The organism is Bordetella tumbae, from assembly GCF_054780995.1.
Genome location: NZ_BAAGVG010000011.1, coordinates 1 through 110,626, shown reverse-complemented (window position 1 = coordinate 110,626; position 110,626 = coordinate 1). Strand labels below are relative to the sequence as shown.

Here is a 110,626-nt window from a genome sequence, read left to right as displayed (position 1 = left end):
TCGTTCGACGCAACGCGGGCGTCACAATCCAATAAAAACTCATCTAGCCAATAGGCCATCGTGCCGTAATCCCTGCGGTCGCCGTTGTAAATGGCAGCTTTCCTCTTGGCCTCGGCTACATCGGTACCGACCTTTTCCCAGCGTCCGTCGCGATGTCGGTACCAGAACTTATTCCATCGCCACGACAGCCGAGTGCCTGCGAGATTTAGCGGGTCATCGCCCGCGCGCCGCCGCCCCATGTCCATTTCTCCTATTCTGCCAATGGTGCCGCAGGGCTATCACGTCTGCGGCTGGTGTTGATATCGGCACCTCGACTAGCCTAGGTGCCGGTTGTTCTGATGTCATTACGCGGTCGAAATCGGCGCGAGCGACCAGCGGGCGACCGTTGGGTTTGGCTCGTGCGTTGAGGCCGAGCCGCTTAAGGTGCCTCATCTGAGCCGCTGGCTGCGTGAGTGGCGTGCAGATATCGGCGATTTCCTCGTCTGTAAGGTATGGAGGGGTGTTCATGCAATCTCCAAAACAAAGCCCGCGTTATGCGGGCATCCAAGATTTTCTAGTTGTGTCGAGCAGACGCTCGATTACGTCGGTGGTCATGTTCCTACTTTGATTGCATAGACCCGCACCGGGTCGGGTATCCCTTGGTCAGCACAATGTGTCCATATGACCGCCCTTCGAGGCGGCGACACCAATAGGGGTTGAACAAGCGATACTCCTCGGTCTTCGTCCCAGCCTTGATCTGGTCGAAGTACTCGCCTTTTAGGGCTAGGTGCAGATCAGCCATGGCTTATGTCCTGCGCATTAGCTTCAATGGCCGTAAACTGCGGCTCAAATAGCAATGAGCCACAGGAGACGTCATGCGGAGGAGATTCAAGAACGGTTGTCGGAAATTCGTCGATTTTTGGATTGGCGAATGGATTGTGCGTCTGTTCGGTTACAACGGGGGCACAGTCATTGTGCTCCGCAGCGCTTTCATCACGGTATGGGTGATTTTCTGCGCCATTGGGCTGATTGCATGGATCGATCCAATGCGTCCAGGCCCATGGTCGTGGTACGGATTCCGTGAGCAGCTCGTCAATGTAGGGCCATGGATCGGCGCGGTCTTCGGCGGCGTTTACGTGGCGCTCTATGCACGCTTTGCTTCGCAGTGGAGTTATCTCGCTTCGGTCTATAACCAAATCAAGCAGGTTGAATCCGAGGGGCCTGTCAACTACCGCGCGTTCAACGAATGGAGGGCTGGCTATATTGAGGATGCTCTGGAATTGCACCTTGCTTTGAAGCCGAACGTGGCACCAATCGTCAAAGCTTGGGCAGGTGTGGCCGAAGTCAAAGACGCGTTCTGCGCCAATACTCCGGGGGGCGAAGCCCGACTGAAAGCTCTGCTTAAAGCAGTGGATGCCGCTTGGAGCAACGAAGAGCAACGAAGGAGTAAGGAATCCGGGTCCGGAAGGGAAATTTAGAGGCTCACGCATTCTAAGCCTCCCCATCGTTCGTTGTGGCGCGGTACCGAAAATGGAAGCCACCTTTACCATCGCCGTCATGTGCCACATATTCGACGTGTATGCCATGAGCCTTGGCTTCGCCATAACTCAGATTTCCGTGTGCCCATTTGCCCAGCAGGGTGCGCCAATCCTCAGGCAGTGCCGCCACGACATGGCTGTCGATAATCGGCCCGCCGTGACGCTTGATGATGGTGGACAGTAGTTCGGTGTACTGTGAGCTGAGACGTATAGCGGCCCTTGTTGAGTCTTCTGGCGACAATCCGGGGAACGGCCAGTCAGTGTGAGGCACGAGGGGAGGCGCAGATGGTAACGCCTGGGTGCGCGCCGTATTGACGGCTGAGAACAGGTCGATCTGGTGCATCACCCCTCCTTGCCCTGCTGGGCTATGTCGGACAGCCGTTTAGCAAGAAAATCGGTGTAATCGCCGCCAGAGTGGTAGCAATCGATCCACGCCTGATATTCTTCAGCCATCAGTTTGTGCGCATCCCTCTCTACCGGCTTCTGCGCGGCCAGGGCGGAAACGAGGCGTCCTTTGCGCTTGTCCCCATACATGTCGATCCATTCGACTCCGCTTTGCGGATGGCAAATGTTCGGCATTTGGATGACCATGCTGGTGGCATCCGGGTATGCTGCTTGTATCTCGCGCAATGCCTCTTCTACAAATTTCGTAGTCGGGTATGGACCCTTGCGCTGAGGCACCTTGCCGGGCTGCGTGAATATCACAAAAGTTGCGTGCTCGTCGTTTCCAACATCCCCGCCGCGCTGCTGGCGGTCCAGCGCATCGGCAGCTTGCCGCATGGTGTCGGCATAGTCTTGGTGGCTGTATCCGTTATTGCTGGCGTATTCCCGAAGCTGACCTGGCAGATCAGATGGAAAATCTACGCCCTCGGCGGCAGGGGCGGACTTCAGGGCGCGTAATCCCTCGGCAATTTCGGCCAGTTCGGCGCTGTATTCCTCCATTGCAATTGCTGCCGCGCCTCTGCCGAAGCTCCACGCTCCGGTATCTCGCTCCATGCGTCCGTTTTCATGGTCAAAGTTGTGGCGGCGCTTGTCTACCCAAGCTGCGGCTGCCTCGATACCGTCATCGCGGGCCTTGGCCTGTTCCGCTTGCCACTTCCGGTATCTGTCCAAACTGCCTTTGGCTGTCGCCTTCGGCGCGGTGGTGCCCAACTGCTCATCTAGCCATGCCTGGACCTCGCCGCCTGACCACATTTTCCGAAGATGGGCGGGGAATACTAGGCGGGCCTCGGCGCTGGCCTGGGGCGCGGCGTATACCGCTAACGTCCAGCCTGCTCGGGATTTCCGGCTCCACGTTAGAGCGGTCTGAACATGCGCGCCGAGTTCTCCCTTTTCGTCAAGAACAGCCGGGTCGAGATAGAACAACGGCTCACCCGCCCCGCGCAGCTTGGATATTGTTCCGCGAGCCTCATACATGAGCAATGACGTGGCATTTTCACCGCCGTTCTTGCCGATCCATTGATCCAATCGGGCGATAACCGCTTCAGGACTCATATAGCCGTGCTGATGAATCACTGAGTTGACGTAATCGTCGCTTAAAGGGTCTTGCTTGTTGTCAGTCATTGAGTAGCCTCTTTCATCTTGCGATACACGCGGTCCACCTTCTTTTGGCGCTCGTCAAGAATCCTCATGACCACCATGTGATCCTTCAGTGCCTTGTCGTACGGCTGTATCTGTTTCAACAGACGCATTCGCTCGCTGCGGTCCGTAGAATTGTTGAACTTGACGGCGAGTGCATCTCGCTTGGCAAAATCGGGCTTCTGGTCGTCCCATCGATCAAGCTCAGCTTGGAAATCTCTGGACAGTTGTTCGCTTTGCATCTTCCAGCGAATAAACAGCATTTCACGTCGGCTTACGCGTAGGAATAGGCCGTTCTCACTGATCCACTGAATGATCTCGTCTTTGGTGAATTCGCGGAGGATGTTCAGTCCGCTGTCACGTTCGGTCTGTAAGGCCTTACGGGCTGGCTTGCGTGCTCGCTTCCCGACTGAATATGTGCCGTCAGGATTAAAGTGCGCGGTAACGTCCTTGTGGGTGTTCATGTGGGGTTCCTCTTCTTAATGGCACAGCGGCGCGCTACCTCGACGAGCCAGCGGCCCAGATCGGGCGGAGTCGCCTCGCGCTCGGCTTTGGTGATGTGAGGGCGGTAGTCATGTCGTTTTCGCGATTGCACGACATAGGCCGCTTCGCCCAGGACGAGCGGTAGAGTGGGGAGGTCGTCGGGGTCACTTCCTACGATGTAGAACCAAGTGGCTTTCTCTGCCTTGTGGCCCCACCATTTCTGAGGGGCGGCGAGTGTCCACCCCCCCCACTGGTCGCGGCCAGCTCCGGGATAGGGCATTCGTTGTGCGGACCAAAGCAGACTGCCCGCTGGATGTTCAAGCACGCCGCCAAATTCTCGGACAAGCGATACGGCCAATCTGCCTAAATTGCGCTCGTCAGGGCGCGGCTTGGCGAACGCACGCAATCGGCCCCATGCGCGGCACGGCGGATGAGCCACAACAGGCAAATCGCCGTCATAGGTACGAGCATCCCGCTCCATGTCGTACACGTCGCAGCCGGGCAGCGTCTTGTAGACCGAATCTGCCCGAGCAAAAAGGATAGCTACTGTGGTCATGCTGACACTCAGATTGAGTTGAGGTACGATCCGCTCACTTACAGGAGTGAGACTATGGAAAAACAGCACGCCGGGACTCCATGCGTCAGTAGGCTGCTAGTGGAGCAAACGGGGCCGGATTGTTTTGAGTGGGCAATCATTACGGAGAACGAAGCCACGGGCTTCAAGGTTTGCGAGCAGCGGCCACAGCTTGGTTTTGTCAGTGAAGCTGAGGCGCTGCGCAAGGGACAACAGGCGTTAGAGTCTTTCCACTACTTCGGCCAAGGCAATTAGGCGACCGTTTGTCCTATTCTTTAGGGCCGTCGCTATGTGCGACGAGATAGTCTGCGATGGCGTCGAATTGAGTGGCTGTCGGCATGTCCGATGTTTCATCGACTCCTGCGGCCTTGGTCGCCTGCATCATCAGCATTGAATTGTTATCGGAAACAGACAGGCGGACGGCCCGATAACGCATTGCGTCCCGCGCATCGATTTCGTTGGGGGCGGGTAGGGCGTGAGCGCCGGTGTAGATGCAGTTTTGGCCCTGCCACACACCGATGCAGATACCTCTCGGGTCTGGCTGAATTTCGACTTCGATTGATCCTTCAATGGCGGTGGTGTTCATTCGTCTGTCTCCTGGGGAGAATCGATGGTTTGTTGAGTTGAGCGTTGCTTAGCTTCTGCGCGCTTGCGGTCGCGTTCGGCCTGTCGGGCGCGGGCGGTTTCTACGGCTCCGTGAGCGGACAGCAGCGCTAGAAGCTGGTCCGTATCTACTTGGATGGATTCGGGTGCTACGCGCCCTTCCTGGCGGTCGAGCAACGCCGCTTTCTGGTTTGGTGTCAGACCGCCAATAAAGGCATCGACCTGGAACACAAGAGGAACGACGACCTTTTTCGGCAGTGCCCGTCCGTGGATAGTGCTGGAAGTGACTTTCGACTTGCCTGCGGCTTTGGCCTGGGTGACTTTGCCCTGGAGAAACTCGCCAGCCTGCGCGCCCATCTTGCGTACTGCTTCGATGGCCACCTCGGCGGCGACCTGCCCCGACCGCACGAGCTCTTGAACGTCTGGCTCAGCGTCGGCTAGCACAAAGTAGTTCTCGACGTGGGTACGGCTGCAATGCACGAGAGCTGCAATCTCGTCGCTGTCGAGGCCCATCCCTCGGAACCGCTTAAAGCCCTTAGCCGCCTCAAGGGGGCGCAGCTGGGCGTTCTTGTTGCTGGTAAAAATGCGGGCCTGTCTATCCAGCTCGTTGCCGCTGAATCCGACAATCGATACCCATTCAATGGGGGCGCCTGCTGCGATGGCGCGGCCAATCGCATCGTGTCGGCGATGGCCGTCTACGACCTCGACACCGGAACCATCAGGTATTGGCACGACTTCCAGGGCAGGGAGGGTTCCTCCAGCCAGGACATAGGCTGTCAGTTCCTCGATTCCGGCTTCATATTCGTCGTCAAGGTCACGAAGGTTGAAACCGGCTTTCACGCGGATATCGGCGTAACGGACTTTCATCGCATCGGCGCGTTTGATCGTCTTGTCTTCGATCATCGTGCGGAACGATGCGGGGGCTGTGGGTTGGGTCATTTGGGTCCTTGGGGGCGAGGAAATCTGCCTGCACCTGGGTGGCCTTTCCAGATTTTGCAGACGATGGTGATGCTCACGTCGAATTGCTCAGCGAGCACGCGGGCAGGCAGAACACCGTGCATTGCGGTGATGTAGTCAATGTGTTCGTCTTGGAGTGGTGCGCCCTTGGGCGGAGGCTCCGGTATGGCGAACTCGGGGTGAATGATTGGCGTCGGGGGCGGTATGGGTGGGGTCCATCCAAGCATGTCCCGGACGATGAATCCGATACCGTCCATGGTCAGAAACCTGCCCCGCGTCCAAGCCAGGGCAGCACCACGAGATAGAGGGCGACGAACAGCAGTGCGCCGAGCCATGCGCCGAGCGGTATGCGGTCGTTGGCGTCCCAATTGCCGCGCCCAGCATGGCCCTTTGGTGCGATGAAATCCACCAGCCTATCTACTACCTTGGCGGGCGAGATTCGTTTTCGATTCGCGCACGGGGGCGCGATAGCGGTGATTGTTTTCATGTCGGGTTCCAAGGATCATTCGCCGCATGACGCTGTGTGAGGCAGTCGCCCACGAGTGCCACGAGAAAGGCGGCGAGTAGAAACATCAAAATGGTGGTGAGAGCCGTCATGCCCTGGCTCCCTTTTCATGCGTCAATTCACGATGGACTGCCGTGCGAGGCATTCCCGCCATCATTGCGGCGACGACCGCCATGTCTTCCATTGAGTGCTGTGGCGGTGAGCTATCGTCACTCGCTACGCCACTGAAGATATCGTTGCGATTAATGAACGCGATGAAGGCGAGTTCCAATGCTTTCTTCAAGTCTCGATTGAACGCTCGGAAATGAAGCTCGATTTCTAGGAACTGGGCTTTTGTGATCTGTAGCCAGAGCGCTTTCTCGCCTCGGTACTCCCGAGAGGGAAGTGAATTCGTTCGCAGCACCATGCTCGCAACTTGGGCGAGCAACCGGCGGTCTTGTACCGTTCTGAATGGAAACTTCATCCACTCAGTAGCCTGATCATCCTCGCCAAGGTCGGCCAGCGTCATGCCGTGCCGTTTCAGCATGGATTCCAAGAATCGTTGAGCGTTATCACTTTCGCCGCCTTCACCACGGCGGGCAAGGGCCAGCAGCTTAAGCATGCGCTGGCGTGCTTTGTCGTTGTTCATATGAAAACCCTGTTATGGGCAAGATGGTGGGAGGAACGGCTTCGGAGAGCAGGCTGGAATACCCGATCAGTTCACATCTAGAGAGAAAGCCACTTTTTCCGATGGTGACGAAACAGCGCCGACCCGCTCTCCGAAGCCGCCCTGAGGGTCTAATCTGTGGCACTTTGGATCACTGCTGGAATTGGCTATAGTCAGATCTCCATTCAACTGGGAGGAGGAAATATGACTCGCGAAAAAAAAGTGGCGGCTGGTACGCAGTACGGCGATTGGAAAGGCACAGCTCAGGCTGATAACCATGATGATTTGACGTTGACCAAATTTGCCCGGGATAAGGGTTGGATTGCGGCCGACGATGTGATTGTTGGTTGGGAGATTTATAGCGGCGAGATAAGTCGGGTAAGGCCCGCAGGACTTGTGTTAGTTACTGTGCATTTCGCATCGGCCTCGTCCGTAGGAGAAGCGAGGAAGTCTCGTGCCAAACTCTCGGTGCAGTCCGTTTGCTTTGAAATGGACCTTGTTGAATTTTTTGGGAAGTTCAAGCGTTTTTCGGTTGCTGCTTCACAATCTGGTGAGTTCGAGGATGTGTTAGCGGACGATCCTGTTCACGTGAAATAGTCCCTCCGCTTGACCCTCGCTATAGCTGCCACGTGACTAGCGGTGCAGCCTTAGATCCAGCCCAACACAGCCCCTAGCGGGGCAAGAAAGACGCCGATTATTCGGGCCACTTCAAAGGTGGTCCAGTCGGCCACGGCAAATCCGATTTTGAAAATCTTGGCGATATTTAAGAACCATCCCACCAATCCGGCGATGCCGATTGCGAACATCAGCACGTAGATGATTTCGAATATCGACCGCTTAGCGTCGAACATTTGATTTCCTTATGAGTTCATCGGGCTGCACTCTCGTTGAAAGTGCAGTCGGATGAATCCGGGGCAATGCACGCCTGACAACTCCCGTTCATCACGGCTCCAGGACATGCACTGCTCATCAATCGCCGCAGGGCGCAGCAGTAGTGCTTGCCGCCCCTGGGTCGTTGAAATCCTCTGGTCTTGAGCAAACTTCGCTTCCGGGGTAGAGGGTTGCGCCCGGTGCCTAGAGACGCTTGTGCGCCATCGGCCTGTTCTATCGCTTGGCTGGTTGTTAAAGAGCGGGTACTGCTTGCAGCTCCGTTACTAGGGTGGCGTTGCCTAAACCGTTCTGCGGAATTGCTGCGTTAAGAAAAAGTGTAGATATATCTAAACTTAATGTCAATAAAAATCTAAACATCCGGGCGAGCCAATCGGATACCATCGAGAATTAATTTGTTACGGGAGGGACTATGCGGTTCTGGACCATTGCAGCTATTGCGGCTGCTTTCTTCTCAAGCGCCGCCCAGGCAGCGAAAACAGACCTAGAACTGATAAGTAGTCAGGCGGCACACCACTTCTTTGTGGTTTCCAAGCCGTGGATTCTTGATTCGAGCTATCTGGAAGGCGTAGCCAGCAAATTTTGCTCTGGTAAGCGGGCGTGCGTGGCCCACTTCTGGGAGAGAGGTACGCCTGCGGCCAAAGCACTGCCCATGTCAGATGCTCAGGCTAAAGCCGAAATGGCGACTTTCCAGGGAAATCGGATGCTCTGGCGGTGCGGGAAGTACAAAGTGGCTACCGACAAGAATTGCTTTAGCGACTGAATCGTAAAAAGGGGCGGCGGAAATGAAACGGCGTGAGACGCCGGATAAACTATTGTTTATTGGCAAACTCATCCTAAGGCTCTTAATAAAGTGTTGACCCTAGAGCAACTTCAAAAACTAATTTCTAGCCCCCGAGAAGATGAAACACTCGAATTCAAAGAGGCTCGGAGCCAGTTCGACTATTCGAAGTTGATGAAGTACTGCGTAGCCTTGGCCAACGAGGGCGGCGGCCATCTGATTCTCGGGGTAACCGATAAAAATCCCCGAGCTATTGTGGGCACGGAAGCCTTTCGCGACCTGCGTGAGGCTCGGCAACGGATCCACGACACGTTGCGTATCCGTGTTGAAACGGCTGAAGTTTATCTGGATGACAAGAGAGTCGTAGCGTTTGTCATCCCATCGAGACCTGTCGGTCACCCCATGGAGTACGAGGGGGCGTACTTGATGAGAGTCGGTGAGGCTCTAAAGCCCATGACCCCGGATCAACTACGCAAAATACTAGGCGAAGGGCGGCCCGGATTTCTAGAGCATGATGCCTCAGATCCCCTTGATTCTGATCACATAGTTAAGCTGCTTGATATCCAGGTTTTCTTTGACTTGTTAAAACTGCCTTTCCCAGCATCTAGGGATGGAGTATTGCAAAGACTAGAGAGCGAGCGGTTGATTCGTCATGTTGGTGATGGGATGCACCGCATTACGAACTTAGGTGCATTGCTTTTGGCAAAGGATATGAGGGAGTTTGACACTCTGATGCGTCGTACCATCAGAGTGGTGAAATACAAGGGAAAAAACAAACTGCAAACCGAGAGGGATATCATCGGTCAGAAAGGGTATGCGAGCGGATTTGAAAACTTGATTACGTACGTGAACAGCCAGCTTCCCATGAATGAGGTCATCGGGCAGGCGCTCCGAGATGAAGTTCGTATGTTTCCCGAGCTGGCGATACGAGAATTGGTTGCGAACGCTCTTGTTCACCAGGATTTTGAAGAGTCCGGGTCGGTCACCATCGAAATTTATTCTGATCGAATAGAGATTACAAACCCTGGCAAGCCATTGATTCCGACAAACAGATTCGTTGATGAGTACAAGGCCAGAAATGATCGATTGGCCGATCTGATGCGCCGAATGGGGATTTGTGAGGAGAAAGGTAGCGGCATAGACAAGGTTGTCCATAGCACTGAGTTTTATCAGCTGCCGCCACCTTCGTTTCGAGCCACGCCTTTTCATACGACCATGACTCTGTATGCGCACCAAGATTTTGCAGATATGGAGCCTGCGGATCGTGTTTGGGCATGCTATTTACATGCTTGCCTGAGGTATGTAAGCAACGAAAAAATGACCAATCAAAGCCTCAGGGAACGGTTTAGGCTTGACGACAGTAAAGCGAAGTCTGCTTCGGTATCACAGATCATCGCTCAAGCGGTAGCACAACAATGGATCAAATTGGATGACCCAGAGAACACATCGAAGCGTTACGCCAGATATGTCCCCTTTTGGGCCTGAGGCTCATCTAATCGCTAATGCTCGCTGACTTTGAGAGCAAGGTCTAAGTCATTGATTTCTAGGGGTTATCTTATTTAATCGCTAATTTTTCGGTTGGAAAATTAGATAAATGTTTTTGAAATCAATGAGTTAACGCCACTTTTCGGCATTCCTGCGCTTTAGCCGTGCATATAGAAGGTTATTTGCGCTTGCAATGATATGAGTCAGAAATTGGCGACGCTAAGCAACCCCAAGTCGAGCGGCGTCACCTTCTAGCAGCCGCCCACCGGCCCATACGACCCGGCCCAGCACTCTCACCGATACGCCCTGGGCCTCCAGAGGGAAATCTCGGTATTTCCGGTTGGCCGACCTGGCGATCCATTGACCAGTCAGCTTGTCCTTGTCGATCACCTTGACGATCATTTTCCCGTCATAGTTGATGGCATAAACGGTGTTGGGAACCAGGTCGTGGATAGTTAGGCTGTCGTCTGGCACGACTAGCAGTGCCCAGCCATCCTTGATATTCGGATCCATGCTGTCGCCTTTGGCGTAGACCACTCGGCCGCGTCCGCGATCGGCGCCGACGGAGCGAAGAAATGATTGTCGGAACTGAATCGCGCCGGTAACCAACTCGCTGTCCGCTTCGATGCCGTCACCGGCGGCTAGCCGCACATCAGCCAGTTCCAAGACCTTCTCGAACTTTTCGTTTGCGGCTACCGGATCACCGGTTGTGACGTTAGCGACGGTGCTGAGTTCTATGCCGAATTGAACTCGCCTTTCACGTTCCATTTGCTTGGTCGTGACGCCGCCTGGCTCCCATGGTGCTGGTGGTAGGCCATCGATCCTCATTGGGAACTCATCAGCAGCGGAATCGAGATCGGCCAGACCACCATGGCTAGGCTGAGCTGGTTGAGTCGGGGGCGCAACCTTGATGTCGAGTTTGAGCTGGGCAATCGCCAGGGCCATTGCACCTTGCAGGGCGTTCAGCTTTTCAGGAGAGAGAGCGCGCACTTCCTTTTCTGGAATTGCGGGGAAGGGCCATGGGTCGGCGGCCTCCGCTTCTGTTTGGTCAAACCATCCGGTCGGCAGGCCTACGCGACGCTCAAGCTCGTCCACCACATGTTGACCGGGGGTGCGCCCGCGGTTGTATGTGGCCGAGAGATATTGAGATATCTGCGCACGCTCGTAGCCGTACTTGCGGGCAAATTCCGCATTGTTCCCGTTGGCCTTGTCGTCAATGAGCTGCCGCAATCGCTTGCGCCGAATCTCAAACTTATCCATTCGCTTATCCATGCTGCGATTAGAACAAGAGATTTCTAAACAATGGTTTAGATTAATCTTGACCTAATGATTAGAAATATCTAAACTCCCCTCGTATGAACGCTACCGATGTCATCAATATCATGGGCGGTCGGGCCGAGGTGATGCGAATCACGGGCCTTACCAAAGGCCGTATTTCTCAATGGGTATCTGATAACGAGATACCCCGATCCTGGATGACCGCGTTCCATGCAATGCGGCCAAACGAGATTCCGGCACCGGCGGCAGCCCATCAGGAGACTGCGCCATGACTGATCCGTGCCAACTGATTCCCTCGCGTCCTTTCTCTGTGACGGAAATCTGCCGTTGGTTCCAAGTGGACCCGATGGACATCTGTCCGGTGGGTCGGGCGGCAGACGCACACATCCCTGGTGACACGACATCGCCACCGCCACCCAACGCGATCCAAATCGGACCAACAGACATTTCCTGATTCGTTTGCATGTTGCGCATCTTAAAGACAGCGCCGTGTACCCGAAACCCTGATATCCGCAGTTACCAAGGTAAGCCTTATGACCATCCGCCTGCATTCTCATCATTGGCTTGATGTCCTTTACAACGATGTCCGCAATGCGCCTGGAGGCGTGAAGGACGCTGCACGGTTCTTGAGTGAGCGCCGTGGCAAGTCCATTCATTACGAATCGCTGCGCGCCAAGCTCAACGGCCAGGAAGGTGAGGCCATGACCTTCGAGATTGCTGACCTCTTAACGGAGTGGCTGTCTCAGAAAGCTGGGGGCGTTGAAGCTGCTCACCGCTGGGCACAGACGTACGCCATGGTCGAGCATGGTTTGACGTGTTTGGACGTACCCCCGCCACCTGAAGGCGGCTGGGCCGACGAGCTCAAGGCCATTCACGAAAAGGTGCTCAAGGTGGGCATGACCGTTGGGAGCTTGAACGCTTCGACGTTGAGCGCCATGGCAGACGGCCAGATTGACGCTGACGAACGCAGTGCGCTTTACACGTTGTTTATGGACTTGGCTGTTCTGGCATTCCGTGGCGCCCGCAATGCGTCGAGGGTGCAATGCTGAGTCGTGCGAGTTCAGGTAGCCCCGTAAGAGCGCGTGTAGCGCCTGGGGTAGGCAAGGGGGCGGCGCTGGCGCGAGTGGCGGGCCAGTTGTGCGCGAACAAGCGCTTCCAAGAGTGGGTCATTGCCCGCGCTGGCGCCGTCCCTCATGGTGTGGCAACGAGTGAGTACGCAGCCGACTACATACGTCGTGCTTGCGGTATTTTGAGCCGGAGCGAGCTGGACCACAACGCCCAGGCGGCAGCTCTGTTCCATGACCGCATCCGTAAGCCGTTTCTCAAGTGGAGCGGTACGTATGCCTAGCCTGCATGTATTCCGTGGCTATCGCGTGCCTCTGGAGGTCATCACTCAGGTTCGTCAGATGATCCTCGACACTGAGCGTACGGTTGACGTTGACGCTCTGGTCTCGGTGATCAAGCCCAAGCTTATAGCGGTTGATCCCTGGTTCAGCACCACACGTGAAATGGCTGCTCGCCTCGCGGTGGATTCCCTGTTGGTCGATTACGCCCGCGCAGGAATGCTTACGCGTCATCCTCGCCGACTGAGTTCGCCTGTATGGCGACGTGCGCAGACGGCAAAGGCCAAGCCATGACGTTGACCCGCAAAACCGGACTGAAGCAACGCACGCCGCTCAAGCGTGGCAAACCGTTGACTGCCAAGGCCCCGATGATGCGCGCTACGGCCATTAAGCCGCCTCGTGCCGCGATGAAGGCACGTAGGAAAGGGAAGAGGGCGACCAAGACCGTTTATCGCAATCCCGAGCTGCTGGCTCTTGCTAACGGCGAAGAGTGCTTGCTGCGGGTCCCTGTGTACTGCTGGGGTGGAACAGATACCACCGTGGCGTGCCATTCGAACCGTACGCGTGACGGCAAGGGCAAGGGCATCAAGGCGCATGACTGGGCTATTGCGTTCGGCTGTGGTGGTTGTCACTGGTTCATAGACCAATCCCCGGCATCCCGGGAAATCAAGTTGAGTTATTTCGTGCCTGCTCTGCGTCTGACGCGGCTGCGGATCATCGCCTTGGGCAAATGGCCTGAGCAAGCTGAGAGCGGGTATCAATCTTTGTATGGAGAGTCGGCATGAGTGTTGAAGTCATGACGATGGTGTTTAAGCGCTATCCCAACGGGGGCGGCGAGATGCTGCTTGCGCTGGCACTCGCTGATCATTCGAACGACGTAGGGACGGGGATATACCCCTCTATCGCGTCTCTGTCGGAGAAGACCCGGCAGTCCGTGCGTGCTGTGCAGTATCAGCTGCGTGCCATGGAAAAGGCTGGTTGGTTGATCTTGGTCAACTCTGGGAATGGTGGGCGCAATCAGCGTCGTGAATACCGTATCTCTGAGGCTTGGATAAAGGGTGCAGATTTTGCATCCCTCGCTCCAGCCGATCCAGATCAAGAAAACGGTGCAAATTCTGCACCCATTAATTCAGCGGAAAAGGGTGCAATCCACGACATAAAGGGTGCAACTGATGACGCAAAGGGTGCAAATGACGACATAAAAGGGTGCAACGGGTTGCACCCGCATATAACCGTCATAGAACCATCAAGAACCGTCAAAGGCGCACGCAAGCGTTCGCCTCATGGGTTCGACCCGATGAGCTTGGAATTGCCGGACTGGCTGGATGCAGACCTGTGGGGGCGTTGGGTACGTCACCGCGTGGAACTCCGCAAGCCGTTGACCGAAGAGGCTGCAAAACAGCAGCTGAAAGACCTGGCTGCATACCGCCTCCAGGGATACACGCCCACCGATGTAATCGAACACGCCATCGGCAAGAGCTGGCAAGGCCTGTTTGTTCCGAAGGGGGCGGGACTCGTTGGGGGTGCAAGCCAGTCGGGCAAGTTCAACCCGACGCAGTACGTCAATCGCAATCGCAACCACGGAGGCAACGGCCATGACGACGGTCGCACAATCGACATCTAAGCAGGCTGGCTGGTCTGTGCCGCTGGCGAAGCTTGAGGGTATCTCCCTGATCGACCATCTGTGGAACAGGCTTTCGGGCACGTACGGGGGGCGCTGGCTTAAGGATTTCCCCGACATGCAGAGCATCGAGAACTGGAAGGGGGCATGGGCCGAAGCATTCGACGAAGAGGGGCTGACGCCTCACGAGGTTGCCGAGGGTCTGCGTGCGTGCCGTCGTATGTACGACTGGCCCCCGTCTGTCAGCGAGTTCATCAAGGCATGTCGGCCTGGCCTGATCCCGGAGAACGCGTTTCACGACGCGGTTGCGGGCATGACGGCTCGCCAACGTGGCGAGGTCGGCAACTGGAGCCATCCGGCGGTGTACTGGGCAGCGGTTCGGGTCGGGCGCCATGACTTGCTCAACTGCGGGTATGCAGTGATGCAGACACGTTGGGAGCGAGCATTGTCGGAAGAGCTGGCGCGATCCTCGTGGGAACCGATCCCGGCACCGGCGAAGGCGTTGCCGCCTCCTGCGGTTGATGAGCGGGCGAACGCCAAGGCTGCGGAAGCGATCAAGGAAATCAGCAATCGAGCTGTGGCCCCCGATAGCGCTCGCGATCCCACTCGCGGAGCGCGGCGAGTGCTGGCTGAGCAGGCGCGCAAAGGTGGTCGGCGGTACTCGCCCGCAGTGGTGAAGCTTGCGCAAGCTGCCGTCGATGCGATGCAAAGCCGGGGGGCGCAGGCATGAGCGCGATGCAGCGAAACAAAGGGGCAGCATACGAACGCAAGGTTGCCAACTTGCTTACCGAATCGACCGGCACTATTTGGCGCAGACGAGTTCGTAACGCGTTGGGTGACAGTGATGTCGTTGCAGATGACGCCGCTTTCGCCCGTATATCTGTCGAATGCAAGCATGCCAACACGCTTTGCTTGCCCGCGTGGTGGAGGCAGGCACAAGCGCAGGCGGGCGACCAGGGGATACCCGTCCTCATCTACCGGCAAACGGGAGCGCGAGGCGAGTCCGTGATGCTGGATGCTTATCACGTTAATTCTCGGCATTGGCCGGTGCGGGGGCGTCACACCGTCACTCTCGACTGGGATGCCGCAATGCAATGGATGCGGGAAATGCTCCCGTTCAACACTACCTACAGCCCGGACATTATCTGATGAATACCACGACTATCTCTCGCGTGCCGAGTGTTGCGGCAGCACACCAAGAAGCAGAGCCCCTCTTTCGTAGCGCACACGCAGCGCTGACTTTTGCGTTGAACTATTCAATGCAGCAGTACGACCGGCCCCTAATGAATCGGGCAATGGCAGGGCGATCCTCCCAAGAAGGGAAAGGCCTTTTCGGGACGGACGGTGCTGGACAAGCAGGAATGATCCGAGCGGAGCTTGATCAACTGTTGCCTATCCACAAAGCTGTGTTGATCGCTTCGGTAGGGCCGTGGCAAGTCCCGTGCAGTTGCAAGGTGAGCTGCTGCTCTGGATGGAAACCTAACGCCGAGTGGGAGGCTGCGATGAGCCAGTTGACCACCTTGGCTGCTGGTGCTGCGTTGTCCGGTTGCGTGTCCAATGGGCGCGTCCGTTCAGCGTTGATACAGCGCTTGCTTGGGGCAAAGGTGACGCTGGCTGAGATAGCAGAGCGGTTTGATGTTTGCGAGCGCACGGTGACGGCTCACAGCCTGAAGATCAAGCGCTGGCTGTTTGGAAGTCAAGGGAAGAGCGAAGAGGACTCAAAGCTTGGACTGCATCAGGAAGCATACGCAGCAATCACAAGGCGGCTTCAGAATGGCGGCTTAGTGGGCGAAGCCAACGAATCAAATAAATGATGTTGACGGTTGCAGTTTTTTCCTGCAATATCCGTCCTTAACGGATAAGGTGTATTAGTCCGTCTACAGAAACCCGCCCTCAAAACAGGCGGGTTTTTCTTTTGCAGAATCCCATTGGCCCTGACTGGATAACCGGTCGGGGCCTTTTCATTTTCGCGGCGTAGCGCAGTGGGAGCGCGCCGGGCTCATGCCCCGGAGGTCACAGGTTCGAACCCTGTCGCCGCAACCAATCTCCCTTTGCTACCGAGGGCCGCACGTCATGGATGGCGTGTGGGGGTTCGGGCGTCGCCGCCGGGCGGCGTGCAGTTGGTGGCACCCGGCACGATCACTTGAGGACTCTCAGCTATGACCTGCCTTGGATGCGCACGTAGGCGCGAGACTCTACGACGATGGACGGACCTTGCATATGAGCGAGCACGAAGCCTCTTTAACTCAACAACTCCTAGCGGCACTGCTGGAGAACACGCAGGCCCAGAACAGACTGGCACAAGCGATAGTGAGCCAAGCGGACGCGATAGCCGACCTAGCCGACGCCGTCGCAGGTCAGCTGAATGATGACGACCAAGGTTTGGGCATTACGTATCTGAGCGGCGCTCCACGCTGATGCCGACCAAGCCGAAGACGCACAAAGTTCGGCAGAGCACACCACGACACGAGCCCATTGCCCCATCGTATGGACAAGGGCGAGGCGGTAGGCCGTGGCGGAGGCTTCGGCTGATGATCCTGAATAGAGATGGCTGGCTATGCCAATGCGACGAATGCAAACGGCTTGGCCGTGTGCTCGTTGCACATGAAGTGGATCACCACATCCCGCTGTCTCGTGGTGGCACGGACGACCCTAGCAACCTGCGGGCGATCAACAGGGACTGCCACAAAGCAAAGACGCAACGTGAAGGCGGCAGGCGGTATCCAAAGCGCCGCGCAGCGCCGCCGGGACGTGATCCCACCGTCCGACCCTGAAGCGGGGAGGGGTGGGTTCAAACCCTAGAGCCCTCTTGCCGGACACCGCGCCTCCAGCCTTTTTTTTACGCGTGCAATTCAAAAAAACGGTTTTTTCGATATGCCAAGACCCCGTAAACCTGACCACCTCAAGGTCGTTTCGGGCACGGACCAGCCTTGCAGGATGGACGGCCCGGACGCCGTCGAACTGCCTTTGGTGGATGACGTTCCGCCTGCACCTGAATGGCTGATCAATCCGGCGGCAGTCGAAGAATGGAATCGCTTAGCGCGAATTCTGTACGCAAACAAACTTTTAACAGAGGCAAGCCTTAGCTCGTTGGCGCACATGTGTGCGCTGCATGGAAAGATTCGACAACTCTACGCCGCTGGTGAAGCGCCCACTGCAAGCATGGTCGGTGCTCTTCGCGCATATCAAAACGACTTTGGTCTAACGCCGGTCGCCCAGGGAAAGGTTAAGCCCTCTGGTGAAGTGCCAGCGACAAACGAGTTCGCCAAAAATGGCCGCCCAGGTAAACGACGAGTCGCGTGATTATGTGGCAATTGCCATCGACTATGCGAAGGCTGCGGTAGCGGACAAGAAACGGAGGAAGTTTGGTAAGTGGATACGGCTCGCTTCGAAACGCTTTCTTGACGACTTAAAGCGGGCGAAACGAAAGGACTCGCCATTCATCTTCGACGAATGGCACGCCAATGACCCTTGTGACTTTCTGGAAAAGCTACCTCACGTAGAGGGTAAGTGGGTCAATCCGGATGGAACGCCGCAGCCAAATCTTGTTTTGCACCCGTCGCACATCTTCTTTGTTGTGCAGTTGTTCGGCTTCCGCAAGCGCGATGGCACGGAGATACCTGATTACGGCTTCTTCAGGCCCAGGCGCTTTACGTCTGCGCTGTTCGCGGTAGCGCGCAAGAACGCGAAAAGCACGCTATCCGCTGGCATTCTTCTCTATTGCCAGTGCTGCGAGCCCGAAGAGGGCGCGCAGATTATGAGTGCCGCTACCACCTACGGCCAGGCCGCGATCATCTTCAAGGTCGCTAAGCGGATGGTTGAGCTGAAGGCGGCTCTGCGTGAGGCATTTGGATTGCAAGTTTGGGCCAAGGCCCTGACGAGATTTGAAACGGGAGGGAGTTTTAAGGCGATTCACGCCAAGGCCAGTACGCAAGACGGCTTAAACCCGTCGCACACCGGTCTGGACGAGATTCACGCTCACAAGACCTCTGATCTTCTAAACGTCCTTACGTCTGCGGCGGGCGCCCGCTCGAATCCTTTGTGGTTGTATACCACCACCGAGGGATATGCGAATCCAGGCCCGTGGGCTGAGATTCGCCAGTTCGCCAGGAATCTGCTGCTAGGGGTTTTCGAGGCAGATCATTACCTTGCGCTGATATATGCGCTCGACGACGAGGACAAGACCGAGGGCTACAAAGAGGACGATGAGTTTGATGAAAGCAAATGGGTGAAAGCGAACCCTCTGCTTGATATCAACCCCCATTTGATGGCAGCCGTTCGGAAGGAGGCGATAGAAGCCAAGCAGATGCCTTCCAAATTGGCCGAGTTCCGAATCAAACGTTTGAATCGGCCAGCCTCAACATCAAGCGGATGGATCGACCTTGGTAAGTGGAAGAAGTGCGGAGGTGCTGTAGACCTGTCCTGGCTTAAGAAGTACCCCTGCACTGGCGGGCTGGACCTCGCAAGCACTACCGATTTGACCGCTTTTAGACTTGTCTGGAACGTGGACGGTGTGCTCTACACCTATGGCCTACGCTGGGTGCCTGAAAACGCGGTCGCACAACGTACTGAACGGGGCACTGTGCCGTACGCGAGCTGGGTTGAGTCGGGATTTCTCAAGCAGACAGACGGCGACGTTACCGATTATGCGGTGGTTGGCGCGGACATTATTGCGCTGTGCAAGGGACTTCAGGTCTCGTCGATTGCGTATGACAGCTGGAACGCATCAGACCTAGTGAGTCGGCTGGTCGAAGCTGGCCTGCCAATGGTGCAGTTCATTCAGGGTGGGAAATCGTATCACCCCGCTATGACCGCGCTTGAAATGGCCTACGTGTCTGGCTCGTTCGCGCATGGCGGCGATCCTGTACTTACTTGGTGTGCCTCGAACTTCGTTGAGCGTCGAGACGAAAACTTAAACATGTCGCCGAACAAGAAAAAGTCGGCTGACAAGATCGATGACATGGTTGCTCTGCTCATGGCCGTTGGGCTATCTCAGGCCCAGAAGCCCAGCAGAAGCAAAAACCGATCCTCATTCTTTGACAAGCCGGTGGTGGCATGAAATTAGTTCTGACTGTATATGCGCTCATTCTCGCGCTTTGCATGCTCGCGACCGTATCTGGCGTGTATGTCCTGTGGGGCACAGGGTGGGCTCTCCTATCTCTAGGCGGATTTCTTATGTGGCTGTCAGAGATTCTGCGCCGTGGGCTGAAGGAGATGAAGGGTGGAAATTAACTCTCTATCTAAGGCTTTCTTCAGCGGCCTCACAGCGGATTCCGGGCCAGGATTTCTCCAAAAGACGCTTTTTGGTCGCCATGCGAACGTCCCATTAGATGCTGGCGATGGTTTTTCTTATAACCAGCCTTGGCAAATAATCTCGGCCACAGGTCGCCCGTTGAGTGATGATGCTGTATTGAGATTGTCCGCTGCGATGGCTTGCGTCCGGCTGCTCTCCCAGGTGATAGCCACGCTACCACTCGGGGTATTTGAGCGTCTCGGTGACGGCGCTCGGCAAGAGGCTCGGGGGCATTGGGCATACGAACTTCTTCATAACGAACCCAATGCGTACATGACCGCCGCTGACTTTTGGCAGGTCATGGTTGCTTGGATGATGTTGCGAGGTAATGGCTACGCGGAAAAGCTCCGGATTGGTGGCCGCATCGTGGCCCTGAACCCGCTTCCGGCGTCCATGGTTTCCTGCCGAAAGCTCCCGAATGGTGAGCCGGAATACACATACACCGAGAATGGCAAACGCCGAGTGATTTCCAGAGCGGATATGTGGCATATCCCCGCATTTACTTTGGACGGGATTTTCGGCTTGTCGCCGATTCGATACGGGTCGGGCGTCTTCTCCGGCGCGATGGCAGCTGATGATGCGAGTCGTAGCATTTTTGAGTCGGGCATGTCGGCGGCTGGCGTCATTACGATGCCGCCGGATATGTGGCTCGACGAGGGAGAGCGAAAGAAGTTAGTCGATTCAATGAACGACTTTCGAGCTGGCGGAGCGCGTCGAAATCAGGCCTTCGTCTTGGAGGGCGGCATGCAGTACGCCCAGCTATCCATCAATCCTGAAGATGCGCAAATGCTCGAAAGTCGCATGTTCAACATTGAGGAAATATGCAGATGGTTCGGTATTGATCCAAGTCTCATCGGTCACGGACAGAAGGTGTCCAATTACGGCACCGGCCTTGAGGAAAAAAATCTCGGATTCCTTGCGTACTGCCTAACTCCCTGGCTGCGCAAGATTGAGCAGTCAATCAGAAAGAACCTTTTTACGCCAGCCGAGAAATTAAAGAACTTCGCTGAGTTCAATGTCGCGGGCCTTCTGCGTGGCAATGCATTGGCTCGGGCCGAGTACTACGCACGAATGGTCAATAACGGCCTCATGACGAGCGACGAAGTGCGGCGTGCGGAGAACCTACCGCCAATGGGTGGAAACGCAGAAGCACTCCGAGTGCAGTCGGCGATGGTTCCGCTGAACATGATCGGCTCAGTAGCCTCCGGCTCTGTGCAGCCCGAATCCTCCGGCGTATCGCAGGACGTGCTGCGAAACATTATCCGTCAGGTCGCTCCTGACCTGGGCGATTCAGAGGTGGAGCAAGTCCTTTCCCGAGTAGTACAGCCTTCATCGCAATGAGAACACCATGAATCAAAAATCTCCTGTGCTCCGGCATAAACGCGTGGCGTTTAAGGCCGAAGATGTGACCGAGGTCGGCACGTTCATTGGCTACGGCTCCGTATTCGGAAACTTGGATGGCGGTGACGATATCGTCGAACGCGGTGCGTTCGGAGCCAGTATCGAGCGGCTGAAGTCCATGGGGCGTGTGACGCCAATGCTCTGGCAGCACAAGACCGATGAGCCAATCGGGCATTGGGCCGAGTTAGAGGAGGATGACCACGGCCTCAAGGGCAACGGCGAGCTTTGGATTGACGACGCGCCATATGCGCGCATCGCCCATCGTGGCATGAAGACTCGGTCAATAACTGGTTTGTCGATTGGTTATGGCGTCATCCGCGAGACTTACGACAGCAAATCGGGCATCTCGCTGCTGCACGAGTTGGACCTGTACGAGATTAGTCCCGTGACGTTCCCGATGAACGATCTTGCTCGGGTCGAGGCCGTGAAGTCTGCCTTGTCCGAGGGCGGACTGCCAACCATCAAAGAATTTGAGCGATTCCTGCGAGAGGCAGGATTCTCGAAGACCCAGGCCACTGCCGTCGCCAACGGCGGCCTGACGAAGTTGCTCCGGAGTGAGTCCGGCGACGCAAAGGCGAAACAGGCCGCGAGCATCGCGCTAGCGGCGTTCAGACTCCATTCAATGTAAGGATCAACAAATGAGCACCGTAGAGGAACAAGGCTCCGATTTGGCCTCGCTGGCAACTGAATTTGCCAAGGCCACCAAAGAAGTCAAGGAAATGGGCGCGGAGATCCTGCGCCAGAAGAACAACGGCGAAGACACCTCCAAAGAATTGAAAGCCAAGGTCGATGAGGCGCTGGAGAAGCAGGGCGCCTTGGGACAGCAGGTCAAGGAACTGGAGCAGGTTATCGCCCAAGGCTTGAAGGACATGGGCCGTGGCGAGGATGTGACCCTCGGCGCAGCGCTGGACAAGTTCTTTGAGGACAATCCTGAATCTAAGCAGTTGCTTGCTACGCCGCGCCAGGGAAAGAGCATTCACATTCCCATGAGCCGTAAGGCGCTGCTCGGGTCGTCTACGACTGGTGAGGCTCTGAATTACCCTGGTCAGCAGTTGCCCATGGTCCAGCCTGCCGTCCGGCGTCTGGTCGTGCGCGATCTCCTGATGCCTGGCCGTACCGATAAACCTGTCGTCTTCTACCCGCGTGAGACGGGGTACACAGGCGGTCCGGATATCGTGGCTGAAGGCGCACTGAAGCCCGAGTTCAACGTGGAGATTGAAAACGTCACCGCGACGGTGCCAACAATCGCCCATTGGACAGACATCTCCTTGCAGATGCTCGACGATGTTCCGTACATCCGTAGCTACATCGAAGGCCGGATGCTCTATTTGCTGAAGCTGAAAGAGGAAGAGCAGTTCCTTAACGGCTCGGGCGCTGCGGGCAATATGCTGGGCTTGTATACCGCTGCAACGCCGTATGCACAGCCAGCTGGCGTCGAAGTTACCAACGAGCAAGCTATTGACCGCCTGCGTCTGATGTTGTTGCAAGTGGAATTGGCAGATGCGTTCGCCACTGGCATGGTGTTGAACCCCGTTAGCTGGGCCAATATCGAGCTGTTGAAAGACTCGCAGCTGGGCTATCTGTTCACGAACCCGCAGACGACCACTACTGGCCGACTCTGGGGGCGCGATGTGGTCTCCACGAAATCGATGGCCGCAGGCAATGCTCTGGTCGGAGACTTCCGTACGCATGCTCAAGTCTTGGATCGTCAAGATGCGAACGTTTCCATCTCGTTTGAGAACAAGGACAATTTTGTCAAGAACTTGGCAACGATCCGCGTCGAAGAGCGGACGATTGTGGTCATCTACCGCCCCGAAGCTTTCGTTAAGGGCTCGTTGGTAATCACGACTCCGTAATCGACGGCAGCATCTTTCAAGAAAGGGCGGATTTGATCCGCCCTTCGTATATGGAGATCCCATGAAAATCAAGATTACGGATCAAGTTGATCGCTTCATGCCCGGTGATGAGCCTGATGTTCCAACTTACTACGCTGAAGCGCTGGTAAAGCTTGGTGTGGCGAAATACCCGGGAGCTAGCCAGGACCCGCCAGAGAACAAAATGGCCGAGCCCCCGGCAAACAAGCGGGCCGCAGGACGAGGCCGAGGACGCGGGGCCGATAGGGGTTAGCCATGAGCGTCATCAACCTGAGCAAAGCTAAGGCGTTTCTCGATGTCTTCCATGACTCAGACGATGAGAAGCTGCAAGACCTGTTGGATGGTGCGGAAGAAGAGGCCCTGCGCTTCATGAAGCGCAGCCATTTCAGCGGCGCATGTCCGGCTATTGAGGGCGATCCGCTGATTGGTGTATCTGACCCAGATGAAGTTACCCCGGGTCAGCGGGTGGCTGTGTTCCTCCTGTTGCAGGCCAGCTACGGCGCTTCGCCAGACGATGCGGAGAAGCTTCGACGAGCGGCGCAGATCAAATTGCGGCCTTATCGCTGCTCAGCGGGGTTGTGATGCTTTCTTATCGATTGCGGCACCGAATCACATTCGAGCGCCCCGTTCATATCAAGAACGAAGAGACTGGTTCTGTTCGCACGGTTTGGGAGGTGGCCATCGTCGGTGGGAAACCTATGGTTGACGTGCCTGCCGAGGTTCTGACCGGCGCTGGCCGTGAGCTGATGGCGGCGGATGCACGGCAAGCACAAACCACGGCGCGCATTAATTTGCGATGGTTCCCTGTCGACCGGCTGGAGCTAGCCAAGTGGCGCATCCTTTGGGATGGTCGCCAACTTGGGATCGTCTCTGCGGAGACGGATATCACCGCTCGGCGTGAATGGCGTCTTCGTTGTGAAGATGGGGTGCGCGATAAAACTTGAGGGGGCGTAATGGCCGAAAACCGCTTTTCAGGCTTAGACCAAGCCCTGAAGAACATGAAGGACTTGCCCGTCAAGATTCGGCGCTCAGCAGGCCGCAAAGCCGTTGGCAAGGGAGCTGCGATATTGCGCCGCAGAGCGAAAGAGAACGCTTTGCGCATTGACGATAAGGACACAGGGCGAAGAATCGCCGACAACGTCGGCCAGCGCTATCGCAGCAAAGAATCCCGGCGTACTGGAGACGTGATCATCAGTGTTGGTGTTCTCACGAAGAGGGGCCGCATTCCACGGGGCAATCCTGATGAGGGGCCGAAGGGAAACACGCCCCACTGGCACCTTAAGGAGCTTGGAACGAGCAAGGTTCGTGCTGAGCCGTTCATTCGGCCTGCTGGTGAGGGCAGTGTTGACGAGGTGCTTAATGCCGTCGCCGCCGAACTGGATAAGCAAGTCACCAACGAAGTTAAGAAATTGGGGGTGTGATGTATCCGCCCATATACGCGACAGTAAAGACCTCTCTCGCTGTCCAGGCCGTGCTAGGTGAGGACGTACGCCTCTTTCCTTTCGGAAGGGTCCCGCAAGGCACGCCAGCGCCTTATGGAGTCTGGCAGCTAGTGCCTGGCGGTAGCCCCGAAAACTACCTTGGAAATCTTCCTGATATTGACAGCATGTTGGTGCAGGTCGATGTCTACGCGACCACCGATGATGACGCACGCGAGGCCGCAAAGGCCTTGCGAGATGCCATAGAGCCACACGCACACATTGTCTCTTGGCGTGGAGAGGACACAGACACCGAAACCGACTTGGCCTTCGTCAGCTTTGACGTTAGGTGGTGGGTGCCTCGATAGCTAACCCAACTTTATTTCACCTATGCCCCGCACCTCGCGGGGCTTTTTTTTGCCCGTGAATCGGGTTCCTTTGGAGTTGAAACCATGTCCATCTTGACCCAGGGCACACAAATCTATGTATTGGCGCCCACTGTTGAGGACCCGACTAAGTTCGAGGCCTTGGAAATTGAATGCGCAACAGCGTTCTCGCCAGGCGGAAACCCCGCTGATCAGATCGAAACCACGTGCCTAAGTGACAAGATTCGCAGCTATCTGCGTGGCTTGCGTACGCCTGGGCAGGCGACGCTGAACATTAACGCTGATCCGCGCAACGTGTCGCATATCCGCCTGCATCAGTTGTCTGAGGATGACAACGTTGAGGATTTGGCCTGGGCTGTGGGCTGGTCCGATGGCAAAGCGCCGCCGACTGTAATGGCGACTGGCATCGTCTCAGGCATCACCGTGACGAATGGGGGGAGCGGTTATACGACCGCGCCGACGGTGACGCTCTCGGGCGGCGGCGGCACCGGCGCTACCGCGACCGCCACCGTGTCAGGCGGCGTAATCACTGGCATCACTGTATCTAACCCTGGTTCCGGGTACACATCGGCCCCGACTGTTGCTATTGACGGCGACGGAACCGGCGCTGCGGCGACAGCGACCCTTGGGGCAGGTGACGATTTCAATCTGCCCGCGACTCGCACTTGGTTTGTTTTCCGCGCTTACGTGTCCGACTTCCCGTTCGACTTCGCGGCAAACACTGTTGTGGCGACGGCTGCAACCCTTCAACGCACGGGCGGCTCCGCCTGGATTCGTAAGGTGGCCTAAGCATGTTGATGACCAAAGAGAGTTTGGCGACAGCGGGCGCGTTTACCGGCAAGCCTGTTGAAAAAGAGGTCAAGTGGAATAAGGATGGTGAAGACCTGGTCTTTACCGTCTACGTCCGACCTCTGGGTTATAGCGCCGCAGTATCCGACCTGCTGGCGATGTCCGGAAAGGTGGATGCCGTTGCTGGCCGCATTGCAGCGAGCATTTGCGATGCCGATGGAAAGCCTGTTTTCACCGTTGGGGATATTACGGGCGAAGCTGATCCGGAACGCGGCCCGTTGGATGGTGAGCTGACTACGTCGCTTCTTGCTGTGATAGGCGAGGTGAATGGCCTGGGAAAGTTGAAGACCTCACCGAAGAGGAAGAGGTCTGGTGCGAACTCGTAATGAACGGCATCGGCGGTTGCACAATCGCCGAAGCGAAAGAGCGTCTGAGCTACCGAGAGTTTGTCACATGGAGACAGTACCGGGCTAAGCGGGGAGGCCTGAACCTAGGCATGAGGGTAGAGCGCGCAGCTGCGACGATTGCGGCGCTTTACGCCAATTCCCACAGCAAGAACGGTGGCTACACCATCTACGATTTCATGCCTCATGAGAGTGCGCCAGCTATCTCGCTGGAACAGGCCATGAAGGAATGGGCATAAGCATTACCCCGCTTCGGCGGGGATTTTTTTTGGGCGTTGAAAATGTCGAACTCTCGAAGTCTGGGCACTCTGACGCTTGATTTGATTGCGAAGCTAGGAGGGTTCGAATCCGGAATGGATCGGGCTGGCCGCATCTCCAAGGCCAAGAGCGACCAGATAGGAAAGGATGCGGAATCAGCCGCAGCACGAACCAAAGCAGCGTATGCGACCATCGCTGCCGTCGCGGCAGGAACCATAGCCGGGATATCGCTGGGCACGATCTTCGGTTCAGTTATTGAGGAGACAAAGCAGGCTGAACGTGAGCAGGCACAGCTTGCGGCGGTGCTGAAATCCACTGGTGAGGCAGCCGGATTTAGTCGCGACCAATTGAACGCACTGGCGGCAGAGCTTGAGGGCGCGAGCATTTTCAGCGCCGGAGATATTAATCAAGCGCAAACTGCCCTGCTCGCGTTTACCAACATCGTTGGAAATGAGTTCGTCCGCGCTCAGAAAGCAGCAGCGGACATGGCGTCTCGTACCGGGATGTCGATACAACAATCTGCCGAGACCATTGGCCGTGCTCTAGATGTGCCTTCTGAGGGGATGGCCTCTCTCAGCAAACAGGGTTTTCGATTTACTGAGGACGAGAAGAAACTTGTCGCTTCGTTGGAGTCGGTTGGCAAAGCGAGCGAGGCACAAGCCATTGTCCTAAAGGCGTTGGAAGCGACGTACGGGGGCGCAGCAGAGGCGGCGCGTACTACGTTCGGTGGCGCTCTGGACGGACTGCGCAATACGATCAGCGGCCTGCTGACCGCTGACGACGGCAGTCTGGATGGGGCTCGGATTGCGCTTGAAGAGTTCAACGAGCAGCTGTCGAGCCCTGAGGCCGTCGCGGCTTTCAGTTCGCTCGTCACCACAGTCGCGGACGGAGCAGGCTTGCTGGTGCGGGCGCTGGTGTCCATCCCTTGGGATAAGACTCTTACAGCAGCTGGGGCGATTGCCGTCGTCCTCGGCGCACGCCTGGCCGCAGCAGCAACAGCATCGGCGGTGAGTTTCGCCGCGGCCACCGCGGAATCGGTGCGCTATCAGATGGCTTTGGCGTCCATGGCTGGCGTTACCACCAGGGCGGCGGCGGGTATCACGGCTGTTGGTGTTGCTGCGCGGGTGGCGTCCGGCGCAATGGCACTTCTTGGCGGGCCTGTTGGTGCGGCGATCACGGCTGGCGCAGCGCTGGTGTACTTCGCGACCTCGGCAGGTGAGTCCAAAGATAAGGCTGAAGACCTTGGGCAGCAGGTTGACTACCTGAGCGCCTCGTTTGATGGGTTCACCAAGAGCAATGCACAGGCTGCATTGATTGATATCCGGAACGAGTTGGCGAAGGCTCAGCTTAAGACGCTTGATGCAAATGACGCTGTTAATTCACTGTCGGCGCAATTGGCTGGTATTCCGAATACCGATTCGCGATTCCAGAGTCTGAATGACAAGCTGATCAAGGCAAAGAGCGAATTTGACAATGCTAGCGGGGCAGCAGCAAGGCTCAATGATCGCATAGTCGAGCTGACCGCCATCATCGCTGGCTTCGATTCGTCCGCTGCCGGTGGGGCGGTGGCAGCATCCAAGGCTTTTACGGAGCTGTCAGACAAGATCAATGAGCAGATATTGCTCACTGGAAAGCGGACGGAGGCTGACAGGTTAGCGGCGCGCATCGGAGCGGGACTTGTTAAGGGGCTGAAGGATGGCGAGGGGGAGAAGCTGATTGCTCTCCAGCGCACGGCAGATCAAAAGGCAGAGGAAGAAAAGAAGGAGCGGGAGCGCGAAGCCAAGGCCAAGGCGGCAGCTCAGGCCGCGCAGAGCGCCGCTGCGAGTGCGGCCAAAGCCCGCGAGCAGCGGGCAGCTGAAGCGATCAAGGATTACGAGCGCCAGATCGAGCTAATTAATACGACCGGCAAGCGGCAGCAGGATGCCAGCGAGGTTGCAAAGCTGGCTTTTGAGTTGGAATCCGGAAAGCTGGTCGGCATCAATGAGCAGCAGAAGGAGCGTTTAAAGCAACTTGCACAAGAGCTAGATGTAAAGCTGAAGCTCAAGCGCGAGAACGAGAACGCGCTCAAGTTGGCTTCATACGCTGCCACTCTTGACGAGAGAAACCAAACCGCGAGTGATGGGTTTGAGCTTGAACTCGCTGGCGCGGGAATGGGTGATAAGTACAAGGAACGGTTGAGAGAAATTCTTACCATCCGGCAAGAATTCAATCGTGAGATGAGTGATCTCCAGTCTCAGTTGAACAGGGGGGACATCGACCAGGACCTTTATGACGCTGAAACGGAGGTGCTCCGTAAGGCTCTTGAAGATCGGCTCGCCTTGCAGCGTGATTTCTACGAACAGCAAGATGAGGCTCAGGCGAACTGGTTGGACGGCGTCTCATCGGCGTGGGAGAACTACCGAGACACCGCCATTGATTACCAGCAGCAGGCTGCGGATTTTATTTCTGGAACGCTCGACGACACGACAGCCGCTGTCGGCAATAACTTGGCTGCGATGGCATTAGAGGGCCAGTCCCTGGGTGACACTTTTGTGAACATCGGCGCCACGATGGTCCGAAGTATTGTCGGTGCGCTGACGCAAATGGCCGCGCAATGGCTTGTCTATCAAGCAGTGCAGCTCTTAGTAGGGCGAACAACGCAAGCCAGCGCGGCTAGCACCTTAGCTTCGAATGCAGCTGCTACCTCATTGCAGGCTGGGCTGTCGGCGTATGCATCTACCGCCGCGATACCGGTGGTAGGCCCTGCCCTTGCTCCAGTTGCTATGGAGACGGCTATCGCGGCAACGGCACCTTTGGCCGCCGCAGTGGGGGCGCTGTCTCTTGCTGGCATGGCTCACGACGGTATTGACGCGGTCCCTGAAACCGGCACATGGCTTTTGAAGAAGGGCGAGCGCGTTACTACGGCAGAAACGAGCGCGAAGCTTGACTCGGTACTGAGCCGCATTGATTCCAATGTGGACCGTTCAGGCCGAGGCGTGACGGTGGTCCTCAATGAGGATCGGGAGCGCGCAGGGACAGTCGATCAGTCTTCGGGTCTGGATGGTGAGGATGTCATACGAATCTTTGTATCGAACATCCGCAATGGCGGCGATGCAGCTGATGCGATGCAGAGCACTTATGGATTAAGAAGGGTTGGGCGATGATTTCAACGGACATTGATTTTCCGGCTGATTTGCCCCTCCCTCTTAGGGAGGGGTACGGGTTCAAGCATGCTGAAACATTCAAGCGCACGCCGATGCAGTCCGGCCGGTCACGCTATAGGCGTATTCCCTCTGGACCGAGCACCGTGTCGGTGTACTGGATACTTAGGCAGAACCAAGCAGCGGCATTTGAAGCATGGTATCGAGATTCCATTAACGACGGTGCGGATTGGTTCAACTTCAAGTTGTTGAGTCCTATAGGGATGGTGACGACCGTCTGTCACTTCAAAGACGTGTACGAGGGGCCGGAACTTGTCGGTCTTTCATCGTGGCGTATCTCGGCTGAATTGGAGGTCTGGAGCCGTCCTTTGTTGCCTCCGGGTTGGGGGAACTTCCCCGAGTTCATTACTGGGGCAAGCATCTTTGATATTGCAATGAACCAAAAGTGGCCTAGAGCATGACAATCTTATCTGTTGTCTACGCCTCCGCGCCTACGAACGAACTCATCATTCCGACGCTTGAAATACAGCTGCCAGAGCGATGGATTCGGATCTGCGCCAGTTTTGAGGATCAGCTGCTTGGCGTTAACGGTGAAATGGTTTGGTTCGAGGCAGGCTCATTGAGCATCACCCTGCCAGCTAAGAACTCCACGAGCGTGCAGACGCTGACTTTCGGCGTCCCTGCGATAGACGGAGCCATTCAGCGTTATGTGGACCAAGCACTTGAGGCTGATATAGAAGTCAAATTGATTTATCGGGAGTACCTGGAAAGCGATAAGTCAGCGCCGTCCCGCGCCCCGACAGTTATGACTATACGGGGTGGCATTTTTGAGGATGTCGAGGCGCAATTTGAAGCGGGGTACTACGACATTCTGAACACGGCGTGGCCGCGCCCTAGATACACGGCGGAAACTGCGCCGGGGATTAGGTTTACATGATCAATCGGTATCTGTTGACGCGTTACGTGGCAGGTGGACGCGGCCCGCATGAGTATGACTGTTGGGGTATGGCGCGGGATGCGCGTGCTGAGCTGTTTAACAAGCCGCTTTTGCCGTCGTGTCCGGCGGCTAAACCAGGGGCCTTACAGGAAATCACGTTGGCATGTGGAGAGGTAGCAGGTGCTTACGGTCTACGGCCCACACCAAGAGTTCCTGGTGCCATCGCTACCGCCTGGCGGGCAGGGTTGTGCGTGCATGTGGGGCTGGTTGTCGAGGCGGACAACATGCAATGGATTCTAGAGACCGACATCGGCACTGGGCCTTGCTTGACTCGCCCGAGCAAATTCGAAGAGCGCTATACAAAGGTTGTCTATTATGCGGATTGAGGTGTATTCCACATTCTTGCCCGAAGTGGTGCTCGAAACGAACGAATGGACCGGTGATACTTTCGCGGGATTCCTGGATGCCAACAAGATTGAATGGCGAGGCGTTACCTCACAGCCGGTCGTTGTCAAGATCGACGATGCAGAGATTCCGCCTGCCTTGTGGGAAAAGGTGCTTTCGCCGGAAACGGTCGTGCGCGTCTATGCGCTACCACGCGGTGGAGTGTTCAAGAGTATCGGCAGCATTATCGGGAAAATTTTCAATGCCGTTTTTGGATGGCTTACTCCGAAGACGAACGTCTCAGGCTCCAATTCGGCGGAGCAGAGTAAGCGTCTTGAGACTGTTGACGCGAAGGCCAACCAGGCCAAGCTTGGTCAGGTGGTCCCTGAAATAGCGGGTAGGCATCAGCGGTATCCCGACTACTTAGTTCCGCCGCATCGATTCTTTGAAAACCAGCGTACGCAGCGGGTGCAGTTTCTCGTTTGTATTGGGCCTGGTCTTTATGGTGTCAATGGGCAGGATGTCAAGATAGGTGACACACCGTTCGACACGCTGGGCGACGATGCGACCTATCAGATATATCCGCCAGGAGTTGAATTGTCTGGCGACTACGCGTCTGAACATTGGCACCAGACTGAGGAAGTCGGCGGAACCTCTTCAGGCACGCCAGGACTCGTTCTTTCGACCAACGTCGCGAATCGGGATAACGTTGATCCCGCTGCCTACGTGTTTGACTGGGACAACATCCGGCGGACGGAGGGGGGGTGGCCGAGTGGTTGGGGGCCGGGGTCGAATGTGCAGGTTGAGTTCCCTGTCCCATACCAGGTAGTAACCATCACGGTGCCGCCTACAGAGTCAGCGCCCGGATACCAGATCAGTGAAATCACAGGATGGTTCCATCATTTGCCGAATACGTTGCTTGCTCCCAATGCGATCATCGGCCTAGGCCCGATAGATAGCGTTGAGGTCTACCGCATTCGGTCGATAGCGCCGGGCGGTACGCTTGGCATCTACACCGTTCGTTTAGAGCAAGTCGGCACGGGCAACCCTATCGTTCTGCCTCCCGGGCCGTCCGTGGTGTTGCGTTTTGGGAGCGACTTATCTCGGAATATATATGCGGCGGTAGGCGAAGACGCTTTTCAAGTCGCGCCGGGGCGCTTTCAGACAGAAGGCGACCCGTTGTCTGTCGCTGGGGCGAAGGTGCGCTATCGCGATGGTGCAGCCTACGGGGAATGGACGGGCGAGTTTGTGGCGACGCCTGCTGAAGAGAAGACGTCAACAATTGAGTATGACGTTTTCTATCAGAACGGCCTCGCCTACATAGAGGACGATGCCAAGACTTCTTCGCGCAGCGTGAGCGTTCAGTTCCAATATCGCGACATTGAAACTGGTGTGCGGACAACCGTTACCAAGACCTATACAGAAGCCACGTTAGACGAGATCGGCTTTACGGAACGGATTGACCTTCCATATCCGATGCGTCCGTCGTGTCGGATGCGGCGTATCACTGCCAATGCCATCGACAACCAAGTGCGCGATCAGTGCACCTGGTACGGCTTGAAGGTTCGGATACCGACGCGGACGGTTTATCCCGATTGGACGACGATGTCAGTCTCGTTGCGTTCGGGAGGGCGGATAGCTGCCCAGTCTGAAAACCAAATCAACCTGGTCGTAGAGCGCTTGCTGCCGCAGCTCAACCCGGATAACACCTGGACGGAGCCGCAGGCCACACGACAGATTTCTGCATTCTTTCGGTACATCTTGACGACCATCGGCTATACCGACGAGCAAATCGATATGGAGGCGCTGCAACAGCTGCATTCAGTTTGGTATTCGAGAGGTGAAACACTGGACTATGTCTTTGACGAGACGACAGTGAAGGAGGCGCTTCAGTTGGCGGTCGAGGCAGGGATGGGCGAGTTCACGATTTCTGATGGGAAAGTGAGGCCCATTCGCGAAGGAGTTCGGACGGTGTTCGAACAATCCTACTCGCCGCAGAACATGACCAGCCCTCTAAGGCGTCAGTTCGCGTCTCGCCAGCCGAACGATCCTGATGGGGTCGAGGTCGAGTTTATCAACTCGAAGACTTGGGCAAAGGATGTCGTGCGCTGCGGCCTGCCGGGAGATAACTTCTTCAAGGTGGAAAAGATCACCGTCAAGGGCGTGACTGACCGCACGATTGCGTGGCGTATTGGAATGCGTTATCGAAGACGGTTGCGTTACCGGCGATGGACCTACAACTTTTCCACGGAACTTGACGCGCTGAACAGCGAATACAAGAGCTATGTGCCATTGTTCGACGATATCCCAGGCTTCGGACAGTCGTCACCGATCGTCCATGTAAGCGCCGCGCCTGCTGGTTCAGCAAAGATCGTCCTCAATGACGCAATGACCTGGGAGGATGGGAAGGCGCACATCTTTGGGTACCGCCGCCCAGACGGGACGTTTGTTGGGCCTTATCCGGCGGAGCGTGGCGATAGCGATTTTGAGGTCATCGTGCCGCTGCCCCAGCCCTGGCCCACAGTCACGCTCACGATGGAGCTGCCACATGCCTTTCTAGGTGTGTCGGAGAGATTCTGCTTTCCAGCTTGGATCACCGACATCTCCCCAAAGGGAAATGACTCTGTATCTGTCAAAGCCGAGAACTACGACGGGAGGGAGTACGCATCGGACGACGCGTTCCCACCCGATTAATTAGATAACTTGCATCAACACAAGCCCCTTTCGAGGGGCTTTTTTTATGGGCGACGGTATGACGACCTATAACACTGGGAACCCCGTTCCGAGCACCAACCCGAAGGATTTGCTCGACAACGCTGAGAATTACGACACCGCAATGAACGACCGGGTCAACCCGAATTGGGTTGATCGCTTAGGGCGAGTGCGAAAAACCTACGGTGAAATTGAACGGCTTGCAGACCCGGGAACTGTATTGGCAGCTGTAGAGACAGCTGAAGAGGCGGCGAGAACTGCGGTTGCGGCAAATCGAACGATCTTTCGCGCAACTAAAGCCGAGCTTTTGGCTGCGATGCAAGGCCCTCCTGCGCAGATGGACGAGACTCCAGGAAAAGTTACGAACGATCCAGGTCACACGGTTGAGAACCCTATAAACGGTGACTATGTATGGAGGAATGGGCAATTGGTCTATTCCGCCGCGCAGCCTGCAACGCGAGAGGAAGTGGATTATGCCCTGGAGACCTATAGCGCTCTAGTGGGGGAGCCAGTTGAGCAGTACGAATTCTTTAACGAGTACCCAGTACCGGAGTTCTTTACAGACAAAGCATACGTGGGTACAGATTCGGCCGATTTCGTGATCGAGTCCAAAACCACGTCCGGCGAGTTTGTGTTCAACGGCTCCGCTTCTAGCGGCGACGAGACTCAATATGAATTTCATAATGCCCCCGATACAGAGGGTATGGGGTCTGTGTTTGTTGATCGCAACGAGTACATTTTTGCGAACTTCAGCCAGGTCGGCGACTGGTCGGGCGAGGCCACACCTGCAAACTCTGAGGCGAACCTCAAATTCCCTCTCAATCCCTTGACTCAAATGTTGGGTCAGATCTTATATGGGCAATCCTTATACATGGGGTGCCGAGGGATTCCTCCGCTATCTACGGATCAGCCATATTCCAATTGGACGTTTGGCCAAGGTCCTCGCTCAACTCGACCAGGCGGAACGGGTGGTGGAACAGGTACGCAGGCGGCTATTCCGCTGATTGAAAACACGTCAAACATCGCTGGGAACGGATCTCCAGATCCTGGCGAGACTCCATGTTCGGGCGCGGCGAACTTTTTTAGCGTCCAAATCAAAGATTGGGGTATCGACCCTAATGCATTGCCGGTTTTCTCATCAACGGCGGGTCATGGCGGTTATAGCATTACGCAGCTAAATGAGAACTCATCGTGGATCGCTGTTTGGCGCGATCACGTGACACAGCAAAAGGCGCGTGCGGAAGAGATGGGGAAAGAGTACATCGTTCCCGTCCTGCATTACGGACAAGGCGAATCTGATGGCGGGATGGATGAGATCGTATGGCGTAACTATTTTCTCGCTCTGTACGCTTATCAAGTGTCCTTCGTCAAGTCTGTTACTGGTCAGAAGTGGACGCCGCCGATGCATACTTATCAAAACTGGGCCACCGGCAACGCGAGTAACCCTGCTAAGGCCTATTTGTGGCTGGCCCGAAATTATCCTAACACCTTCAGGTTGGTTACTCCGCTGTATCACTTGCCGCGTGCCGACTATGCCAGCGATGGCACTCATCTGAGCAATATCGGTTCCAAGCAACTGGGTTGCTATCTAGGTCGCGCCTCGGCTGACGTAGTTCTAAGCCGCCCGATGACCAACTTCATCATGCCAGGCAAGCCCGTGTATGAGTCTGATACTCGCATTCGCATTCCGCATGCCAGTGGATTTCCTCTGCAGCTGACTGAGACCACCGCGCAGAGCGGATACAAGGTGTTGACTGGGGGAGAGGACGCTGGCGTTCCTGTCGTTACGTTGGATGAGTACAAGAACGTAATTTTGACCCTGCCCCAAAGCGTAAGTCCCGAGGATTTGGTTGTCCGCTATGCGCGAGATTACAAGCCTGAGGGCATTGTATTGAACGGTGGTGCGGGTGATCTGTGTGATACCGACCCGACTACTGTGATCATCTCGGATGAGCTTCGGAGCCTTCGTAGCTATTGCCCGTCGTTCGTAGAAACCGTCACCCTGTCTCGCGTTTGAATTTAAGAAGGTAAACCAATCATGATGCAAGTCCAACAATATCCGAGCGTGGTCACTGACAACCCAGATCTGCCAAAACTGGTCAGATCAGCGGACGCGCAGGCAATCGCAAAATTCCCTGATTTCGGAATAGTTATTGACCCCAGCTATATTTTTAATGATGGGAAGTCGCCCATCAATCGAGCCACAGGCCAACTCATGCCAACTGCGCTCGTGGATAACCCGCTTGTGATTGGGGCGTTCCCTAATGGGGCGCCGTGTTTTGATATCTTGGCATCAGCCAACAATTTGCCGAGTGGCGTGAATGTATTGCGGCTAGGCGATGTGAGTGCATCGCCGTTTCCCGCCACTGAATTCTCGATGGCTTTCGTGATGATGCGTGCTGGTGCCGCAGCGTCAACACTCGGTTTTTTAACATCGGCGAACGGCACTGCCGGCAACCCCCGCATACTTGTGAACACTGCCGGTCGGCTGGTGATTGCGAACGGTACAGCATTCCCGGTTTCTGACACTGTTACGTCGAATCCTGTACCTACTCGCTATGTAATCACTTATTCGAATGATCTCGGTGGGAAATTATTTCGGGACGAAGCTTTGATTTCTTCGAGTCCAACCGCGTTTGCAGATCCTGGTTCGGTACTAAACCGCATGTATGAATTCAATAAGTTGAATTTTGGTACTTTGGAGAGCTTCCTCCTTTCGGTCGGTTATCACACCACGATTGATCTCTCTCGGCCGCAGAACGCCGGACATCTGGCGCGTATCAACAAACACATGAAGTCAATGTTCATCGACTAGTTTGAACTTTCAAAAAACTCATCATGCCCACGTTTGTGGGCTTTTTTTATGGGATTCGGATGAATAACTTAGACCCGGTCAACGTTGCTGTAGCCGTCGCGTCGGTGCTATTTGGACCAACGTTGGCGGCGATCATCGGCCCGTATGCCGTCATTGTCATTGCTTCAACAGTGGGGGCTGCGTGGTCGTTAGGGCGGCGCGACCCTACGGCCAGGCTCGGAGCCGTTTGGTACTTCCTGCGGCTCAATGCTACGGCGGTTCTTATCACTGCGGGCCTGGCCGATATCGTTGGCCGCTGGATCGGTGGCGATGATACGTCGTGGTTGCTGGCCCCTATTGCTTTGTTGGTTGGGGGCGTGGGCGACGATTGGCCTCGCATAGGCCGTTGGATTATTGCCCGCGTAGGTAGCGTGTTTGAACGCCGAATAGGCGGGGGGCCGCAATGACTTGGGAAACAAATCAAATCACGGCCATCATCAATTTGGCGATCTGCATCGCCATTTGCGGGTCATGCATTTGCCGACTCACGCATGTCGGCAAGCATGATCTAGCCCGCAGGGCGCGGTATGCGTTGATGGTGGGCGGTTCGGTTACGTGCGGCTTGCAGCCAGTCTTGTTCGGTCAGTGGCCGAGCGTAGCGACGACAGTGTTTGCGGGCTGCATTCTGCTCAACATGATGATTAATGCGTCACGGTGGAGGCGATCATGACACTACAGGACCAGCTCACAACTCAGCTGCGTCGTGACGAAGGCGAAGTACTGCACGCCTATCAGGACCACCTCGGATACTGGACCTTGGGGATAGGCCGATTGATTGATAAACGGAAGGGGGGCGGGATAACGCCTGATGAAGCGGCTTATCTGCTCGCCAATGACATCAAGCGCGTGTCAGTTGAAGTTAGCAAGCGTTTGCCCTGGTTTGAAGCGCTAGACGAAGCACGCAAGGGTGTTTTGTTGAACATGGCGTTTCAAATGGGCGTGGATGGTCTGTTGGGCTTCAAAAACACTCTTGCGATGGTCGCACGCCACGACTATGCAAAAGCCGCAGACGGCATGCTCAACAGTCTGTGGGCTCGTCAGACTCCAGCCAGGGCGCAGCGGCTGTCAAAGCAGATGCGTACGGGAGAGTGGCAATGATAGCCATCATTGAGCGATTTAAGGGCTATCTGATTGCCATTGGCGCGGCCATCGTGACGCTGATCGCCGTCTATGTTCGCGGGCGAAGCACGGGCCGAGCTATCGAACGGCAGGAACGAGAAACCCAAATCAATAAACAGGCGGACGAAGCCCGCCAAATTGTTCAAGAGGTGCGCAATGAAACGGCTTCTATGGATGATGCTGCTGTCGCTGCTGATCTTGAGCGCTGGGTGCGCAAGCCCGCCGGTCAGGGTCGTCGCTGATTACTGCGAGCACGCCAACCTGTACTGGTTCGACGACAGCGAGCAGATAAAGGCTACGCCCGCTCCGGTGAGGCGCTTTCTCCGCGACAACAACGAGACGTGGCTGTCTCTGTGTAAAGCGGATAAGTGAATAGCAATAAAGTAGTAATTTTTCTATCAGTACTATTTTGTTTCTATTTGGTGGACTTTTAACGCAATAGATTGAAGCTTTTAACGGGCTCCTGAATCCATTGCAGCTCAAAGCCGTCGGGTCCAACGAGCCCGACGCCGACTGGCCCCAGTGCTTGCAGCTCACGCAACTCTAGTGGATCGCTGTACAACCATTCGGTGATTGGCTGCGCCTCAAGTGCGATCTGGGGCGCTATATCCGAGATATAGCGTAGCGCCACGACCCGGCCGTCCAGGATTGCAGCAATAGCCCACTCGTCGCCGTCGTGGGAGTCTTGTAGGGATTCAGGGATGGGGTAGATCATGGTCATCGCATGTTACCCCGTGTTGATCGGACTATTTAACCTGCTTAGGCACGAAATACTTGGTCCCAGGAATATGGGATCTTGCCCGTTCGTCGTCATCATCTTCCAGCGCAAATGGTTCCTTCTTTAGCTCACGGAAGTGGCTTTCCGCGCAAGAGATAGCCGCAGGGGTGCGCACGACAATCCACTGTTGGTAGACGTAGAGGGTCCGGCGTGCATGGGCGCGCAATCGCGAGACCTCACGCAGCAGCTTCATGATGTCTGGGTCGCCTAGGCGGCGCTGCATGATTTCGCGCAACTGCTCGCGAGTCATTGGGGGATATTTCGATTCTGGCATGGCTGAAAACACTGTTTGCATAAACAGTATATAGCGCCATAAAATCGGTGCCACAGTGGCGATCCGTCACGAATATCGAGACACCAATGAGCGCAACTGATTGGCAGCAGGTCGATGAGTACTATTGGTCGGGTCCTGGTGGCTGGACCATATGCCGGGTCTTCGTGAATGGCGGGTGGATATTTGAGCTTTGGAGTGGCGGAGAGTGCCGCGGCTCTAGGGCTTCACTCGAAGGCGCAGTCGCCCTTCAGCAGCAAATCACTTAATTGGTTCGGGCGTAGCTACCAGAGCGTCCGCCGGGTAGGGCAGCAGGAAATCCCGGGTTTCGCCTGGACCTGCGGCAAGCCATTCACCATATGCGCCGTCTGGCAGGATGACGACCATGCGTTTTTCTTTGCCTGGGCGGTGATAGTGCTTGAATAGTGGGTGAGCGTCGGCGTTGATTGTCAGCATGGTGTAGCTCAGCCGCCAGTTGCCGTCCGAATCCTTATATCGGTCCCAGAGTCCGGCGATGCCCATGGGTGCGCCATCGGCTCTCGTGAATCGCGTCGGCACAGCTTTGCCTGATCGCCAGTCCGGTTCGTAGATTGCCTCAGCGGGGATGATGCAGTGTTGTCCACGCTGCCATGCGCCGCGAAACGTCCAGAGCTTATCGGCAGTTTCGGATCGAGCATTGAATGTACTTTTCGTACCAGCCTCATCCAGTTTGTCTGGCTTCGTTCCTGGCGGGATCATGCCCCAGCGGCCTACCTCTACTTCGCGCTCGGGTACCGCCTCATCGCTAGAATCCCACTCTGGTGGTCTGCGCACAAACTCACCATACCGGCGCGGCCACATGTCCCAATCGGCTGGCAAAGGGATGCCGTGAGCCCGGAAATATTTCTCCATCTGCTCGCGCTTTTTTATGCCCTGGTAGTGGCTGCACATGCTGACCTTCCGTACACTAGACAGCCCGATTACAACAAGGCGCGATCATGGAACACATTGATTCAATTCTGGGTGAGCTCAAAGCTGCTCGTCAATTGATCGAGCGTGATGATGAGGGTTTTCTCGTTCCTACGTATGGCGGAACCAAGATTTCCGTTCCCGACTCTTATTTAGCAGACGATACCGGTCGATTGAAACAGGTTTTGAGGTTACTGCGAAAGGGAGCCACCCCTGAAATCGTATTAGCTTTCACGGCCGAAGCTGGATTTGGTCACCAGTGATTAAAGCGCGTCCGAGGTAGTTGAAAGCAAGACCACGGTTATCAGAAGTCTGCGCCTCACGACTACTGTATATGTGATGCGCCTCACATAAACGCCGCACATTAGGCAATAAAAAAGGGCTACGCAGTTGCGTAACCCTTTGAATTCGTTGGTGGCCTGGGGCGGAATCGAACCACCGACACGCGGATTTTCAATCCGCTGCTCTACCGACTGAGCTACCAGGCCAACGAAGTCCGCAACTATACACAATTTTTTGACCTTGTGCAGGCGAATCCCCAAAAAAAGTGCCAGACCGACAAAAAACATGTGTAAATCAGCTTTACTAAGGGATAACCCTTGGCTGTATAATTTTCATCTACCTCATGTTACAAATGCGTCGTGCTCCGCCTGACGGCGCTTATTTCTGTATCCCATGTCCGTAGCTGTTCTTGCGTTCGGTCTGAATCACACGTCTGCGCCCGTAGCGGTGCGCGAACGGGTGTCTATGCCCGTCGATTTGGTGCGGCCGGCATTAGAGGGCCTGCGGTCGGCATTTGGCGGGGCGGTGCGCGAGGCGGCGATTCTGTCGACCTGTAATCGCACCGAGGTCTATTGTGCGGCGGACGCGCACGTAGCCGAGCACTTGCCCGTGTGGCTGGCCGACCATAACCGCCTCGAGGCGGGGGCGCTCAGTCCTCACTTGTATCGCCACCAGCAGGACGATGCCGTGCGCCATGCGTTCCGTGTGGCCAGCGGGCTCGATTCGATGGTGCTGGGCGAGCCGCAGATTCTGGGGCAGATGAAAGACGCGGTGCGTGCCGCCGGCGAGGCCGGCTCGTTGGGCACGTTGCTGCATCAGCTGTTCCAGCGCACATTCTCCGTTGCTAAAGAGGTCCGGTCGCAGACCGAGATCGGCGCGCATTCGGTATCGATGGCGGCGGCTGCGGTGCGACTGGCCGAACGCGTGTTCGGCAATCTGGATCAGGCGCGCACGCTGTTTATCGGCGCAGGCGAGATGATCGACCTGTGTGCGACGCACTTTGCGGCGCAGCGCCCGCGCAGCATGATGGTGGCCAATCGTACGGCAGAGCGCGCCGAGGCCTTGGCCGGAAAATTCTCGGCCAGCACGATGAAGCTCGTCGATCTGCCCGATCGCCTGGCGGAATTCGACGTCATTGTTTCCTGTACGGCCAGCTCCCTGCCCATATTGGGTCTGGGGCTGGTCGAGCGCGCGACGCGCCAGCGCCGTCACCGTCCGATGGTGATGATCGATCTGGCGGTGCCGCGCGATATCGAGCCCGAAGTCGGCCGGCTCGATGACGTGTATCTGTATTCTGTTGATGACCTGGGCCGCCTGGTACAAAGCGGTACCGATGCCCGCCGTGCTGCGGTGGTACAAGCCGAGGCCATCATCGAAACGCGTGTCCAGGGCTTTATGCACTGGATGCAGTCGCGCGAAGTCGTGCCCGTGATCCGCGACCTGCATCAGGCCGCCGAGGACGTGCGCGCCGCAGAGCTCGACCGCGCCCGCCGCATGTTGGCGCGTGGCGAGTCGCCCGAGGCCGTGCTGGAGCAGTTGGCACACGGCCTCACTCAGAAATACTTGCACGGCCCGTTGGCGGCACTGAACCGCAGCGAAGGCGACGAGCGCAAGCAATTGCTCGCCTGGATGCCGCGCCTGTTCCCGGGTCGTGATACGCGCCGTTAGCGCTGCTGCCGCAATGCCCGCCTCTCGGCGGGCGTTCGCTTTTCGGGCGCCCGCGTTTCGCTAATCCCCTTTTGTCCCTTTGGTATCCGTATATGAAATCTTCCATGCGCAGTCGGCTGGAACAGTTGTCTCACCGCCTCATCGAGGTGGACGCACTGTTGGCCGAACCCGAAACCGCTGCCGATATGGAACGCTTTCGCAAACTATCGCGCGAGCGCGCAGAGCTCGAGCCTGTTGCATCGGCATTTGGGCAGTTTGCACGGACGGAAGACGATCTGGCGACCGCGCAGGACATGCTGAGCGATCCCGACCTGAAGTCCATGGCCGAGGAAGAAATCAAAACGGCCAAGGATCGTCTGGAAGTCCTGGAAAGCGAGCTGCAGTTGCTGCTGCTGCCGCGTGACCCCAACGACGGCCGCAGCTTGTTCCTGGAAATCCGCGCGGGCACGGGCGGTGACGAGAGCGCGCTATTTTCCGGTGATCTGCTGCGCATGTATTCACGCTATGCCGAACAACGCGGCTGGCGCGTCGAACTGATGTCGGAAAGCCCCTCAGAGCTGGGCGGCTACAAGGAAGTGATCGCACGCATCGACGGCGATGGTGCCTACGGACGGCTGAAATTCGAGTCGGGGGCGCATCGCGTGCAACGCGTGCCCGCCACCGAGGCCCAAGGCCGCATTCATACCTCGGCATGCACCGTGGCGGTGATGCCGGAGGCCGATGAGATGGGCGAGATCATCATCAATCCCTCTGATCTACGTATCGACACGTTCCGCGCCAGCGGCGCTGGTGGGCAGCACATCAACAAGACCGATTCTGCCGTGCGCATCACGCACTTGCCGACGGGCCTGGTAGTGGAGTGTCAGGATGACCGCTCGCAGCATCGCAACAAAGACAAGGCCATGCAGGTACTGGCCGCGCGCCTGAAAGACCGTGAATTGCGTGAACGCCAAAGCAAAGAGGCCGCAGAGCGCAAGAGCCTGGTGGGCTCGGGAGATCGTTCCGAGCGCATTCGCACGTACAATTTCCCACAAGGTCGTGTGACCGATCACCGCATCAACCTGACGTTGTACAAGCTGCAGCAAATCATGGAAGGCGATTTGGAAGAATTAACCGGCACACTCATCGCCGAACACCAGGCCGAGTTGTTGGCGGCGCTGGGAGACGAGGTTTAACGTGAGCCGCCCCATCCTGCAAACCCTGTTGCGGGACGCGCGCTTGCCGCGGCTGGAGGTGCGCATGCTGCTCGAGCACGTGCTGCATAAACCGCGCGCGTGGATGCTGGCGCACGACACCGATCCGATCGAGTCCTGGCAGGCTCAGCAATATCAGACTCTCGTCACGCGACGGCTCGCTGGCGAACCCATGGCATATCTGGTGGGGCATCGCGAATTCATGGGACACGATTTCGCGGTGACGCCGGACGTGCTGATTCCACGGCCAGAAACGGAGCTATTGGTTGAGACGGCCCTGGCCTGGCTCGCCGATCGTCCCGAATCCGCCGTGCTGGATTTAGGCACAGGCAGCGGCGTGATTGCCGTGTCCATCGCGCTCGGAGCACCGCAAGCCACAGTCACTGCCACGGATATCAGCGCGACTGCGTTGCAGATGGCCGTGCGCAATGCCGCGCGTTTGACCGCGCGCGTGGACTTCGCGCAAGGCAGTTGGTATGAGGCCTTGCCGCCCCGCGCCCGCTACGACTTGATCGTCTCCAACCCGCCGTATATTTCCCGTGATGACGAACACCTGGGGCAGGGCGATCTGCGGTTTGAGCCTCGTGGCGCATTGACAGACGGCGCCAACGGCCTGCGTGATTTGACCACCATCGTGAACGGCGCAGTCGACCGGTTGCGTCCGGGGGGCGAGCTGTGGATGGAGCACGGCTGGGACCAGGCGCAGGCCGTGCGGCAATTGCTGATGGATGCCGGCTTCAAGAACGTCACCAGTCTGCGCGACCTTTCGGGAATCGAGCGAATTTCTGGCGGGTCTCTATAATGGATTTATCCGAATTTTCGAGAAACCCCGCGCCAGCATCAGGGGCTGCGATGAGGTACCACTTCTTTCCAGCTATCCCCTGAGGCCAAAGCCCACGCCACATCGTTTTGCGGCACAGTATTCAGGACGTGGGGCAATCCATCCGTTTTACATGTTTGTGAGATCACCATGAGCGACGTACAAGAATTCATCCGCGACACCGTAACCCAGCACCCCGTGGTGTTGTTCATGAAGGGCACGGCCCAGTTTCCCCAATGTGGCTTTTCCGGTCGCGCCATTCAGATCCTGAAAGGCTGTGGCGTCAAGAAGCTGATCACCGTCAACGTGCTCGAGGATGACGAAGTCCGCCAGGGCATCAAGGAATACTCCAACTGGCCCACCATCCCGCAGCTGTACGTCAGCGGCGAATTCATCGGTGGCTCGGACATCATGACCGAGATGAACGAAAACGGCGAGTTGAAGACCTTGCTGGACCAGTCCGGCGCAACGGCCTGATTATCTGCGCATCCCGTGGCGCCAGCCCAAGGTTCATTGCGTGCTGGCGCTGCGCCCTGATTGCTTGACCGTCCTCAGAGGCCGGCAGGTTGACATCTCATGTCGACAGCCGCGCGATCCCTCTTTACTCGCGCACGATGTGGCAGCCGAGCCAACCCTTCTCATGGGCCAGTCCGATAGCGATTTTGGTCGCGCCCGTAGGCGACCAAAATTGCAGCCCTGCAAGATCTTCGGTTCTGAAAAAACGGTGTCCCACGAAGCCTAAGCAAGCAGCCCGTCCCAGCGATCATACGATTGAAGTTGCTGTGAGTTGATGCGGGGCAGTGGCCGCGTTGGGGCGCCTCGGCGTCGAGCGAGGGAAACCGAAGGAGCGCAGCGACGAGGTTGACGAAGCGGTGTCGGCCGCGTAGGCGGCCGACCGACGCCGCGAAGCCCCAACGCGGCCACTGCCTCGCATCAACGTCCAGAAGAAACTCAACCGCTCGGCAGGAAGCACCCCTGCGCCGCATCCAGAGGAATCTCAAACCCTCACCGAAACCAACCCTTCCGCGTCCGAAACCTGCCGACCTCCGTCATCAGCAGACATGAGTCACCACGGAGGGAGAGGAAATCGAACTCAAGCAGCCAACAACACCGGCGGCTTTGGATAAGTCTTCTGGTAGTGCACCGTAAACGTCCTGAACGCAGCCAACGCCTTCTCAGGATCATGCCCAGGCTTGACCAAAAAGCTATCAAACCCCACACGCGCCTGATAGTGAATCGTATCGATCATCACATCCCCGATCGCACGCAATTCACCCTGCCATCCATGACGCGTCCGCAACAACTGCGCCAGCGAATAACCCCGCCCGTCCGTATAGATCGGAAAATCAATCGCAATAAATGCGAGACCCGCCTCATCAACACGGCCATCTTCGCCAATCAACTCCTGCAATTTAGAGGCAGGCGACAATAGCACCGCAACCGGATGCTGCCGCTGACGCAACGTATCGCGCTGCGCCGTCCAGAGCGCCAACGGAACAATCCATCCCGGCTCATCCGCCGGCAACGCAACTGCCGCATCAGCAGCGGTCGCCTGCGCGTCCTCACCAGCGGCCTCTTCAGCAGCCGGCGCAAAAACACGCCCATCGTTAACCTGCAATTGGCCGTGGCGAATCAGGCGGGCAACATTGTCATCCGCAGAAATGAGATCAGACATGAGCCACCTCACGAGCTGCCGGCGCGGCCTTGGCCACGGCGGGATCGGAATACACGTCGTCCTTGAACGGGGCGATACCCACGCGGTCGACGACATCAATAAAACGCTCCACGTCGCTGTCACGCAATCGCAGATAAGTCTGGATCAAACGCTCGACGACATCAGGCACCTGCTCGCGAGCAAACGACGGCCCGATGATGCGGCCAATCGCTGCCCCGCCACCCCGTGTGGACTGCAGATCCGGCAACGGTTTGGCTGCGCCATTTTGGCGTCCACCCAAAGTGACCTGGTACCACTCTTCGCCGTTCTTATCGACGCCCAGAATGCCGATATGGCCGACGTGGTGATGGCCACAGGCGTTGATACAGCCCGAGATATTCAGATCGAGCTCGCCGATTTCGAACAGATAATCCAGATTGTCAAAACGCGCCTGAATGGCTTCGGCGACCGGAATCGACACGGCATTGGCCAAGGCGCAGAAATCGCCGCCCGGGCACGAGATGATGTTGGTCAGCAACCCGATATTGGGCGTAGCCATGTTCAACGCGCGCAGTTCTTCCCAGAGAGAGAACAGCTGTGAGCGGCGCACATCGGCCAGCACCAGGTTTTGCTCATGCGAGACGCGAACCTCGCCGTAGCCATAACGCTCGGAGAGATCGGCGACGGCATCCATCTGGTCGGCGGTGATATCGCCAGGTGGCACACCTGTGGGCTTCAGTGACAGCGTCACGGCAGCATAGCCAGCGACCTTGTGGTCACGCACGTTCTTTTGCAGCCAGCGGGCAAACGCGGGGTGTGCGGCGGCATGCATTTCGGTGGGATCCGGCTCGCCCGCGACAGCGTGGTCATAGTCGGGCCACGTAAAGCGCTGCGCAATAGTGTCGACGTATTCCTGGGTCAACGTATCGGGGCCGCCCTTGATGAGTTGCCATTGCTCATCGACCTGCTCGGCATAGACCTCGGGTTTGAGTTCCTTGACCAGAATTTTGATACGCGCCTTGTACTTGTTGTCGCGTCGGCCATGCAGGTTGTAGACGCGTAATGCCGCTTGCAGATACGTCAGCAGATGCTGCCATTCGACAAACGGATTGATCAGATGGCCCACCATCGGAGTACGGCCCAGGCCGCCACCGACCCAGACACGGAAACCGAGTACGCCATCGCGTTCGACAGCCTGCAGACCGATGTCGTGCACGCCGACTGCGGCGCGGTCTTCCTCGGCGCCACTGACGGCGATCTTGAATTTACGCGGCAGAAATGCGAACTCCGGATGCAGCGTCGACCATTGGCGAATGATCTCGCACCATACGAGCGGATTGACCAACTCGTCGGGGGCAACGCCCGCAAAATGATCGGAAGTGGTGTTGCGTATGCAATTGCCACTGGTCTGGATGGCGTGCATTTGCACCTTGGCCAGTTCTGCCAGAATCGTCGGCACGTCTTCGAGTTTGGGCCAGTTGAACTGTATATTCTGGCGCGTGCTGAAGTGGCCGTAGCCACGGTCCCAGGTGCGGGCAATATGAGCCAGCGTGCGCAATTGGCGCGCGGCCAGCAGGCCGTACGGAATCGCGATGCGCAGCATCGGCGCATGACGCTGAATGTACAGGCCGTTTTGCAGGCGCAGGGTGCGGAAATCGTCTTCGGTTAGCTGACCATCAAGAAAACGCTGCGTCTGGTCGGTGAACTGCGCGACACGTTGTTCTACAAGCTGTTGATCGACAGGGTCGTACACATACATGGCAAGTTGCCCTATTGGGGCGCCCGTTGGGGCGTAATGGAACCACTGACAACAAACGACGCTTAAGGCATGACAATAAACGTCGCGGACGCAAAAGCGCGCCGCCAAGCGGCGCCGCTACATGCTATGTACATAACCGTAACAGGCGATATCCTCGGCTGTCTAAGTCATTTTTGTTATAAGAATAGAAGCTGGCCGAGGACTGATAGGGTCAATCTGTGGTGCCAGACGCTTGCGGTTGGCAGGGGGCGAACTTTCCGCTTTCAGGGTCGCGCAGGAACAACAGGCCGGTGGCGACACCAAAGTAGGCGCCGTGCAGTTCGATTTTGCCGGCTTCGACGCGTCGGCGGATCGACGGAAAGGTCTGCAGGTTGCGCAAGCTGTGTTCGACCACGGCCCATTCCAGACGCTGGACATCCACGGTGCGGTCGCCGGTGCGCGGCAGCGCATCGGCCACGGGTGTGATCTGCGACATCCATTTGCCGACAAAGTCGATCTTGGTCAGCGGTTCGGCATCATCGAACACCGCACGCACGCCGCCGCATGAGGCGTGGCCGAGCACGACGATGTGCTTGACGTTCAGCGCATTGACGGCGAATTCGATGGCTGCACTGGTGCCGTGATAGGACGAGGACTCGGCATCGCCCTCGTAGGGGGGGACCAGATTGGCCACGTTGCGGATGACGAACATCTCGCCGGGGCCGGCGTCAAAGATGACCTCGGGTGACACTCGAGAATCACAACAGCCGATCAGCAGGATTTCGGGATTCTGGCCTGATTCGCCCAGGTCTTCGTAGCGTTTGCGTTCGTTGTGAAAGCGGCCCTCCAGAAAAGCCTGATAGCCGTCAGTAAGTCGTTTGGGGAACATAGAACATCCTTGTTGTTATGGCGCACGCACGCCGTTATTTTCCCACAGCACGCTTACAACTAGCCTGCAGTCAGTCATGTCCCCAGTTATTGGGCCTGGATTTCCTTGGCGCTAAAACGGGTGAAATCCGTCGTGGTCGGCGTCTGGGACTGCCAGCTGTCGCCTGGGGCGAGAGGGGTATCGCGGCGGCCTGTGACGCGGCCGATTTCCTTGCCCTGGGCGTCGTATAGCGCATAGGTGACCGACAGGCCGGTGATGGCGGTATCACGATGATTGGAGACCGTGCTGGTAATGATCCAGACGCCGTCGGCTTGGCGAGTGGCGCCCAGGTCCTGGATCGATACGCCGTGCGGCAGGCTGCTCTGTGCTGAAGCGCCGATGCTGCTCAGGGATAACAGCAGGGAGGCGAGATACTTTCTCATGGCAATCTCCTCGCCGCGGGAGCGGCTGGGTTCTTGCCGTAAGTTAAGGGCGGCCCGCCGATGATGCAATGGCCGATTGTGTGAGGAGTTTGCTATTTGCAATGCTCCAATGGCGGGCGCGGGGAGGTTGCTATACCGTCGCGACAGGTGTCACCGGTGAGCCGACCGCGTGCGGCAGCCGCAACGGCGGCGCGGTCAGCATGAAACGGTGCCGGCCGTTGCTATGCAGCCATTCGGCCAGATCCTTCAGGTACCACAGCTCTGCCAGGGGCAGGCCCAGTTTGAACAGGCAGTGATGATGCAGTGGCAGCATCGCGCGGGGGCCTTGGCGGTCACGGGCGGGATAGGCCTCGACGGCATAGTTATCGGCGCAGATGGCCGTGATGCCGCTGTCGGTGATCCATTGCAGCAACGCTGCATCGGTGCCGTCCAAGGCTGCACCATAGGTGTGCAACACGTCGGCGTCGGGCTGGCCGGCCATCTCGATGATTTTTTCTGCGTAGCCGGTGCGCAGGACCAGCATGTCGCCGGATTCGATCGTGATGTTGTCGGCCTGTAAAACTTGCATAAGCTCGGCATGGCCGATCAAGGTGCGTCCGGTACCGAAGTGGCGGGCCAGATCGACCAGCACACCGCGCCCTTGGATACCTTTTTGCGCCAGGTTTTCGATACCGAGCTTCAGGGCTGCCGAAGGACCGCCGCTGTTGCAGCCGCAGCCGGCATGGTCGCCGTCGGCCGGCCCGACGATGTCTACGCCGGCGCGGTAGCCGTTGTAGTAGCAGAGCTCGGCGCGGCCGTCGCCGTCCGCATCGAACAGGGCGCCGACGTGTGCCAGGGAATCCCATTGGGTGGAGTACTGCATCGACAGCAGCACCTGGTCGTCGCTGAGGACGTCCACCGCGTCAGGGTTCAGATTGCGCAGCGGAAAGTTCAGGTAAGGCGTGTCTTGCAATCGCGTGGGGCTCAACTGCGGCGGATGGCGCCGCGGGTTCAGGACGTTGCCGCCGGGCAGATCCAGGGGCAGCGACAGGCAGAACGTTTTGCCTGCCTGGATTTCGCGAGCGCCTTTGAGGACCTGAGCTTCGGTCAACAGATTGAGCCGGCCCAGTTGATCATCGGGGCCATAGTCGCCCCAGTTCGAGCCCTCGGGGCGTTGTTTCCAGCGTTGCATAGACATGCCTCCCTGACTGGTTTATGCCGTGAGAAAGTCGACAAGCGCACGCGTGTAGGCTTGCGGTTGCTCCCAGTTGGCAATGTGCGAGGTGTTCAGTTCCACGTACTGAGCGCCTGCGATACCTGCCTGGAGTTCGCGGCCGTTTGCCGGCGTCGTCGCGGGGTCCTGGGTGCCGGCGATGACCAGGGTGGGAACCTTGATCTCGGACAGGCGCGCCCGCAGATCGGCATCACGCAAGGCCGCGCAGTTGGCGCTGTAGCCTTCGTTGGAGGTACGGCGCAGCATGTCGACCAGCACTTGGGTCAAGCCCGGCTGGGCGGCGCGGAAATCGTCCGTCAACCAGCGTTCGACCAAACCGGGCGCCATGTTTTCCAGGCCATTTTGCGCGACGGCCTCGATGCGGCTGGTCCAGCCTTCGGCGCTGCCAATGCGGGCAGCCGTGTTGGACAACACCAGCTTGCGCACGCGTTGTGGATGATCCAGTGCCAGTTGCAGGCCGGTGGGGCCACCCATCGACAGGCCGCAGAAGCTAGCCTGCTCGATATTCAGATGATCGAGCAGTTCGGCGACATCGCCCGCCAGTTGCGAGAACGTATATTCGCCCGCTGGGACGGATGATTTGCCGTGGCCGCGCGTGTCGTAGCGCACCACGCGAAAGTGTTGCGACAACTGCGGGATTTGGCGCGCCCACATGTCGGAACATGTGCCGAGTGAGTTGGAGAGCACCAGCACGGGCGCATCGGCAGGGCCGTCGATGACGTAGTACAGGCGGGCCTGGCTGAGATCAGCGTAAGACATATGAAAAATCCTGGGTGCTGTGGAAAGCGTGTCGGGCAATAGTCGATGCGTGCGGACTACAGCATCAATTCGCCGCCGACGTAGGCTTTGCGCCAACGTGTGATGGTGACGCGTTCGAACAGGTCGGCCTGGGCAAATGGATCTGCCGCAATAAAGGCCTCGGTTTCCGCACGGGTATCCAGATCGACCACATAGAGCCCACCGCCTGCATCGGAGCCATCGTCATTGAGCTTGGCGCCGCAAGCCAATAGCAGCGCTTTGTTGGCCGCCAGGTATTCCAGGTGGGCCGGGCGGTGTGCCTGGCGCACGGTTTGATGGTTCGGCTTGTCGAAGGTTTCGATGATGTAAGGCATGTGGGGCTCCGTGGTCGGTGGATTTAGATGGCCGAGGGGTGACGCGCCAGTGCCGTGACCTGAATATCCATGTACGGGAACAACGGCAGCGACGACAACAGTTGATGCAGCTCATCATTGTTTTCGACGTCGAAAATGCTGACGTTGGCGTAGCGGCCCACGACGCGCCACAGGCTGACCCATTTTCCATCGCGTTGCAGCTGTTGCGCCAGGGCTTTTTCGTCGGCCTTGAGTTTGTCAGCGCGCTCGGCAGGCATGTCTACGGGCAGGTTTACTTGCATTTGGACCATGAATAGCATGGCAGACTCCAATTAAAAACGTTTGATGCTGACTTATTGAGCGAATTTCAAAGGCAGGCCGGTCAGGCGCAGCAGCTCGTCGGCTGTGATGTCGCCGAACATGTCGATGACTTTGACCTCGCCATTGCGGATGTCAAAGACTGCCACGTCGGTATAGACACGCGAGACGCAGCGCACGCCGGTCAGCGGATAGGTGCACTCGGCAACCAATTTGCTCTGGCCATCGCGGGTGAGTAATTCCATCATCACAAAGACGTCTTTTGCGCCGATGGCCAAGTCCATCGCGCCGCCCACCGCGGGGATGGCATCCGGTGCACCGGTGTGCCAGTTGGCCAGATCGCCGTGTTGCGAAACCTGAAAAGCGCCGAGCACGCAGATATCCAGATGGCCGCCGCGCATCATGGCGAACGAATCGGCATGATGAAAGAACGAGCAGCCCGGCAACTCGGTGACGGGTTGCTTGCCGGCATTGATGAGGTCGTAGTCTTCTTCGCCTTTGGCGGGGGCGGGGCCCATGCCCAGCATGCCGTTTTCGGTGTGCAGGAGGACTTCGCGGTCGGTGGGCAGGTGATTGGCGACCAGCGTGGGCAGGCCAATCCCGAGGTTGACGTAGGCGCCTTCGGGAATGTCTTGCGCAACGCGGGCGGCAATCTGGTCGCGGTTCAGTTTGGTGCTCATTGTTGTTGCTCCTAGGCCGCCGGGGCGATTTTCACGACGCGTTGAACAAAGATGCCGGGGGTGACGACGGTCTCGGGGTCGAGTTCACCGAGTTCGACGGTTTCACGGACTTGAGCGACGGCGATGCGTGCGGCGCTGGCCATGATGGGGCCAAAATTACGTGCGGTTTTACGGTAGATCAGGTTGCCCCAGCGATCGCCGCGCTCGGCCTTGATCAGCGCGTAGTCGGCGTGCAGGGGGTATTCCAATACATAGTGGCGGCCGTTGATTTCGCGGGTCTCTTTGCCCTCGGCCAGTGGCGTGCCGTAGCCAGTGGGCGTAAAGAACGCGCCGATCCCGGCGCCTGCTGCGCGGATGCGTTCGGCCAGGTTGCCTTGCGGAACCAGTTCGAGCTCGAGCTTGCCGCTGCGATACAGGCCGTCAAACACTTGCGAGTCCGATTGGCGCGGGAACGAGCAAATGATTTTGCGTACACGGCCGGCCGCCAGCAATGCCGCCAGGCCGGTCGTACCGTTGCCTGCGTTGTTGTTGATGATGGTGAGATCTTTGGCGCCCTGTTCCAACAGGGCATCGATCAGTTCCATGGGCTGACCGGCGGTGCCGAAGCCTCCAATCATGACGGTGGCGCCGTCAGGTACGTCCGCCAAGGCGGCCGCCGCATTTGCAACGAGCTTTGAGATCATGGGGTGAGTCCGCAATAAAAAGGGCGTGTCATAATTTGTTCTTAATTAGAACTTTCGTTCTTTTGAAGAACATCGTTTCATGGTGACCGGGAGGTGTCAAGGCGGCAGCGCCAAACGTCTCACGGGGTGGATATCCGGATTTGCGCGGACAGGGTTACAGATATGGAAAACACTCAACAACCCAGTGACAGCTATGTGCAGTCGTTTGCACGCGGGCTGTCGGTGATCAGGGCATTCGGGCCGCAGCGGCCGCAGATGACCTTGTCGGAGGTTGCTGCGGCGTGTGGGCTGACGCGCGCGGGCGCGCGCCGTATCTTGTTGACCCTGGAGCACCTGGGCTATGTCGCTGTCGAAGGACGTCAGTTTTCCTTGACGCCGCGCATCCTGGAGCTGGGCTACTCCTATTTGTCGGCCACGCCCTTGTGGGATTTGGCCTTGCCCTATATGGAGGAAGTTGCCGAGGCGACGCGCGAATCGTGTTCGGTGTCGGTACTCGACGGCACGGATATCGTGTACATCCTGCGCCTGTCCATGCACAAGGTCATGAGCATCAATCTGGCCGTTGGCAGCCGCTTGCCCGCGTGGGTGACCTCGATGGGCCGTGTGCTGCTGGCGGGCTTGCCTGCCGCGGAACAAGACCGGGTACTGGCGGCCAGCGATATTCGGGCGCATACGGCGCACACGGTCACCAGCCTGGCCGAGTTGAAACGCATGCTGGCGCAAGTCCGTGCCGATGGCTATGCCTGTGTGGTGCAAGAGCTCGAGCCCGGTTTGCAATCGGTGGCCGTGCCCATCATGGATCGCACGGGCCGCGTGATTGGCGCGATGAACGTCAGTGGTCATGCAAACCGATACTCGCGCGAAGCCATGCTGGAGGCGTTTTTGCCGCCATTGCGTCACGCCGCGGATCAGATCAACCAGGCACTGCGGCGCCGTTAATGTTCGAGGCGCAGGCGCGGACGTCGGACGGCCCTGCGTCGCCGCGTGTGCGGCGTCGCGATGCAACGCCACGTACGTGACGCTGCGATATCTCTCGCGCAGCGCGGCATCGGGGGATGTCCGCGCGTACGTGGAGTCGCTGGGCATGGTGGCGGCCATGTGGCTGATCAATCAGATCGGCGCGACGCCGAGCGTGGTGCCGCCACATACATACAGCATCTGTCCGGTCACAAAGCCATTGTCGGGCGATAGAAAGAACATCGCAGCGCGCGCGACGTCTTCCGGTGTGCCGAGGCGTTTGACGACAATGCTGTTGATGATGCGCTGCGTTTGCGGGGCGCCATCGGGATTGCTGTTGCGGAACAGGTCAGTGGCAATCGGGCCCGGGCCGATCGCATTGACGGTGATGCCGTCGCCACCCAACTCCATGGCCAACGTGCGCGTCAGGCCCACCAGGCCAGCCTTGGTGGCCGAGTACACCACGCGATCGGGCTTGCCCAGCGCAGCGCGCGACGACATATTGACGATGCGGCCAAAGCCGGCCTCGCGCATGTCGGGTAATACGGCCTGTACCAGAATCATTGCGGTGCGCAGGTGGAGCGCGACGACATAGTCCAGGTCCGCCAGCGTGGCCGTATCGGCGGTGCCGGGGCGCGTCGCGCCTGCGTTGTTGACCAGGCCAACGATGGCGTGATCACGCGTGGCCTGAGCGGCGGCAGCTTTGGTTTGTGCTTCGTCAGTCAGATCGGCCTGGATCGATACCAGTCCCTCGGGCGCGCTATCGGGCAGGCGATAGTCGATGTTGACGACGCGGTGTCCAGCGTCGAGCAGAGCCCGCACAATAGCGGCGCCGATGCCGGCGCTGCCGCCGGTGACGAGATAAGCCTGGGGTTTCATAGTGGATTCCTCGGATCGGTCAGTGGGTCAGAATGCCCCAGCTCAGCACGGCGATGATCTCGATGATGCCGACCCAGATCATCATGATCACGGTGTAGCTCATCACGTCGCGCAGCTTCAGTTTCGACAGCGCCAAGGCCGGCAGAATCCAGAACGGCTGAACCAGGTCGTTCCAGGAGTTCCCCAGCATGACGGCCATCGAGGTCTGGCTGATCGAGCTGCCGATTTCCTTGGCGGCGTCGATCATGAAGGGGCCCTGGATCATCCAGTGGCCACCGCCCGAGGGCGCGAAGAAATTGATGAAGAACGAACTGATCAGGCCCCAGAACGGCAGCGTACCCGGCGTAGCCACGTCAACAAAAACGTGCGAGATGGTGTTCACCAGACCCGAGCCCGCCATGATGGCCATGATGCCGGCGTAGAACGGATACTGCAGAATGATGCCGGAGATCGTCTTGATGCCGTCATTCAGTTTGGCCACATAGGCGGCCGGCGTGCCCAGCAGCAATACACCCAGAAACAGGATAAAGAAGTTGATCAGGTTCAGGTCCAGCGAGCCGCCGTCTACGAAGTGAAACACGACGTAGGCCATGCCGAGCAACCCGATCAACAGGCTCAGGATGCGGCTGTTGTTGAGCTTGGAAGCAATGGTGTTTTGTTCGATCAGGTCGCTGCCTGGCGCGGGCTCGGTCGACTTGTCGATGGCCGGATCGACTTCGACGACTTTCTCGCCGGCGCGGGGATGCAGCCAGGCGTTGAGCAAGGGCAGCGTGACGATGATGATCAAGCTCGTGATCAGCATGGGCGCGGAGAAAATCGTTTCCGACAGCGGCACCGTACCCATCTGATTGACCAGGGGATGGCCGGGCGTGGCAACCAGCACCGGGATGCTGGCAGACAGGCCCAGGCCGTACATGGTAAAGCCGCTATAGGCCGCGGCGATGATCAAGGGGTAGTGCACGCCTTTGACTTTCAAGGCCAGTTTCTTGGCGACGATACCGCCGATGACCAGGCCAAAGCCCCAGTTCAGATAGCTGCCGATGCCGCCCACCAGCGTGGCCACGATGATGGCTGTGCGAGGCTGATGCACATGGCTGACGATACGGTTGAGCAGGCGATCGGTGAGCGGCGCGGTGGCCAGCACGTAGCCCATGGCCAGGATCACGGCCATTTGCGTCGTGAACGCCAAGAGGCTCCAGAATCCTTTGCCCCATTCACGGGTGATCTGGCCCAGGCTCTGACCCTCGATGCCCATGGCCATCAGCACCGTCAACAGCGTCAGCGCGATGGCGAACACAAAAGGATCGGGCAGATACTTGCGCATCAGCTCCGTAAAAAAGGACGTTAATTTATTCATGCTGCCTCTCCAACTCGCTCCGTAAGGCGTACTTAAAGGCAGAACCGATCATCAGGCGCTACAGGGCGTCCTGGATGCAAGGGTCTGCCGGGATTACATAAATCGATATGAGGGACAAGCCTTTACTGGGCTTGTCGTGTGTTCAGCCAGGCCACTAATTCACCCAGGGCTGCGCTTTTGTCGCGCAGTACTTGTTCGCGGCGCTCCGGCGGCCAGGCATAGAAACCCTGGCCGGTCTTGGCGCCGAGTTGACCGGAGGTGACTTTCTCTGTGAGCAATGCCGAGGGCGTGGTGCGGTTTTCCAGATCGGCGTACAGGTAGCTCGCAATGGCATGATGGACATCAATGCCGTTCATGTCGCGCTGCTCCAGCGGCCCGGACAGTGCCAGGCGGATGCCCAGGCTCCATTTCACGACTTCGTCGATGTCTTCGGCGCTGGCGATGCCTTGTTCCAGCAGCGAGATGGCTTCGCGGGCGAGGGCGTGTTGAATGCGGTTGGCGATAAAGCCCGGGATATCGCGATTGACCAGGACGGGGCGTTTGCCGCCGAATCTCAGCGTTGCCATCACACGCTCGACGGTTTCGGCCGAGGTGTCGTCATTGCGTACGACTTCGACCAGAGGGATGACATCGGCGGGGGTAAAGAAGTGCGTGCCCACAAAACGATCTCGCCGTGTTACGGCCTGGGCAATGGCGTTGATCGACAGGCCCGAGGTATTCGTCGCGAAGATCGTTTCGGGTTTGCAGAGCGTGTCCAGGCGAGCGAATGTGTCGCGCTTGAGCTCCAGTTTTTCCGGAATCGCTTCGATGACCAGGTCGCAGGCGCAGGCGGCCTCGAGGCCGGGATCCATGCGAATGCGGCGCCGTGTTTCGGCGATCGCTTCGGGGGCGTAGACGCCGAGTTGTCGATCAATGACACCGGCCGCGCGTTCGAGCGCGCCGGGTACGGGGTCGATCAAGACGACCTCAAGTCCTTTTGCTGCAAACAGGGCAGCGATGCCGCTGCCCATGGCGCCTGCGCCGACGACGGCCAGGCTCTGGATAGGAAAATCCATGTCGAAAGGCTCCGGAAGGCTCGCGCTCGGTGATGGGCGCGTCGGAGCACGTCTCATCCGAATACTGTTCCAGGCGCGGGCCAGGAATCATTGTTGTTCTATATACGAACATTTGTGCGTATATAGAATTTATTTAGGGATAGTACTAAGAATTTCGGGCGGACGCCAATGGGTCGGGATCGTCAGGGGCACGGCGATCATCAGAAGGGTCGAGCAGGCCGCCGGTGCGGGGCAACAATTTCATAAGCTAGAATTGCTAGCTATTCTCATTTAGATTGGTGGCCCTGCATCGGCCAGAACGAGTTGTCTATGAAGTTATCGATACTGTCTTTGTGCTGCCTGCTGGGCACAACCTGCGCTCATGCGCAAACTCCTGCTGCGGGTCAAATGCCGGGCACGCAGTTGGTGGGCGAGACGGTGGTGGACCATCCGTCCGAGTGGTATCAGTTTGAACGGCACCAGATCGACTCGGCCGATGGCAAGCGGCACTACCGCATCGAGATTTCGATTCCTCGCGCCGCCGTGCCGGCAGCAGGCTATTCCGTGCTGTACATGTTGGATGGCAACGCTGCGATGGCGACGTTGAAAGACGCGGACTTGGCGGCGCTGTCGCGCAGCGGGCATCCGCCTGTGCTGGTGGCGATTGGTTATGACGTGCCCACGCGCAACGATGTGGTGTCGCGCGCGTTCGACTACACGCCGCCCACATATGAAAATGGCCAGCGCGTGCAGCAAGAAGACGACCGTGGACGCGCCGGCGGCGGTGCCGATATTTTTCTGGAATACATCAAGGCGTCCATCAAGCCTCTGGTGCAGTCGCGCGTCAAAGTGGATCCGCAAAAGGAATACTTGTGGGGCCACTCCTATGGCGGGTTGTTCACCTTGCACACCTTGTATACGCAGCCGAATACCTTTGCACGCTATATCGTAGGAGACCCGTCGGCATGGTGGAATGATGGCGTGCTGGTCCGGGAGTGGCACGCGTTTGACGCGAATCAGGCGGCGGGCAAACGCATTGCGATTCTGGTTGGCACCAAGCCTCGCGATCCGAATCGGCCGATGCCGAATCTGCCGCGTGCAACGCCCGGCCGTGCGCCTATTGAAAACCCTCGTGCCGTCATCGGCGATATGGCGGATGGACTGCGCAAGGGCGGTGGCGATGTTACCTATGAGACCTTCCCGCAATATGGGCACGGCGAGATGATCCGTGTTTCGCTGGAGCGTGCATTAGAGGTTGCTGTGCAACCTTGAGGCGATGGGCGAAAGGCAGACGAGTCGGCACGACTGCCGGCATGTCTGTCCTTCGCGCGTTTGTCTGGATCGATGCGCGCTCGCCCTCGCTGACGCTAGGGGCGCGTTTCGATCATCCCGAGTTGCGCAGCCCCGCCGAGATGCCGTTGATGGTCAGGTGAATCGCACTGCGCACGCGTTTGTCGGGTTCTATTGCACCATCCTGTTGCGCGGCACGATAACGGCGGATCAGATCGATCTGCAGATAATTCAGCGGATCGATGTAGGCAAAGCGTTCGCGCAGCGAGGCCTGCAGGGCCGGGTTGTCCGCCAGCAGTTCCCGCTGTGTCAATAAACGCAGCATGGAGACAGTACGACCATGCTCTGTGCTGATCTGATTGAAAATGCGTTCGCGTAGTGCGCGGGCGGGCAACAGTTGTGCGTAGCGCGCCGCGATGGCCAGATCCGATTTGGCCAGCACCATCTCCATATTGGAGAGCAGGGTACGAAACGCGGGCCATTCGCGCGCCATCTCTCGCAATTGAGCGAGCCGGGCACGGCGCGAACGAGGCGCGCCGGTCGCGCCGGTCTCGAGATAGGATTCGATGGCAGAGCCCACGCCGTACCAGCCGGTCAGCATGAGACGGCATTGCGCCCATGAGAACCCCCATGGAATGGCGCGCAGCTCATCGATGTGCTGACCTTGTTTGCGCGAGGCAGGACGAGAGCCGATGTTCAGGCCGGCGATTTCCGTAATCGGCGTGGTCGCAAAGAAATACTCTGCAAAGCCGGGTGTTTCATAAACGAGGCCGCGATAGCTGCGTTGCGCCGTGTCCGACATGAATGACATGGCTGGTCCGTAGTGCGCCATATGGGCGTCTTCGGCACTGGCGGCAGCGGCACGAGGCGCCAGCGATGACTCCAGCGTGGCCGCCACCAGCAGTTCAAGGTGCCAGCGGCCTACCTCGGCGTCCTTGTATTTGCTCTGGATGACCTCGCCTTGTTCTGTCAGGCGCAGTTGCCCGGCGACAGTGCCCGGCGGCTGTGCCAGGATGGCATCAAAGCTCGAGCCGCCGCCACGGCCCACCGAGCCGCCGCGCCCGTGAAAGAGCCGCAGCCGCACGCGGCGCGCGCTGAACACATCGACCAGGGCGCGCTCGGCTTGATAGAGCGACCAGTTCGATGTGAGAAAACCGCCGTCCTTGTTGCTGTCGGAATAGCCCAGCATGACTTCCTGCGTGTCGTTCTGCGCATGTTTGACGCGCTCTCGCACCTCGGGCAGGTCCAGCCACGCCGCCATGATCTCGGGACCGCGTTCCAAGTCAGGAATGGTTTCGAATAACGGGACAACCATCAGGCCATCCTGGGGCTCGATGTTCTGATCGGGCGCCGTCGTCAAGCCGGTTTCTTTTTGCAGCACCAGGACCTCGAGCAGGTCGCTCAGGGTCTCGGTGTGCGACACAATCGTTTGCTGCACCGCTTGTTTGCCATAGCGTGCGCGGCCTGCGGCGGCAGCGCGCAAAATGGCCAACTCGCGCGTCGTTTCCTCGCTGTAGGTGATCCAGGGCGATGCCAGAGGCCGGGCCTGGGCCAATTCGGATCGCAGCAACGCCACGCGTGCGTCTTCGTCGAGTTGGCTGTAATCGACCGGCTTGCCATCGTGCTGTGTGCCGGCACGGGTGAACAGTTCGGTGAGCACACGTTCATGCACGTCTGAGCTTTGACGCAGATCGACCGTCGCCAGATGAAACCCGAAGACCTCGACGGCCTGCTGCAAGCCGCTCAAATGCAGCCGGGCGATCGGCGCGCCGTGGTTGGCAGACAGCGATGAAGCAATAACGGCCAGATCGTTGGCCAGCTCGCGCGGTGCGTTGTATGGCGGCGCCGGATGGGTGACGCGGCGAGCCAGATCGCGGCCGGTCAGTTGCTGAGCCGTCGCTGCCAGGCGGGCATAGATGCCTACCAGCGCGCGGCGGTAGGGCTCGTCCCGGCGGTGAGCCGAATCATCGCCGCCGGCATCGGCCAAAGTCCGCAAGTCCGAGTCCGCATCGATCAGCAGCGTGGTGATCGACAGTTCTGCGCCCAGCGCATGGACCTCTTGCAGATAGTATTCAAACAGCACGGTGGCCTGTCGCAATAATGCGAGTTCCAGCGTGCTTGCATCGACATTGGGATTGCCGTCGCGATCGCCGCCGATCCAGCTGCCCATGCGTAGAAAAGGCTCCAACGGGGCCGGTGGCGCGGCAAAGGGCTTGACCGGGTCGCGCGCCAGCAGGCGGGACAGGTCCGAGTACACCCGCGGGATGACGTTCAGGAACGTGCTGCGGTAGTACGACAAGGCATTCTCGATCTCGTCGGCCACGGTCAGCCGTGTGTAACGCAGCATGCGCGTTTGCCACAGTGTGGCGATACGCCCCAGCAGGACCAGGTCCAGATCGGCGATCTCCTGGCCAGTCAACGGCCCCTCGCGCTGCATGAGCGCTGTTGAGATTTCCCGGTGCACGTCCAGAGTGCTCTTGCGCTGCACTTCGGTCGGGTGGGCTGTCAGCACAGGCATGAGGCAGGCCTCGGACAGCAAACGGCGGATGTGAGCGGGGCTGACGCCCTGCGCCTCCAACAGGCTGACGGCCTCGCGCAGGCTGCCACGCGCCGGCGCCTCGCTGGCCAAGGCGTGCTCGCGTTGCGCGCGGTTCTGGTCGCGATCTTCGGCGATATTGGACAAATGCAGGAAATAACTGAACGCCCGGGCCACTGAGTTCGGATCGTTGCCGCGCAGCCGTTTCACCCGTTGTTCCAGCAGCTTGCCATCGGCCTTGTTGCCCTCGCGCCGAAAGCGTACGGCTGTGCGGCGCAGGGTTTCGATCGTGTCGAACACCCGTTCGCCCTCACAGGCTTGGATGACTTCACCTAACAAACGCCCCAGCAATCGGATATCGTGACGTAAGGGTTCAGCAGTATCAGACTGCGGGCGGATGGCTTTCATAGGCAGGTGATCCGTCGGGCAAAGGGTGAGTTGAGAATTCGGGCCGATCGCAAAAACAATGAGGCTATGGATGCAAATCATTTTACGCAGCATCCGTGGCAAATAACCCTATTCTGGAAATGGGATATTTGGGCGTGGTGTTGCGCTGATTTTGCTCATCCTGTTGCCGTTGGTTGGCGCGTGGTGTCATACATGCTGCGCCACGTGTTGCGGTACAGTTTCTGCTCGGGCGCTTTGCCCGGTAACGAATTTGAAAGTGTTTATGCAAAATCATCAACGACGCGCACTGGTCCTGTTTTCCGGCGGCCAGGACTCCACGACTTGTCTGGCCTGGGCGTTGGATCGCTATGCCCACGTCGAGACGGTTGCGTTCGACTATGGGCAACGCCATCGCATCGAGCTGGATGCGCGGCTGCGTGTGTTGAGTGAGTTGCGGGCGCAGTTTCCCGATTGGGCGCAACGTCTGGGCGAGGATCATTTGTTGGATCTACGGGTGTTGGGCCAGGTCGGCGATACGGCAATGACCAGCGACCGCGCCATCGAGATGCAGGAAAACGGCTTGCCCAATACCTTCGTGCCTGGACGCAATTTGCTGTTCCTGACGCTGGCTGCCGCATTGGGCTATCGCCGTCAATTAGACGTACTGGTGGGCGGCATGTGCGAAACCGATTTTTCGGGCTATCCAGATTGCCGTGATGACACGATCAAGGCGCAGCAGGTCGCATTAGGCCTGGGCCTGGGCTCGCGCGTGACGATCGAAACGCCATTGATGTGGATCGACAAGGCAGATACCTGGGATCTGGCACAGCAACTCGGCGGCCAGGCGCTGGTCGATATTGTGGTCGAGCAGAGCCACACCTGCTATCTGGGTGAGCGTGGCGCCCGCCATGCCTGGGGCTATGGTTGCGGGACGTGTCCCGCATGCGCGTTGCGCAAAGCCGGTTGGGAGCGTTGGCAGGCGCGATAAGCGTCAAGCAAACCGTCTTAGTAAAGACGCTGATTGCAATGTCCCCGCTGAAGCTGATATGTTTAAACCTAAACTATCTTGCCGGCGCATGTAGGTCGTGGTCGTGGCGGTAAGTGTTCAGGTGGTTCTAACGCTGATCTTTAGCCAGCCTCAGAGGGACTTTCGACATGAATACTGCCGCCGGCGCGCAGCCTTGGCATCCGTCATCCCGTACGACGTATACGGTGCTTTTCGTGTGTTTTCTGGCCATCCTGTTCGAGGGATACGACGTGGGCGTCATGGGCGCCGTGCTGCCGTCGATGGCCGATGACCGCAACTGGAATCTGACGCCGCTCGAGTTGGGGGCGCTCAGCAGCTATGCCTTGGTCGGGATGTTCTTTGGCGCTTTCATGGTGGGCACCTTGAGCGAAATGCTGGGCCGGCGCCGCATGCTGCTGCTGTGCGTCTCGGTATTTTCCTTGACGATGGTGGGCGCGGCGTTGGCGCCGACGCCTTGGTTTTTTGGGGTGATGCGCTTTATTGGCGGCCTGGGGTTGGGCGGTGTGATCCCGGTGGCAGCGGCATTGACGGTGGAGTATTCGCCCGTGCATCGCCGCAGCTTCAACTATGGGCTGATGTACTCGGGGTATTCGATTGGCATTCTTTGCGCTGCGTTGATCGCGATGTGGTTGTTGCCCTCCATGGGCTGGCGCGGTGTGATCGGATTGGGAGTGGTTCCATTGATCCTGGTCCCCTTCATGGCGCGCCTGTTGCCCGAGTCGATCGAGTATCTGCAGGGATGCGGCCGTATCCAGGAGGCTCAGGCATTGGCGGCGGCAAAGGGCGAGGGCGTGTGGCGCCAGCCTGATGCCGGCTTGTCAACGCAGGCACGTACGTCGTGGCGCGAGGTGGTCAAAATCATCTTCTCCCGTGACTACATTCGCGCGACGGCGTGTTTCTGGATCGCTCTCTTTTTGGGTTTGCTGCTGGTCTATGGCCTGAATACCTGGCTGCCTTCGATCATGCGTAAAAACGGCTATGACCTGGGCTCCAGCTTGTTGTTCCTGGTGGTTTTCAGCCTGACTTCGGCAGTGGGCGGTTTGTTTCTAGGCAGTGTGGCCGACAAGCTGGGCGTGCGCGGTACGGTGGCCGTGTTTTACCTGATAGGCGCGGCGGCGATCGGCGCGTTGCTGTTCGGTAATTCGCTGGTGATCAACTACACGCTGGTGGGCTTGGCGGGCGTGGGCAGCGTGTCCGCATCGTTGATTTTGACGGGCTACATCGCGGGCTATTATCCGGCGCATATCCGTGCTGCCGCCACAGGCTGGGCACTGAGTTTCGCTCGCGTTGGTGCGATGGCCGGGCCCATGGTCGGGGGCTACGTGGCAGGCTCGGGGTTGAGTTTCTCGTGGAATTTCATGGTGTTCGCGGCGGCTGCTCTGGTCGCGGCAATCGCGGTAATCCTGTTGCCGGGAACCAAGCGCAAGGCCCTCGCTGTCGGGGACGTCACGCCGGCAAAGGCCTGATGATTTTGCGATGCCAGGCGCACCATGACAGTGCTCAGGTCTGCCGTGCCTGGCTGCGGTGGGCCGTGCGTCCAAAGCGCAGATACAGCCATACAGACGCCCCTAGAATCACGCTCGATAGTATCAGCGAGACGGTCATGGCAGCGCGTGGTCCCTGCCAGGCAATCAACTGCGCGTAGGCAACGGGCGCCGCAGCGGTCAATATAAAACTGGGGACCAGCAGGCGGCCGACCAGCGTGCCGTAGATGCGATAGTCGAACAAGGCCAGGGGCAATGTTCCGCGCGTAATCGTGAGCAGGCCATTGCATGCGCCATACAGGCAGGTATAGATAGCGGCCGCCACAGGATGGCTGGCTGCCAGGCCGGCCAGAAAGCACCACGGCATGACGATCGTCGTCAACAGATTCAAGGTCAGTGGCGGCAGGCGCGCGCCGAACAACAATTCCAGCAGGCGTGCGCTGACCTGGCCGATTCCCCACAGCGAGGCTATACCCACCACCACCGATGCCAGCAATCCCAGATCCGTCAGCATCGCAATCATATGCGTGGCGTTGGCCGCTGTCAGAAAAGTGGTCAGCATGGTGATCACGGCATAGAGGCTTTGCGCCAGACGCTGGTCGGCACGAGTACGGGCCAGCCCCTCATGCTGTGTCGAGTGGGTATCACCGGTGTAACGAGCGCGAGGCAATATCCAATACAAGGGCAGCGTCAGCAGCGACAGGCCCGCATAGACCAGCACCGCACCGCGCCAGCCCAGCAGTTGCGCCAGCCATTGGCCAACGGGCCACATGACGGTCGAGGCCAACCCGCCGAACAGTGTGATCTGCGACATCGCCCGCCGGGCTTGCGGCCCGCCGATGCGCGCGAGTGTCGCGAAGGCGGCATCGTAGAGCGATAGCCGCATGCCTATGCCCAGTGCAACCCAGGCTGCGTAGTACGGCAGGGTCGAATGGGAAAGCGACAACAGGGCGCAGCCTATCGCCGTCAGTATCGCGCCCACGGGCATGACGCGTTGGCCACCCCAACGGTCAATCGCGCGCCCAGCGGCAGGCGAGGTGAGGGCCATCACGATGATGGCCAGCGAAAACCCGCCAAACAGACGCGCGGCGCTCCAGCCCAGATCGGCCTGCATGGCAGGCCCGAAATTGCTGATCAGGTAAAACGACACGCCCCAATTGATGAGCTGGGTGACGCCCAGGCACATGACGGCCCGGGTAGCAATGACGGGTGCCATGATGTCAATCTAATGGTGCAATCTCTGGATCACGCTGATCGCCGTCGCCCAGAGCGCGCTGCATCAGGACCGTGTCTCGCCATTGTCCAAATTTGTAGCCCACCGATCGCAGCGTACCCACTGGATGAAAACCCTGGCGGGCATGCACTGCCAGCGAGGCGGCGTTGCGGCTGTCGCCCACGACCGCCAGCATCTGCCGCCAGCCGCCGGCCGTGCATCGCTCCACCAACTCGGCGAGCAATCGGCCCCCTATGCCTTGGCCGGCGATGCCGGGTTTGACATACACCGAGTCCTCCACTGTGTAGCGATAGGCCGGGCGGGGCCGGTAGGGTGTCGCATAGGCATAGCCGACGATTTCGCCATCGCGCTCGGCCACCAGATAAGGCAGGCGTTGGGCCAATACCGCCTCGCGCCGGGCATGCATGTCGGTGAGCGTGGGCGGGTCGAGTTCAAACGAGGCGGTGCCATGAGAGACGTGATGGGCGTAGATGGCTTGGATCGCGGGCACATCGTCGGGGGTGCTGTCGCGCAGAATCAAGGCGGAGGAATCGGTCATGTTCGGGTACGGGAAGAACTGTGCGGACCAAGGGATTATGAGTCCGTTGGGGTACGTACAGTGTGCGGCAGGAACCAGTATTAATAAAGCTTTGGTTTATTATTCAAAGCATAAGAAATTCTTTGGTTTTCAAGAGCGGCGATGTTTTTCAAGAGCGACCCATGCGTGGCCTGAATCTGGATCATCTACGTATTTTTCTGGATGTGATCGAGCTGGGCAGCTTTTCCGCTGCGGCAGACAGGCATGGGCTGACGCAGCCCGCAGTGAGCCTGCAGGTGCGCCAACTGGAGCGCCGCTATGGCTTGCGCCTGGCCGAACGCGTCGGCAAGCGGGTGACAGCGACGGCGGCAGGCCGGGATCTGCTGGCACACATCCGCGCGATTGATGCCGCCGTCGAGCAGGCCGAGCGCAGCATGCAGGCGCACAGTGCCCAGGTGGTGGGCCGCGTGCGTTTGGGGACGGGGGCGACCGCGTGTACGTATTTGCTGCCGCCCCTGCTGGCGGATTTGCGGCGGCGGTTTCCGGCCTTGGAAATCGTGGCCAGCACCGGAAATACGGCGGATGTGTTGCGCGGCATTGAGGCGAACACCCTGGATATCGGTTTGGTGACCTTGCCCGCGTCAGGCCGTATGTTTCAGGTGACGCCGGTGCTGGAGGACGAGTTCGTGGCGATTTTCCCGGGTACAGACAAGGTCCCGGCCGCCATCACGCCGCAGGCGTTGGCCGAGCGACCGGTCGTGCTGTTCGAACCGGGCGCCCGTACGCGTGAACTGGTGGACAACTGGTTCGAGATGGCAGGGGTGCAGGCCCGGCCCACAATGGAATTAGGCAGCACCGAAGCCATGAAGGAGCTCGTCGCGGCGGGCCTGGGATGCGCCATCTTGCCGGCGCTGGCGGTTCCCAAACGGCGCGAGTCAGCCCTGCAAGTCAGGTCTTTGACGCCCCGGTTATCGCGCACTCTGGCAGTGGTGTTACGCAGCGATAAGCCGCTGCACCGCGGACTGGCACAGCTGCATACGGCGCTTTTGGCGTTGCGCCAGGGGCACGGCTGAATGCAGCCTCCCGGCGATCCGGCGTATTATTGACAACTTTGCGAACTTTCCCCGTCCGAGAAACACCATGCCGCAATACCGTTCCCGTACTTCCACCCACGGCCGTAACATGGCCGGCGCTCGCGCTCTCTGGCGCGCCACCGGTATGCAGGACGGCGATTTTGGCAAACCGATTATTGCGGTAGTGAACTCGTTTACGCAGTTTGTGCCGGGCCACGTGCACCTGCGCGATCTGGGCGCTCTGGTCGCCAAAGAGATCGAGGCTGCCGGTGGCGTCGCCAAAGAGTTCAACACCATCGCCGTGGATGACGGTATCGCCATGGGTCACGGCGGTATGTTGTATTCGCTGCCCTCGCGCGAGTTGATCGCGGATTCGGTCGAGTACATGGTCAATGCGCACTGCGCTGATGCCATGGTGTGTATCTCGAACTGCGACAAAATCACCCCGGGGATGTTGATGGCCGCGATGCGGTTGAATATCCCGGTGGTCTTCGTATCTGGCGGCCCCATGGAGGCTGGCAAGATCAAGTCGCCGACCGACGGTAAAGTCATTGCCAAGATCGACCTGATCGACGCCATGATCAAGGCCGCCGATCCCAAAATCACTGACGCCGAGGCCGAGCAATACGAGCGCAGTGCCTGTCCGACCTGCGGATCGTGCTCGGGTATGTTTACCGCCAATTCCATGAATTGCCTGACCGAGGCGATCGGCTTGGCCCTGCCCGGCAACGGCACGATTGTGGCCACGCACGCCTGGCGCAAGGGCTTGTTCGAACAGGCCGGCCGTCTGGTGGTGGATCTGTGCCGCCGCTATTACGAGCAAGACGACGCGTCGGTTTTGCCGCGCAATATCGCGACCAAGAGCGCCTTCCAGAATGCCATGACGCTGGACGTCGCCATGGGCGGTTCGACCAATACCGTGTTGCACTTGCTGGCTGCGGCTCAAGAGGCCGGCGTGGATTTCAATATGGTCGATATCGACCGTATCTCGCGTAACGTACCCTGCCTGTGCAAGGCGGCGCCTGCGACGGACAAGTATCACATCGAAGACGTGCACCGTGCCGGCGGTATCCTGGGTATTCTGGGTGAGTTGGCGCGTGCGGATCTGCTGGATCTGAGCTGCGGCAACGTGCACAGCGGCACGCTGGGCAATGCGATCGAGCAATGGGATATCAACGGTGGTGCTGGCGAGGCGGCGCAAAAGTTCTATCGCGCAGCGCCTGGCGGCATTCCTACGACGGTGGCATTCAGTCAGGACGTGACTTATCTGACACTGGATCTGGATCGTAAATCGGGCTGCATCCGCGACAAGGCCAACGCTTATTCGAAAGACGGCGGCCTGGCGGTGTTGTACGGCAATCTCGCACCCAAGGGCTGCATTGTCAAAACGGCTGGCGTGGACGAGTCTCAGTGGGTGTTTACGGGCCGCGCGCGTGTCTTTGAAAGCCAGGATGATGCGGTGGAAGGCATTCTGGGCGACAAGGTGGTGGCAGGCGATGTCGTGGTGATTCGCTACGAAGGCCCGAAGGGTGGACCGGGGATGCAGGAAATGCTGTATCCGACGTCTTATCTCAAATCCAAGGGATTGGGTAAGACCTGCGCGTTGTTCACGGATGGCCGTTTCTCTGGCGGTTCGTCGGGGTTGGTGATCGGGCACGCGTCGCCTGAGGCGGCCGAGGGTGGCAATGTGGGTCTGGTCGAGGATGGCGATACGATCGAGATCGATATTCCCAATCGCAAGATCCATCTGGCGATTGCCGAGGACGAGCTTGCGAAGCGTCGTGCGGCTATGGAGGCGCGTGGCGACAAGGCGTGGAAGCCTGTGGATCGTCAGCGGGTGGTGTCGCAGGCGTTGCAGGCTTATGCGGCGTTGGCGACTTCTGCGGATCGTGGGGCGGTGCGGGATGTGTCGCAGTTGAAGCGTTGATACTGCTGTTGATGCGTTAATGCGTTAATGCATTGATGTTGTTGGGCAGGCGTGGTTCTTGAGACGTCCCGGCCGGTTGCCGTGGGCCGCACCGGCCTAATCGGATCGGCTCGGCGCAAGACCAGGCGCCTCGGCCCCGCTACGCGGGGCTGCCCGATCCTCAAAAGGCCGGCGCGGCCCACGGCAACCGGCCGGGACTCGCAGTAACGGCTGACCGAGAATGTATATGCCGGTTGTGGGGATTTTTCGAGCGGGTTCTGGTTTCTGATGCGCCGATTTTTTGATGCCGTGCACATGTTTGAAAGCATGTGCACGGCATTGATTTTTGTATCGCTGCTAAATCACCGACGCCATACCGCCATCCACTGGGATGATGGCGCCTACTACATAGGCTGAACGTGGGCTGGCCAGGAATAGGGCGACGTCGGCGACTTCTTCGGCTTTGCCGTAGCGGCCCAGGGGGATGCGGGCCTGGCTGTCGGCCAGGGCCTGGTCGCGCGAGATGCCTTGGCGTTGGGCGTCGAGTTCCAGGACTTGTTCGACGCGTTGCGTGAAGGTCGGTCCGGGGTTGATGCCGTTGATGCGGATGCCGTAGCGGGCGTAATGGGCGGCCAGGCCTACCGTTGACAGCATCAAGGCGGCGTTGGCCGAGCCGCCGGCCAAATGGGTGCTGGTGGGGCGCTTGCCGCCGTTGCCGATGATGTTGACGACGATGCCGTTAGTGGCGCCTGCGGGGCGGCTGGCGGCACGCTCGCGCATGCGGGTGAGGACGGCGTCTTGTACATGGATGTAGGGGAAAAATTTCGCATCCATGGCGGCGCGCCATTTGCCGGCGTCCAGGTCTTCGGGCTCGTAGCGGCGGGCGGCGCCGGCGCTGTTGATCAAAATGTCGATCGGGCCGATCTCGGCCTCGATGCGTGTAATGGTCTGGGTGGTGGCTTGTGGGTCAGAGAGGTCTGCGGCAAAGGTAGCGACGTTGTGTCCGCTCGCCTGTAATTGAGCTCGAGCCTGTTCGAGTCCCTGTGGGTCGCGCGCGATGATGGCGACGAACGCGCCCTCGGCAGCAAATGCGTTGGCGACGGCCAGGCCTATGCCTTTGCTGCCGCCTGTGACTACTGTGACTTTGCCGTTCAGTTTCAGGTTCACCTGGTGCTCCGCGAGATATGGACGATGCGGTTAACGATACTGCATCACGCAAATGTCTGTTCCATCTCCCGGCGGAACTGCACCGCGGCGGATTTGTCGTCGAATTCGACGTCGTGCCAGCGGATGGGTTGTGATTGCCGGACAGGGTTTTTCAGTTTGACTTTGTGTGCGAGGCCTAGCGGCAGATAGCCGTCCGCGACGGAGTCGCGAGCGGGCATCAGCCGGCCGTAAACGGTATAGCCGCCTTCGCCGTCGAGTTCTTGGCCGACTGCCAGGTCGCGTTTGGCGGTCGCGACGACATCGCCGTGCCAGCCGGTTGGGGATCCGGTCGGCTCGTGACGTAATCCGACGCTGGCCACGCTGATGCCCAGCTCGAGGCCGATCAGGTGGTAGGGTTTGTACATGGCTGCGTAATTGCCGCTGGGATCGGTCAGCAGGCCATATTCCTTGAAGCAGCGCCGGACGTAGTCGCTATCGGCTGCCAGCGTGACATAGACGCCCCAGCGCAGGTCGCGAAATACGGGGCGGCCATCGCGCTCCAGAGATGAGATGACTTCGACCTGACCGCGGTGGTGCAGCATGCCGCCTTCTTCCCGTGGGCGCAGTACGCGCGGCAGGTCGTCTACGCCGCAAGGCGGGAAGTGCAGTCCCGATGGGGCTGGCAGCAGGCCAGTGGCGTTAGAAACGGCCGCCATTTCGATAGCGCTCTTGGTGCCGTCCAGAAAGCTGTTGAACATCTGGGCGTTGAAGTCGCCCGCCGCCACCATCTCATCGGTGAATCCGTAGTAGGGCCATACGGTGTCGGGGGTGGAGGTGTGGAACTCTGGCAAATACTTGGTGCCTTTGCCGGCGGCGATGACTTCAAAGCCGCTTGCACGTGCCCAGTCGACCATATCGCAGATCAGGGCGGGTTGATCGCCATAGGCCAGTGAATACACGATGCCTGCTTCGCGTGCGCGGCGTGCCAGCAGCGGGCCGGCCAAGGCGTCGGCCTCGACGTTGACCATGATGATGTGTTTGCCGTGTTCGCAGCAGGCGAGCACGTGTGCGATGCCTCCGGCGGCATGCCCCGTGGCGTCGATGACGATCTGTATCTCTGGACTGGCGATCACTTCCAGCGCATCGTCGCTGAAATAGACCCGGCGTGATCGCGCCGCGTCGGGCAGGCTCTCTGCGTGCAGCGCGTCGGGGGGCCAGCCTACTCGTGTCAACGCTGCGCGAGCCCGGGAGGGCTGCAGGTCTGCGACGGCGACGAGTTGAATGCCAGGGGTACGCCGGGCTTGGCTCAGAAACATGGAGCCAAACTTGCCGGCTCCGATGAGCGCGACGCGCAAGGGTTTGTTGTCGGCCTGGCGTTGTTTGAGCAGGCGGTGCAGATTCATTGCTGCGTCTCCTTCGCGGATTGGGGCGTGGGCCGTCGGGGGCGCGGCCCATCAATCTGGTGTCAGGAATGTCGGCGGTGCTGCAGATGGCAGCATAGCGGTTTTCCGTGACGGATAGCTGAAGAATTTGCTGCCGGTGCTCGGCCGGGATCGCCTCAGGCGTCGGCGGTATAGAGCTCGCCGGCGAGGACGTTGCGCCAGTTTGCCCAGGTGAGGCGGGGGCGGCCGGTGATGTGCTGGTTGTACGGGGCGTCGTACAGGATGTGTTTCCATTTCGGACGGACGGCGCCGGTGATTTCGGGCTTGTCGTCGATGAGGAGGTCGCCTTGGACCAGGGTTTTATCTTTCGTCAAAATCAGACGGTTGGTTGCCTCGCGGCCTAGGTGCTTTTCTACCCATAGGTACTTTTCCGCGACGCAGTTTTCGAATTGAGATAGGGGGGATGAGCAGATGCGGACGTCCATTCCTAACGCCAGCAGTTCTTTGAGGGCGTCGATGGCGCCAGGGACGGGCGGGAGACTGCGTATGAAGCCGGGGGCGGTGTAGATGGCTTCGGCGCGGGAGCGTAGTTCGGGGGGGTAGTTTTGCAGGATGTAGAAAGAGGTGCGGTCTTGGTATTCGACGGGGGGGATGTCGGGGTATTGCTCGCGCCAAGCGGTTACAAAGCCGTGCTCGAAGTCAGCTAGGACGCCGTCTTGATCTAGCAGGATTAGCATGGGAGTGGCAGCGGGAATATCAGAGGGGGATTGATTTTGCCATGACGTTGCGCTGAAGGGGCTTTTTGCATGGCGAGGTGTTGTTCTTTTGGCGTCGAGGAGGGGCAGTGGCCGTGTGCGGGCTTCACGTGATCGGTCGGCCGCCTGCGCGGCCGACACCGCTTCGTCAACCTCGTCGCTGCGCTCCTTCGGTTTCCCTCGCTCGATCACGAGGCGCCCGCACACGGCCACTGCCCCTCCTCGACTCGCGATGAATCAAGTTCGCTGCATTGCTGGGACGAATTGTGTGCTTGGGCCTCGTGGCATGGGACGGCAGGTCATCGGGCTGCGAGCTCTGGGGGTAATGGGGTGTCCCAGCCGCCGCCTAGGGCGCGTACCAGGTTGACTGCTGATCGTGCGCGTTCGCCGTCTAGTTGCACTGATACGCGTTGCTGGGCTAGCACTGTGCGATCAGCTTCGATGACGTCGAGGTAGCTGATCGAGCCTTCGTTGTATTGCGTGTGCGAGATGCGGGCAGCGCGTTCGGAGGCTTGCAGGGCGGCGTCTTGGGCGGATATCTGGCCGGACATGATGCGCAGGTTGGCCAGGTTGTCTTCGACTTCACGGAATGCGGTCAGTACGGTTTGGCGATAGTTGGCTACGTCTTCTTCGTAGACGGCGCGTGCGCGGTCCAGGCCAGCTTGGCGGCGGCCGCCGTCGAAGATGGGCAGCGACAGGGCGGCGCCAACCAGCGGACCCAGGATGAATGTGCGCGTTGACCATTCGAACAGGTTGCCGAGTTCTGCGGATTCAAAGCCTGCACCGCCGGTGATATTCAACCTCGGGAAGAATGCTGCCTGAGCGGCGCCGATACGGGAGTTGGCGGCGGCCATGGCGCGTTCTGCGGCGGCGATGTCGGGACGGCGTTCCAGCAGGGTCGAGGGCAGACCGGCGGGAATGGTGACGGCGATGCGCGTGAGCGGTTGTTCGGGCAGGCTGAATTCGGACGGGGCTTTGCCTAACAAGACGGCCAAGGCGTGTTCGGCCGTGGTGCGGCGGCGTTCGAAGCCGAGCGTTTCTGCACGTGCGGATTCCAGCTCGGAGCGTGCGCGGGCCAGATCCAGTTCGCTGATGTCGCCGGCATCGTAACGACGCTGGATGAGTTGCAGCGTTTCTTCGCGCAAGGTGACGGTCTGGCGATACAGGCGCAGTCCGGCGTCTAGTTCACGTACTTGAAAATAGGCTTGTGCGACGTCGGCTTGCAGAGCGAGCAGTACGGATCGATAGAGGGCTTCGCTTTGTTGTGCGTCAGCGGTGGCGGCATCTACGGTGGAGGCGACACGGCCGAACAGGTCGGCCTCGTAGGCGACGTTGGCTTGGGCGCGCCATAAGGTCGAGGCGTCAGTGGATGCGCTGTCGGATAGGCCTTGCGATGCGGGCGAGGGACGTTGGCGTGTTGGGCCAAAGCCTACGTCCACGCTGGGGAATAGTTCCGAGCGGGCGTCACCCAGCAGGGCGCGTGCCTGTTTCAGACGCGCGGCAGCGGCCTGCAGGTCCTGGTTGGATTTTTGGGCTTCCTGTTCCAGGGCGTTGAGCGTGTCGTCACCAAACAGCTTCCACCATTCGCCGCGCAGCGTTTGCTCGGCGGGCTGAGCGGCCTGCCAGGTGCCGGCTTCGTGAGCCGGCAAGGGCTGCTGCGTCGGTGCCTCTTTGTAGGCTGCGGGAGTGGTGACGTCAGGGCGTTGATAGTCAGGTCCCACCGCGCATCCAGCCAGCACTAATAGCATGGCGAGCAGGCCGGAAACTTTGGGCAGAAAGGTGCGCGCTGCGCGAGCCTTTGCTGCGGGCGCTGCGGCCCGCAAAGCGTGCGTCGTTTGGGAGCGAGGAGCATCACTTTGTTGTGACAGAGATGCTGCGACTCGCGGCCGGGTCATGAGGCTTTCTGCAGCGAAAGCCGGTGTCGATAAGTGTGTCATGAAGGTGTTCTCTTAATAGCGGATATCCATGAGTGCCGTCATGTTCAATGGCTCGTGTGATCGGTCGCGGGGTGCGTCGTCACAGGGGCTTCGTGATGCGAGGCCGAGTGCAGTTTGCGCGAGCTCATTGTCCGCAGCAGGACGTAAAACACCGGGGTCAGGAACAGACCGAACAAGGTCACGCCCAGCATGCCGAAAAACACAGCGATACCCATGGCTTGCCGCATTTCCGAGCCGGCGCCAGAGGACATGACCAACGGCACGACGCCCATGATGAAGGCGATGGACGTCATCAGGATAGGGCGCAAGCGCAGGCGGCTGGCTTCGATCGCGGCCTGCAGCGGGGTGCTGCCTTGCATCTCCAGTTCGCGTGCAAACTCCACGATCAAGATGGCGTTCTTGGCGGACAAGCCGACCAGCACCATCAACCCGATCTGCGTGAAGATGTTGTTGTCGCCGCCGGTCAGCCAGACACCTGTCAGGGCGGCCAGGATGCTCATGGGGACGATCAGGATGACGGCCAGGGGCAGGGTCAGGCTTTCGTACAACGCAGCGAGCACCAGGAACACCAGCAACACGCTGATGGGGAACACCCAGACACCAGCGTTGCCCGCCAGGATCTGTTGATACGTCAGGTCGGTCCATTCGAACTTGATGCCGCGTGGCAAGGTCTCTGCCGCGATGCGTTCGGCTGCGTCTTGCGCCTGGTTGGACGAGTAGCCGGGTGCAGGTCCGCCGTTGATGTCAGAAGCGGTGTAGCCGTTGTATCGCACGACCATCTCTGGTCCAAAGGTCTGGTGCACGTTGACCATTGCAGACAGAGGTATCATCTGGCCCGTGTCGCTGCGCGTCTTCAATTGCAGGATGTCATCCGGGTGAGCACGGAACTGTGCATCGGCCTGGGCTCGTACTTGGAATACGCGGCCAAAACGATTGAAGTCGTTGACGTACATGGACCCCAGATAGATCTGCAGCGTATCGAACACATCGGTGACGGGGACACCCAACTGTTTGGCTTTGACGCGATCGAGGTCTACGTCCAACTGCGGAACGTTGATCTGATAGTTGGAGAACGTGGGGCCGAGCTCGGGCGTTTGACGCGCCTTTTCCAGGAACGCCTGGGTGGCTTTGTCCAGCTCGGCGTAGCCGAGAGCAGCGCGGTCTTCGATCTGCAGTTTGAAGCCGCCCATGGTGCCCAGACCCATCACCGGCGGGGGCGGGAATACGGCGATATAGGCGTCTTTGATCGCAGCGAATTTGGCGTTCAGGTTGTTGGTGATGGCGTCGCCCGAGAGGTCTGCGCTATGGCGTTCCTCAAAGGGCTTGAGCGTCACGAACACAATGCCGGCGCTGGAGCTATTGGTAAAGCCGTTGATCGACAGGCCGGGAAAGGCGATGGCGCTTGCCACGCCGGGTTCTTTCAAGGCGATGTCGGTCATGCGGCGGATCACGTCGTCGGTACGGTCCAGCGACGCGCCGTTGGGCAGTTGGGTAAAACCGATCAGGTACTGCTTGTCTTGCGCCGGGACGAACCCACCCGGGACCAACTGTGAAATTCCCACCGTTGCCGCCAGCAGCAGCACATAGACGCCCATGGCACCGGCTTTGCGGCGGATCACGCCAGTGACGCCGACGGCATAGGCATCCGAGGAGCGTGAAAAGAATCGGTTGAACGCATTGAAGAATCGTCCGAACAGACGGTTCATGACACGCGTGAGCCAGTCGGGCTTGTCGTGATGCCCTTTCAGCAGGATGGCTGAGAGTGCGGGTGACAGGGTCAGCGAGTTAAAGGCCGAGATCACCGTCGAGATGGCGATGGTCATGGCGAATTGCTTGTAGAACTGACCCGTCAGCCCCGTCATAAAGGCCAGCGGTACGAATACCGCGCACAGCGTGAGCGCGATGGCGATGATGGGGCCGCTGACTTCGCGCATGGCGCGATAAGTCGCCTCTCGTGGCGTGAGACCTGCGGCGATATTACGCTCTACGTTTTCGACCACCACGATGGCGTCGTCGACCACAATACCGATGGCCAGCACCATGCCAAATAATGACAGGGCATTGATCGAGTAGCCAAACACCAGCAGCAGGGAAAAGGTCCCGATGATGGAGACGGGCACCGCCAATAGCGGAATCAGCGACGCGCGCCAGGTCTGCAAGAATACGATCACCACGATCACCACCAGCGCGATGGCTTCCAGCAGTGTCGAGATCACCGCCTTGATACTGGCACGCACAAACTGTGTGGGGTCGTACTCGATGCGGTAGTCCACCGAGGGTGGGAAATCAGCCGACAGTTCCTTCATCGTCTCGCGTACTTGCGCCGAGACATCCAGCGCATTGGCGCCAGGCGATTGCATGATCCCCATCCCGACGGCGTACTGGTTGTCCAGCAACGCGCGCAATCCATATTCCTGAGCGCCCAGTTCGACACGCGCGACATCGGACAGCCGCGTGATGGCACCATCGGGTGATGACTTCAGGATGATGTTGCCGAACTCAGTTTCGTTTTGCAGGCGGCCTTGTGCATTGACCGAGAATTGCATCGGCACATCGCCCACAGTGGGGGACTGGCCGATGACACCGGCAGCAACTTGTACGTTCTGTTCGCGGATGGCGTTGACCACGTCGGTCGCGGTCAGATCACGTTGTGCGACCTTTTGCGGATCCAGCCACACGCGCATGGAGTAGCTGCCCGAGCCCCAGATCTGGACTTCGCCCACACCGCTGATCCGCGCCAGACGATCCTTGACGTTCAGAATGGCGTAGTTGCGCAGGTAGGTGCTGTCGTAACGGTTGTCGGGCGAAATCATATGCACCACCAGGGTCAGCGTCGGCGAACTCTTGGTGGTGGTGACGCCCAGCCGCTGCACATCCGGCGGCAGGCGAGGCAGGGCTTGCGAGACACGGTTTTGCACCAGTTGCTGCGCCTTGTCCGGATCCACGCCCAGCTTGAAATACACCGTCACCGCCAGGTTGCCATCGCTATTGGCTTGCGACTGCATGTACAGCATGTCTTCGACGCCGTTGATGGATTCTTCCAGCGGCGAGGCTACTGTGTTGGCAATCACGGCGGGGTTGGCGCCTGGATATTGCGCGCGCACCACGACTGACGGGGGGACGACTTCGGGGTATTCCGAGATAGGCAGCTGGAACATGGCCAGCAGGCCCGCCAACAACACGAGCACCGATAGAACACCTGCGAAGATGGGCCGGTCGATAAAGAATTTAGAGATATTCATGCTTGCTTCCTGCAAGGGGCATGGCGGCTTCAGGCAACACGGGGTCTAGCCAGCACACAACATCGTGTGCTGGCGGCGAAAGTGGGCTAAAGCCTTTTTTATGTATTCAGGTGCGAATTTCCTGGTGCGGGCACAATGCTTTTCAGTTCAGGCTGGCAGTGGTCTTGGGCTTGGCAGGCGTAGTGGGAGCCGGTGTTGCAGCCGACGCCGGTGTCGTAGCCGGCCCGGACACCGAGGCAGGCTCCGCTATCGGCTCTGCGGTCGATGCCGTTGCCGAGCCGGTCGTAGCGATCGGCGGGCTGGACGGCGGCGTATCCATCGACACGAGGTTCGGCGCGACGGTCTCGCCGGGACGTACGCGCTGCAGGCCATTGACCACGATGCGTTCACCCGGTTGCAAACCGTTGGTGACCACGCGCAGTTTGCCCTGGCTCGCACCTAACGAGACTTGCCGGTATGCGGTGCGGCCCTGGTCGTCTACGACGAGCACAAACCGTTTGTCCTGATCGGTACCGATGGCGCGTTCTTCGATCAGCACGGCTTGATGAGGCTCGGTACCGCCCAGGCGGATACGGGCGTACATGCCCGGCACGAGTTGGCCATCCGTGTTGTTGAACACGGCCCTGACGCGTATCGTGCCCGAGGTGGTGTTGATGCGGTTGTCCACCGATTGCACAACGCCTTCGCGGGCATAGCCGTCCTCGTTGGCCAGGCCCAACTGGACCGGGACCGAGGCGCCGGTGACGCGGGCCGGGCTCACGTAGTTCAGATAGGCTTGTTCGTCGACGTCAAAGGATGCATACATCTGCGACACCGATACCAGCGTCGTCAGGGGCACCGAGCTGGCACCCGCGGCCACGACGTTGCCCTCGGTGATTTCCGCGCGGGAAACCCGGCCCGCCACGGGCGCGACAATCTCGGTATATCCCAGATTCAATTTCGCGGCATCCAGGGCGGCTTCGGCAGCCTGCAGGTTGGCACTTGCTTCGTTGGCATCGTTGCGTTTGGATTCGAAATCCCGCTTGGCGATGGCGTTTTCTGCCAGCAGCCGTTTACCGCGTGCGAATTCGGATGCCGTGAAGGCCACTCTCGCGCGGGCGGCAGAGAGCTGAGCGGCGGCGCGGTTCACTTCGGCGGCATAGGGACGCGGGTCGATCGTAAAGAGCGGATCGCCTTTGTTGACCAGGCTGCCGTCTTTAAAATGCACGGCAGTCAGTGTGCCGGATACGAGCGGCCGGATGTCGACCCGGTCGATGGCTTCCAGCCGGCCGGAGTAATCTTGCCAGTCGATGATGGTTTTACCCAGTGCCGGGGCCACGTCTACTGACGGGGCGGGCGGTGCGTTCTGGGCTTGGGCGGCTCCCGTGCCGGACTTGTCGTTCCACAGGGAATAACCACCCCCCGCGGCCAGCAAGGCCACGAAAACCGCCAATAAGGCAATGCGTGGACGCGAAACAGACATGGTGTTTCCTTAAACTTAATGGGGAGAGAGGGACGAGAGCGGCGGGAGCAGGCATTCCGCTGGGCACAGACCCGGTACGAATGGGTCAGAGGCTATCGGCCAACTTAGATGAGGTGTATTCTGAATGTTTTCCGATTCAGGATAAATACAGCTGATTCGTCAACACTGTTTGTGCAAAACGAACAATCAGAGTAAAAAGCGCGGTATGCTGTGCACACTGCTACTACTCAACCCACCAGGACAGGACCATGGATCGTTTTCAAGCCATGCAGGTCTTCTCACGTGTTGTCGAGGTCAATAGCTTTACCCGGGCCGCTGATTCCCTGGGATTGCCTCGCACGACCGTGACCACCACCATTCAGAATCTGGAGCGCCATTTAGGTGTTCGATTGCTGAATCGCACCACGCGCCGCATCAGTCTGACCCCGGACGGGGCGGCCTATTACGAACACAGTAAACGCATCCTCGCCGACGTCGAGGAAACCGAAGCCTGCTTTCATGAGGCCGCTGTGCGGCCACAAGGCCGGCTGCGCATCGATGTGCCCGCCAGCGTCGGTCAGTTGATCCTGTTACCGGCATTGTCTGAGTTTCACACGCGTTATCCGGATATCGAACTGGTCTTGGGGATGAGTGATCGCCGCGTCGATCTCGTCCAGGAGGCCGTCGATTGCGTGATCCGCGGGGGCGAACTCGAGGACTCCACGCTGGTGGCGCGCCGGATCGGTTCGTTTCAATTCTTGACCTGCGCGGCGCCGTCTTATCTGGAACGCCACGGCGTGCCTCATTCTTTCGACGATCTGAAGCACCACAAGGCGGTGAATTATTTCGCCAACCGCTCGGGCCGCGATTACGCCTGGGATTTTGTGGTCGATGGCGAGGTGCGCGAAATCGATATGCCGGGTGCGGTGTCGGTGAATGACTGGAACGCCCATATGACGTTGGCCAGGCAAGGTGTTGGTCTGATTCAGACGGCGCGTTTCATCGCCCTGCCGCATGTGCAGACCGGCGAGCTGATCGAGGTGCTGCCGCGGTGGAAACCCCGGCCCTTGCCGATTTCCTTGCTTTACCCCCAAAGCCGTCAACTGTCGCCGAAGGTGCGGGTATTCTCGGACTGGGTGGCGGAGCTGTTCTCGCGCTGTCCGTTGCTGCGAGGCGGCGATGGCACCGAGAGCTGCCACGACGTCCAATGTGCCGAGCTGTCCGAGGCCGCCTTGCGGGCTCCCCGACGCGGCGAAATGGCCGAGGCCGAGTATGTGATGTAACGACGGTGAGCCAGGGGCCACGGGCGCGGCTGTACGGCGCGCGCGGGGCCGGTGGCCGGGAGGGTTGTGCTGGCCCCGCTCAGGTTACGGCGGGCGCTGCGGACGCGCAGGGCATGCCATACGTGTGCGTACTGTATATTTGGGCGGTTGCCTTTACGCCTCATTGGCCCACTCTATGCAGCAGCCCGTTCTTCCCGCGTATTTGATTGCCCGCTGGCTACTTTTGCTGGTGTTGCTGGCCGGCGTCTATTTTTTGAGTGGATTTTTGGTGCCCGCCCTGGCGGCGCTGATCATCGGCTTGGCGACATGGCCATTATTTCAGCGCATCGTGGATGCCTGCGGCGGCCGCACCATGCTGGCGGCCTCGCTGGCGCTGGTAGGCGTGATTCTGGTGCTGATCGTGCCGTTGACGCTGGCGCTGTCCTATGCCGTGCAGGAGGCCAGTAATTTCATCGCCTGGGCACTGGCGGCCAACCGCCACGGGGTGTCGGTGCCCGTCTGGATCTCGTCGATGCCGATTTTTGGCGACCGGCTGTCCGATTATTGGCGGACCTATCTGGGCGAGCCCCATGCGTTAGGAACCCTCGTCGAAATGGTCAGCGGCGAGCATCTGGGCAACATCTACCGTATGGTGTTGTCCGCCACCGGCAACGCGTTTCAGCTGCTGCTCAACGTGGTGTTCATGTTGATTACCCTGTTCTTTGTTTACAAGGACGGCGATCGCATGATCGGTCAGTTGGATATCCTGGGCGAGCGTATCTTGCCCTCGCGTTGGCTGCGGTTTTCCCGGGTCGTGCCGGCGACCGTCGGTTCCACCGTGACGGGGATGAGCCTGATCGCCGTGGGCGAAGGCGTCGTGCTGGGGTTGGCGTATTGGGTTGCCGGTGTACCGTCTCCTGTGCTGTTGGGCGTTGTGACGGGCTTTATGGCCTTGATTCCCGGTGGCGCGCCGTTGTCATTTACTCTCGTGTCCTTGTATCTGGTGGGCTCGGGGCATCTGGTGGCGGGCATTGCCTTGTTTGTCTGGGGCACAGTCGAGCTGTTCATCGTCGACAAGACCCTGCGTCCGCGGCTCGTGGGCGGGCCGGTCAAATTACCGTTTCTGCCGACGTTCTTCGGGCTGATCGGCGGCGTGAAAACCATGGGTATCGTGGGCCTCTTCGTCGGACCGGTGCTGATGGCACTGCTGGTCGCCGTGTGGCGCGAATGGGTGCGTAATGTCCAGCGCGAGCGCGAGGGCGGTCAGTTGAATAATGACCACATTGATCCAGAGCTTCAGCGCGACGAGCGTGCGTAAAGCGATATGATGACATTTATATCGACGTAGTTACGTCGGTATTACTGGGCGCCCCCAAGACCGGGCTGCGCTCAGCCCGCCTCTGACCAGAGGCAAGAAACTTGGGACGGCCCGGCGTTTCTGTAGAGGAAAAAATGTCTGCATCATCCGTGGCGGAGCAAGTCGCCACTTTGCGCGATCAAGGATTTGTCGTGGCTCGCCAACTGGCGTCACCGGATACGGTAAAAGCCATACGAGCCGAGGCGCAGCGTCAATTGACCGAGGCGATCGAGCCTCTGGAATACGAGGCCGATGTGCAGTATCCTGGTGCTCCGTCCTCGCGCCAGGCGCAGGGCGGCGCGACGGCGCGCCGGCTGCTCAATGCGTATGACCGGGGACCTTTGTTTCAAGCCTGGGCTACGTCGCCCGCAGTAGCCGAGTGGCTGCATACCTATTTTGCCGACACGCCCGTGCTGTCCAAGGTGCATCACAATTGCGTGATGACCAAGCATCCCGCCTATGGCAGCCTGACGGGCTGGCATCAAGACATCCGCTATTGGTCGTTTTCGGACGACGACCTGGTGTCGACGTGGCTCGCCTTAGGGCAGGAGACGGCCGACAACGGCGGGCTGTTCTTTCTGCCTGGATCGCATGCAGCCTCGTTTTCAGCATCACAGTTCGACGAGCAGAAATTCTTTCGCTCGGACCTGCCGGAAAATCAAAACTGGATCGCGCGTGCCGTCTGTCCGGAACTGCAGCCCGGCGACGTCGTGTTTTTTCATTGCCGTACCTTGCACGCGGCGCGGCAAAACAGCAGTGATCAGGTGAAACTGTCCTTGGTGCACACCTATTATCCGCAGACCACGGCACCGTTGCCCGGAACTCGGTCGGCGTCGGTGCCAGGGGTGCCACTGGCGACGTGAATGCCGGCGCGATCTGCTGCAAATAATCGCCAGCCCCCGTGGCCATCCAATCGCAGGACCTGGCTGTGAAATACATCTAGCGTGCTGCGATGTCCGACGCTCACGAGCATGCTGCCGGGCAGCTCGGAGCGCAGCAGCGTATAGAGCGTATGTTCCAGCCCCTCATCGGTGGCAGAGGTCGCTTCGTCCAGAAAAACGATGGCGGGTTGATTGAACAAGACGCGTGCAAAGGCCAATCGTTGTTGTTCGCCGAGTGAGAGCACGCGCGACCAATCGTTGGTCTGGTCCAGTGCCGTGATCAGATGTGCGAGTTGCGTGTGTCTCAATGCTACGACGAGGCGTGTATCGTCGGCCGCAGTGGCGGTGGCGGGATAGGCCAATGCCGTACGTAGATCGCCGAGCGGCAGATAGGGGCGTTGCGACAGGAACAGCGCCTGGGCTTGTGTGGGGCGCTGTACCTGGCCCTCTGCATGAGGCCACAGGCCGGCGAGCGCGCGTAATAGGGTGGTCTTGCCGCTGCCGGATGGACCTTTGATCAGCAGGGCTTCGCCGGGTGATAGCCGCAGATGCAAGTCACGCAGCAAAGGGTGATCACGATCGTCCGGGCGATAGACGCTCATGTTTTCGATGTGCAGCGCATCGGCTAGCGGTTGGGTTTGCACATGCGGCAATGCGCGGGCGTGTTGGTTGGCCTCTTGAAATCCATCCAGCCGGCTGAGCGTGGCGCGGTACTGCGCAAACGTGTCGTACGACGTGCGAAAGAACGATAGCGAATCCTGAACCTGGCCGAAGGCTTGCGAGGTTTGCATGACATCGCCGAGCTTGATGGCACCACTGAAAAAACGAGGCGCTTGCAAAATGAACGGAAACACTACGGCGATCTGGCTGACGGCGAGATTCAAGCCACTGAATTTCAAAGTGCGGCGGATCAGCGCCCATTGATTGCTGATATAGGCGGCAAAGCGCGCGCCCAGGGTTTGCTGTTCAACGGCGGCACCTTGATAAAAAGCGATGTTCTCTGCGTTTTCGCGCAGCCGTACGAGGGCATAGCGAAAGTTTGCGGTGAGGCGTTCGGCCAGGAAATTCAAACGGATCAGGGGATGTCCGATCTTGAATGCCAGCAGCGTGGCCACGATGACATACAGGTAGACCAGCATGACCATGGCGCGGGGGATCTCGATGCTGCCCACGGACCAGGGCCCGGATAGATTCCAGAGAATCTGGGTGAATGCGACCAGCGACACGATGGCGCTGATCGCACCGAATGCCAGACTGCGCGATCCGCTGATGAATGCCGCGATGTCCAGTTCGATGCGTTGGTCGGGGTTGTCGACGGGCTGATCGAGGAATTGGCCGCGATAATAGGCGCTGCCCGCCAGCCAGTCTTGTGTCAGGCGCTCGTTGAGCCAGACGCGCCAGTGAATCTCAAACGCCTGGCCCACGTAATAATCGATCAACGCCCGTGCGACGTGTACCGTGGCCAGGACGCCGAATATGCCCAGCATGAGCCAGAATGCTTTGGCATTGAGTGCCTGGAGGGCGTTGTAAAACCCTTGGTACCAGTACGAAAACAACACGGTCATGCGTACCGCGGCTAATGCTAGAAACAGCTGCAATGCCAGGCTGAACAGTGGTTTATAACTGCGTCTCGGATCGAGATATGGCCAAGTCAGGCGCCAGAACTGCCGACCCCAGGTCGTGGTGCGCGCCAAAATAAAAATCGAAATGGCCGAGACGCTGCCTGCGATGAGAAAGCTGTATGTCAGCCAAAGCAGACTGCTGCCCAGCTGCTGATGCCAATCCAGATCCATGAGAAACGCCTGCCTTGCCGTGAGTTCTTTTTTGTCGCAGGGCCGTCGCAAAAACAACGCGTTTGGCAGCAAGCCGAGGGTGCAGCGTGGGGGCGGCAAGCCAAAGGCGCAGCATCGGTTTCTTTTCGCGATGTGTCCTGTTGCGAGCGTGCGGTGTCGGATTAGCCCTATACCGCCACTCATGGAAATTTAGAGGGGATATTGTTGAATAGTTCCCTGAACGCCAGTTGAACGGCGAGGCGGCCTCACGCGCGGTGTGCAGTTTGCGCAGCGAGCCAGAACGCTTCGGCGGCAGGGGTGAGTGTGCTGTTGGGGCGGAACAGGCAGATATCGGCAATGACCTGCCAGTCCGCATTTCCCGCCTCGACCAGCCGGCCCTCTTGCAGATCAGTTGCGATCAGGCTTTGTGGCAGCCATGTCACCCCTCGTCCATCGAGCGCCATGTTTTTCAGCACGGCAGCCAGGTGGGCCGTGAAAACGGGTTCTACCCGGGCGCGTTGCAGCGCGGGGCCCAGCAAGGCGCGGATCAGGCGGCCGAGGCCGGATTCGGTGTTGTAGGCCAACATGGGAATGGCCTTGCGCGCATGGGTGGACAAGGCATGGCGCGGACGGCCGGCACGATCGGGCGCACACACCGGGATCAACGTATCAGTACCGATTTTCAGCGATCGATAGTCAGGGGTATCCAGGCGGCTGGGTGCCTGCGCATGCGTGTGGCATATCAGAAACTGTACCCGGCCTTGCTGCATCCAGGCTTCGCATTGCTGCAGCATGTCGGACACCAATTGAATGGGCCCGATGGATGTGCGCGACTCCAGCCCTCGCAGCCATTGCGGCAAGAACGTCAGCGAAAGCGCATGCGTGGCGGCAAAGCGCAAGGTGGCTGAGCCCGCCGAGGCTACGGCACGAGCCTCGTCAGGCACGCGCGCGACACGCCCCAGGATTTCCTGCGCGGTCGTGCGGAACCAGGCTCCTGTCTCGGTCAACGTGACTGGGTGCGTGCTGCGATCAAACAGCTCCACGCCCAACCATTGCTCGAGCGCACGGATCCGCCGGCTGAATGCCGGCTGCGTCATGTGGCGGTCTTCGGCTGCGCGTGAAAAATTACCACTGGCAGCCAATGCGAGGAAGTCTTCCAGCCAGGACAGATTCATGGGGGTGCTCCAAGGATGCAGCGGGCTATCAAAAGCTATGCCGACAAAGCATGAAAACAGAAAAAAACAGCATTGGGCAAGCTCGCCGCACGACCTCGATAATACGCCGCATCGATCGCCGGGACATCGGCGCGAACCATATCTCATCAATGACCGGAGACCAGCTCATGAAGATCGTCGACATCCGTGAATCGACTCGTCCGATTAAATCCAATATTCGCAACGCCTACATCGATTTTTCGAAGATGACGCTCAGCCTGGTTGCGGTCGTGACCGATGTTATTCGGGATGGCAAGCCGGTGATTGGTTATGGATTCAATTCCAACGGACGCTATGGCCAAGGCGGCCTGATCCGCGAGCGTTTCGCGCCACGCGTATTGCAAGCCGACCCAGCCAGTCTGCTCGACGATGAGCGCGACAATCTGGATGCCCACAAAATCTGGGCCACGTTGATGACCAACGAGAAACCTGGCGGTCACGGCGAGCGTTCGGTGGCGGTGGGCACCATCGATATGGCAGTCTGGGATGCTGTCGCCAAAATCGAAGGCAAGCCCCTCTATCAACTACTGGCCGAGCGCTATGGCAATGGCACGCCGAATCGCGACGTCTTCGTTTACGCGGCCGGAGGCTATTACTGGCCGGGGCAGGGTTTGGACGGGCTGCGCCGCGAAATGCAAAGCTATCTGGATCGCGGTTATTCCGTGGTGAAAAAGAAAATCGGCGGGGCATCATTGGCCGAGGATTGCGAGCGAATCGAGGCGGTATTGAAACTGCTGGGACCAGGTCAGCGTCTGGCGGTGGATGCCAACGGTCGATTCGATTTAAAGACGGCGGTGGAATATGCCAAGGCGCTGTCTCAATACGATCTGTTCTGGTACGAAGAGGCTGGCGATCCGCTGGACTATGCATTACAGGCTGAGCTGGCGAATCATTATGCAGGGCCGATGGCCACAGGCGAAAACCTGTTCTCCATGCAGGACGCGCGCAACCTCATCCGCTATGGTGGCATGCGCCCAGACCGTGATTGGCTGCAATTCGACTGCGCCTTGAGCTACGGGCTGGTGGAGTATCTGCGCACGTTGGATATGCTGAAAGAAAACGGCTGGTCGGCTTCGCGTTGCATTCCCCACGGTGGTCATCAAATGTCGCTTGCTATCGCGGCGGGGCTTGGACTGGGGGGCAATGAGTCTTATCCGGATTTGTTCCAACCCTATGGGGGGTTTCCGGATGGGGTGCAGGTCAAGGATAGTATCGTGACGTTGCCGGAATTGCCGGGGATTGGGTTTGAGGGGAAGGCGGATTTGTATGCGGAGATGAAGGCGTTGGCGGAGTAAAGGTGTATTGTGCGAAGGAGGGAGTTCTTTTGGTCGTCGAGCCGAGGCAATCGGCCCGGCCGGGCTTCACAAAGTCGGTCCGGCGCGCGGGCGCCGGACATCGTGTTCGCTCGCTTCGTCCGGCCCCTACGGGCCTACCTTCAGCGTCCGCTCCACTCGACTTTGAGGCGCCCGGCCGGGCCGATTGCCTCGGCTCGACTAGCGGCAACTAGAATTCTCTGCATCGCCGGCACGGCTCTCGTGCTTGGCGTTTTTTCGCAGCCGCGTTGGCAAAGAAGAAGATCTTGCGGTGCTGCTTTCGGCGCGCGCCCTGCGCGCCCACCTCAAGCGATCGGTCCGGGCATGCGGCGGGGTTGGCGTGGTGCCTGGTTGGAGGATCTGCTTGGCCGCGAGTGAGGCTTGCGGCGATGATGCGTAGGGCACTTTTTCCGGCGGCGTATCCATGGCATGCTTGTACTCTGGGTCAGAGTTCATCGCTGCGGACGTGATTTGCGCTCACCATGATGGCGCTACAACGAGTGCCATGCGTGGCATTACGTCAATGTGACTCGAGAGATCTTTTGTTTGGCAACGGTGCCACAGACTGTGCATGCAGATCCCGAACGCGATGAGCGGGTGTGCAGGGCACCCGCTCATCGCAGCCCTGCAAGATTCTTCTCTTCACCCAGGCTGATTCAGAAAAATGCCAAGCAAGAAAGCCGTGCCAGCGATGTGATGAGTTTGAGTTACTGCGAGTCGATGCGGGGCAGTGGCCGCGTGGGGGCGCCTCGTTGGCGAGCGGAGTGGATGTCGAAGGGAGCGCGAAGGCGCGGACGAGACGAACGAACGCGGTGTCCGGCGCCCGCGCGCCGGACCGCCAACGTGAAGCCCCCACGCGGCCACTGCCCCGCATCGACGCCAATAGCACTAAAACCGCCACACCCCCTACAACATCACCCTCAAATGCTCATCCAAATGGCCAGTAGGCACCACCCTCCACCCACTCTGCGCATACCGCAACCACCTCCCCAATACGAGATGCGTCAGCAAACTAGCCCGAGCACTGATATCCGTATCAACCGGTAGATCCCCATTAGTCACCGCAACGCGCAGCGACTGCTTCAGCGATGCCTCAATCCGATCATTGATGTGATTGATCCGCTCCTGCAGCCGATTATCCTCAGTCACCAGCGCATCCCCCGTCAGCACGCGCGTCATGCCCTTATTGCGTTCTGAAAACGCCAGCAGCATCGACACCGTCTTGCGCGCCTGTCCCACACCATGCGGCTCGGCGGCGGCGATCTGATTGACCAGCGTAAACAGGCTGACCTCGATGAACTCGATCAGTCCTTCGAACATCTGCGCCTTGCTCGCAAAATGTCGATACAACGCCGCTTCGGATACCTGCATGCGCGCCGCCAATGCGGCCGTAGTGATACGCGCCGCGTGCGGTTGCTCTAGCATTTCTGCCAGGGTTTGCAGGATCTGGGTCTTGCGCTCGCCGGGTTTGCTGGCCATGGCTGACTACAGTTGGTCTGAATCAAGGAAAAGAATGAATGCCCGCTAAACCACTCGCAGCGGACGGCGACGGAGCAGTAAATCACTGACCGAGTTTACCCGCAAGTCGACATAGCTCGGACGTTGACTGTTGCGGCGGGCGAAAGGCGTGCCCGTGTGATAGACATGGACGGTTCGCAATCCGACCTGGCGAGCGCCACGCAGATTGGGCAATGTGTCTTCGACCAGGACCGCTCGTGCCGCGGGCACACCCTCGTGTGCCAGGACATACCGTAGCAAGGCGGCAGACGGCTTGGGACGAAACTCGCCATGCAAACGCATGTGCTCAATGGCCCACATGCTGTCGAAATGCCGCAAGATACCCAAGTGCCTCAGCACGTCGCGCGCGTAGTGAAAGGGCGCGTTGGTGAGCAGGACCTTGCGGCCAGGCAACTGACGCAGCTTGCCCGCCAGACCCGTCTCCGCACGGATCAACGGACCCACCTCAAAGTCATGACTCAGGCGCAGGAACGCATGGGGATCGATGCCGTGATGGCGCACCATACCAATGACGGTCGCCCCATAGCGCCGCCAATATTTCGAGCGCAATTGATTGGCCGTGTCGATATCGACATTGAGCGATTCGGCGACCGCTCGGGTCATGCCATGATCGATACGCGGAAAGATGGCGTGTGAGCAATCGTGCAGCGTGTTGTCCAGGTCGAACAACCACAGGCGTTCGGACACGCCCGTGGCCATGCGGCGCGAGCGGCGCTGACGCGCCGCGGGCCGCAACAGATAGCGCTGTGCTCGCATCAATGCGAGCTGATCATGGTGCCGACGCCTTCGTTGGTCAGGATCTCCAACAACAGGCAGTGGGGTACCCGGCCATCGACGATGTGGACGGAATTCACGCCATTTTTCGCGGCATCCAGCGATGACGAAATCTTGGGCAGCATGCCGCCAGAGATGGTGCCGTCGGCGAACAACTCGTCGATGGTCTGGGCCGACAAGGTGCGCAGCAGTTTGCCGGCCTTGTCCAGCACGCCCGGGGTGTTGGTCATCATCAGCAGTTTTTCTGCACCCAGGACCTCGGCCATTTTGCCCGCCACCACATCTGCATTGATGTTGTAGGCGGTACCGTCCTCGCCGTAGCCAATGGGCGAAATCACCGGAATGAACTGATCGTCCTGCAGGGCCTTGACCACCGCGGGCTCGACCTGCGTGATGTCGCCGACAAAACCGATGTCCAGCGGCTCGGCGGGGTTTTCCTTGTTGGCCATCAGCTTCTTTTTGGCCTGGATCAACATGCCGTCTTTACCGGTCAGACCGACGGCTTTGCCGCCTGCTTCGTTGATCATCATGACGATGTCTTGTTGGACCTGGCCGCCCAGCACCCATTCGACGACTTCCATCGTCTCGGCGTCGGTGACACGCATGCCTTGGATGAAAGTGCCTTGTTTACCGACGCGGCGCAGGGCATCGTCGATTTGCGGGCCGCCGCCGTGCACGACGACAGGGTTCAGGCCGACCAGCTTGAGCAGCACCACATCGTGGGCGAAGCTGCGTTGCAGGCGCTCTTCGGTCATGGCGTTGCCGCCGTACTTCACCACGATGGTCTTGCCATGGAATCGTCGTATATACGGCAGCGCTTCGGAAAGAACAGCCGCCTTTAGAGCAGGCGACGAAACGACGGCAGGATCGGGGGTGTCGGTCATGGCAGAAAAACTCAGTCAAAAGGTCAGAAAAAATGAAAATGCCTGCGCCGGCGCGTAGAGATCGGCGCTGCCAGGGCAAGCATACGGCAGATTGTAGACCGCGCGTATGTCATATATCCAAAACCTATGTTGTTATGCCCGACAAATAACCGCTATTCAGGTAAATTGAGGGCGTTTTTGCAACGGCCACGGCTCACGAGGCCAGTGATTGTTTACTTTACGAGGTTATTTATGCGCTTCCCCTTTGTCCGGACGGCCCTGGTGGCCTCTGCATTTTTCCTGGCTGGCGCCGCTCATGCTGAAAAGCTGGTGGTGGGTGCGACACAGGTGCCGCACGCCGAGATTCTGGAGGTCGTCAAACCCGAGCTGGCCAAAGAAGGCGTGGAATTGGACATCAAGGTGTTCAGCGACTATGTGCAGCCCAATCTGCAGTTGGCTGATAAAGAGTTGGACGCCAATTTTTTCCAGCATCAGCCATATCTGGATACCTTTAACAAGGATCGCGGTGCGAAGCTCGTGGCAGTTGGCCTGGTGCACGTCGAGCCCTTTGGCGGTTACTCGCGCAAGCTGAAATCGGTGGCTGATTTGCCCTCGGGCGCGACGGTGGCGATCCCCAATGACCCGTCCAACAGCGGCCGCGCCTTGTTGCTGCTGCAAAAACAAGGGGTGATCAAGCTGAAAGATCCGACCAATATCACGGCGACTCCGCTGGATATTGCCGAAAATCCCAAAAAATTGCAGTTCCGCGAACTCGAGGCGGCCATTTTGCCGCGCGCGCTGGATGATGTGGCGCTGGCGCTGATCAATACCAATTACGCGCTGGAAGCCGGCCTGGTGCCGACCAAGGATGCCCTGTTTATCGAGGGGGCGGATTCGCCCTACGCGAATATCGTGGCCACTCGCGAAGACAACAAGGACGCCCCGGCCATCAAGAAACTGGTCAATGCGTTGCACACTCCCGCAGTGAAGAAATTCATCGAGGAAAAATACAAGGGCGCGGTGGTGCCGGCGTTTTAAGCCAGATCTGAGAGCTGGGCTCATCCCTCGGGGTGAGCTTGGAATGGCTCAGCGGTAAAAAACCGAACCGGGATTCCGGTTCGGTTTTTTTTGTGTTGTTATGGTCTTAGATTGCGGGTTTTCCCTTATTTGCATACGTATGCAAGGCGTCGAAAGTGCAGCCACTTTATGGATTCACTGACCTTTGCAGGGATGCAAACATGATTCGCTATTTGAAGCGTGGCAGGACCGCTGCCGTAAAAACGGATGACGACGCCAAAGTCCGAGCGACTGTCGAAGGCATCATCCGAGACATCGAGGCGCGTGGCGATGAGGCGGTACGGGAGTACAGCCGCAAGTTCGACCAATGGGATCCCGCGGATTTCCGCTTGTCGCGTGCCGAAATCGAGGCGGCCCGCAAGCAGCTGTCCGATCGGGAAATCGAGGACATCGCGTTCGCGCAAACGCAGGTGCGCAATTTCGCTCAGATACAGCGCGACTCCATGCGCGAGGTTGAGGTTGAAACGTATCCGGGAGTGGTGCTGGGCCACAAGCATGTGCCGATGAATGCCGTCGGATGTTATATCCCCGGCGGCAAGTATCCGCTGCTCGCTTCGGCGCACATGAGCGTGCTGACTGCAAAGGTCGCAGGCGTAAAACGCATCGTGTCGACGGCGCCGCCCTATCAAGGTCAGCCGCATCCCGCCATCGTGACGGCCATGGACATGGCTGGTGCGGACGAGATCCTGGTGCTGGGCGGTGTGCAGGCGGTGGTGGCCATGGCGGTCGGGACACCGAGTGTGGCACCTGTGGATATGCTGGTCGGGCCCGGCAATATGTTTGTGGCCGAGGCCAAGCGCCAACTGTATGGCCGTGTAGGCATCGATCTGTTTGCGGGCCCTACGGAAACCCTGGTGATTGCCGATGACAGCGTTGATGGCGAATTGTGTGCCGTTGATCTGCTGGGTCAGGCGGAACACGGACCGACCTCGCCGGCGGTGTTGCTGACAAACAGCGAGCAACTGGCACGCGACACGCTGGCCGAAATTGAGCGTCAATTGGCGATTCTGCCAACGGCGGGCATTGCTACGGTCTCATGGGCGGATTGTGGCGAGGTCATCGTCTGCGACAGTTATGAAGAGATGCTGCAGGTCGCTGATGAGATTGCTTCCGAGCACGTGCAGGTCATGACACGGGATCCGGACTATTTCCTTAACAACATGACCAATTACGGCGCGCTGTTCCTCGGCCCGCGCACCAATGTGAGTTTTGGCGACAAAGTGATCGGCACCAATCACACGCTGCCGACCAATCGCAATGCGCGTTATACGGGCGGCTTGTGGGTAGGCAAGTTCCTGAAAACCTGCACCTATCAACGCGTGTTGACGGACGAGGCCAGCGCAGCCATGGGGGCGTATTGCTCACGCTTGTGCCATATGGAAAATTTCGCCGGACACGGCGAGCAGGCCAACATCCGCGTGCGCCGCTATGGTAATCGTCCCGATTTGCCGTGGTATCAACCGGTCGACGCCGAGGCGAGCGCATGATTGCTTTGCCTAAAGGCCCCGATTTTCGCTTGGACGGGCGTCGTGCATTGGTGACCGGTGGCAGCGGCGGGATCGGGTTGGCGGCCGCCGCCGCGCTCGGCCGCGCCGGTGCGCACGTGACGGTGGCGGCGCGGCGTGAGCCCGAGTTGATGCAGGTGTGTGAGGCGCTGCACGCCGAGGGCATCGCCTGCGCACCCTTGGTGCTGGACGTGACGGACGCTGCTGCGGTGGACCATGCCGTCGAACAGGGTGAGCCCTTCGATATCCTGGTGAACAACGCCGGGATGAATCGCCCCAAGCCTTTGGTCGAACAATCCGTCGAGGACATCGACGCCGTGCTCGATCTCAATGTAAAGGCTGCCTTTTATACCAGCCGTGCAGTCGCGCGCCGCTTATTGAAAGCAGGGCTGGCGGGGTCGATCATCAATGTCTCATCGCAGATGGGACATGTGGGGAGCCCGCGCCGGACCTTGTACTGCGCCAGTAAACATGCGCTGGAAGGGATGACGCGTGCGCTGGCGTGGGAGCTGGGTGGCGCGAATATCCGTGTGAACACGGTATGTCCGACGTTCATTGAAACGCCGATGACCGCAGGCATGCTGCAGGAGCCCGGTTTTCGGGATTGGATCTGTGCGCGTAACGCATTGGGACGTGTCGGCCGGCTGGAAGAGGTGATGGGAGCAATCGTCTTTCTGGCCAGTGACGCGTCCAGTCTGATGACAGGCAGTGCGTTGATGTTGGATGCCGGATGGACAGCCGCATGAAAACTGCACCTCGTGCCCAGGATGTCGCGGATCTGGCGCAAGTGTCCCAGTCCGCGGTGAGCCGCACCTTTACCCCCGGGGCCAGCGTGTCAGAGGAAACGCGGCGCAAGGTGCTGGCCGCGGCGCAGAGGCTGGGCTATCGGCCCAATGCCCTGGCACGCAGTCTGATTACGCGCCGCAGCCGTATCGTGGCGCTGGTGATGAGCTATCTCGAAAACCAGTTTTATCCATTGGTGATCGAAAAGCTTTCGCAGAAATTGCAGAAAGAGGGCTATCACGTCTTGATGTTCATTGCCGAGGTCGATGAGGCCGCGGACGGCGTGTTGGCGGAAATTCTGCAATATCAAGTCGATGGCATCGTGATGGCCTCGGCCATGCTGTCGTCTAACGTCGCGCAGAGTTGCGCTGAGGTCGGGGTGCCGGTGGTGCAGTTCAACCGGGTGTCCATTCTGGGTGGGCTGGCTCGGCATGCCAGCAGCTCGGTGACCTCGGACAATTATGCGGGCGGTGCCAAGGTCGCGCGGTTGCTGGTCGAACGTGGATATCGTCGCTTCGGCTATCTCGCCGGGCTGGAGGATTCGTCAACCAGCATTGAGCGGGAGCGCGGCTATCGCGATACGTTGCGGCAACTGGGACACGATGTCAGTTGCCGCGAGGTGGGGCATTACAACTTTGACCTCGCGCAGGCCGCGGTGCGTCGCATGTTTGCGGACGATGCTCGTCCCGATGCCTTGTTCGTGGGCAATGATCACATGGCCATTGCCGCCTTGGACGTGCTGCGCCAGGAGTTCGGTCTGCGTATTCCCGAGGACGTCGCTGTGGTCGGGTTTGACGATGTCCCGCAGGCGGCTTGGGGAGCGTATCAATTGACCACCGTGCGACAACAGGTCGAACCCATGGTCGATGCCACCGTCAATCTGCTGCGTGAACAGATGCAGGCCGAATTGCGGCCGCGTGACGTGGTGGTGCCTTGTGACCTCATAGAGCGCGCGACCGTCAGATCGAAACCGAAAGACAACAACCTTTAACGGCGTGTATTGAGCACGCCGACAATGATTTGCAGGAGACAACATGATCAGTCGTTTTTTTGTTACCGGACCGTCCCAAAACACAAACGCTCGCTTGGGGAGCAGCAAGCCGAAGGCGCAACGCGGGGGCTTTTTCATTCGCACCTTGATTGCTGTAGCCGCCATGGGGAGCGTTGTTCCGATGGCTCAGGCCCAAGCGAATGACGCCGCCTGGCCTACCAAAAGCATTCGATACATTGTGCCGTTCTCGCCAGGCGGGGTATCTGATGGCGTGGCCAGATTGATGGCTGAACAATTGAGTGCGCGGCTGGGGCAGTCGGTGATTGTCGAGAACAAACCAGGTGTGTCAGGGCTGGTCGGTACGCAACAGGCGGCCCGTGCCGAGCCGGATGGCTACACCGTGGTCGGCGGCACTATTACGACACATGCCGTCAATCCGTTTTTCATCAAGTCGCCCGGCTATGATCCGGTGAAGGATTTTACGCCGGTTGCGCTGGTGGGTATGGTCAGCAACGCCTTGGTGGTGCGCGCCGACAGTCCTTTCAACTCGGTACAGCAGATCATCGATGCTGCGCGTGCACAGCCAGACAGTCTGACTTACGGCACCGCGGGCGCAGGGACTTCGCAGCATTTATCTGGCCAGTTGTTCCAGTCCATCTCGGACACTCGCCTGCGTCAGATCATCTACAAGGGCGGGTCGCAGGCCATGGTGGATTTGATCGGCGGGCAAATCGATATGGTGTTTGAGACCGTCGCCGCAGCACGTCCCATGATCGATGCGAAACGCGTCAAGGTGTTGGGCGTTACCTCAGCGCAGCCCTTGGCGGATTTGCCTGGGGTCAAACCGTTGGCCGAACTCGGGCTGCCCGGCTTTGAAATGCAGTCCTGGCAGGGTATCTTCGCACCTGCAGGCACGCCCGCGCCCGTCGTAGACCGGTTGGCGCGCGAGATAGCGGAAATTGTGAAGACACCGCAAGTGCATGCCAAACTGATGACGCTGGGCGTCGCGCCCGACGGCCGGGATTCGGCTGCATTTTCGCAATTCCAGCGCAGTGAGATTGAAAAATGGGGCAAAGTGATCAAGGATGCAGGTATTCAGGCCGATTGATCACACGTCGCTGTATTCGGAGACAGTAATGACTGATGCACGTTATCCCTTGGACGGGCGGTTACCCGACATGCTGCGCAGTGGCAAGCCTCTGCGAGGTCTATTCAACGGCCTGCCCAGTCCGGCCATCGTTGAGATGTGCGCCTATGCGGGCTTTGATTTCATCATTCTGGACAACGAGCACGGCAGTGCGGATTTCGGGGTGACGGAACACATGCTGCGCGCGGCGCGCGCTACCGGCATCGTGCCCATCGTGCGCTGCTTTGAGCCGGACTTGCCGCGCATTCTGGATATGGGAGCCAGTGCGGTGCAGGTACCCATGGTCGAGAGCGTGGCGCAGGCTCAGCGTCTGGCGGACATGATTCACTACCCGCCGGTGGGCCGGCGCGGCAGCGCATTCAGTACGCGCGCTGCAGGCTACGGCGCATTTGGCGGGGCCGGGCACACGCAGCGCAGCAACGATGGCATAGGATTCATTGCCATGATTGAAACCCCAGAGGCCATTGCCGTCGCAGGAGAGATCGCCGCGGTAGATGGCGTGGACGCGGTATTTATCGGGCCAAACGATCTGGCCCATGCCATGGGACACGGCAGCGATTGGAATGCCGCACCTGTGCAACAGGCCATCGAGCGGGGCCTGAAGGCGATTGCCACGGCAGGGAAATGTCCGGGCATCATCGCACTGACACCCGCCGATGAGGAAAAGTACGGCGCTTTGGGAGCCCGGTATTTCGCCAATGTGTCGACCAGCATCATTACCAAGGCGCTGGCTCAGGCGGCCTCGGGTGGCAAAGAGGCCCAGTTGCGATACTGATCGCTGCGATCAGCCAGTCGCCAGCGCTTTTTCCAGTGTGGCGTGAAATTCCGCCATATCGTAGTCGCCGAGATAGCGTTTGATGATGTGGCCTTCCTTGTCGATCAGGAAGGCCGTGGGGGTGAGCTTGACGTCGCCAAAAGCGCGCGCAAGCTCCCCTTTGGTGTCCAGCGTCACGGGGAAGGGCAGCTTGCGCGTTTCGGCGTAATTCAACACGTAATTGGGCGGGTCGTAGCTCATGGCCACGGCCACAGCCTCATAGCCTTTGGGGGCGTATTTCTTGTACGTCTCGATGGCGCCCGGCATTTGCTTGACGCAGGTGACGCAACTCGTGGCCCAGAATTTCACCAGCACGACCTTGCCGCGCAGGTCTTGCATGCTGAATGTCTTGCCTTCGATCGTTGTGAAGGCGACATCGGGCGCGGTCGGGGCAGGGCGCCACACGAACCAGGCGCCGATGCCAGCCGCCACCAGGACGGCCAGGGAGAGAACGATTTTCTTCATCTTGTGCCTCGAGAAACCGCGGCATTCATTCCGGGGAGAAAAGGGCGTAGCCGCAAGGCGGCCGGATTAATCTGCAGGCCTATTTGATCGGCATGAGCTCGACACCGTTGGTGGCGTTGCCACTGCCGGATTCGATGGGCGCTTTGGTTTGCGACGAGGTGCTGGATGACGACGTAGTGCTCGATTTGGAGTCGCTCTGCCCGGACAGGCGCATGGCTTCTTCGCGGCTGATCGTTTCGAAGATCTTCACGACTTTGGTCACACCGCTGACGGTCGAGGCGGCGTTGGCGGCGTAGTCGCCTTCGGCTTCGGTGACCAGACCCATCATGTACACCACGCCACGATCTGTCGTGATGTCAATCGTGGCAGACGGTACATACTTGGTGTTGATCAGCTGGGTTTTGACTTTGGACGTCAGCCAGGTGTCGTTGGAGCGGGTGCTGAACGGCGCAGCGGGCCCGATATTGAGCTGATTGACCACTTTCTTGACGTGCTGGATGCTCTGGGCAATGGACGTGGCCTGGGTCTTGGCCTCTGCAGAGGGGACGTCGCCCGTCAGCAGCAGCACATTGTTGTATGAGAGCGCATTGACCCGGGCAGCGCTGCCCAGCTTGTCGCCGATCTGCTTTTCGGCCTTGAACTCGATGTTTTTGTCCTCGAGCTGAGCGCCAGAGGTGCGCCGGTCCGTGATGACGACCGCCGTCGTGGCCGCTGCGCCGCCCACGATCAGTGGAGCGCAGGCCGAGAGGGAAACCGCCGCAGTGGCGATCATGGCTGCCAGAAGCAGGGGGCGAGCAACCTTTTGAGTGTCCAACATTATTCGGTGTCTCCGAGAAGTAAGGCATCGATACCGTCACAGAGCGCATGCAACAGCAGGGAGTGAATCTCCTGGATGCGCATGGTGCGGTCATGAGGCACACATAAATTGACGTCGTGTTCGGTCAATAGTTCACTCATGACCCCGCCGCCCTTGCCTGTCAGGACGATAATGGTCATTTCGCGGTCGTGAGCGGCCTCCATGGCACGGATCACGTTGGCGGAATTGCCACTGGTGGAAATCGCGACCAGCACGTCACCCGGTTGCCCGAGCGCGCTGACTTGGCGTTCGTAGATTTCCTCAAAGCCGTAATCGTTGCCGACAGCGGTCAGAATGGCGGTATCGGTGTTCAGGGCGATGCCTGCCAGCGGCAGCCGCTCGCGTTCGAAGCGGCCGACCAGCTCAGCAATGAAATGCTGGGCGTCTGCCGCCGAGCCGCCATTGCCGCAAGCCAGAATCTTGCCATTGTTGGCCAGCGCGGCAAATAGCATATCGACCGCGCTGGCCAACGGGGCCGATAGCGCGTGCATGCTTTCTTCACAGGCAGCCATGGCGTCGCGAAAGTGCGACGTCATTCTAGAGGTCATATCCATGCGCGCATTATCTCATGGTCGCAGAGGGCGCGGCGGACGCGCCTAGGGGCAGCGGGGTGGGCTCACGATGTGTCACGTCGGTATTGGCCTGGGCGAGCAGACCGGCAAACTCAGGGCGATTGGGCGAGGCACATTTGGCGTTTGCAGGAGAGATACATGTGTCACCAAAACTATCCGCCTTTCACAGGCTGAATGCCGCCCGCAGCCATTCAATCTCATCGCCGTCAAAGGCGACCACGTCAAAGCGGGCGACCGGGGTACGGCCCTGCCAGTATCGGCGTGCCAGACCGGGCAGCAGCAATGTTGCACTGCGAATGAGGCGCGCGCGTTTCTCGGGGCCGACGCTGGCCGCGGCGCCGCCGTAGCGATTACTGGCCCGGGCGCGGACCTCCACAAAGACCAGCATGTCGCCGTCCCGCATGACGAGGTCGATTTCGCCGGCGCGGCACTGGAGATTTCGCGCTAAAGGAATCAGCCCAGCATCAATGAGCCGTTGCAACGCCCGGTCTTCATGTGCAGCGCCCACGCGTTGCGTTGGGGATACCGATGGTTCGCGCTCAAAATCGCCGTCTGGTGTGGGCGCTCGAGCCGCTCGCCGGGCGGCGGCACGACGCCGCTTGAGCTGACGCTGCTGCGCCTGCTGGGCGCGAGCATAGGCAATATCCAGAAAAGGATCAGGCATGGGGTCGGATGCCCTCGTCGTGTCGGGGCGGCTACACTGACATACTTTGCTGTTTGGTGGTGTCCCGAATGAATCAAAATGTCCCATTGGCGCAGGCAGGCGATGCCTGGAGCCGCATGGCCGAGCGCGTGACTGGCCAATACTGGCCCGAGGCCGCCTTGTACGTCGTGGCCACCCCGATCGGCAACCTGGGTGACTTGGGACTGCGCGCCTGGCAAGCTCTGGCGCAGGCGGATGTGATCGCCGCCGAAGACACGCGTTCCAGCCGCAGTTTGCTGGACGCCTGGGGAATCTCCACGCCGCTGATGGCAGCCCATCGCCATAACGAGGCCGCTGCCGCTCAGGACATTTGCCACCGTCTGGAGCAGGGCCAACGGGTCGCGCTCATCTCCGATGCGGGAGCTCCCGCGGTCAGCGACCCAGGTGCGCGCGTGGTGCGTGCTGTGCGTGCCGCGGGCTATGCCGTGGTGCCCGTGCCCGGACCCAGTGCTGTTATCACGGCCCTGATGGGCAGCGGCGTGACCTCCGATGAAAATCCTGCCTATGCCTTCGCGGGCTTTGCGCCGCACAAGGCCGTCGCGCGGCAGCGTTGGCTGCGCTCGTGGTGCGCCTTGCCTGCTCCGGTAGTGATGTTCGAGTCGCCACATCGGCTGACGGCCATGCTGGCTGATTTGCTCGAAGTATGCGGCGGACAGCGGGAACTGACGATCGCTCGCGAATTGACCAAGCGTTTCGAGCAGATCGTCACCCTGCCACTGGCGCAAGCCGCCGACTGGTTTGCCGAAGACTCTCACCGGGCCCAAGGCGAATTCGTATTGATCGTACACGCGGCACCGTCCTCCGGACATGACGAGTCCGGCCCCGACGATCCTGCGACCCTCGTATTACTCGACGCTCTGCTCGAGACATTATCCGTGCGCGACACCGCAAAGGTCGCCGCAAAAGTCACCGGCCAGCCGCGAGACGTCTTGTACGCGCTGGCATTAGCTCGCAAGGCAGACGCATGAAACTCCCTACTGCCGAACAGCGCGTGATTTATCTGGACACCGAGACACCCTTGGGCCCAATGCGCCTCGCCGCAGCATCACTGTCCAGTGCCAACGATGATTTCCCCGCATTGAGCGGCGCCTGGTTTCTGGACCAATGGGACCTGCCGGCCTACTCGGACACATGGCAAAAGCACGCCGAACACCCGATACTTTGCCAAGCCCAAACAGAGCTGGCCGAGTGGTTTGCGGGCGAACGCCGCGAATTCGACGTGCTGCTTGCCCCGCAGGGTACGCCGTTCCAACAGGCCGTCTGGCAAGCCTTATTGGCGCTTCCTTTTGGCACGACCAACAGCTATAGCGATCTCGCGTTGTCCATCGGCAAGCCCAAATCTGTCCGCGCCGCCGCCCAGGCCATCGGCCGCAACCCGATCTCGATCTTTATTCCCTGTCACCGCATCATCGGCCGCGACACCTCGCTCACCGGATTCGGCGGCGGCCTGGAACGCAAACAAGCCCTGCTCAAACATGAGGGCCACCGCTACCTGGGCCACCATCCCCGCGTGCGCCGTGTAGACAACGGGCAGCTAGACTTGCCCTGGTGATGCCGTAATCAACCTCAATAAGTCGCCAAACTAGGCAAAATCCCCGTCCGGTCCGCCACCTGCTGCGCGACATTCAACGCCGTAGCCCGATCGGTATAAGGCCCCAACCGTACCCGATACAACGAGCCATTCTGCTGCACGACCGCGGGGACATTCCCTGCCGAAGAATCCAACTGACTATTGACCCGCCGCACCAGCGCCTGCGCATTCGCAGGCTGACTGAAAGCGCCCATTTGCAGATAAACCCCTGCGGTCGGAGCCGCAGCCGGCATCGGCGTATTGGCTGCGCTCGCAATAGCGGCTCCTGCCCCTGCAGGCGCAGGAGCGGCAGTCGTCATCGACGCCACTGGCGTGGGCTCCAATTCCGTCATCGTCAGTGTCGACGCCGGCAGCGGTGTGGGCGTGACCGCCTCTGTTCCGGCGGTAGGCGCCGCCTCGCCATTAGCTGTCACCACCGTCCCCCGCGACTGCGCCAGACGGATCTCTTCGGGCAGAATGCGTTCCACCGTCACCTCGCCGCTGCCGCCGCCGATCAAGCCCAGCTTATGCGCCGCGGTATACGACAGATCCATGATGCGGCCGCGATGAAACGGGCCTCGATCATTGACCCGGACGATGATCGTGCGGCCATTGACGCTGCTGGTCACGCGCGCATAACTGGGCAGCGGCATCGTGGGATGCGCCGCCGTCATCGCGTACATGTCATAAGACTCGCCAATCGAGGTGCTGTTGCCGTGAAACTTCTTGCCATACCAGGAAGCCACACCGCGCGCCTTGTAGGGCTGGTCGGGATTCGTGATCGGCACATAGCGTTTGCCCAACACGGTGTACGGACGGTTGGCCCCGCTGGCCAGCGGCTCGATACGCGGGATCGCATCCGGCGTCGTGTCGACTTCAGCAGGCACATCTCTACCAGGCCCATCGTCTTTGTAATACCCACCGGCCTTCCGGGTGCCCGTGGACGAACAGCCTGCGATGATCACGGCCAGGCTGACCACAAGGGGTGTCAGGAGTTGGCGGGTGCGGATCACGTGTGTTCGTCCGGTAACTGGGCGCGGTGGCGTATCAACAATGGGTCGTGGTCGGCAAAGCGTTTGGCCAACTGCTCGACGACGTAGACTGAACGGTGTTGGCCACCGGTGCAACCGACCGCGACCGTCAGATAATTGCGTGTATCTTGCGTGTACTGCGGCAACCAGCGCCGCAAATAGCCCGTAATGTCGTCGATCATCTGTCCGACAACGTCAAAGCTCGCCAGCCACGTGGCGACCGGTTCGTCGCGGCCCGTCAGGGGGCGCAAATTGCGGTCATAGTAGGGATTGGGCAAACAGCGTGCATCAAATACCAGGTCAGCATCGTTGGGCACGCCGCGTTTATAAGCAAAAGACTCGAACGTCAGCACCAGCGGCGGCCGATCGTCCTGAATCAGATCGGCGATCCACGAACGCAGTTGGCCTGGCGTCAGGCCCGAGGTGTCAATGACATGCTCCTGCTCGCGCAAGGGCGCCAGCAGATCACGCTCGAGCGAGATCGCATCGAGCAGCGTGGGGGCTTGACCGCCCCGCGACAGACGGTCTGTCAGCGGGTGGCGGCGGCGAGACTCGGAATAACGCTGGACCAGTGTCTGTGTGTTGGCATCCAGGAAAATGACACGCAACGACGTGCCCATGGCGCGCAGCGCGGTGACCACGTCAGGCAGCTCCGCCAGCTCTCCGGGCGAACGGACGTCGATGGCAATAGCGACCCGCTCCAGATTTTCATCGCGCGCGCTGGAGATGAACTCGCTTAAGAAGCGCACCGGCAGATTGTCAATGCAGGTGTAGCCGGTGTCTTCGAGCATGCGCAATGCCACCGACTTGCCTGAGCCAGATATTCCGGTAATGAGGACGACTCTTAACATGACCCTGATTGTTGCATGATTTTGGCTACCCGTTCCGTACGGGATGCGTTGTGATGTAGTCAGTAGCCCGCGGGAACCGTACGAGCTTCCTGTACCTATCGGACTTGGCAGCGTAAGATGAGGCCGCCATGTCGTGCCGGCCGTTCATTGTCCTGATTTATTTCCTTCGCAGCAATCAATGTCAGCATCTTCCATGTCAGCATTCTCCTGTAGGTATCGAGTTGGATGGTCTTTGCGCTGGGCGTTCGGCCTGGCTCTGATGGCGATAAGCGTCCTGTCGCCGGTCTCAGCGCAATCTACCGCGCCGGACAAAGACATTTTGCAGCCGGACACCATGCGGGCGCGCGTCGCTGCCTGTACCGCGTGTCACGGCGAGCAGGGCAAAGCAGGAGCCGATGGCTATTACCCCCGGTTGGCCGGCAAGCCCAGCGATTATCTTTACCATCAGTTGTTGAATTTTCGTGACGGTTTAAGGCTATATCGGCCCATGACCCACTTGCTGGCGGGATTGCCGGACGATTATTTGCGCGAAATTGCCGCCTATTTTGCGGACCAGCATGTGCCGTATCCGCCTCCTGTTCGGCCGGCAGTGTCGGCCGACATGTTGGAGCACGGCCGCGTGCTGGCCATGCAGGGAGATCCCGCTCGCGGACTGCCTGCGTGCGTTGCCTGTCATGGTGCGGCGCTCAGCGGGCATTCGCCCGCGATTCCTGGTCTGCTGGGCTTGCCGCGTGACTATATCGGGGCGCAGATCGGCGGCTGGAAAAACGGACTGCGTCGCGCGGCCGTACCGGATTGCATGGCCGACGTCGCCCAGAAACTCACCCCGGAGGATATTGGTGCACTGTCGGCATGGTTGTCCTCGCGTCCGGTAGTCGAGCCATACCAACCCGACCCCGCAGGGGCCGCGACCTTGCCTGCCGAATGTGGCAGTCAGGCGCAACGCTGAGGGGCCGGCATGAAACGCATTATTCAATATGGTCTGCTGACTTTGTTCGTGGCGTGCCTGGCAGCCGTGGGTGTCTTGTACTGGATGGGTACCCGTGATGACACGGCGCCGAGTCCGGCCGTTGTGCAGGCCGGCGCGGGAGGGACTGCCGAGGGACAACAGCTGGTTGAGCAGGGGCGCTACCTGGCCAGGCTCGGTAACTGTATGGGGTGTCATACGGTGCCTGGCGGCCAAGCCTACGCAGGCGGCACGCCCATTCCCACGCCGTTCGGCACCTTGTATGGTCCGAACATTACGCCAGACTCGCAAGCCGGTATTGGCGGTTGGACTGCTGACGATTTTTGGCAAGCCCTGCACAACGGCAAGTCCAAGGACGGGAGCCTGTTGTATCCCGCCTTTCCTTATACGGAATACACCCGGGTGTCGCGTGCGGATTCGGACGCTTTGTTCGCGTTCTTGCGCACAGTGGCGCCTTCCAGCCAGCCCAGTCGAGCCCATGAGCTGAAATTCCCCTACGATCAAAGGGGCTTGTTGGCATTTTGGCGCGCTTTGTATTTCGAGCCAGGCGTGTTGCCGGTGGACGAGGGGCAATCTGTTCAATGGAATCGTGGCCGCTATCTGGTCGAGGGGTTGGGACACTGCGCCGCATGCCATGCGCCGCGCAACAGCCTGGGGGCGACGCAGGCTGCAGACGGGTTGGCCGGAGGCATGATCGCGGGGTTGGATTGGTATGCCCCTGCGCTGACCGCCGACCCGGTGAGGGGGTTGGGAAAATGGGACGCCCAAGACATCGCAACGTTATTGCGCACAGGAATGGCGCCGCACTCGACAGCCAGCGGGCCCATGGCCGAAGTGGTGCTGGGCAGTTCGCAATATCTGAGCGAGGACGACGCTTTAGCCATGGGGACGTATCTGAAGTCCTTGCCGGTCGCGCAAAGCGGTCCCGTGTCCAATGGCCAGTCCGACGTGGCCGCTCAGCCCTCGACCGCGGTCATGGACCGTGGCGGAAAGTTGTATGCCCAGTATTGCGCACAATGCCATCAAGAGCAGGGCCAAGGCAGTGGCCTGGCCTGGCCGCCATTAGCGGGTAACCCCACGGTGACTGCGCCGTCACCGGTCAATGCGATTCGTCTGGTGCTGGATGGCGCCTTTGCGCCGGCGACGGCAGCTAACCCGCGGCCACATGGCATGCCGCCCTTTGGTCAGGTCCTGGGGGACACTGATATTGCCGCGCTGGTCTCGTTTATCCGATTCAGTTGGGACAACCGGGCCAGCGCGGTGACGGCGTTCGAGGTCAAGCGTGTGCGGGATGCCTCGCGTTGAGCTGAGTGCGTTTACTTGCTGCTTTGCAGGATCGCCATGGCCTGGCGTTCCATGAACTCGCCCAGCGTGTCGATGCCGCGCAGTTTCAGGATGGTATTGCGCACGGCGGCCTCGACCAGCACGGCCAGATTGCGGCCGGCAGCCACTTGCAGCATAACTTTGCGCACGGGCAGGCCCAGCATGTCCTGCGTGATGTCTTGCAAGGGCAGGCGCTCGAATTTGTCTTGAGCAGTCGCACGCACCAAATGCACGATGAGCTTCAGGCGCATTTTGCGGCGAACGGAGGTCTCGCCAAAAATGGTGCGGATATCCAGCAATCCGAGTCCGCGTACCTCGAGCATGTTTTGCAGCAGAGGCGGGCAATGGCCCTCGATCATGTTCGGCGCAATACGCGAAAACTCCACGGCATCATCGGCGACCAGGCCGTGTCCGCGAGAGATCAATTCCAGCGCCAATTCGCTTTTGCCCAGCCCCGACTCGCCGGTGATGAGCACCCCCAGGCCCAGCACGTCCATGAAGACTCCATGTACGGTGGTCGTGGGTGCGAGTTTTTTGCTGAGGTAGATGCGCAGCAGATCGATCAGTTGAGCGGCGGCGACCGGCGTCGATAGCAGGGGGACCTGATGCTGTTCGCATTGGTCGATCAGATCCTGCGTTGGCGTCAGGCCATCGGCCAGCAAAATGGCCGGCACGCCACCGAGCAAGAGCTCGTCCATGAGATGGGTGCGGCGGCGCCGGTCGATGCGCTGGTAGTAGGCGATTTCCTCTTGGCCAAAGACCTGGACGCGGGAGGGGTGGATGAGGTTCAGGTGGCCGACCAGGTCGGCGGCCGCCATGCCATCGTCAGGAATCGCCCGTTGGGCCGCATTTTGGCCCGCGATCCAGTTGAGGGGAATATCACCGACGTTGTCGTCGATCAGTTCCTGCACCGTCAGCATGGCTTTGTCCCGCGATATCAGCGTTGGCCGGTGGTCAGCATGCGGTGGACTTCGGCCGGATCGGTTTCCGTGGCCAAGGCCTCGCGCAGGGCTTTGTTGGACATGAGCTGGGCTAACTCGGCCAGAATGTCCAGATGCTGTTGAGTCGCCGTTTCAGGCACGAGCAGACACATCAGCATGGCGACCGGTTCGCCGTCGGGGGCATCGAACGGAATAGGCTGAGCCAGCCGCACGAAAGCGGCCAACGGCGTCTCCAGCCCCTTGACGCGGCCATGAGGCACGGCCACGCCCTGGCCCAGGGCGGTAGACCCCAGGCGTTCGCGGGCAAACAGGCTGTCGAACACGACTGTTCGGGCCAGACCGTGATGGTTTTCAAAGAGTAGCCCGGCCTGCTCGAATGCTCGTTTCTTGCTGGTAACGGCCATATCGAGCACAACGTTGCCGGCGGGTAGGATGCGCGACAAATGATTCATGCGGGTCATTATAGGGTTTTATGCCGCAGTGCAAAAAAGCCTCCACGCTGCGCCCTCGGCTTGCTGCCCTCCGAGGGGAGCTTTTTGCCTTGGGGGCGGCCCGGCGGCAAAGTCGCTGCGGTCGCTCGCCTGTTTGAATCCGAAAGCATAGTCGGTTCGGGGCAAGAATGAAAAGGGGGACGAGTCGAGTCCGGGGAATAAACCGGTGACGAGGGCTTTCGAGGGGGGAGGGGGAGTAACTTGCCGATGCCCCGGCGGGATCTCTCATCCTGCGGGACACCGGTGTCAGCATGATCCGTCGAGCGGATCTGGGATTGGGCTAGGTCGCTTTATAAGCGGGCCCGTCGTGCTACAGAGGCCTCATGGGGAAGGCGGCGCGCTAAAGTCCGTCTGTCTTTTGACGGATTCAGCCGTATGGCTTTGCACCTTGTCTTTGTGTTTCAGGACTTGACGGTCGATCTTGTCGGCCAGAAGGTCGATCGCTGCATAGAGGTTTTCATCCACGGCTTCGCAATGGATGTCTTTGCCACGCAGTCTCATCGTGATTTCGGCTCTATGCCGCAGGGGCTCTACTGAGAGCATAACCTGGGTATCGATCACGTGATCGAAATGCCGCAGCACTCGCGCCAGTTTGTTCATGACATATTCCCGGATGGCCGGGGTGACGTCGAGATGACGACCGCAGATGCTCAGGTTCATAGTGCGCTCTCCTTCTATATCAAAGAGAAGTTTGCCGTCAGGCCGTCCGTGGGCAAACGCGCTCCCTCGGGGGAGCAGCAAGCCGAAGGTGCGGCGAGGGCATTACAGGTGCGCTTATCGCGCGGGAAAGTGAATAAAAGGGTCTCCTGTAGGAAAGATGAAATGGAACTCTGTTAGTACTAGTGTATAGACTCTGTCGGGTAAAACAAGTCGGGTTCGCAGCAATTATTTTGCTTACATCCGGAAATGCTCACCCAGGTAAACGCGGCGTACTGCAGGGTCGCCCACGATTTCGTCAGGTTGGCCGTCGGTGAGGACTTTGCCCTCGCTGATGATGTAGGCGCGGTCGCAAATACCCAGCGTTTCACGTACGTTGTGATCAGTGATCAGAACGCCGATCCCGCGGCCTTTCAGAAAACGAACGATGCGCTGAATCTCGATCACGGCGATCGGATCGACCCCCGCAAAAGGCTCATCCAGCAGAATGAAACGCGGCCGCGTGGCCAGGGCGCGCGCGATCTCTACACGGCGGCGCTCGCCACCGGACAAGGAAATGGCAGCGCTGCCGCGGATGTGACCGATCTGCAGTTCGTCGAGCAGCGTTTCGAGCTGTTCTTTGATTTGCGGTTCGGCGAGGGTTTTGCCCTCTGCAGTGATTTGTAATTCCAGAACCGCCCGGATGTTTTGTTCGACCGTCAGGCGCCGGAATACCGATGCGTCCTGAGGCAAGTACGACAACCCCATGCGAGCCCGCTTGTGAATCGGCATGGAGGTGATGGGCGAGCCATCGATTTCGATACGGCCTGAGTCGGCAGGTACCAGACCGACGATCATGTAGAAACTGGTCGTCTTGCCGGCGCCGTTGGGACCCAGCAGACCCACCACTTCGCCGCTGACGACGGATAGCGAGACGTCTTGCACGACGGTGCGGCCGTTGTAGACCTTGCGCAGGCCCGTGGCCCGCAGGCTGCCTTGCTTGACTCCTGCAGTGGCGGGCGACGGAGACGGGGTGCGAGGATCAGTCATTGCAGCGGTACTGAGAGACGAAGAAGAATTAGCCATTAGTTTGTTTGGCCTTTTTGTTGCCCTTGGCACGGCATTCGGCCACTGCCGCATCGGCCTTGGAGCGCGGCTCGACGACTGAGCGCACGCGGCCTCCAGGGGCAGAAGAGTTGGCGCCACCTTGCGCTTGGTAAACGCCGGTTTTTTCGTTGTAGCGTACCCGTTCGCCGCGGATCGTGTCGAACTGTTTGCCGCAGATATAGCGGATCACCACGGCCTGGCCTATCAGGTCGAACTGACTTTTGTTGCTGTCGTATTCGGCGCGCAGGCCCGTGCCTTCGATGACGTCAAAGGTCTCGGGACGCTCTTGGCGGATCGTGACGATTTTGCCCTTGTTCGCAATGGCTGTACCGTGCTGGTTGCCCGCCTCGTCCTCATTGACCTCGAGCTTGTCGGCTGTCAGTTTCATGAGCCCGCGCGTGAGCACCACATTACCCGTGAACACGCTTTGGCGCTTGAGATCGTCATAGTGCAGCGTGTCCGACAAAATCAGGGTGCTGGGGTCTTCGGCCGAATCGCCTTGCTGTTGCGCGTGAGCGATGCCGCCCATGCCCACCAACAGCGTTGTCAGGAGCAAGGCGCCGGCGCGTGCCACGCGGTGGCGGCAAGCCGAGGGCGTGACATGGGGAGAAGTTCTGTCTGTCATGGGTCAGTTCTGGTTGGCGCCGTTTCGAGTACGGCCACGTGTTTCGGAACCGGAAATCTCGACGTCGGTCGACGCGGAGACCTGGAGTTGCCGGGTCTTGTTGTTGTAGTGCATGCCAGTGCCGCTCATGCGCGAATTGCCTTTGAGGACGACGGCAGGCAGATCGGTATAAATGACATCCTCATCAGGCAAGATGATGAGCTGTTCGCTGCGTACGTCAAGTGCATCGTTTTGAGCATCCTGCTGACGGTGCAAGTGGGCCTGGCCGTTCATGACGATGCGTTCGCCGCCCTTTTCCATGACGGCGGTATTGGCCGTGCCGACAGTGATGGGGTTGGCCTCCTGCTGGCCAACCGCACGCGGGGCGGTGACATGGTACGAATCGTCGTCGGGAAAGTGTTCGGCGTATTTGCCTTCCATGCGATTAATGGGTTTGCCCTCGGGATTCGTGCGCAGCATGACAAAATCGCGTGCCCAGGAGTCCATTTCGTGCGTCAGGCGGCGTGGGGGATCGACGGGAATGGCGCGTTGCGCGTAGTCGGCGGCCCACCAGGTGCAGGCCACCAGTGCAATCAACAACAATAATGCTATCAGTGCGGGAAGTCGCTCTTTCATGCCTGGCCGATGAGTTATTGGATGGCGCCCGCGCCCAGCAGGCCCGGCGCCATCATGAAGGGTCCGAGCCGGCCCTGCGAGGCCAGCAGCAGGTCGCAGCATTCGCGTACGGCACCGCTGCCGCCGGGCTGCGAGGCGACCCAATGCGCTGCCTGAGTGATATAGCCGGGGGCGTTGGGCACGCTGGCGGCAAAGCCGGCGCGCTGCATGGCCGGGAGGTCGATGATGTCATCGCCCATGAACCCGGTCTGGTTGAGCGCGACGGCATGCCGCTGGGCAAGTTCTGTCAGGGCAGCGGCTTTGTCGCGGATACCTTGCATGACATCGGCAATGCCGAGCTCGGCTGCGCGACGGCTCACGATAGGGCCCGAACGGCCGGTAACGAGCGCGATTTTCAGGCCACCCTCGGTGAGCAGGCGCAGGCCATGGCCGTCCAGGGTATTGAAACGTTTGAGTGCTTCGCCGTTTTCGCCGTAGTACAGGCTGCCGTCGGTCAGTACGCCGTCCACGTCAAAGACCATCAAGCGCACGGCGGCGGCGCGTTCACGCACGGCTGGCGCAATGCGGGCCAGCACCAGGGCTTCGGCGGGGTGAGGCGAAGAGCGAGGGATATTCATGTTCATACTACCTTGGCTGCCATCAGATCGTGCATATGCAAAGCGCCCAGCAAGGCCCCATCGGCGTCGACAACCAGCATCTGGTTGAGCCGCTGCTCGTCCATCAGGCGGGCGGCATCGACGGCCAGCGCATCGGGGCCTATGCTGCGCGGCATCCGGGTCATGCCTTGGGCGACGGTCAGATTGCGGATGTCGCCATGGCGTTCGATGAGGCGACGCAAGTCGCCGTCGGTGAAGATTCCGACCGGTTTGCTCGACGAATCTAACACGATGGTCATGCCCATGCCTTTTGCGGACATTTCTTCGAGGGCGGTGAACAGCTTGGCGTCCTCCGCGACCAGGGGCAGGGCTGCGCCATCGCGCATGACGTCGCGTACGTGAGTCAGCAAACGGCGGCCCAGGGTGCCGCCGGGATGCGAGCGGGCAAAGTCCTCGGGGCCGAAACCTCGAGCTTCCAGGCAGGCGACAGCCAATGCGTCGCCCAAAGCCAGGGCGGTCGTGGTGCTGGCCGTGGGGGCCAGATTCAGCGGGCAGGCCTCTTGGGCCACGCTGGTGTCCAGGTGCAGATCTGCCAATTGCGCCAATTCGGACGCCGGGTTGCCCGTGATGGCGACCAGGCGGGCGCCCATGCGGCGCGCAACGGGCAGGATGGTGAGCAATTCCTGGCCCGAGCCGGAGTGTGACACCGCGATCAGGACGTCATCGCGGGTGATCATGCCCAGGTCGCCGTGTATGGCCTCGGCCGCATGGACAAAAAACGCGGGTGTTCCGGTCGAGGCGAAGGTGGCGGCGATTTTGCGGGCGATATGGCCAGTCTTGCCGATGCCGCTGACGACAACCCGGCCGCGACAGGCCAGGAGCAGTTCCACGACGCGCGTAAAGTCGCCGTCCAGCCGGGCGGACAGGTCGATGATGGCCTGGGCCTCGATTTGCAGCGTGCGGCGTGCCGAATTGAGTGCCGTGTCAGGCGATAGGGTGGGATGATCGGTCATGAGCGGATTTTAATCGCAGTATGGTCAGTTGCCGCCGGTCGGGGGCTATGGCATGCTGGCGCGGCAAAATTTCGTTTTTACTCGTTTTTTCACTTAGACAGGTTTCTCATCATGTCCTCGTTTCCCGCGCCCGTGCTGGGCACGCCCTTGTCCCCTTCGGCTACCCGCGTCATGCTGCTGGGTAGCGGCGAACTCGGCAAGGAAGTCATCGTTGCGTTGCAGCGGCTTGGTGTCGAGGTCATTGCTGTCGATCGCTATGCCGATGCGCCGGGACATCAGGTCGCACATCGTGCACATGTGGTCACCATGACGGATCCCGAGGCCTTGCGACGCGTGATTGAACAAGAACATCCCGATGTGGTGGTACCCGAGATCGAGGCGATTGCGACCGATGTGTTGGTGGCGTTGGAGGCTGCTGGCGCTATGCGCGTTACCCCGACTGCGCGGGCGGCGCAACTGACGATGAATCGCGAGGGCATCCGCCGCCTGGCGGCGGAAACGCTGAAATTGCCGACTTCGCCCTATCGCTTTGTCGACACCGAGCCGGCGCTGCGCGAGGCCATCGAGGGCGGTATCGGCTATCCCTGCGTGGTCAAGCCGGTGATGTCCTCGTCGGGCAAGGGGCAGTCGGTGATTCACGGGCCGGACGAAATTGCCGCTGCCTGGCAGTATTCCCAGGAAGGGGGGCGTGTCGGGGCGGGCCGGATCATTGTCGAGGGGTTCATCAAGTTCGATTATGAAATCACGTTGCTGACCGTACGTGCGCGAGCCGCCGATGGCACTATCGAAACGTATTTCTGCGATCCGATCGGCCATCATCAAGTGGACGGCGATTATGTGGAGAGCTGGCAACCGCATCCGATGTCACCGGCTGCGCTGGAGCGCGCCCGCGACATCGCCCGCGCCATCACAGGGGATCTGGGCGGCATGGGGGTCTTTGGCGTCGAGCTGTTTGTGGCGGGCGATGAGGTCTGGTTTTCCGAGGTCAGCCCCCGGCCGCATGACACCGGGATGGTAACCATGATTTCGCAGGTGCAAAGCGAATTCGAACTGCACGCGCGCGCCTTGCTGGGTTTGCCGGTCGATACGTCACTGCGTCAACCCGGGGCCAGCAGCGTCATTTACGGAGGTGTCGAGACCAAGGGAGTGACGTTCCATAATGTTGCCCAGGCGCTGGCCGAGCCGGGTACCGATCTGCGGCTATTCGGCAAGCCGGAGTCTTTTGTCAAACGTCGCATGGGCGTGGCATTGGCGGTTGCCGATGACGTGGATGCGGCTCGGGAAAAGGCCAAGCGCGTGTCTTCGACGGTGGTCGTCCAGGCCTGACCCCGTTTGCATGCATAATGCCGTGGCACCGATGCCTGCCACGGTGAAAGCGTCTCCTCAGGAGGGGGGCTGCAAGACGAAGGCGCAGCCGTAGGGGCATTTTTTCCGTCACGGTTGTAGTCTGTGGCATGCGTGGAGTGGAGTTCTTTTGGCGCAGGAGGTCGGCGTGTAAAAGCCCCGCCGGGCCTATCGCCGCGACTCGGCCCA

118 protein-coding genes and 2 tRNA genes (1 of these 120 cut by a window edge) are annotated in these 110,626 nt (G+C 59.2%); 63 read left to right on the top strand and 57 right to left on the bottom strand.

Annotated features, from left to right (window positions below):
- Positions 1-239, bottom strand: partial view of a tyrosine-type recombinase/integrase gene (locus ACYVI2_RS09145; protein ID WP_460490295.1) — the start only. 841 nt of this gene lie to the left of the window's left edge; 239 of the gene's 1,080 nt are visible here — the first part of the coding sequence; the start codon lies at positions 237-239; its stop codon lies beyond the left edge, outside the window.
- Positions 214-507 (bottom strand): DUF4224 domain-containing protein, encoded by a 294-nt coding sequence (locus ACYVI2_RS09140; protein WP_415818842.1) that lies wholly within the window; start codon positions 505-507, stop codon positions 214-216. Before ACYVI2_RS09140 ends, ACYVI2_RS09145 begins: the two co-directional genes overlap by 26 nt.
- A gap of 347 nt (positions 508-854) precedes the next feature.
- On the opposite strand from ACYVI2_RS09140, the gene ACYVI2_RS09135 reads away from it, so the two are divergent.
- Positions 855-1,457 (top strand): hypothetical protein, encoded by a 603-nt coding sequence (locus ACYVI2_RS09135; RefSeq protein WP_415818841.1) that lies wholly within the window; start codon positions 855-857, stop codon positions 1,455-1,457.
- A gap of 13 nt (positions 1,458-1,470) precedes the next feature.
- Here ACYVI2_RS09135 and ACYVI2_RS09130 read toward each other — a convergent pair whose 3' ends face one another.
- From ACYVI2_RS09130 to ACYVI2_RS09115, 4 genes are read right to left on the bottom strand one after another with little or no spacing between them, the layout of a single operon-like run.
- A complete protein-coding gene (locus ACYVI2_RS09130) occupies positions 1,471-1,860 on the bottom strand; it encodes a hypothetical protein (RefSeq protein ID WP_415818840.1) in 390 nt (129 codons plus the stop codon).
- Positions 1,860-3,080 (bottom strand): hypothetical protein, encoded by a 1,221-nt coding sequence (locus tag ACYVI2_RS09125; RefSeq protein ID WP_415818839.1) that lies wholly within the window; start codon positions 3,078-3,080, stop codon positions 1,860-1,862. Before ACYVI2_RS09125 ends, ACYVI2_RS09130 begins: the two co-directional genes overlap by 1 nt.
- The gene (locus tag ACYVI2_RS09120) at positions 3,077-3,559 is read right to left on the bottom strand and encodes a hypothetical protein (RefSeq protein WP_415818838.1); all 483 of its coding nucleotides are present in this window, start codon (positions 3,557-3,559) and stop codon (positions 3,077-3,079) included. Before ACYVI2_RS09120 ends, ACYVI2_RS09125 begins: the two co-directional genes overlap by 4 nt.
- Positions 3,556-4,134 (bottom strand): hypothetical protein, encoded by a 579-nt coding sequence (locus ACYVI2_RS09115; protein ID WP_415818837.1) that lies wholly within the window; start codon positions 4,132-4,134, stop codon positions 3,556-3,558. The genes ACYVI2_RS09120 and ACYVI2_RS09115 overlap by 4 nt, the downstream gene beginning before the upstream one ends.
- A 54-nt stretch (positions 4,135-4,188) precedes the next feature.
- On the opposite strand from ACYVI2_RS09115, the gene ACYVI2_RS09110 reads away from it, so the two are divergent.
- A complete protein-coding gene (locus ACYVI2_RS09110; protein ID WP_415818836.1) occupies positions 4,189-4,407 on the top strand; it encodes a hypothetical protein in 219 nt (72 codons plus the stop codon).
- Positions 4,408-4,420: 13 nt separating this feature from the next.
- Here the strand turns inward: ACYVI2_RS09110 and ACYVI2_RS09105 are convergent, their stop codons facing one another.
- The 4 genes from ACYVI2_RS09105 to ACYVI2_RS09090 form a co-directional block, all read right to left on the bottom strand.
- Complete coding sequence (locus ACYVI2_RS09105) at positions 4,421-4,738, bottom strand: hypothetical protein (RefSeq protein ID WP_415818835.1); 318 nt, start codon at positions 4,736-4,738, stop codon at positions 4,421-4,423.
- Positions 4,735-5,658 (bottom strand): hypothetical protein, encoded by a 924-nt coding sequence (locus tag ACYVI2_RS09100; RefSeq protein WP_415818834.1) that lies wholly within the window; start codon positions 5,656-5,658, stop codon positions 4,735-4,737. Before ACYVI2_RS09100 ends, ACYVI2_RS09105 begins: the two co-directional genes overlap by 4 nt.
- A gap of 313 nt (positions 5,659-5,971) precedes the next feature.
- Entirely contained in the window at positions 5,972-6,199 is a 228-nt protein-coding gene (locus ACYVI2_RS09095) for a hypothetical protein (protein WP_415818833.1), read from the bottom strand.
- A 106-nt stretch (positions 6,200-6,305) separates the two neighbouring features.
- Complete coding sequence (locus ACYVI2_RS09090; RefSeq protein WP_415818832.1) at positions 6,306-6,845, bottom strand: hypothetical protein; 540 nt, start codon at positions 6,843-6,845, stop codon at positions 6,306-6,308.
- A 222-nt stretch (positions 6,846-7,067) separates the two neighbouring features.
- Here ACYVI2_RS09090 and ACYVI2_RS09085 point away from each other — a divergent pair, with 222 nt between their 5' ends.
- Positions 7,068-7,460 (top strand): hypothetical protein, encoded by a 393-nt coding sequence (locus ACYVI2_RS09085; protein WP_415818831.1) that lies wholly within the window; start codon positions 7,068-7,070, stop codon positions 7,458-7,460.
- 50 nt (positions 7,461-7,510) lie between these two features.
- Here the strand turns inward: ACYVI2_RS09085 and ACYVI2_RS09080 are convergent, their stop codons facing one another.
- The gene (locus ACYVI2_RS09080) at positions 7,511-7,714 is read right to left on the bottom strand and encodes a hypothetical protein (protein WP_415818830.1); all 204 of its coding nucleotides are present in this window, start codon (positions 7,712-7,714) and stop codon (positions 7,511-7,513) included.
- A gap of 449 nt (positions 7,715-8,163) precedes the next feature.
- On the opposite strand from ACYVI2_RS09080, the gene ACYVI2_RS09075 reads away from it, so the two are divergent.
- Both ACYVI2_RS09075 and ACYVI2_RS09070 read left to right on the top strand, forming a co-directional pair.
- Positions 8,164-8,514: a hypothetical protein gene (locus ACYVI2_RS09075; protein WP_415818829.1), complete on the top strand. Its 351-nt coding sequence runs from the start codon at positions 8,164-8,166 to the stop codon at positions 8,512-8,514.
- 90 nt (positions 8,515-8,604) lie between these two features.
- Positions 8,605-10,017, top strand: coding sequence for an ATP-binding protein (locus tag ACYVI2_RS09070; RefSeq protein WP_415818828.1), 1,413 nt, complete (start codon positions 8,605-8,607; stop codon positions 10,015-10,017).
- A gap of 219 nt (positions 10,018-10,236) precedes the next feature.
- Here the strand turns inward: ACYVI2_RS09070 and ACYVI2_RS09065 are convergent, their stop codons facing one another.
- Complete coding sequence (locus tag ACYVI2_RS09065) at positions 10,237-11,277, bottom strand: S24 family peptidase (protein ID WP_415818827.1); 1,041 nt, start codon at positions 11,275-11,277, stop codon at positions 10,237-10,239.
- A gap of 551 nt (positions 11,278-11,828) precedes the next feature.
- On the opposite strand from ACYVI2_RS09065, the gene ACYVI2_RS09060 reads away from it, so the two are divergent.
- The 32 genes from ACYVI2_RS09060 to ACYVI2_RS08905 all read left to right on the top strand — a co-directional run bounded on the left by ACYVI2_RS09060 (position 11,829) and on the right by ACYVI2_RS08905 (position 37,470).
- Entirely contained in the window at positions 11,829-12,344 is a 516-nt protein-coding gene (locus tag ACYVI2_RS09060; protein ID WP_415818826.1) for a phage regulatory CII family protein, read from the top strand.
- Complete coding sequence (locus tag ACYVI2_RS09055; protein WP_415818825.1) at positions 12,338-12,643, top strand: hypothetical protein; 306 nt, start codon at positions 12,338-12,340, stop codon at positions 12,641-12,643. The genes ACYVI2_RS09060 and ACYVI2_RS09055 overlap by 7 nt, the downstream gene beginning before the upstream one ends.
- On the top strand, positions 12,636-12,932 hold the full coding sequence (locus ACYVI2_RS09050) for a hypothetical protein (protein ID WP_094837133.1): 297 nt from the start codon (positions 12,636-12,638) through the stop codon (positions 12,930-12,932). Before ACYVI2_RS09055 ends, ACYVI2_RS09050 begins: the two co-directional genes overlap by 8 nt.
- Positions 12,896-13,423: a nuclease domain-containing protein gene (locus tag ACYVI2_RS09045; protein ID WP_415818824.1), complete on the top strand. Its 528-nt coding sequence runs from the start codon at positions 12,896-12,898 to the stop codon at positions 13,421-13,423. Before ACYVI2_RS09050 ends, ACYVI2_RS09045 begins: the two co-directional genes overlap by 37 nt.
- Positions 13,420-14,262 carry a helix-turn-helix domain-containing protein gene (locus ACYVI2_RS09040; protein ID WP_415818823.1) on the top strand — a complete coding sequence of 281 codons (843 nt, stop codon included), beginning with the start codon at positions 13,420-13,422 and terminating at the stop codon, positions 14,260-14,262. Before ACYVI2_RS09045 ends, ACYVI2_RS09040 begins: the two co-directional genes overlap by 4 nt.
- A complete protein-coding gene (locus ACYVI2_RS09035) occupies positions 14,234-14,989 on the top strand; it encodes a replication protein P (protein ID WP_415818822.1) in 756 nt (251 codons plus the stop codon). The genes ACYVI2_RS09040 and ACYVI2_RS09035 overlap by 29 nt, the downstream gene beginning before the upstream one ends.
- Complete coding sequence (locus tag ACYVI2_RS09030; RefSeq protein ID WP_415818821.1) at positions 14,986-15,408, top strand: putative PDDEXK endonuclease; 423 nt, start codon at positions 14,986-14,988, stop codon at positions 15,406-15,408. Before ACYVI2_RS09035 ends, ACYVI2_RS09030 begins: the two co-directional genes overlap by 4 nt.
- Before the next feature lie 353 nt (positions 15,409-15,761).
- Entirely contained in the window at positions 15,762-16,073 is a 312-nt protein-coding gene (locus tag ACYVI2_RS09025; protein ID WP_415818820.1) for a hypothetical protein, read from the top strand.
- Between the two features lie 154 nt (positions 16,074-16,227).
- Positions 16,228-16,302, top strand: a tRNA-Met gene (locus tag ACYVI2_RS09020).
- A gap of 374 nt (positions 16,303-16,676) precedes the next feature.
- Positions 16,677-17,033 carry an HNH endonuclease gene (locus ACYVI2_RS09015; RefSeq protein WP_415818819.1) on the top strand — a complete coding sequence of 119 codons (357 nt, stop codon included), beginning with the start codon at positions 16,677-16,679 and terminating at the stop codon, positions 17,031-17,033.
- 163 nt (positions 17,034-17,196) lie between these two features.
- Positions 17,197-17,562, top strand: a complete 366-nt coding sequence (locus tag ACYVI2_RS09010) for a hypothetical protein (RefSeq protein WP_415818818.1) — start codon at positions 17,197-17,199, stop codon at positions 17,560-17,562.
- Entirely contained in the window at positions 17,531-19,318 is a 1,788-nt protein-coding gene (locus tag ACYVI2_RS09005) for a terminase large subunit (RefSeq protein WP_415818817.1), read from the top strand. The genes ACYVI2_RS09010 and ACYVI2_RS09005 overlap by 32 nt, the downstream gene beginning before the upstream one ends.
- A gap of 162 nt (positions 19,319-19,480) precedes the next feature.
- On the top strand, positions 19,481-20,893 hold the full coding sequence (locus ACYVI2_RS09000) for a phage portal protein (RefSeq protein ID WP_415818816.1): 1,413 nt from the start codon (positions 19,481-19,483) through the stop codon (positions 20,891-20,893).
- A 7-nt stretch (positions 20,894-20,900) separates the two neighbouring features.
- Positions 20,901-21,581: an HK97 family phage prohead protease gene (locus ACYVI2_RS08995; protein ID WP_415818815.1), complete on the top strand. Its 681-nt coding sequence runs from the start codon at positions 20,901-20,903 to the stop codon at positions 21,579-21,581.
- A 10-nt stretch (positions 21,582-21,591) separates the two neighbouring features.
- A complete protein-coding gene (locus ACYVI2_RS08990; protein ID WP_415818814.1) occupies positions 21,592-22,809 on the top strand; it encodes a phage major capsid protein in 1,218 nt (405 codons plus the stop codon).
- Between the two features lie 61 nt (positions 22,810-22,870).
- Positions 22,871-23,080 carry a hypothetical protein gene (locus ACYVI2_RS08985; protein WP_415818813.1) on the top strand — a complete coding sequence of 70 codons (210 nt, stop codon included), beginning with the start codon at positions 22,871-22,873 and terminating at the stop codon, positions 23,078-23,080.
- A gap of 2 nt (positions 23,081-23,082) precedes the next feature.
- Complete coding sequence (locus ACYVI2_RS08980; protein WP_415818812.1) at positions 23,083-23,409, top strand: head-tail connector protein; 327 nt, start codon at positions 23,083-23,085, stop codon at positions 23,407-23,409.
- Entirely contained in the window at positions 23,409-23,771 is a 363-nt protein-coding gene (locus ACYVI2_RS08975; RefSeq protein ID WP_415818811.1) for a head-tail adaptor protein, read from the top strand. Before ACYVI2_RS08980 ends, ACYVI2_RS08975 begins: the two co-directional genes overlap by 1 nt.
- A 9-nt stretch (positions 23,772-23,780) precedes the next feature.
- Entirely contained in the window at positions 23,781-24,248 is a 468-nt protein-coding gene (locus tag ACYVI2_RS08970) for an HK97-gp10 family putative phage morphogenesis protein (RefSeq protein ID WP_415818810.1), read from the top strand.
- A complete protein-coding gene (locus tag ACYVI2_RS08965) occupies positions 24,248-24,613 on the top strand; it encodes a DUF3168 domain-containing protein (protein ID WP_415818947.1) in 366 nt (121 codons plus the stop codon). Before ACYVI2_RS08970 ends, ACYVI2_RS08965 begins: the two co-directional genes overlap by 1 nt.
- 84 nt (positions 24,614-24,697) lie before the next feature.
- On the top strand, positions 24,698-25,420 hold the full coding sequence (locus ACYVI2_RS08960; RefSeq protein WP_415818809.1) for a phage tail tube protein: 723 nt from the start codon (positions 24,698-24,700) through the stop codon (positions 25,418-25,420).
- Between the two features lie 2 nt (positions 25,421-25,422).
- Positions 25,423-25,806 carry a phage tail assembly chaperone family protein, TAC gene (locus ACYVI2_RS08955; RefSeq protein WP_415818808.1) on the top strand — a complete coding sequence of 128 codons (384 nt, stop codon included), beginning with the start codon at positions 25,423-25,425 and terminating at the stop codon, positions 25,804-25,806.
- Positions 25,806-26,063 carry a phage tail assembly protein T gene (locus tag ACYVI2_RS08950; RefSeq protein ID WP_460490294.1) on the top strand — a complete coding sequence of 86 codons (258 nt, stop codon included), beginning with the start codon at positions 25,806-25,808 and terminating at the stop codon, positions 26,061-26,063. The genes ACYVI2_RS08955 and ACYVI2_RS08950 overlap by 1 nt, the downstream gene beginning before the upstream one ends.
- Positions 26,064-26,105: 42 nt before the next feature.
- Complete coding sequence (locus ACYVI2_RS08945) at positions 26,106-29,225, top strand: phage tail tape measure protein (protein WP_415818806.1); 3,120 nt, start codon at positions 26,106-26,108, stop codon at positions 29,223-29,225.
- Positions 29,222-29,683 (top strand): hypothetical protein, encoded by a 462-nt coding sequence (locus ACYVI2_RS08940; RefSeq protein WP_415818805.1) that lies wholly within the window; start codon positions 29,222-29,224, stop codon positions 29,681-29,683. Before ACYVI2_RS08945 ends, ACYVI2_RS08940 begins: the two co-directional genes overlap by 4 nt.
- Complete coding sequence (locus tag ACYVI2_RS08935; protein ID WP_415818804.1) at positions 29,680-30,159, top strand: DUF1833 family protein; 480 nt, start codon at positions 29,680-29,682, stop codon at positions 30,157-30,159. The genes ACYVI2_RS08940 and ACYVI2_RS08935 overlap by 4 nt, the downstream gene beginning before the upstream one ends.
- A gap of 375 nt (positions 30,160-30,534) precedes the next feature.
- Complete coding sequence (locus tag ACYVI2_RS08930) at positions 30,535-33,237, top strand: host specificity factor TipJ family phage tail protein (protein WP_415818803.1); 2,703 nt, start codon at positions 30,535-30,537, stop codon at positions 33,235-33,237.
- Between the two features lie 58 nt (positions 33,238-33,295).
- Positions 33,296-35,272, top strand: coding sequence for a hypothetical protein (locus ACYVI2_RS08925; RefSeq protein WP_415818802.1), 1,977 nt, complete (start codon positions 33,296-33,298; stop codon positions 35,270-35,272).
- 21 nt (positions 35,273-35,293) lie between these two features.
- Positions 35,294-36,070 carry a hypothetical protein gene (locus tag ACYVI2_RS08920; RefSeq protein ID WP_415818801.1) on the top strand — a complete coding sequence of 259 codons (777 nt, stop codon included), beginning with the start codon at positions 35,294-35,296 and terminating at the stop codon, positions 36,068-36,070.
- Positions 36,071-36,129: 59 nt separating this feature from the next.
- Complete coding sequence (locus ACYVI2_RS08915; protein WP_415818800.1) at positions 36,130-36,516, top strand: hypothetical protein; 387 nt, start codon at positions 36,130-36,132, stop codon at positions 36,514-36,516.
- A gap of 259 nt (positions 36,517-36,775) precedes the next feature.
- Complete coding sequence (locus tag ACYVI2_RS08910; protein ID WP_415818799.1) at positions 36,776-37,207, top strand: glycoside hydrolase family protein; 432 nt, start codon at positions 36,776-36,778, stop codon at positions 37,205-37,207.
- Complete coding sequence (locus tag ACYVI2_RS08905) at positions 37,204-37,470, top strand: hypothetical protein (protein WP_415818798.1); 267 nt, start codon at positions 37,204-37,206, stop codon at positions 37,468-37,470. The genes ACYVI2_RS08910 and ACYVI2_RS08905 overlap by 4 nt, the downstream gene beginning before the upstream one ends.
- 188 nt (positions 37,471-37,658) lie before the next feature.
- On the opposite strand, the gene ACYVI2_RS08900 is transcribed toward ACYVI2_RS08905, so the two are convergent.
- The 3 genes from ACYVI2_RS08900 to ACYVI2_RS08890 form a co-directional block, all read right to left on the bottom strand.
- Complete coding sequence (locus tag ACYVI2_RS08900; protein WP_415818797.1) at positions 37,659-37,943, bottom strand: hypothetical protein; 285 nt, start codon at positions 37,941-37,943, stop codon at positions 37,659-37,661.
- A 31-nt stretch (positions 37,944-37,974) separates the two neighbouring features.
- Positions 37,975-38,334 carry a hypothetical protein gene (locus ACYVI2_RS08895; protein ID WP_415818796.1) on the bottom strand — a complete coding sequence of 120 codons (360 nt, stop codon included), beginning with the start codon at positions 38,332-38,334 and terminating at the stop codon, positions 37,975-37,977.
- Positions 38,335-38,538: 204 nt separating this feature from the next.
- Positions 38,539-39,207 carry an SOS response-associated peptidase gene (locus ACYVI2_RS08890; RefSeq protein WP_415818795.1) on the bottom strand — a complete coding sequence of 223 codons (669 nt, stop codon included), beginning with the start codon at positions 39,205-39,207 and terminating at the stop codon, positions 38,539-38,541.
- A gap of 47 nt (positions 39,208-39,254) precedes the next feature.
- Between ACYVI2_RS08890 and ACYVI2_RS08885 the strand changes: the two genes are divergently transcribed.
- The gene (locus tag ACYVI2_RS08885; RefSeq protein WP_415818794.1) at positions 39,255-39,488 is read left to right on the top strand and encodes a hypothetical protein; all 234 of its coding nucleotides are present in this window, start codon (positions 39,255-39,257) and stop codon (positions 39,486-39,488) included.
- 149 nt (positions 39,489-39,637) lie between these two features.
- On the opposite strand, the gene ACYVI2_RS08880 is transcribed toward ACYVI2_RS08885, so the two are convergent.
- Positions 39,638-39,713 (bottom strand) — tRNA-Phe (locus tag ACYVI2_RS08880).
- A 187-nt stretch (positions 39,714-39,900) separates the two neighbouring features.
- On the opposite strand from ACYVI2_RS08880, the gene hemA reads away from it, so the two are divergent.
- From hemA to grxD, 4 genes are all read left to right on the top strand, one after another.
- Entirely contained in the window at positions 39,901-41,175 is a 1,275-nt protein-coding gene (gene hemA, locus ACYVI2_RS08875) for a glutamyl-tRNA reductase (RefSeq protein ID WP_415818793.1), read from the top strand.
- Between the two features lie 92 nt (positions 41,176-41,267).
- Entirely contained in the window at positions 41,268-42,350 is a 1,083-nt protein-coding gene (gene prfA, locus ACYVI2_RS08870; protein ID WP_415818792.1) for a peptide chain release factor 1, read from the top strand.
- A gap of 1 nt (position 42,351) precedes the next feature.
- Positions 42,352-43,170: a peptide chain release factor N(5)-glutamine methyltransferase gene (gene prmC / locus ACYVI2_RS08865; RefSeq protein ID WP_415818791.1), complete on the top strand. Its 819-nt coding sequence runs from the start codon at positions 42,352-42,354 to the stop codon at positions 43,168-43,170.
- A 168-nt stretch (positions 43,171-43,338) separates the two neighbouring features.
- Complete coding sequence (grxD, locus tag ACYVI2_RS08860) at positions 43,339-43,665, top strand: Grx4 family monothiol glutaredoxin (protein WP_415818790.1); 327 nt, start codon at positions 43,339-43,341, stop codon at positions 43,663-43,665.
- 616 nt (positions 43,666-44,281) lie between these two features.
- On the opposite strand, the gene ACYVI2_RS08855 is transcribed toward grxD, so the two are convergent.
- From ACYVI2_RS08855 to ACYVI2_RS08810, 10 genes are all read right to left on the bottom strand, one after another.
- On the bottom strand, positions 44,282-44,863 hold the full coding sequence (locus ACYVI2_RS08855) for a DUF934 domain-containing protein (protein ID WP_415818789.1): 582 nt from the start codon (positions 44,861-44,863) through the stop codon (positions 44,282-44,284).
- Positions 44,856-46,601, bottom strand: a complete 1,746-nt coding sequence (locus ACYVI2_RS08850) for a nitrite/sulfite reductase (RefSeq protein WP_415818788.1) — start codon at positions 46,599-46,601, stop codon at positions 44,856-44,858. The genes ACYVI2_RS08855 and ACYVI2_RS08850 overlap by 8 nt, the downstream gene beginning before the upstream one ends.
- Positions 46,602-46,812: 211 nt before the next feature.
- On the bottom strand, positions 46,813-47,469 hold the full coding sequence (locus tag ACYVI2_RS08845) for a carbonic anhydrase (RefSeq protein WP_415818787.1): 657 nt from the start codon (positions 47,467-47,469) through the stop codon (positions 46,813-46,815).
- A gap of 86 nt (positions 47,470-47,555) precedes the next feature.
- A complete protein-coding gene (locus tag ACYVI2_RS08840; RefSeq protein WP_415818786.1) occupies positions 47,556-47,891 on the bottom strand; it encodes an FxLYD domain-containing protein in 336 nt (111 codons plus the stop codon).
- A gap of 130 nt (positions 47,892-48,021) precedes the next feature.
- Entirely contained in the window at positions 48,022-49,062 is a 1,041-nt protein-coding gene (locus ACYVI2_RS08835; RefSeq protein ID WP_415818785.1) for a cyclase family protein, read from the bottom strand.
- Between the two features lie 21 nt (positions 49,063-49,083).
- Positions 49,084-49,863, bottom strand: coding sequence for a 3-oxoadipate enol-lactonase (pcaD, locus tag ACYVI2_RS08830; RefSeq protein ID WP_415818784.1), 780 nt, complete (start codon positions 49,861-49,863; stop codon positions 49,084-49,086).
- Between the two features lie 56 nt (positions 49,864-49,919).
- Positions 49,920-50,216: a YciI family protein gene (locus ACYVI2_RS08825; protein ID WP_415818783.1), complete on the bottom strand. Its 297-nt coding sequence runs from the start codon at positions 50,214-50,216 to the stop codon at positions 49,920-49,922.
- A gap of 23 nt (positions 50,217-50,239) precedes the next feature.
- Positions 50,240-50,515 (bottom strand): muconolactone Delta-isomerase, encoded by a 276-nt coding sequence (gene catC / locus ACYVI2_RS08820; RefSeq protein ID WP_094823793.1) that lies wholly within the window; start codon positions 50,513-50,515, stop codon positions 50,240-50,242.
- A gap of 33 nt (positions 50,516-50,548) precedes the next feature.
- Positions 50,549-51,193, bottom strand: a complete 645-nt coding sequence (locus ACYVI2_RS08815; RefSeq protein ID WP_415818782.1) for a 3-oxoacid CoA-transferase subunit B — start codon at positions 51,191-51,193, stop codon at positions 50,549-50,551.
- Between the two features lie 11 nt (positions 51,194-51,204).
- Complete coding sequence (locus ACYVI2_RS08810; protein WP_415818781.1) at positions 51,205-51,876, bottom strand: 3-oxoacid CoA-transferase subunit A; 672 nt, start codon at positions 51,874-51,876, stop codon at positions 51,205-51,207.
- A 162-nt stretch (positions 51,877-52,038) separates the two neighbouring features.
- Here ACYVI2_RS08810 and ACYVI2_RS08805 point away from each other — a divergent pair, with 162 nt between their 5' ends.
- Positions 52,039-52,815 carry an IclR family transcriptional regulator gene (locus ACYVI2_RS08805; protein ID WP_415818780.1) on the top strand — a complete coding sequence of 259 codons (777 nt, stop codon included), beginning with the start codon at positions 52,039-52,041 and terminating at the stop codon, positions 52,813-52,815.
- Positions 52,816-52,986: 171 nt separating this feature from the next.
- On the opposite strand, the gene ACYVI2_RS08800 is transcribed toward ACYVI2_RS08805, so the two are convergent.
- The 3 genes from ACYVI2_RS08800 to ACYVI2_RS08790 form a co-directional block, all read right to left on the bottom strand.
- Positions 52,987-53,712: an SDR family NAD(P)-dependent oxidoreductase gene (locus ACYVI2_RS08800; RefSeq protein ID WP_415818779.1), complete on the bottom strand. Its 726-nt coding sequence runs from the start codon at positions 53,710-53,712 to the stop codon at positions 52,987-52,989.
- Positions 53,713-53,731: 19 nt separating this feature from the next.
- Complete coding sequence (locus ACYVI2_RS08795) at positions 53,732-55,069, bottom strand: short-chain fatty acid transporter (RefSeq protein WP_415818778.1); 1,338 nt, start codon at positions 55,067-55,069, stop codon at positions 53,732-53,734.
- 122 nt (positions 55,070-55,191) lie between these two features.
- Positions 55,192-56,124 (bottom strand): 3-hydroxyacyl-CoA dehydrogenase family protein, encoded by a 933-nt coding sequence (locus tag ACYVI2_RS08790; RefSeq protein ID WP_415818777.1) that lies wholly within the window; start codon positions 56,122-56,124, stop codon positions 55,192-55,194.
- A gap of 309 nt (positions 56,125-56,433) precedes the next feature.
- On the opposite strand from ACYVI2_RS08790, the gene ACYVI2_RS08785 reads away from it, so the two are divergent.
- The gene (locus ACYVI2_RS08785; RefSeq protein ID WP_415818776.1) at positions 56,434-57,375 is read left to right on the top strand and encodes an alpha/beta hydrolase; all 942 of its coding nucleotides are present in this window, start codon (positions 56,434-56,436) and stop codon (positions 57,373-57,375) included.
- A gap of 112 nt (positions 57,376-57,487) precedes the next feature.
- On the opposite strand, the gene ppc is transcribed toward ACYVI2_RS08785, so the two are convergent.
- Positions 57,488-60,337, bottom strand: coding sequence for a phosphoenolpyruvate carboxylase (gene ppc, locus ACYVI2_RS08780; protein ID WP_415818775.1), 2,850 nt, complete (start codon positions 60,335-60,337; stop codon positions 57,488-57,490).
- Between the two features lie 262 nt (positions 60,338-60,599).
- Between ppc and queC the strand changes: the two genes are divergently transcribed.
- Positions 60,600-61,304 (top strand): 7-cyano-7-deazaguanine synthase QueC, encoded by a 705-nt coding sequence (gene queC / locus ACYVI2_RS08775; protein ID WP_415818774.1) that lies wholly within the window; start codon positions 60,600-60,602, stop codon positions 61,302-61,304.
- A 167-nt stretch (positions 61,305-61,471) separates the two neighbouring features.
- A complete protein-coding gene (locus ACYVI2_RS08770) occupies positions 61,472-62,809 on the top strand; it encodes an MFS transporter (RefSeq protein WP_415818773.1) in 1,338 nt (445 codons plus the stop codon).
- Positions 62,810-62,843: 34 nt separating this feature from the next.
- Here the strand turns inward: ACYVI2_RS08770 and ACYVI2_RS08765 are convergent, their stop codons facing one another.
- Positions 62,844-64,043 (bottom strand): MFS transporter, encoded by a 1,200-nt coding sequence (locus tag ACYVI2_RS08765; RefSeq protein ID WP_415818772.1) that lies wholly within the window; start codon positions 64,041-64,043, stop codon positions 62,844-62,846.
- A 4-nt stretch (positions 64,044-64,047) separates the two neighbouring features.
- Complete coding sequence (locus ACYVI2_RS08760; RefSeq protein WP_415818771.1) at positions 64,048-64,599, bottom strand: GNAT family N-acetyltransferase; 552 nt, start codon at positions 64,597-64,599, stop codon at positions 64,048-64,050.
- A gap of 161 nt (positions 64,600-64,760) precedes the next feature.
- Here ACYVI2_RS08760 and ACYVI2_RS08755 point away from each other — a divergent pair, with 161 nt between their 5' ends.
- Positions 64,761-65,651, top strand: coding sequence for a LysR family transcriptional regulator (locus tag ACYVI2_RS08755; protein ID WP_415818770.1), 891 nt, complete (start codon positions 64,761-64,763; stop codon positions 65,649-65,651).
- A 67-nt stretch (positions 65,652-65,718) separates the two neighbouring features.
- Positions 65,719-67,578, top strand: a complete 1,860-nt coding sequence (gene ilvD, locus ACYVI2_RS08750) for a dihydroxy-acid dehydratase (RefSeq protein WP_415818769.1) — start codon at positions 65,719-65,721, stop codon at positions 67,576-67,578.
- 336 nt (positions 67,579-67,914) lie between these two features.
- Here the strand turns inward: ilvD and ACYVI2_RS08745 are convergent, their stop codons facing one another.
- From ACYVI2_RS08745 to ACYVI2_RS08720, 6 genes are all read right to left on the bottom strand, one after another.
- Complete coding sequence (locus ACYVI2_RS08745; protein WP_415818768.1) at positions 67,915-68,724, bottom strand: SDR family oxidoreductase; 810 nt, start codon at positions 68,722-68,724, stop codon at positions 67,915-67,917.
- A gap of 44 nt (positions 68,725-68,768) precedes the next feature.
- The gene (locus tag ACYVI2_RS08740) at positions 68,769-70,106 is read right to left on the bottom strand and encodes an NAD(P)H-dependent oxidoreductase (RefSeq protein WP_415818767.1); all 1,338 of its coding nucleotides are present in this window, start codon (positions 70,104-70,106) and stop codon (positions 68,769-68,771) included.
- A gap of 155 nt (positions 70,107-70,261) precedes the next feature.
- Entirely contained in the window at positions 70,262-70,822 is a 561-nt protein-coding gene (locus ACYVI2_RS08735; RefSeq protein WP_415818946.1) for a 5'-3'-deoxyribonucleotidase, read from the bottom strand.
- Positions 70,823-71,139: 317 nt separating this feature from the next.
- The gene (locus tag ACYVI2_RS08730) at positions 71,140-72,588 is read right to left on the bottom strand and encodes an efflux transporter outer membrane subunit (RefSeq protein WP_415818945.1); all 1,449 of its coding nucleotides are present in this window, start codon (positions 72,586-72,588) and stop codon (positions 71,140-71,142) included.
- Between the two features lie 233 nt (positions 72,589-72,821).
- The gene (locus ACYVI2_RS08725; RefSeq protein ID WP_415818766.1) at positions 72,822-76,019 is read right to left on the bottom strand and encodes an efflux RND transporter permease subunit; all 3,198 of its coding nucleotides are present in this window, start codon (positions 76,017-76,019) and stop codon (positions 72,822-72,824) included.
- A 142-nt stretch (positions 76,020-76,161) separates the two neighbouring features.
- Complete coding sequence (locus ACYVI2_RS08720) at positions 76,162-77,481, bottom strand: efflux RND transporter periplasmic adaptor subunit (RefSeq protein ID WP_415818765.1); 1,320 nt, start codon at positions 77,479-77,481, stop codon at positions 76,162-76,164.
- Positions 77,482-77,729: 248 nt separating this feature from the next.
- Here ACYVI2_RS08720 and ACYVI2_RS08715 point away from each other — a divergent pair, with 248 nt between their 5' ends.
- From ACYVI2_RS08715 to ACYVI2_RS08705, 3 genes are all read left to right on the top strand, one after another.
- Positions 77,730-78,743 (top strand): LysR family transcriptional regulator, encoded by a 1,014-nt coding sequence (locus tag ACYVI2_RS08715; RefSeq protein WP_415818764.1) that lies wholly within the window; start codon positions 77,730-77,732, stop codon positions 78,741-78,743.
- A 175-nt stretch (positions 78,744-78,918) separates the two neighbouring features.
- Positions 78,919-80,040 (top strand): AI-2E family transporter, encoded by a 1,122-nt coding sequence (locus tag ACYVI2_RS08710; RefSeq protein WP_415818763.1) that lies wholly within the window; start codon positions 78,919-78,921, stop codon positions 80,038-80,040.
- Positions 80,041-80,174: 134 nt separating this feature from the next.
- Complete coding sequence (locus ACYVI2_RS08705; RefSeq protein WP_415818762.1) at positions 80,175-80,942, top strand: phytanoyl-CoA dioxygenase family protein; 768 nt, start codon at positions 80,175-80,177, stop codon at positions 80,940-80,942.
- On the opposite strand, the gene ACYVI2_RS08700 is transcribed toward ACYVI2_RS08705, so the two are convergent.
- Together ACYVI2_RS08700 and ACYVI2_RS08695 are read right to left on the bottom strand one after the other, a co-directional pair.
- The gene (locus ACYVI2_RS08700) at positions 80,870-82,753 is read right to left on the bottom strand and encodes an ABC transporter ATP-binding protein/permease (RefSeq protein ID WP_415818761.1); all 1,884 of its coding nucleotides are present in this window, start codon (positions 82,751-82,753) and stop codon (positions 80,870-80,872) included. The two genes, ACYVI2_RS08705 and ACYVI2_RS08700, sit on opposite strands and share 73 nt — an antisense overlap.
- Before the next feature lie 245 nt (positions 82,754-82,998).
- On the bottom strand, positions 82,999-83,907 hold the full coding sequence (locus tag ACYVI2_RS08695) for a LysR substrate-binding domain-containing protein (protein ID WP_415818760.1): 909 nt from the start codon (positions 83,905-83,907) through the stop codon (positions 82,999-83,001).
- Positions 83,908-84,074: 167 nt separating this feature from the next.
- On the opposite strand from ACYVI2_RS08695, the gene ACYVI2_RS08690 reads away from it, so the two are divergent.
- Complete coding sequence (locus tag ACYVI2_RS08690) at positions 84,075-85,241, top strand: mandelate racemase/muconate lactonizing enzyme family protein (protein WP_415818759.1); 1,167 nt, start codon at positions 84,075-84,077, stop codon at positions 85,239-85,241.
- Between the two features lie 924 nt (positions 85,242-86,165).
- On the opposite strand, the gene slmA is transcribed toward ACYVI2_RS08690, so the two are convergent.
- Genes slmA through argB form a run of 3 tightly spaced genes read right to left on the bottom strand, consistent with a single transcriptional unit; the run spans position 86,166 to position 88,435 of the window.
- Entirely contained in the window at positions 86,166-86,738 is a 573-nt protein-coding gene (gene slmA, locus ACYVI2_RS08685) for a nucleoid occlusion factor SlmA (RefSeq protein ID WP_415822292.1), read from the bottom strand.
- Between the two features lie 45 nt (positions 86,739-86,783).
- Positions 86,784-87,533 (bottom strand): HAD family hydrolase, encoded by a 750-nt coding sequence (locus ACYVI2_RS08680; RefSeq protein WP_460490293.1) that lies wholly within the window; start codon positions 87,531-87,533, stop codon positions 86,784-86,786.
- A complete protein-coding gene (gene argB / locus ACYVI2_RS08675) occupies positions 87,533-88,435 on the bottom strand; it encodes an acetylglutamate kinase (RefSeq protein ID WP_415822291.1) in 903 nt (300 codons plus the stop codon). The genes ACYVI2_RS08680 and argB overlap by 1 nt, the downstream gene beginning before the upstream one ends.
- A gap of 231 nt (positions 88,436-88,666) precedes the next feature.
- On the opposite strand from argB, the gene ACYVI2_RS08670 reads away from it, so the two are divergent.
- The 6 genes from ACYVI2_RS08670 to ACYVI2_RS08645 all read left to right on the top strand — a co-directional run bounded on the left by ACYVI2_RS08670 (position 88,667) and on the right by ACYVI2_RS08645 (position 94,692).
- Positions 88,667-89,452 carry a MetQ/NlpA family ABC transporter substrate-binding protein gene (locus ACYVI2_RS08670; RefSeq protein WP_415822290.1) on the top strand — a complete coding sequence of 262 codons (786 nt, stop codon included), beginning with the start codon at positions 88,667-88,669 and terminating at the stop codon, positions 89,450-89,452.
- A 200-nt stretch (positions 89,453-89,652) separates the two neighbouring features.
- Positions 89,653-90,978, top strand: a complete 1,326-nt coding sequence (gene hisD, locus ACYVI2_RS08665) for a histidinol dehydrogenase (protein WP_415822289.1) — start codon at positions 89,653-89,655, stop codon at positions 90,976-90,978.
- A complete protein-coding gene (locus tag ACYVI2_RS08660; RefSeq protein WP_415822288.1) occupies positions 90,975-91,742 on the top strand; it encodes an SDR family NAD(P)-dependent oxidoreductase in 768 nt (255 codons plus the stop codon). Before hisD ends, ACYVI2_RS08660 begins: the two co-directional genes overlap by 4 nt.
- Entirely contained in the window at positions 91,739-92,770 is a 1,032-nt protein-coding gene (locus ACYVI2_RS08655) for a LacI family DNA-binding transcriptional regulator (protein WP_415822287.1), read from the top strand. The genes ACYVI2_RS08660 and ACYVI2_RS08655 overlap by 4 nt, the downstream gene beginning before the upstream one ends.
- A gap of 163 nt (positions 92,771-92,933) precedes the next feature.
- Complete coding sequence (locus ACYVI2_RS08650; RefSeq protein WP_415822296.1) at positions 92,934-93,878, top strand: Bug family tripartite tricarboxylate transporter substrate binding protein; 945 nt, start codon at positions 92,934-92,936, stop codon at positions 93,876-93,878.
- A gap of 28 nt (positions 93,879-93,906) precedes the next feature.
- Positions 93,907-94,692, top strand: a complete 786-nt coding sequence (locus tag ACYVI2_RS08645; protein WP_415822285.1) for an HpcH/HpaI aldolase family protein — start codon at positions 93,907-93,909, stop codon at positions 94,690-94,692.
- Between the two features lie 9 nt (positions 94,693-94,701).
- Here ACYVI2_RS08645 and ACYVI2_RS08640 read toward each other — a convergent pair whose 3' ends face one another.
- The 4 genes from ACYVI2_RS08640 to ACYVI2_RS08625 form a co-directional block, all read right to left on the bottom strand.
- Complete coding sequence (locus ACYVI2_RS08640; RefSeq protein ID WP_415822284.1) at positions 94,702-95,196, bottom strand: peroxiredoxin family protein; 495 nt, start codon at positions 95,194-95,196, stop codon at positions 94,702-94,704.
- Between the two features lie 79 nt (positions 95,197-95,275).
- On the bottom strand, positions 95,276-96,016 hold the full coding sequence (locus ACYVI2_RS08635) for a BON domain-containing protein (RefSeq protein WP_415822295.1): 741 nt from the start codon (positions 96,014-96,016) through the stop codon (positions 95,276-95,278).
- Positions 96,013-96,606: a phosphoheptose isomerase gene (locus ACYVI2_RS08630; RefSeq protein WP_415808724.1), complete on the bottom strand. Its 594-nt coding sequence runs from the start codon at positions 96,604-96,606 to the stop codon at positions 96,013-96,015. Before ACYVI2_RS08630 ends, ACYVI2_RS08635 begins: the two co-directional genes overlap by 4 nt.
- A 181-nt stretch (positions 96,607-96,787) precedes the next feature.
- Positions 96,788-97,288, bottom strand: coding sequence for a YraN family protein (locus ACYVI2_RS08625; protein WP_415822283.1), 501 nt, complete (start codon positions 97,286-97,288; stop codon positions 96,788-96,790).
- Between the two features lie 68 nt (positions 97,289-97,356).
- On the opposite strand from ACYVI2_RS08625, the gene rsmI reads away from it, so the two are divergent.
- The gene (gene rsmI, locus ACYVI2_RS08620) at positions 97,357-98,295 is read left to right on the top strand and encodes a 16S rRNA (cytidine(1402)-2'-O)-methyltransferase (RefSeq protein ID WP_415822281.1); all 939 of its coding nucleotides are present in this window, start codon (positions 97,357-97,359) and stop codon (positions 98,293-98,295) included.
- Positions 98,292-98,879, top strand: coding sequence for a methylated-DNA--[protein]-cysteine S-methyltransferase (locus ACYVI2_RS08615; protein WP_415822280.1), 588 nt, complete (start codon positions 98,292-98,294; stop codon positions 98,877-98,879). The genes rsmI and ACYVI2_RS08615 overlap by 4 nt, the downstream gene beginning before the upstream one ends.
- Before the next feature lie 14 nt (positions 98,880-98,893).
- Here the strand turns inward: ACYVI2_RS08615 and ACYVI2_RS08610 are convergent, their stop codons facing one another.
- Together ACYVI2_RS08610 and rapZ are read right to left on the bottom strand one after the other, a co-directional pair.
- Positions 98,894-99,910 (bottom strand): septal ring lytic transglycosylase RlpA family protein, encoded by a 1,017-nt coding sequence (locus ACYVI2_RS08610; protein ID WP_415822279.1) that lies wholly within the window; start codon positions 99,908-99,910, stop codon positions 98,894-98,896.
- Entirely contained in the window at positions 99,907-100,779 is an 873-nt protein-coding gene (rapZ, locus tag ACYVI2_RS08605; RefSeq protein ID WP_415822277.1) for an RNase adapter RapZ, read from the bottom strand. Before rapZ ends, ACYVI2_RS08610 begins: the two co-directional genes overlap by 4 nt.
- 259 nt (positions 100,780-101,038) lie before the next feature.
- Here rapZ and ACYVI2_RS08600 point away from each other — a divergent pair, with 259 nt between their 5' ends.
- Both ACYVI2_RS08600 and ACYVI2_RS08595 read left to right on the top strand, forming a co-directional pair.
- Complete coding sequence (locus ACYVI2_RS08600) at positions 101,039-101,728, top strand: c-type cytochrome (RefSeq protein WP_415822276.1); 690 nt, start codon at positions 101,039-101,041, stop codon at positions 101,726-101,728.
- 9 nt (positions 101,729-101,737) lie between these two features.
- Positions 101,738-103,051 carry a c-type cytochrome gene (locus ACYVI2_RS08595; protein WP_415822274.1) on the top strand — a complete coding sequence of 438 codons (1,314 nt, stop codon included), beginning with the start codon at positions 101,738-101,740 and terminating at the stop codon, positions 103,049-103,051.
- Positions 103,052-103,062: 11 nt separating this feature from the next.
- Here ACYVI2_RS08595 and hprK read toward each other — a convergent pair whose 3' ends face one another.
- The 8 genes from hprK to ACYVI2_RS08555 form a co-directional block, all read right to left on the bottom strand.
- A complete protein-coding gene (hprK, locus tag ACYVI2_RS08590; protein ID WP_415822273.1) occupies positions 103,063-103,989 on the bottom strand; it encodes an HPr(Ser) kinase/phosphatase in 927 nt (308 codons plus the stop codon).
- 17 nt (positions 103,990-104,006) lie between these two features.
- Positions 104,007-104,462: a PTS sugar transporter subunit IIA gene (locus tag ACYVI2_RS08585; RefSeq protein WP_415822272.1), complete on the bottom strand. Its 456-nt coding sequence runs from the start codon at positions 104,460-104,462 to the stop codon at positions 104,007-104,009.
- A gap of 360 nt (positions 104,463-104,822) precedes the next feature.
- Entirely contained in the window at positions 104,823-105,161 is a 339-nt protein-coding gene (hpf, locus tag ACYVI2_RS08580) for a ribosome hibernation-promoting factor, HPF/YfiA family (RefSeq protein WP_094819663.1), read from the bottom strand.
- A gap of 234 nt (positions 105,162-105,395) precedes the next feature.
- Complete coding sequence (gene lptB, locus ACYVI2_RS08575) at positions 105,396-106,187, bottom strand: LPS export ABC transporter ATP-binding protein (protein ID WP_415822270.1); 792 nt, start codon at positions 106,185-106,187, stop codon at positions 105,396-105,398.
- Positions 106,188-106,215: 28 nt separating this feature from the next.
- Positions 106,216-106,773, bottom strand: a complete 558-nt coding sequence (gene lptA, locus ACYVI2_RS08570) for a lipopolysaccharide transport periplasmic protein LptA (protein ID WP_415822294.1) — start codon at positions 106,771-106,773, stop codon at positions 106,216-106,218.
- 99 nt (positions 106,774-106,872) lie between these two features.
- On the bottom strand, positions 106,873-107,484 hold the full coding sequence (gene lptC, locus ACYVI2_RS08565; RefSeq protein WP_415822269.1) for an LPS export ABC transporter periplasmic protein LptC: 612 nt from the start codon (positions 107,482-107,484) through the stop codon (positions 106,873-106,875).
- A 14-nt stretch (positions 107,485-107,498) separates the two neighbouring features.
- Positions 107,499-108,107 carry a KdsC family phosphatase gene (locus ACYVI2_RS08560; protein WP_415822267.1) on the bottom strand — a complete coding sequence of 203 codons (609 nt, stop codon included), beginning with the start codon at positions 108,105-108,107 and terminating at the stop codon, positions 107,499-107,501.
- Positions 108,104-109,093 (bottom strand): KpsF/GutQ family sugar-phosphate isomerase, encoded by a 990-nt coding sequence (locus ACYVI2_RS08555; protein WP_415822265.1) that lies wholly within the window; start codon positions 109,091-109,093, stop codon positions 108,104-108,106. Before ACYVI2_RS08555 ends, ACYVI2_RS08560 begins: the two co-directional genes overlap by 4 nt.
- Before the next feature lie 111 nt (positions 109,094-109,204).
- Here ACYVI2_RS08555 and purT point away from each other — a divergent pair, with 111 nt between their 5' ends.
- Positions 109,205-110,419, top strand: coding sequence for a formate-dependent phosphoribosylglycinamide formyltransferase (gene purT / locus ACYVI2_RS08550; RefSeq protein ID WP_415822264.1), 1,215 nt, complete (start codon positions 109,205-109,207; stop codon positions 110,417-110,419).
- Positions 110,420-110,626: the final 207 nt, after the last annotated feature.

Excerpts from the sequence above, each read along its gene's own strand:
- ACYVI2_RS08840 (WP_415818786.1), bottom strand. The coding sequence starts at position 47,891 with ATGAGAAAGTATCTCGCCTCCCTGCTGTTATCCCTGAGCAGCATCGGC.
- prfA (WP_415818792.1), top strand. The coding sequence starts at position 41,268 with ATGAAATCTTCCATGCGCAGTCGGCTGGAACAGTTGTCTCACCGCCTC.
- ACYVI2_RS09015 (WP_415818819.1), top strand. The coding sequence starts at position 16,677 with ATGCCGACCAAGCCGAAGACGCACAAAGTTCGGCAGAGCACACCACGA.
- ppc (WP_415818775.1), bottom strand. The coding sequence starts at position 60,337 with ATGAAAGCCATCCGCCCGCAGTCTGATACTGCTGAACCCTTACGTCAC.
- ACYVI2_RS08790 (WP_415818777.1), bottom strand. The coding sequence starts at position 56,124 with ATGGATTTTCCTATCCAGAGCCTGGCCGTCGTCGGCGCAGGCGCCATG.
- ACYVI2_RS09105 (WP_415818835.1), bottom strand. The coding sequence starts at position 4,738 with ATGAACACCACCGCCATTGAAGGATCAATCGAAGTCGAAATTCAGCCA.
- ACYVI2_RS09055 (WP_415818825.1), top strand. The coding sequence starts at position 12,338 with ATGCTGAGTCGTGCGAGTTCAGGTAGCCCCGTAAGAGCGCGTGTAGCG.
- ACYVI2_RS08670 (WP_415822290.1), top strand. The coding sequence starts at position 88,667 with ATGCGCTTCCCCTTTGTCCGGACGGCCCTGGTGGCCTCTGCATTTTTC.
- ACYVI2_RS08690 (WP_415818759.1), top strand. The coding sequence starts at position 84,075 with ATGAAGATCGTCGACATCCGTGAATCGACTCGTCCGATTAAATCCAAT.
- ACYVI2_RS08600 (WP_415822276.1), top strand. The coding sequence starts at position 101,039 with ATGGCGATAAGCGTCCTGTCGCCGGTCTCAGCGCAATCTACCGCGCCG.
- ACYVI2_RS09095 (WP_415818833.1), bottom strand. The coding sequence starts at position 6,199 with ATGAAAACAATCACCGCTATCGCGCCCCCGTGCGCGAATCGAAAACGA.
- ACYVI2_RS08920 (WP_415818801.1), top strand. The coding sequence starts at position 35,294 with ATGATGCAAGTCCAACAATATCCGAGCGTGGTCACTGACAACCCAGAT.
- ACYVI2_RS08725 (WP_415818766.1), bottom strand. The coding sequence starts at position 76,019 with ATGAATATCTCTAAATTCTTTATCGACCGGCCCATCTTCGCAGGTGTT.
- ACYVI2_RS08785 (WP_415818776.1), top strand. The coding sequence starts at position 56,434 with ATGAAGTTATCGATACTGTCTTTGTGCTGCCTGCTGGGCACAACCTGC.
- ACYVI2_RS09130 (WP_415818840.1), bottom strand. The coding sequence starts at position 1,860 with ATGCACCAGATCGACCTGTTCTCAGCCGTCAATACGGCGCGCACCCAG.
- grxD (WP_415818790.1), top strand. The coding sequence starts at position 43,339 with ATGAGCGACGTACAAGAATTCATCCGCGACACCGTAACCCAGCACCCC.
- ACYVI2_RS08845 (WP_415818787.1), bottom strand. The coding sequence starts at position 47,469 with ATGTTCCCCAAACGACTTACTGACGGCTATCAGGCTTTTCTGGAGGGC.
- ACYVI2_RS08555 (WP_415822265.1), bottom strand. The coding sequence starts at position 109,093 with ATGACCGATCATCCCACCCTATCGCCTGACACGGCACTCAATTCGGCA.
- ACYVI2_RS08990 (WP_415818814.1), top strand. The coding sequence starts at position 21,592 with ATGAGCACCGTAGAGGAACAAGGCTCCGATTTGGCCTCGCTGGCAACT.
- ACYVI2_RS09035 (WP_415818822.1), top strand. The coding sequence starts at position 14,234 with ATGACGACGGTCGCACAATCGACATCTAAGCAGGCTGGCTGGTCTGTG.
- ACYVI2_RS08705 (WP_415818762.1), top strand. The coding sequence starts at position 80,175 with ATGTCTGCATCATCCGTGGCGGAGCAAGTCGCCACTTTGCGCGATCAA.
- hisD (WP_415822289.1), top strand. The coding sequence starts at position 89,653 with ATGATTCGCTATTTGAAGCGTGGCAGGACCGCTGCCGTAAAAACGGAT.
- ACYVI2_RS08910 (WP_415818799.1), top strand. The coding sequence starts at position 36,776 with ATGACACTACAGGACCAGCTCACAACTCAGCTGCGTCGTGACGAAGGC.
- ACYVI2_RS08755 (WP_415818770.1), top strand. The coding sequence starts at position 64,761 with ATGCGTGGCCTGAATCTGGATCATCTACGTATTTTTCTGGATGTGATC.
- ACYVI2_RS08835 (WP_415818785.1), bottom strand. The coding sequence starts at position 49,062 with ATGCAACGCTGGAAACAACGCCCCGAGGGCTCGAACTGGGGCGACTAT.
- ACYVI2_RS08965 (WP_415818947.1), top strand. The coding sequence starts at position 24,248 with ATGTATCCGCCCATATACGCGACAGTAAAGACCTCTCTCGCTGTCCAG.
- ACYVI2_RS09110 (WP_415818836.1), top strand. The coding sequence starts at position 4,189 with ATGGAAAAACAGCACGCCGGGACTCCATGCGTCAGTAGGCTGCTAGTG.
- queC (WP_415818774.1), top strand. The coding sequence starts at position 60,600 with ATGCAAAATCATCAACGACGCGCACTGGTCCTGTTTTCCGGCGGCCAG.
- ACYVI2_RS08985 (WP_415818813.1), top strand. The coding sequence starts at position 22,871 with ATGAAAATCAAGATTACGGATCAAGTTGATCGCTTCATGCCCGGTGAT.
- ACYVI2_RS08855 (WP_415818789.1), bottom strand. The coding sequence starts at position 44,863 with ATGTCTGATCTCATTTCTGCGGATGACAATGTTGCCCGCCTGATTCGC.
- ACYVI2_RS08710 (WP_415818763.1), top strand. The coding sequence starts at position 78,919 with ATGCAGCAGCCCGTTCTTCCCGCGTATTTGATTGCCCGCTGGCTACTT.
- ACYVI2_RS09085 (WP_415818831.1), top strand. The coding sequence starts at position 7,068 with ATGACTCGCGAAAAAAAAGTGGCGGCTGGTACGCAGTACGGCGATTGG.
- ACYVI2_RS08945 (WP_415818806.1), top strand. The coding sequence starts at position 26,106 with ATGTCGAACTCTCGAAGTCTGGGCACTCTGACGCTTGATTTGATTGCG.
- hemA (WP_415818793.1), top strand. The coding sequence starts at position 39,901 with ATGTCCGTAGCTGTTCTTGCGTTCGGTCTGAATCACACGTCTGCGCCC.
- ACYVI2_RS09060 (WP_415818826.1), top strand. The coding sequence starts at position 11,829 with ATGACCATCCGCCTGCATTCTCATCATTGGCTTGATGTCCTTTACAAC.
- ACYVI2_RS08625 (WP_415822283.1), bottom strand. The coding sequence starts at position 97,288 with ATGCCTGATCCTTTTCTGGATATTGCCTATGCTCGCGCCCAGCAGGCG.
- ACYVI2_RS09005 (WP_415818817.1), top strand. The coding sequence starts at position 17,531 with ATGGCCGCCCAGGTAAACGACGAGTCGCGTGATTATGTGGCAATTGCC.
- slmA (WP_415822292.1), bottom strand. The coding sequence starts at position 86,738 with ATGGCCAGCAAACCCGGCGAGCGCAAGACCCAGATCCTGCAAACCCTG.
- ACYVI2_RS09050 (WP_094837133.1), top strand. The coding sequence starts at position 12,636 with ATGCCTAGCCTGCATGTATTCCGTGGCTATCGCGTGCCTCTGGAGGTC.
- ACYVI2_RS08980 (WP_415818812.1), top strand. The coding sequence starts at position 23,083 with ATGAGCGTCATCAACCTGAGCAAAGCTAAGGCGTTTCTCGATGTCTTC.
- ACYVI2_RS08970 (WP_415818810.1), top strand. The coding sequence starts at position 23,781 with ATGGCCGAAAACCGCTTTTCAGGCTTAGACCAAGCCCTGAAGAACATG.
- ACYVI2_RS08700 (WP_415818761.1), bottom strand. The coding sequence starts at position 82,753 with ATGGATCTGGATTGGCATCAGCAGCTGGGCAGCAGTCTGCTTTGGCTG.
- ACYVI2_RS08825 (WP_415818783.1), bottom strand. The coding sequence starts at position 50,216 with ATGCCTTACATCATCGAAACCTTCGACAAGCCGAACCATCAAACCGTG.
- ACYVI2_RS08950 (WP_460490294.1), top strand. The coding sequence starts at position 25,806 with ATGAACGGCATCGGCGGTTGCACAATCGCCGAAGCGAAAGAGCGTCTG.
- ACYVI2_RS08735 (WP_415818946.1), bottom strand. The coding sequence starts at position 70,822 with ATGCTAATCCTGCTAGATCAAGACGGCGTCCTAGCTGACTTCGAGCAC.
- ACYVI2_RS09045 (WP_415818824.1), top strand. The coding sequence starts at position 12,896 with ATGGCGACGTGCGCAGACGGCAAAGGCCAAGCCATGACGTTGACCCGC.
- ACYVI2_RS08630 (WP_415808724.1), bottom strand. The coding sequence starts at position 96,606 with ATGGATATGACCTCTAGAATGACGTCGCACTTTCGCGACGCCATGGCT.
- argB (WP_415822291.1), bottom strand. The coding sequence starts at position 88,435 with ATGACCGACACCCCCGATCCTGCCGTCGTTTCGTCGCCTGCTCTAAAG.
- ACYVI2_RS08655 (WP_415822287.1), top strand. The coding sequence starts at position 91,739 with ATGAAAACTGCACCTCGTGCCCAGGATGTCGCGGATCTGGCGCAAGTG.
- ACYVI2_RS08955 (WP_415818808.1), top strand. The coding sequence starts at position 25,423 with ATGTTGATGACCAAAGAGAGTTTGGCGACAGCGGGCGCGTTTACCGGC.
- ACYVI2_RS08850 (WP_415818788.1), bottom strand. The coding sequence starts at position 46,601 with ATGTATGTGTACGACCCTGTCGATCAACAGCTTGTAGAACAACGTGTC.
- ACYVI2_RS08915 (WP_415818800.1), top strand. The coding sequence starts at position 36,130 with ATGAATAACTTAGACCCGGTCAACGTTGCTGTAGCCGTCGCGTCGGTG.
- ACYVI2_RS08640 (WP_415822284.1), bottom strand. The coding sequence starts at position 95,196 with ATGAAGAAAATCGTTCTCTCCCTGGCCGTCCTGGTGGCGGCTGGCATC.
- ACYVI2_RS09140 (WP_415818842.1), bottom strand. The coding sequence starts at position 507 with ATGAACACCCCTCCATACCTTACAGACGAGGAAATCGCCGATATCTGC.
- ACYVI2_RS08730 (WP_415818945.1), bottom strand. The coding sequence starts at position 72,588 with ATGCTATTAGTGCTGGCTGGATGCGCGGTGGGACCTGACTATCAACGC.
- ACYVI2_RS09125 (WP_415818839.1), bottom strand. The coding sequence starts at position 3,080 with ATGACTGACAACAAGCAAGACCCTTTAAGCGACGATTACGTCAACTCA.
- ACYVI2_RS08800 (WP_415818779.1), bottom strand. The coding sequence starts at position 53,712 with ATGAAACCCCAGGCTTATCTCGTCACCGGCGGCAGCGCCGGCATCGGC.
- ACYVI2_RS09080 (WP_415818830.1), bottom strand. The coding sequence starts at position 7,714 with ATGTTCGACGCTAAGCGGTCGATATTCGAAATCATCTACGTGCTGATG.
- ACYVI2_RS08680 (WP_460490293.1), bottom strand. The coding sequence starts at position 87,533 with ATGCGAGCACAGCGCTATCTGTTGCGGCCCGCGGCGCGTCAGCGCCGC.
- ACYVI2_RS08940 (WP_415818805.1), top strand. The coding sequence starts at position 29,222 with ATGATTTCAACGGACATTGATTTTCCGGCTGATTTGCCCCTCCCTCTT.
- ACYVI2_RS08885 (WP_415818794.1), top strand. The coding sequence starts at position 39,255 with ATGGAACACATTGATTCAATTCTGGGTGAGCTCAAAGCTGCTCGTCAA.
- ACYVI2_RS08925 (WP_415818802.1), top strand. The coding sequence starts at position 33,296 with ATGACGACCTATAACACTGGGAACCCCGTTCCGAGCACCAACCCGAAG.
- ACYVI2_RS09025 (WP_415818820.1), top strand. The coding sequence starts at position 15,762 with ATGAGCCAGTTGACCACCTTGGCTGCTGGTGCTGCGTTGTCCGGTTGC.
- ACYVI2_RS08695 (WP_415818760.1), bottom strand. The coding sequence starts at position 83,907 with ATGAATCTGTCCTGGCTGGAAGACTTCCTCGCATTGGCTGCCAGTGGT.
- ACYVI2_RS09030 (WP_415818821.1), top strand. The coding sequence starts at position 14,986 with ATGAGCGCGATGCAGCGAAACAAAGGGGCAGCATACGAACGCAAGGTT.
- ACYVI2_RS08975 (WP_415818811.1), top strand. The coding sequence starts at position 23,409 with ATGCTTTCTTATCGATTGCGGCACCGAATCACATTCGAGCGCCCCGTT.
- ACYVI2_RS09135 (WP_415818841.1), top strand. The coding sequence starts at position 855 with ATGCGGAGGAGATTCAAGAACGGTTGTCGGAAATTCGTCGATTTTTGG.
- ACYVI2_RS08765 (WP_415818772.1), bottom strand. The coding sequence starts at position 64,043 with ATGGCACCCGTCATTGCTACCCGGGCCGTCATGTGCCTGGGCGTCACC.
- ACYVI2_RS09040 (WP_415818823.1), top strand. The coding sequence starts at position 13,420 with ATGAGTGTTGAAGTCATGACGATGGTGTTTAAGCGCTATCCCAACGGG.
- ACYVI2_RS08560 (WP_415822267.1), bottom strand. The coding sequence starts at position 108,107 with ATGAACATGAATATCCCTCGCTCTTCGCCTCACCCCGCCGAAGCCCTG.
- ACYVI2_RS08960 (WP_415818809.1), top strand. The coding sequence starts at position 24,698 with ATGTCCATCTTGACCCAGGGCACACAAATCTATGTATTGGCGCCCACT.
- ACYVI2_RS08805 (WP_415818780.1), top strand. The coding sequence starts at position 52,039 with ATGGAAAACACTCAACAACCCAGTGACAGCTATGTGCAGTCGTTTGCA.
- ACYVI2_RS08760 (WP_415818771.1), bottom strand. The coding sequence starts at position 64,599 with ATGACCGATTCCTCCGCCTTGATTCTGCGCGACAGCACCCCCGACGAT.
- ACYVI2_RS08890 (WP_415818795.1), bottom strand. The coding sequence starts at position 39,207 with ATGTGCAGCCACTACCAGGGCATAAAAAAGCGCGAGCAGATGGAGAAA.
- ACYVI2_RS09100 (WP_415818834.1), bottom strand. The coding sequence starts at position 5,658 with ATGATCGAAGACAAGACGATCAAACGCGCCGATGCGATGAAAGTCCGT.
- ACYVI2_RS08815 (WP_415818782.1), bottom strand. The coding sequence starts at position 51,193 with ATGAGCACCAAACTGAACCGCGACCAGATTGCCGCCCGCGTTGCGCAA.
- lptB (WP_415822270.1), bottom strand. The coding sequence starts at position 106,187 with ATGACTGATCCTCGCACCCCGTCTCCGTCGCCCGCCACTGCAGGAGTC.
- rsmI (WP_415822281.1), top strand. The coding sequence starts at position 97,357 with ATGAATCAAAATGTCCCATTGGCGCAGGCAGGCGATGCCTGGAGCCGC.
- purT (WP_415822264.1), top strand. The coding sequence starts at position 109,205 with ATGTCCTCGTTTCCCGCGCCCGTGCTGGGCACGCCCTTGTCCCCTTCG.
- ACYVI2_RS08595 (WP_415822274.1), top strand. The coding sequence starts at position 101,738 with ATGAAACGCATTATTCAATATGGTCTGCTGACTTTGTTCGTGGCGTGC.
- ACYVI2_RS08660 (WP_415822288.1), top strand. The coding sequence starts at position 90,975 with ATGATTGCTTTGCCTAAAGGCCCCGATTTTCGCTTGGACGGGCGTCGT.
- ACYVI2_RS09090 (WP_415818832.1), bottom strand. The coding sequence starts at position 6,845 with ATGAACAACGACAAAGCACGCCAGCGCATGCTTAAGCTGCTGGCCCTT.
- hpf (WP_094819663.1), bottom strand. The coding sequence starts at position 105,161 with ATGAACCTGAGCATCTGCGGTCGTCATCTCGACGTCACCCCGGCCATC.
- ilvD (WP_415818769.1), top strand. The coding sequence starts at position 65,719 with ATGCCGCAATACCGTTCCCGTACTTCCACCCACGGCCGTAACATGGCC.
- ACYVI2_RS09115 (WP_415818837.1), bottom strand. The coding sequence starts at position 4,134 with ATGACCACAGTAGCTATCCTTTTTGCTCGGGCAGATTCGGTCTACAAG.
- ACYVI2_RS08770 (WP_415818773.1), top strand. The coding sequence starts at position 61,472 with ATGAATACTGCCGCCGGCGCGCAGCCTTGGCATCCGTCATCCCGTACG.
- ACYVI2_RS08645 (WP_415822285.1), top strand. The coding sequence starts at position 93,907 with ATGACTGATGCACGTTATCCCTTGGACGGGCGGTTACCCGACATGCTG.
- ACYVI2_RS08585 (WP_415822272.1), bottom strand. The coding sequence starts at position 104,462 with ATGAATCATTTGTCGCGCATCCTACCCGCCGGCAACGTTGTGCTCGAT.
- ACYVI2_RS08905 (WP_415818798.1), top strand. The coding sequence starts at position 37,204 with ATGATAGCCATCATTGAGCGATTTAAGGGCTATCTGATTGCCATTGGC.
- catC (WP_094823793.1), bottom strand. The coding sequence starts at position 50,515 with ATGCTATTCATGGTCCAAATGCAAGTAAACCTGCCCGTAGACATGCCT.
- ACYVI2_RS08900 (WP_415818797.1), bottom strand. The coding sequence starts at position 37,943 with ATGATCTACCCCATCCCTGAATCCCTACAAGACTCCCACGACGGCGAC.
- ACYVI2_RS08715 (WP_415818764.1), top strand. The coding sequence starts at position 77,730 with ATGGATCGTTTTCAAGCCATGCAGGTCTTCTCACGTGTTGTCGAGGTC.
- ACYVI2_RS08720 (WP_415818765.1), bottom strand. The coding sequence starts at position 77,481 with ATGTCTGTTTCGCGTCCACGCATTGCCTTATTGGCGGTTTTCGTGGCC.
- ACYVI2_RS09075 (WP_415818829.1), top strand. The coding sequence starts at position 8,164 with ATGCGGTTCTGGACCATTGCAGCTATTGCGGCTGCTTTCTTCTCAAGC.
- ACYVI2_RS08995 (WP_415818815.1), top strand. The coding sequence starts at position 20,901 with ATGAATCAAAAATCTCCTGTGCTCCGGCATAAACGCGTGGCGTTTAAG.
- pcaD (WP_415818784.1), bottom strand. The coding sequence starts at position 49,863 with ATGTCTTACGCTGATCTCAGCCAGGCCCGCCTGTACTACGTCATCGAC.
- ACYVI2_RS08795 (WP_415818778.1), bottom strand. The coding sequence starts at position 55,069 with ATGAATAAATTAACGTCCTTTTTTACGGAGCTGATGCGCAAGTATCTG.
- ACYVI2_RS09065 (WP_415818827.1), bottom strand. The coding sequence starts at position 11,277 with ATGGATAAGTTTGAGATTCGGCGCAAGCGATTGCGGCAGCTCATTGAC.
- ACYVI2_RS08930 (WP_415818803.1), top strand. The coding sequence starts at position 30,535 with ATGCGGATTGAGGTGTATTCCACATTCTTGCCCGAAGTGGTGCTCGAA.
- ACYVI2_RS08935 (WP_415818804.1), top strand. The coding sequence starts at position 29,680 with ATGACAATCTTATCTGTTGTCTACGCCTCCGCGCCTACGAACGAACTC.
- lptA (WP_415822294.1), bottom strand. The coding sequence starts at position 106,773 with ATGGGCGGCATCGCTCACGCGCAACAGCAAGGCGATTCGGCCGAAGAC.
- hprK (WP_415822273.1), bottom strand. The coding sequence starts at position 103,989 with ATGCTGACGGTGCAGGAACTGATCGACGACAACGTCGGTGATATTCCC.
- ACYVI2_RS08615 (WP_415822280.1), top strand. The coding sequence starts at position 98,292 with ATGAAACTCCCTACTGCCGAACAGCGCGTGATTTATCTGGACACCGAG.
- rapZ (WP_415822277.1), bottom strand. The coding sequence starts at position 100,779 with ATGTTAAGAGTCGTCCTCATTACCGGAATATCTGGCTCAGGCAAGTCG.
- ACYVI2_RS08650 (WP_415822296.1), top strand. The coding sequence starts at position 92,934 with ATGGGGAGCGTTGTTCCGATGGCTCAGGCCCAAGCGAATGACGCCGCC.
- ACYVI2_RS09120 (WP_415818838.1), bottom strand. The coding sequence starts at position 3,559 with ATGAACACCCACAAGGACGTTACCGCGCACTTTAATCCTGACGGCACA.
- ACYVI2_RS09010 (WP_415818818.1), top strand. The coding sequence starts at position 17,197 with ATGGACGGCCCGGACGCCGTCGAACTGCCTTTGGTGGATGACGTTCCG.
- ACYVI2_RS08740 (WP_415818767.1), bottom strand. The coding sequence starts at position 70,106 with ATGAATCTGCACCGCCTGCTCAAACAACGCCAGGCCGACAACAAACCC.
- lptC (WP_415822269.1), bottom strand. The coding sequence starts at position 107,484 with ATGAAAGAGCGACTTCCCGCACTGATAGCATTATTGTTGTTGATTGCA.
- ACYVI2_RS08810 (WP_415818781.1), bottom strand. The coding sequence starts at position 51,876 with ATGATCTCAAAGCTCGTTGCAAATGCGGCGGCCGCCTTGGCGGACGTA.